This is a genomic window from Pseudomonas sp. TCU-HL1 (assembly GCF_001708505.1).
Taxonomy (GTDB): domain Bacteria; phylum Pseudomonadota; class Gammaproteobacteria; order Pseudomonadales; family Pseudomonadaceae; genus Metapseudomonas.
Genome location: NZ_CP015992.1, coordinates 5,947,489 through 6,061,778 on the forward strand (window position 1 = coordinate 5,947,489; position 114,290 = coordinate 6,061,778).

The window sequence follows — 114,290 nt, forward strand, 5'->3', positions numbered from 1 at the left end:
CAGGCGGATGGGCTTGAGCCCCGTCGGCTCGCCGATCACCGCCGCACGGCCGAGTGGCCGCCCCGCTTCGGCCAGGGCACGAGCGCCGGCCATGGAGCTTTCTTCATCGCAGGTGGCGAGAATCATCAGCGGCTGGCGGAAGGGCTGGTCCAGCACGCTGCGCACGGCTTCGATGGCCAGGGGGAAGAAGCCCTTCATGTCGCAGCTACCCAGGCCATACCAGCGATCACCGACTTCGCTGAGCTTCAGCGGATCGGTTTTCCACAGGGCGGCGTCGAAGGGCACGGTGTCACTGTGGCCAGCCAGCACCAGACCGCCAGGGCCGCTGCCGTAGGTGGCCAGCAGGTTGGCCTTGCCCGGCGCGACTTGCTGGATCTCGCAGCGGAAGCCGAGGTCTCCGAGCCAGCCGGCCAGCAAGTCGATCACTGCCTGGTTCGACTGGTCCCAACTGGGCTGGGTGCAGCTCACCGAGGGTGTGGCGATCAGCGCGGCAAGCTGCGATTTCAGGTCTGGAACGGACATCGGGGGCCTCCACGATTGAGGGATCATCATAGGCCCAAGGCCGTGCCGGGTGAAACCGCTGCGGCGCAGTAGCAACCTGTCCTGTAAACTTCACCGCCTTGGTAGCCACCCCCTGGCTGCGTCTGAAAGACCCCGGCGATGAACAAAGAGACCGAAATCAAGCTTCGCGCCAGCCGCGAGACCCTGGAAGCCCTGCGCGACCATCCGCTGCTGAAGAAGCGCAACAAGTCCGGCTGGGAACGCCGTGAGCTTTTCAACCAGTATTTCGACACGCCCGAGCGTGACCTGGCCCAGGCCCGCGTAGCCCTGCGCCTGCGCCGCGACGGCGAACAATTCATCCAGACCCTCAAGACCCGTGGCCAGAGCGTGGCCGGGTTGTCCGAGCGCAACGAGTGGGACTGGTACCTGGACAAGGCCAAGCTGGACCCGAAGAAACTCACCGATGAGTGCTGGCCGGACAGCCTCGCCGAGCTGGACAAGAAACAGCTCAAGCCCATCTTCACCACCGACTTCCACCGTGACCGCGCCGAGATCGCCTGGGGCCGCGGCAAGGCCAAAGTGGTGATCGAAGCCGCCCTGGACCTGGGCAAGGTCATCGCCGGCAAGCAGCAGGAAGAGATCTGCGAACTGGAACTGGAACTGCGCCAGGGCGAGCCTGAGGCGCTGCTGGAACTGGCCGCCGAACTGGCAGCCAGCCTGCCGCTGATGCCCTGCGACATCAGCAAGGCCGAGCGCGGCTATCGCCTGCATGACGCGAACAGCTACCACCTCAGCCTGCCGGCTCCGGCACTGGTCACCGAGACCTCGCTCGACGATGCCTTCGCCGCGCTTGGCTGGCACCTGCTGGGCAGCAGCCAGCGCCTGGCCGAGCAGTACCGTTTCAATGGCCACTGGAAGCTTCTGGTGGACTGGCTGCACCAGTTGGTCGACCTGCGTGCCCTGCTCGGCAGCCTCGGCCAGGCCGCCCCGCGCGCCAGTAGCCACGACCTGCGCGAAGCCCTGGACGCCCTGCTTCAGGACTGGCGCCCACACATCCAGGCCGGTGAACAGGACGAAGCCGTGCGCCACGGCGCGCCGCAACAGTTCGCTGAAGAACTGCAGGGCACCCGCTGGGGCCTGTTCTCGCTCAATGCCTCCCGCTGGCTGCTGACCCGCGCCTGGACAACCGGCCGCAATGAGCGCGGCAACCGCCAGGGCCATGCGCCGCTAGGCAACTGGCTGCCGCGTTTCCTCGCCGAAGAGACCGAAGCCCTCAAACTGGACCGCTACAAGCGCCAGCCCGAGGACCTGGCCGAACAGCTGCCGCGTATCGAGCGCCTGCTGGCCTGGTTGCGTCTGGCGCGCCAGGTACTGGAAGTGCCGGAAGTCGACCGTGCCTACGGCGAGCTGTCCAAGTTCGCCGAACTGGCGGCCCAGCCGCTGGACGGTGAGGTACTGGCTGCCCGCAGCGAGCAGGCGCAGACCCTGATCAGCCTGCGCAGCTGGAAGGCACTGACGCGCTGAGGTCGAGGAGCCCAACCATGCTCAAGCAAAGCCTCCGCTCCCTGGTCACGACCTGGCTGACCGGCCTGCTGGCCTTGCTTCCGCTGGTGCTCACCCTGGCCCTGCTGGCCTGGCTGTTCAGCCTGCTGAACCGGCTGGTGGGGCCGTCCACGGTGATCGGCCAGCTCCTCGGCGCCCTCGGCCAGCCCTTCGCCAGCAACCCGGTGCTGGCCTACCTGGTCGGCACCCTGGTGCTGCTGGGCAGCCTCTACCCCCTGGGCCTGGCGGTGCAGCTCGGCCTGCGCCGGCCGCTGGCCTGGCTGCTGGATATGACCCTGCGTCGTGCGCCGCTGATCGGCAGCCTCTACAGCCTCGCGGATCGCTTCGTCGGCCTGCTGGACCGCAGCAAGAATGCCGACATCGCCACCATGAGCCCGGTCTGGTGCCTGTTCGGTGGCGAAGGTGCCGCCGTACTGGCCCTGCGCCCCAGTTCGGAATCCTTCGAACTGGACAGCCGACCCTACTGCGCCATCCTGGTGCCCACCGCGCCCATCCCGGTGGGCGGCGGGCTGATCTACGTGCCTGTGGAGTGGGTGCGGCCGGCGGAGATGGGCGTTGACGGCCTGACCAGCATCTACCTGTCCATGGGGCTCACGCTGCCGCACCAGGCGGGCAGGCTGGCGAAGGAGCCGGTCGTCCTGGGCGACGACAGCAAGGCTTCCTGATGCTCTTCTTGTAGGGGCGAATGAATTGTTCGCTGTTGCTGCGAGGAATGGAACGCTCTAGCACAGGGCCTCCCTGACTCCGCGCCTGCCTGACACAACCCTCTCCCCCGCCCCTCTCCCTGAAGAGGAGAGGGGTGACTCGCGCCGGCGAGGCACAAGCCATCCTGAAGCCCACACCGGCCTGAATCCGGGTAGAAGCGGTGGGGCAGCGACTGCGCCCCTTCAGGAGGCCGAGCGGAATCGTTGCAGAGGGGGACGAGCGGCAACGCAGTCATAGCCAATGAATGCGCCCTGCAATAAACCTCTCCCTTACCCCTGCCCCACCGGCAGGCTGGTGGTGGACTTGATTTCGGACAGCGCGACGATGGAGTTCACCTCCTGGATCCCCGGCACCAGCGACAGCTTCTCGAAGAAGAAGCGCTCGTAAGCCTCGATGTCCCGGGTGACGATGCGCAGCATGAAATCCACCGCGCCCATCAGCACATGGCATTCCAGCACCTCGGGGAACTGGCGCATGGCTTCGGCGAACTCGGTGAGGTTGGAGCGGCCGTGGGCGTTGAGTTTCACCTGGGCGAAAATCTGCGCGTTCAGACCGACCTTGCGGCGATCCAGCAGGGTGACCTGGCGGCGGATCACCCCCTCGTCTTTCAGGCGCTGAATGCGCCGCCAGCAGGGTGACTGGGACAGCCCCACCCGCTCGGCAATCTCGGCTGTGGACAGGCTGGCATCCTCCTGCAACAGCTCGAGAATGCGTTTGTCGTAAACATCCAGAGTAACGGACATAAAATCTCCCTGTTTGGCTTGTTCTTCGGAAAGTTTATCCAAAGAAGTTACCCACCCATGCAATTCAGGCAGAAAAATCCCCCTGCAGGCTGGAAAACTATCGACCACGCCACCGAGGAATCCTCCATGCTCAGCCTGCAAACCGCTCCCGCCACCCGCGACGACCACTGGCACCCCCGCACCACCCAGCTCCAAAGCCGCGAGATGCAATTCGCCATCCTCGCCGAAGCCGAAGCGGATATCCTCGGCCGGCTGCTGGCCTTTTTCGCCCAGCTGCATCTGGTGCCACGCTGGCTGGAGGTCAACCAGCTCGATGACACCCTGCTGGTGCAACTGCGCCAACCCGGGCTGACGCCGCACCGGGCCGAGGTCATCGCGCGGAAGATGCGCTCGCTGGTCAGCGTGTTTTCAGTGGAACTGGAGCACGCCCACACCTGATCGCGAGTTCCTTGAACCGCCTCTTAGCTGAATGCTGGCATTTCGGGCATGCTTGCCGTCCCATTGGAGGAGCGTTTGACTACGCTTCCAGATTGAGCAGCGTGACCGAGGAGCTTGCATGTCCGCCTTTGCCTCAGCCGCCCAGGACCGTTGGCTGGACCTCAACGACCTGATGCGCGAACTGGTGAACCAGGGCCGCTTGAGCCAGGACCAGGCCGAGCATTGCCTGGCCATTCGCCGCAGCGCGGTGAACAACCAGCAGCATCCCCTGGAGTTTCTCGCCAGCCAGCAGGTGGACGACCTCAAGCGCCCGGGCAAGAAACACGACCTGGAATCTCTCAGCCGCTGGCTGGCCGAGCATGCCGGCCAGCCTTACCTGCGCATCGACCCGCTGAAGATAGACGTTGCCGCCATCACCCCGCTGATGTCCTACGCCTTCGCCCAGCGCCACAAGATCCTCGCCGTGGCGGTCGACAGCGAAGCCGTCACCATCGCCAGCGCGCAGCCCTTCGTGCAGAGCTGGGAGAGCAACCTCACCCACGTGCTCAAGCGCCCGATCAAACGCGTGGTGGCCAACCCGCTGGATATCCAGAAATTCACCCTGGAGTTCTACCGCCTGGCCAAGTCGGTCAGCGGCGCCAGCGCGGTGGACCAGAAGATCAGCGGCGTCGGCAACTTCGAACAACTGCTCAAGCTCGGCACCGCCGATCAGGAGCCCGACGCCAACGACGCCCACATCGTCAACATCGTCGACTGGCTGTTCCAGTACGCCTATCAGCAGCGCGCCAGCGACATCCACATCGAGCCACGCCGCGAACAGGGCACGGTACGTTTCCGCATCGACGGCGTGCTGCACACCGTCTACCAGTTCCCCCCGCAGGTCACCATGGCCGTGGTCAGCCGCCTGAAAAGCCTCGGCCGGATGAACGTGGCGGAGAAGCGCAAGCCCCAGGATGGCCGGGTCAAGACCAAGACCCCGGACGGCGGCGAGGTAGAGCTGCGCCTGTCCACACTGCCCACCGCCTTCGGCGAGAAGATGGTGATGCGGATCTTCGACCCCGAGGTGCTGCTGAAAAGCTTCGACCAGCTCGGTTTTTCCCAGGACGACCTGCGCCGCTGGCAAAGCATGACCAACCAGCCCAATGGCATCATCCTGGTCACCGGCCCCACCGGCTCGGGCAAGACCACCACGCTCTACACCACCCTCAAGCAGTTGGCCACCAGCGAGGTGAATGTCTGCACCATCGAAGACCCCATCGAGATGATCGAGGGCGCCTTCAACCAGATGCAGGTGCAGCACAACATCGACCTGACCTTCGCCAGCGGAGTGCGCGCGCTGATGCGGCAGGACCCTGACATCATCATGGTCGGCGAGATCCGCGACCTGGAAACCGCCGAAATGGCCATCCAGGCCGCGCTGACCGGCCACCTGGTGCTTTCCACCCTGCACACCAACGACGCGCCCAGCGCCATCACCCGCCTGCTGGAACTGGGCGTGCCCTATTACCTGCTGCGCGCGACCCTGCTCGGGGTCATGGCCCAGCGCCTGGTGCGCACGCTCTGCCCGCATTGCAAGGCCCCGATGGAGCTCGTCGAAGACGACTGGATCGGTCTCACCAAGCCGTGGAGCGCGCCGTTGCCCACCGGTGCCCACCGCGCCGTCGGCTGCCTGGAATGCCGCGACACCGGCTACCGCGGCCGCGCCGGGGTCTACGAGATCATGCTGCTGTCCGACGCGGTCAAGCCGCTGATCACCGCCGACACCGACCTGATCGCTTTGCGCCGCGCCGCATTCAAGGAAGGCATGCGCAGCCTGCGCCTGTCCGGCGCGCAAAAGGTTGCGTCGGGCCTGACCACCATCGAAGAAGTGCTACGGGTCACGCCACAAAGCGAGCAGAAATGAAATCCTAGTCGGCTTGGGGCGCAGCGGTCCCAAGCGAGAAGAATCACAGCCAGCAAACGGAGCAATTCCCATGGAAATCGGCAGTGTCGTCATCCTCCTGGTCGCCCTTGCGATCGCTATCGTGTTCATGGGCTTCAAGGTCGTGCCGCAAGGCTTCGAGTGGACGGTCGAGCGTTTTGGCCGTTACACCAACACCCTGAAGCCGGGCTTGAACATCATCGTGCCGGTGATGGACCGCATCGGCCGCAAACTCAGCGTCATGGAAAGCGTGCTGGACATCCCGCCGCAGGAAGCCATCAGCGCCGACAACGCCATCGTCACCATCGACGCCGTGTGCTTCTTCCAGGTGGTCAACGCCGCCCAGGCCGCCTACGAGGTCAACGACCTGGAGCACGCCATCCGCAACCTGGTCATGACCAACATCCGTACCGTGCTCGGGTCGATGGAGCTGGACGCCATGCTCAGCCAGCGCGACGCCATCAACGAGCGCCTGCTGCGCACCGTGGACGAGGCCACCGCGCCCTGGGGCATCAAGGTTACCCGTATCGAGATCAAGGACATCAGCCCGCCGGCCGACCTGGTGGAAGCCATGGCGAGCCAGATGAAGGCCGAGCGCCTCAAGCGCGCGCAAATCCTCGAAGCCGAGGGCCGTCGCCAGGCGGAAATCCTCACCGCCGAGGGCGAGAAGCAGGCGCAGATCCTCAAGGCCGAAGGCCAGCGCCAGGCCGCCTTCCTCGAAGCCGAGGCCCGCGAGCGCGCGGCCCAGGCCGAAGCGGAGGCGACCCGCGTGGTGTCCGACGCCATTGCCCAGGGCAACGTGCAGGCGGTGAACTACTTCGTCGCGCAGAAGTACGTCGAGGCACTCGGCAGCCTGGCCAGCGCCAACAACAGCAAGGTGGTGCTGATGCCGCTGGAAGCGACCCAGGTGATCGGCGCCGTGGGAGGCATCGGCGAAATCATCCGCGCCACCTTCGACGGCAAGAAGGGCTGACCCCATGTGGAACTACCTCCAGCACCTGACCTACTGGGACTGGCTGGCCCTTGGCACCCTGCTGCTGATCCTCGAAGTCTTCGGCGCCGGCGGCTACCTGCTGTGGATTGGCGTGGCTGCAGCGTGCGTTGGCGTCATCACCTTCGTCATTCCTGAGCTGCACTGGGCCATCCAGTTCCTGCTCTTCGCGGCCTTGTCCATCCTGACCGCGGTCTATTGGTGGCGCCGCCAGCGCAGCGCCAGCAAGCCCTCCGACCAGCCCGGCCTGAACCAGCGTGGCCGGGAATTCATCGGCCGCGAGTTCGCCCTGCATGAAGCCATCAGCGGCGGGCGGGGCAAGATCCGCGCCGGCGATTCGGTCTGGCTGGTGTCCGGCCCCGACCTGCCCGCCGGCAGCCAAGTCCGTGTCGTCGGCCAAGACGGCGTGCTGCTCAAGGTGGAACCCGTCTGATCGATGGGCGCCGGCAACAACATGCAGCCTTGACGGCCTCCGGGGCATTCACCGAACCTGCACGCCACCGTGAAGCACGCTTGCCAGCACAGCGGATGTCTGCATGTCGAAGCACCACAAGATCCCCCCACCCAAGCCTGTCCGGCGCCCGGTCTACCCGGTCCTGGCGGCCCTGCTGCTGTTGCTCGGACTGGGCGTCTGGCTCTACCTCAAGGGCGACGGTGCCCTGCCGGGCAAGGCGCCGCCTCAGGCCGGCATTCAGCCCGCGCGCATGGTGGACGAAGGCCAATGCGCCGGTTGCCATGCCCAGCAGGCGAGCGACTGGCGAGGCAGCCACCACCAGTTGGCGATGCAGGAAGCCACCGACGCCAGCGTGCTGGCCGACTTCAGCGACGTCACCTTCCAGGGCGAAGGCGAGACCACCCGCTTTTTCCGCAAAGACGGCGGTTTCTGGGTCAACACCCCCGGCACGGATGGGAAGCCGGCTGATTATCGCGTTGCCTACGCCTTCGGCGTCGCCCCCCTGCAGCAATACCTGATCGAGGCCCCCGGTGGCCGCCTGCAAGCCCTGGGCGTGGCCTGGGATGTGGAGAAGCGGGCCTGGTTCCATCTCTATCCGGGCCAGGGCGTGGACTTCAAGGACCCGCTGCACTGGAGCGGGCCGCAGCAGAACGCTAACTTCATGTGCGTGGAGTGCCACACCACCGGCTTCAAGCGTAATTTCGACCCTGCCACGAACAGTTTCGCCAGCCGCTGGAACAGCCTCGGCGTCGGTTGTCAGGCCTGCCACGGTCCGGCCTCGCGCCATCTCGACTGGGCGGCGAAGAAGCTGGAGGCGGCCAATGCCGGCTTCGCCGTCGATCTGGCTCGGGCGAACAAGCTCACCGAGGTGGAAACCTGCGCCCGCTGCCACTCCCGCCGCGCCCCCCTGGACGACGGATACCACCACGAGGCGCGGCTGATGGACGACTACCTGCCCAGCGCCCTGACCCGCGAGCTCTATGAACTGGACGGGAAGATCAAGGACGAGGTGTTCGAATACGGCGCCTTCACCCAGAGCCGGATGTTCGCCAGGGGCGTGCGCTGCAGTACCTGCCACAACCCCCATAGCACAGCGCTCAAGGCACCGGGCAATGGCGTCTGCCTGCAGTGCCACAACCCGTCCGGCAAGACCGAGGTCGAGGGAGTCGATGGCAAGGGCCTGCTGGCAAAGAACTACGACAGCCCCGCGCACCACCACCACATCCAGGGCCAGGCCGGATCCCAGTGCGTGGATTGCCACATGCCGGGCAAGTTCTTCATGGTCAACGACTACCGCCGCGACCACGGTTTCACCCTGCCGAATCCAGCTCGCGCGCTGCGTCTGGGCACTACGGACGCCTGCCTGGGCTGCCACAGCGAGCAGCCGGGCGATTCGGTAGCCGAGCAGTTCCGCCTCTGGTACGGCGAGAGCAAGGCCGCTGCCCCTCGCTATGACGAGAGTCTGTGGCTGATCCGCAATGGCCGGCCGGGCGCCTCGCGTGCATTGTTCCAGCAGTTGGAGTCCCGCGAATTGCCCGCCATTCGGCGCGCCACCCTGTTGGTCGAACTGCCCACCTACCCCAGCGAGCGCGCCCTCAAGGCCGCCGCGCGTGACCTGACCCACCCGGCGCCGCAGGTACGCGCCGCAGCGGTCAAGGCGGTGGCCGCCCTGGTTCCGCCGGAACAGCGCCGCAACCTGCTGGCGCCGCTGCTTATCGACCCCGTGCGCGCCGTGCGCATCGCCGCCGCCTACGAACTGCTGGGCATGCGTGGCACGGGCCTGGGCAACTACGAAACGAGCTGGAACAGCGCCATCGCCGAATACGAAGCCGTGCAGCTCAGCCTGCAGGAGCGCGCCGAGGTCAACCTCAACCTGGCCCTGCTCTATCAGGCCAACGGTCGCGCCGACGCGGTGGAGTCGCACCTGCGCACAGCGCTGCAGCGCGATCCGGACTACTTGCCGGCAGTGGTGGCGCTGGTGCAATGGCTGGACGGTAACTTCCGTTGGGAAGAAGGCCGTGCCCTGCTCGAACAGGGGCTCAAGGACCATCCGCAGTCGGCCCTGCTGCAGCACACCAACGGCCTGATGCTGGTGCGCAAGGGTGATCTGCCGGCGGCCCTCAAGGCGTTTGCCGAAGCGGTGAGGCTGGAGCCGGAGAACAGCCAGTTCGACTACGTCTATGCGGTGGCCTTACATGACAGTGGCGAGCTGGAGGCGGCCTGCCATCGCCTGGAGGAACTGCTGGAGCGCGACGCGGCAAACCGCGAGGCCCGCCTGGCACTGATCAACTACTGGCGCGAAGCCGGGCAGATCCAGAAGGTCCAGGCACTGCTGGCGGAGCTGGAACAGCAGAACCCGGATGACCCGGCGCTTCGCCGGGAATGATTCTGGCTGGCGAGTCGCCATGACCGGCTGGCGGCAAGGTGGAACTCCGCGCAAAGCGGCCGAATCTGATAGTTCAGGTCCACCCGCAAACGGAGTAACCGCTATGCGCACTCGTCTGTATGCAGCCGCTTTCGCCCTGATCACCCTGCCCGTTGGCTCGGCCATGGCCGATGGCGATTTCTGGCGCGACGTCATCTCGTCTGGCGCCACCACCGCCTCGACTTACCTCACCTTCAAGGACGACAAGCTGATAGTCGCGGCTCGCGACGACGCCAGCAGCTTCGTCGCCAGCGGCGGCGAAATCCGCGGCCCGTACCTGGAGGCCGCGCTGCAGCGCATCCGCAGCGAACACCCGGACCTCAAGGCCAGCGACGCCGAGCTGGCCAGCGCGATCCTCGCGACCGAAGAGTGAACCTCCGAAAAGCGCTCCGCGTGGCCCCATCCACGCGGGGCGCTTTCTGTTGAGTTATCCACAGACGAAAAAAACCCCGCCATGACAGCGGGGCCCAGGAGTTGGCTACCCACACCGGTAGCACATGATGGGCACGCCCCGCGCCGACGAATGCCAGCGCGGAGGCAATGCGGGGCACACGTTGACGCCCGCCCGAAGTCAGGTCAACGCCGTGAAACGGGCTTCTGAATAAGCCCACACATTCCGGGAATGTGCCTACTCGCGATAGTCATCTACCGGCACGCAGGCGCAGAACAGGTTGCGGTCACCGAAGACGTTGTCCACGCGGTTCACGGTCGGCCAGTACTTGTGGGCGCGGGTGTGAGCGGTGGGTGTAACCGCCTCCTCGATGCTGTAGGGCCGCTCCCAGTGACCGATCACGTCCGCCAATGTGTGCGGCGCACGCTTGAGCGGGTTGTCCTCGGCCGGCCAGTCGCCGGCCTGCACCTTGGCGATCTCTGCACGGATGCTCAGCATCGCCTCGACGAAGCGATCCAGCTCGTGCTTGTTCTCGCTCTCGGTGGGCTCGACCATCAGGGTGCCGGGCACCGGGAAACTCATAGTCGGCGCATGGAAGCCGTAGTCCATCAACCGCTTGGCCACGTCTTCCTCGGTGATGCCGGTTTCCGCCTTGATCGGCCGCAGGTCGAGGATGCATTCGTGGGCAACACGGCCGTTGCGTCCGCTGTAGAGCACTGGGTAGGCGTCGCCCAGCTGCCGGGCCAGGTAGTTGGCGCTGAGGATGGCCACTTCGGTGGCGTCGGCCAGCTCCGGGCCCATCATGGCGATGTACATCCAACTGATCGGCAGGATGCTCGCACTGCCCCAGGGCGCCGCGCTGACCGCGCCATTCTCCGGATGTGGCCCCTTCAATTCGATGACCGGGTGGTTGGCCACGAAGGGTGCCAAGTGCGCGCGTACGCCGATCGGCCCCATGCCCGGCCCACCGCCGCCGTGAGGGATGCAGAAGGTCTTGTGCAGGTTCATGTGCGACACGTCGGCGCCAATGTCGGCCGGTCGCGCCAGGCCCACTTGGGCATTGAGGTTCGCACCATCCATGTAGACCTGGCCGCCGTGGCTGTGGATAACCTCGCAGATCTCGCGGATGCCCTCCTCGTACACACCGTGGGTCGAGGGGTAGGTGGCCATCAGGCAGGAAAGCTGGCCACCCGCTTCGCCAGCCTTGCGCTTGAGGTCGTCGAGGTCGACGTTGCCGGCCTCGTCGCACTCGACAATCACCACGCGCATGCTCGCCATTTGCGCCGAGGCCGGGTTGGTGCCGTGGGCCGAGGCCGGGATCAGGCAGATGTTGCGGTGCCCCTCGCCTCGGCTCTCGTGGTAGCGGCGAATGGCGAGCAGCCCCGCGTACTCGCCCTGGGCGCCGGAGTTGGGCTGCATGGAGATGGCGTCGAAACCGGTAATGGCGCAGAGCCAGGCTTCCAGCTCGTCGATCATCAGCTTGTAGCCCAACGCCTGCTCGCGGGGTGCGAAGGGGTGCAGGTTGGCGAACTCCGGCCAGGTGATGGGGACCATCTCGCTGGTGGCGTTGAGCTTCATGGTGCAGGAGCCCAGCGGGATCATGGCCTGGTTCAGCGCAAGGTCCTTGTTCTCCAGCTGCTTGAGGTAACGCAGCATCTCGGTTTCGCTGTGGTGGGCATTGAACACCGGGTGGCTGAGATAGCCACTGCTGCGGGCGAGGTCCGCCGGAATTCCCCCGATGATCACGCTCTCGTCCAGTTCGGCGACGGACAGGCCATGGTCGGCACCGAGGAAAATGCAGAACAGCTGCTCCACGGTGTCCACCGAGCAGGTTTCGTCGAGGCTCACCCCAAGCTTTCCGCGCCCGAGAATGCGCAGGTTGATGCGCGCCGCCTTGGCCGATTCGATGATGGCGGTCTGGCTGCCGCCGACGTCCAGGGTCAGGGTGTCGAAGAAGTACTGGTTGTCCCGCTGGATTCCCCGGCGCATCAGCCCTTCGGCAAGGATGGCCGTGAGCCGGTGGACCCGCTGGGCGATGCGCCTGAGCCCTTCAGGACCGTGGTAGACGGCGTAGCAACTGGCGATGTTGGCCAGCAGCACCTGGGCCGTGCAGATGTTGGAGTTGGCCTTCTCGCGGCGGATGTGCTGCTCGCGGGTCTGCAGGGCCATGCGCAGGGCGACGTTGCCACGGGCGTCCTTGGAAACGCCGATGATCCGTCCCGGCATGGCGCGTTTGAACTCGTCGCGGGTGGCGAAGAAGGCGGCATGGGGGCCGCCGTAGCCCATGGGCACGCCGAAGCGCTGGGCCGAGCCGAACACCACGTCGGCCCCCAGCTCGCCGGGTGGCGTGAGCAGTAACAGGCTGAGCAGGTCGGCGCCGACGCAGGCCAGCGCCTGCTGCCCATGCAGGTGCTCGATGAGCGGACGCAGGTCGCGGATTTCGCCGTGGGTATCCGGGTATTGCAGCAAGGCGCCGAACACCTGGTGCTGCGCCAGGTTATCCACATGATCCACCACCAGATCGAAGCCGAACGCCTCGGCACGGGTCTGCACCACGGAGATGGTCTGCGGGTGGCTGTCTTCGTCGACGAAGAACAGGTTGCTCTTCGCCTTGGCCACGCGCTTGGCCAGGGCCATGGCTTCAGCCGCGGCGGTGGCCTCGTCCAGCAAGGACGCGCTGGCGAGATCGAGCCCCGTGAGGTCAATGGTCAGTTGCTGGAAGTTCAGCAGCGCCTCCAGCCGGCCCTGGGCGATCTCCGGCTGGTAAGGGGTGTAGGCGGTGTACCAGCCGGGGTTTTCCAGCACATTGCGCACGATCACCGTCGGGGTGAGGGTGCCGTAGTAGCCCATGCCGATCAGGTTGGTCCATAGCTGGTTCTGTTCGGCGTAGCCACGCAGTTTGGCCAGGGCACCCTGCTCGTCCAGCGCCGCCGGCAGCTCCAGGGGCCGGTTGAGGCGAATGGCCGGCGGCACGGTCTGCACGATCAACTCATCGCGGCTGACCAGGCCCAGGGCCTCGAGCATCGCCTGCTGTTCCGCCTCGTCCGGCCCCAGGTGGCGGCGGAGGAAGGCGTCGGGCTGTTGGAGCTGGGACAGCGAGGGCATCTGGGACATGGGCAGGACCTCATTTCGCCGCATCAGAAAAGCAAAAAGCCTCGACTAGCGAGGCTTTTTGAAGGATAGCGGGTGAATCAGCTATCGGCGTCGGAGGCTGCCTTGTAAGCGGCGGCATCGAGCAGTTTGTCCAGTTCGGCAACGTTGCTCGGCTTGAGCTTGAAGAACCAGGAGCCGTATGGGTCGCTGTTGACGCTTTCCGGCGCATCGCTGACCGCGTCGTTCACAGCGATCACTTCACCGCCGATCGGCGCGTAAATGTCGGAAGCGGCTTTCACCGACTCCACCACGCCAGCTTCCTGACCAGCGGCCAGGGTCTTGCCGACTTCCGGCAGCTCGACGAAAACCACATCGCCCAGGGCTTCCTGGGCATGGTCAGTGATGCCCACGGTGACGGTGCCATCGGCTTCCAGACGGGCCCACTCGTGGCTGGGGGCGTAACGCAGTTCAGCGGGGATGTTGCTCATGTCGAATTCCTCAGAGACTGTGGCGGATGGCCCGCCTGAAAATTTAGATCAAGGCTTTGCCATTGCGCACGAAGTTCGGTCGCACAACGCGAACCGGGAACCACTTGCCGCGGATTTCCACTTCGGCGCGCTCGCCGGTGGCCATCGGCACGCGGGCCATGGCGATGGATTTGTTCAGCGTAGGAGAGAAGCTGCCGCTGGTGATTTCGCCTTCGCCCACACCGTCCACGCGTACCACCTGGTGGGCGCGCAGCACGCCGCGCTCTTCCAGCACCAGGCCGACCAGCTTGCTCGCCACGCCGGCGGCGCGCTCGGCCTCCAAGGCCTGGCGACCGATGAAGTCGCGGGACTCGGGCTCCCAGGCAATCGTCCAGGCCATGTTGGAAACCAGTGGGGAGGCCTCCTCGGTCATGTCCTGGCCGTAGAGGTTCATTCCGGCTTCCAGGCGCAGGGTATCGCGGGCGCCGAGGCCGATGGGGGCAATACCGGCGCCCACCAGTTCGTTGAAGAAGTCGGCGGCCTGATCGGCGGGCAGCATGATTTCGAGACCATCTTCGCCGGTGTAGCCGGTACGGGCGATGAACCAGTCGCCCTCAGGCAGGCCCTGGAACGGCTTGAGCTCATGAATCAGCGCGGCCCGCTCGATGCTGACCAGTTCGGATACCTTGGCGCGGGCGCTGGGGCCCTGGATGGCGAGCACCGCCAGGTCGGTACGCTCGGTCAACCGGACGTCGAAACCCTGGCTGCGCGCCAGCATCCAGGCCAGGTCCTTGTCACGGGTGGCGGCATTGACCACCAGGCGATAACCGAAGCCGGTGAGGTAAAGGATCAGGTCATCGATCACCCCGCCCTGCTCGTTGAGCAGGGCACTGTAGAGGGCTTTGCCAGGGGCGTGCAGGCGCTCGACGTCGTTGGCCAGCAGGTGCTGGAGCCAGGCCTTGGCCTGGGCACCGGCAACGTCGACCACGGTCATGTGGGAAACGTCGAAGACACCACAATCGCGGCGCACCTGATGGTGCTCCTCGACCTGGGAGCCGTAGTGCAGCGGCATGTCCCAGCCGCCGAAATCGACCATCTTGGCTCCCAGTGCCACGTGCTGGTCATGGAGTGGAGTGCGCTGTCCCATGGGTTTCTCCTTCCGGGCTTGGCGAGGATGCGGCGGGTCGGCGGCGCGGAGTCATCCGCGACCGCAGCGGGCCGGGCCGCAACGAATGGCGCGCATTGTAGCCGCAAGGTAGGTGACTGGACACTCCGGCTGGCGGCCCGCGCAGGGAGCTGCTGAAAGCCCGTGGGGTGTGCCATGCGCACCGTTTGAGGGACCGATGCCAAGGGCTGGTGCGCTCAGCGCACCCTACCGACAGCGATCAGTGGCCGATCCGTCGTGCCGAACGGCGGATCAAGCCGATCACCGGCAGCAGGCCGACCAGTACCAGGGTCAGTGCGGGCAGAGCAGCGCGAGCCCACTCGCCTTCGCTGGTCATTTCGAAGATGCGCACGGCCAGGGTGTCCCAGCCGAAGGGGCGCATCAGCAAGGTGGCGGGCATTTCCTTGAGCACGTCGACGAACACCAGCAACGCAGCGCTGAGGGTGCCGGGCACCAGCAGCGGCAGGTAAACCCGGAAGAACAGCGCTGGCCCGCCAACCCCCAGGCTACGGGAAGCTTCCGGCAGCGATGGGCGAATGCGCGCCAGGCCGTTTTCGAGCGGCCCGTAGGCGACCGCCATGAAGCGCACCAGATACGCCAGCAGCAGGGCGCCGAGGCTACCCAGCAAGAGCGGCTTGCCGGCACCGCCGAGCCAGCTGGACAGCGGGACCACCAGTTGGCTGTCGAGGTAGCTGAAGGCAAGCATGATGGACACCGCCAGCACCGAGCCCGGCAGCGCGTAGCCCAGGTTGGCCAGGCCCACCGCCGCACGCACCGGGCGGGTCGGTGCCAGACGCCGGGCGAAGGCCAGCAGCAGGGCCACGCAAACGGTGAGCAGCGCTGCCATGCCGCCGAGATAAAGCGTGTGCAGGATCAGGCCGGCGTAACGTTCGTCTAGGTCGAAACGACCCCGCAGCCAGAACCACACCAGCAACTGCAGCATGGGAATGACAAAGGCACAGGCAAATACCAGGGAGCACCAGAACGTAGCCGCCAGGGCCTTGATGCCGTGCAGGTGATAGAGCGCCTTGCCCCGCGGCCGCTCGCTGGCCGGACGGCTGGCGCCACGGGCGCGCCGCTCGCCGTAGAGCACCAGGCAGACACCGAGCAGCAGCAGGCTGGCCAGTTGGGTAGCGCTCGAAAGGCTGAAGAAGCCGTACCAGGTCTTGTAGATGGCGGTGGTGAAGGTATCGAAGTTGAAGACAGCCACGGCGCCGAAATCGGCCAGGGTCTCCATGATGGCCAGGGCCAGGCCGGCACCGATGGCCGGTCGCGCCATGGGCAAGGCAACGCGCCAGAAGGCCTGCCAGGGCGACTGCCCGAGCACCCGGGCGGCCTCCATCAGGCCCTTGCCCTGGGCCAGGAACGCAGCACGGGCCAGCAGGTAGACGTAGGGGTAGAACACCAGCACCAGCACCAGGATCACCCCGCCGGTGGAGCGCACCCGCGGCAGCCGCAGGCCGCTGCCGAACCACTCGCGAAGCAGGGTCTGTACCGGACCGGAGAAATCGAACAGGCCGATGAAGACGAAAGCCAGTACATAGGCCGGGACGGCGAAAGGCAGCATCAGCGCCCAGTCCAGCCAACGCCGGCCGGGGAATTCACAGAGGCTGGTGAGCCAGGCCAGACTGACGCCGATCAGCGTCACCCCCACCGAGACGCCCAGGATCAGAACCAGGGTGTTGCCCAACAGGCGCGGCATCTGGGTTTCCCAGAGGTGGGACCAGATTTCCCCATCCACTTCGCCCCAGGACAGTAGCAGGACGCTGAGTGGCAGCAGTACAAGGACGGCGACGGCAAAACTGATGGGGTACCAGCGGCGCTGGGCGGGATGGGCCACGCAAACCTCTCGGGGATCGAAACAGGACGCCCCGGACTGGCCGGGGCGTCGAGTATAGCGGCAGAGTGGCGGATCAGTTCCAGCCGACCCGGTCCATCATCTTGATGGCTTCGGCCTGACGCTTGCCGGCCACCTCCACCGGAATGCTGTCGGCCTTGAAGCTACCCCACGCGGCCACTTCGGCCGATGGCTTGACCTTCGGGTTGGCCGGGAATTCCTGGTTGATGCCGGCAAACAAGCCCTGGGCCTCGTCGGTGGTCATCCACTCCACCAGCGCCTTGGCGGCCTCGGGGTGCGGCGCATGCCGGGTCAGGCCGATGCCGGACAGGTTCACGTGAACGCCGCGATCGGCCTGGTTCGGCCAGAAGATCTTCACCCGCAGGTCAGGGTTTTCTTTGTGCAGGCGGCCGTAATAGTAGGTGTTGACGATGCCCACGTCGCACTGGCCGGCATCCACTGCCTGGATCACCGCGTTGTCATCGGCGAAGACATCAGTGGCCAGGTTGTTCACCCAGCCCTTGAGGATTTCCTCAGCCTTGGCCGCACCATGGGTTTCGATCAGGGTGGCGGTCAGCGACTGGTTGTAGACCTTCTTCGCGGTGCGCAGGCAGAGGCGACCTTCCCAATTCTGGTCGGCCAGCGCCTCGTAGGTGGACAGCTCTTCCGGCTTCACCCGCTCGGTGGAATAGACGATGGTCCGCGCACGCAGCGACAGGCCGGTCCAGGCATGGCTGCCGGCGCGGTACTGGGGCGGGATGTTGGCGTCGATCACAGGCGAGGTAAAGGGCTGCAGGATGCCCATCTGCTCGGCTTGCCAGAGGTTGCCGGCATCGACGGTCAGCAGCAGGTCGGCCACGCCGTTGTCGCCCTCTGCCTTGATCCGCTGCATCAGCGGGGCTTCCTTGTCGGTGATGAACTTGATCTGCACACCGGTCTTGGCCGTATAGGCGTCGAATACCGGCTTGATCAGTTCATCGATACGCGAGGAATAAACCACCACTTCGTCGGCGGCCTGCACCGAAGTAGCGGCGGCGGACAGCGCAAGGAGCGCGAAAAGGGACTGACGTACCCGCATTGCTGGAGCCTCTTGATAGCGACAAAGGCTGAATGATAGTCAACCTCAGTTGCGAGAAATAGTTGTATTTATGTCGGGGAGTGTATGCCTTCCTCCCCTCTCCCCCTGGGAGAGAGGGCTGTCAGTATCAGGCGCGCGCCAGGCCCGGCAAGTCGCCAGCCAGCCCCAGGGCCTGGCGCACGAAGAGCGCCTTGGCCTCGGGCATGCCATCGACCCATTTCAGGCCACTGTTGCGCAGCCAGCGCAAGGGCAGCGGGTTGGCCTGGAACAACCGCTCAAATCCTTCCATGGCGGCCATCATCGCCAGGTTGTGCGGCATGCGCCGACGCTCGTAACGCGCCAGCACGCGCTCGTCGGCCAAACGCTCACCACGGCCGGCGGCATGCAGCAGCACCTCGGCCAGCACCGCCGCATCGAGGAAGCCGAGGTTGACCCCCTGTCCCGCCAGCGGGTGAATGGTATGGGCGGCGTCGCCAATCAGCGCGAGGCCCTCTTCCACATAGCGTTTGGCGTGGCGCTGGCGCAGTGGGAGGCACAGGCGCGGGTCCGCGCCGAGCACCTCACCCAGGCGCCATTCGAAGGCGCGGCCGAGCTCGCGGCAGAAGCCGGCGTCATCCAGGGCCATCAGGCGTTCAGCCTCGGCCGGTGTTGCCGACCAGACGATGGAGCACCACTGCTCACCGTCCCGCTCCAGCGGCAGGAAGGCCAGCGGGCCGTCGTCGGTGAAGCGCTGCCAGGCGGTGCGCTGGTGCGGCTCGGCGCAGCGCACGCTGGTGACGATAGCGTGGTGCAGGTAATCCCACTCGCGGGTCGCGCAGCCGGCCAGGCGGCGCACCGCGGAATTGGCACCGTCGGCGGCCACCACCAGGGGGGCGCGCAGTTCGCGACCGTCCTCCAGGGTCAGCAACCAGTCATCACCGGAACGGCGCAGGCGCTCCAGACGCGCCCCCGGCATCAGGCCGATGCCGCTGTCGTGCAGGGGCTCCATCAGGGCGTCCTGGACCACGCGGTTCTCGACGATATGGCCAAGCACCTCGGCGTGGACACTGGAGGCGGCAAAGTGGATCTGTCCCGTGCCGGAGCCATCCCACACATGCATTTCGCCGTAGGGGCTGCTGCGCCGGGCGGCAATGCCGGGCCAGGCACCGAGGCGTTCGAGGATGCGCTGGCTGGCCGCCGACAGGGCACTGACCCGAGGTTCGAATGCCGACGCCGAGTCGAAGGGTTTGATGCTGAGCGGGCTGCCGTCGATCAGCAGGATGTCCAGGCCGCTGTCTTTCAGTGCCAGGGCCAACGCACTGCCGACCATGCCGGCGCCCACGATGATCAGATCCGCGCGCAGTTCCATATCAGGCCTTGAGGCTCCCTGTGTGTCCGCGTTCGGCACGCCCGGTCAGTCCGGGCGAGTGCCCAGGCCCATGGCCTGGCGGGCGAACCAGCGCTTGGCCGGCGGCAGCAGGTCGAGGCCGAGCAGGCCCAGGTTGCGTCCGGCGGCCAGCAGCGGCTCGGCGGTGGAGAAGAGGCGGGTCACCTGATCGGAGAATCCCACCGTGAGGTTCTGGTCCAGGCGCTGGCGCTGCAGGTAGCCCTGCAGGGTGGCGAAATCACCCGGTAACTTGTTGTCGCTGGCCAGCAGCGCTTCGGCCAGCGCCTGGGCGTCGCGCAGCGACAGGTTGTAACCCTGGCCGGCGATCGGATGCAGGCTGTGCGCGGCATTACCCAGCACCACCAGGTTGGAGCGCACCTGTTCTTCGGCTTCCACCAGTTCCAGCGGATAGAGATGCCGGGCGCCCACCTGCTGGAAGGCGCCCAGGCGGTAGCCGAAGGTGTCCTGCAGTTCGTCAAGGAAGCGCCGCTCGTCAATCCTGGCAAGGCGCTCGGCGTCGTTGCCCGGCCGGCTCCAGATCAACGCGCAGCGGTTTTCCGGCAGCGGCAACAGGGCCATCGGGCCGTTGTCGGTGAAGCGTTCGAAGGCCTGGCCACGATGGGCCTCCAGCGGGCTCACGTTAGCGATCAACGCGGTCTGCTGGTAAGGCGTGCGATGCACACCGATGCCCAGCTGCTCGCGCAGGCCGGAGCGGCCACCGTCGGCCAGTACCGCCAGGTCGCAATCGAGTTGGGTTTCGTCATTCAGGATCAGGCGGTAGCGACCCTCCAGGGCCTGCATGCCGACCACTTCGGCCGGGCAGTGCCAAGTCACCACCTCCTCGTCCAGCGCCTGCCAGAGGCACTGGCCAAGCCAGGCGTTCTCGACCACATATCCCAGGGCCGGGACGCCCTCTTCAAGGGCGGAGAGGCGCGCAGCGCCAAAGCGCCCACGGTCGGACACATGGATCTGCAGGATCGGCTCGGCGCGCTGGCTGATGGCCTGCCAGAGGCCGAAGCGTTCGTAGATCTGCCGGCTGCCGAAAGACAGCGCGGAGGAGCGGGCATCGTAGCTGGGCTGGAAGCTGTCGCCGGGGGCGAAGGGCTCGATCAGGACGATCTTCCACCCCCGCGCCCGCGCACCGTCCTGCAGTGCCAGGGCCAGGCTGGCGCCGACCAGGCCACCGCCAATGATCGCGACTTGGCTGCGCTGCATGTCAGGCGGCCTGGCTACGTGCGGCAGCCATCAGCGCCTCGATCTCGACCACCGACTTGGGTACGCCGCCGGTCAGGATTTCGCAGCCGGTCTTCGTGACCACCACGTCGTCCTCGATGCGCACGCCGATACCGCGCCACTTCTTCGGTACGTCCTGGTTGTCGGCACCGATGTAGATGCCCGGTTCGACGGTCATCGCCATGCCCGCTTCGAGCACGCGCCACTCGCCGCCGACCTTGTATTCACCAACGTCGTGCACATCCATGCCCAGCCAGTGGCCGGCACGGTGCATGTAGAAGGCCTTGTAGGCTTCGGAGGCGATCAGCTCGTCGACATCGCCCTTCAGCAGACCCAGCTCCACAAGACCGGCGGTGATGACCTGCACGGTGGCTTCATGGGCTTCGTTCCAGTGCTTGCCGGGGGCAATTTCAAGGAAGGCGGCTTCCTGGGATTTCAGCACCAGCTCGTAGATAGCCTTCTGCTCGGGGCTGAAGGTGCCGCTGACCGGGAAGGTGCGGGTGATGTCGCTGGCGTAGCAATCGAGCTCACAGGCGGCGTCGATCAGCACCAGGTCGCCATCTTTCAGCGGAGCGTCGTTTTCCCGATAGTGCAGGATGCAGGCGTTCTTGCCCGCGGCAACAATCGAGCCGTAAGCCGGCATCTTCGCGCCGCCCTTGCGGAACTCGTATTCCAGCTCGGCTTCCAGGTGATATTCGTGGAGCCCGGCGCGGGCCGTCTGCATGGCGCGTACATGGGCGCGAGCGGAAACCTCGGAGGCTTCGCGCATGACCTTCACTTCCGCCGCCGACTTGTACAGGCGCATGTCGTGCAGCAGGTGGTCGAGCGCAACGAATTCCTTGGGCGGCTGGGCACCCTGGCGGGCCTTGGAGCGGATGGTGTTGACCCACTCCATCAGGTGTTGGTCGAACTCGGTGTTGGTGCCGATGGAGTAGTAGACGCGGCTGCGCCCCTCGATCAGGCCGGGGAGAATGTCGTCGATGTCACCGATGGGGAAAGCATCGTCAGCTCCATACGCGCTGATCGCGCCATCCTGGCCGGCACGCAGGCCGTCCCAGAGCTCACGCTCCGGATCACGCTCGCGGCAGAACAGCACGTACTCGCCGTGCTCGCGGCCGGGGATCAGCACCAGCACCGCTTCCGGCTCGGGAAAGCCGCTGAGATACTGGAAATCGCTGTCCTGGCGATAGACGTGCTCGACATCGCGGTTGCGGATGTACACCGGCGCGGCAGGCAGGATGGCGATGCTGTTGGCTTCCATCTGCGCCATCAGCGCCTTGCGCCGGCGGGCATACTCGGCCTTGGGGATACGGGTCATGCGCGCTCCTTCAGGGCGGGCAAGCGCCCGCCACTCGGGTTCAATGCAACGAGGGTTTGGCAGCCGGCGCGGCAGGCTTGGCGCACTCGGCGAAAAGCAACAGCGGCGCGACGCGCAGGTACTCCATCACTTCCATGTAGTCGCTCTCGCCGTCATCGGAGTCTTCCAGGGCGCTTTGCACCTGGGCGATGGAGGCGAGGTCCTGAAGTACTTCGACCGCTTCGCCGGACAACGCGCCCTCACGGGCCGTCAGGCCGAAGCCACCGAGGAAACCCTGGCACCACTGCCCGAGGGCGGCGGCACGTTCGGCCAGCGGCGCGTCGTCGCTGGGCAACAGCAGGACCACGGCCATCTCGGTGCCGGTCAACTCGCTCTTGACCATTTCCTGCAGGCCGATCAGGGCCTGGCGCAGGCTGTCCTGCGGGGCACCGCCGAGCAACTCGGCGGCATCCTCCAGCCAGGGTTCGGGCTCGAAGCCGGAACCGGCGCAGCTGCGGCCCAGGAGCAGGCCGTGCAATTCGGCGGGAGAAACCGGCTGGCCAGTGGTGGCGAGAAGCGCGGCGAAAGCGTTGTAGGGAGAATTCGAACTGGACATAAGGGTGGCTAGGCGCCAAAGGGCGCAATCACTAGAATGACGGCCTCGTATCCTAGCAGTCTGGCGCGGTGAAGGCAGCATCGGCCGCCCTGCCAGCAAGCCCGGCTAGCGGACGTGCGACAATTCGCGCCGGTGCGTGCAGGTTTGACCCTTCCCCGTGTCGGTCCTATATAGTTCCGGTCATTCCCCACCAAGTAGACAGCCCATGGAAGACGCCGAACTGCATGCACTGACAGCCAAGCTGGAGCTCCTGATCCAGCGTGTCGAGCAGCTCAAGGCCCAGAACCGGCTCCTGCTTGCCAGCGAGAAGGCCTGGCGCGAAGAACGCGCTCATCTGATCGAAAAGAACGAAATGGCCCGGCTCAAGGTCGAAGCGATGATTTCGCGCCTGAAAGCCCTGGAGCAGGATTCATGACCCAGTCCAACAACACCGTCACCGTCCAAATCCTTGATAAGGAATACTGCATCGCCTGCCCTGCGGACGAACGCGCCAACCTCGAAAGCGCCGCCCGCTACCTGGACGGCAAGATGCGCGAGATCCGTTCTAGCGGGAAGGTCATCGGTGCCGATCGCATTGCAGTAATGGCCGCCCTGAACATCACCCACGACCTGCTGCACAAGCAGCAGCGCCTGGATCAGGAAGCGACCTCGACCCGCGAGCGCGTACGCGACCTGCTGGAGCGCGTCGACGTCGCCCTGGCCACCGACCCGGACGGCCACCAGGCCTGAGCGGCGCGGCAAAGTGACGCTCCTCGGCGCTTTTTGACACAGCCGGGCCGACACGCAGCAGTTCCCACAGCGGTTCTTGGGGTATACTCGCCGCCAGCTCCCTGGTGTGTTGGCCAGTCGGTGATGTCCCTGAGCCGATAAATGCAACCACGGGGGTTGCAAGTTGAGGCCGGTGTGCATGTCCGCCTGACGGAAAGCCTTAACGCCTCCTGCAACCTCCACCTTGAACTTTAGGGTTCAAGGGCTAACCCGACAGCGGCACGACCGGGGAGTCTATTTTCTTCATGATCTGCGCTGGTTCCCACTCCCGCCAGAGCCTGCGCCGCCTGCTCCGTCAGGCCCGCCGCGCACTCACCCCCCTTCAGCAGAAGCTCGCCGCCAAGGCCCTCTATCGCCAGCTCGCGCAGGACCCTCTGTTCCGCCGCGCCCGGCACGTTGCCCTTTATCTGCCCACCAATGGCGAGATCGACCCGCGCCCCCTGTTGCGCGAAGCACAGCGGCGCGGCAAGCAGGCTTATCTGCCGGTACTCAACGCCTGGCCGCGGGAGAAGATGGTATTCCAGCGCCTGCTGCCGGGAGAGCGGCTGCAGAAGAATCGCTTCCGCATCCTCGAGCCACGCGCCAATCCGGCGCAGCAGCGCAAGGCCTGGACACTGGATCTGGTCATGCTGCCCCTGGTGGGCTTCGATGAGTTCGGCGGACGACTGGGAATGGGCGGCGGCTTCTACGACCGCAGCCTGGCCTACCTGGCACGGCGGCACCAATGGCGCAAACCGACGCTGCTGGGCCTGGCGCACGAATGCCAGAAGGTGGACAGGCTGGAGCTCGCGAGCTGGGACGTGGCCCTGCAGGCGACGGTGACGGACAAGGGCTGGTACGAAGGCGACTGACAGCGGCACCGCGATCCCTGCGGTGCCGGTCGGCGTGAAATCAGGGCTGCTGGGTCAGATTGACGGGCGCGTTGCTCTGACGCTCCCACAGGCTTTGGGTGTAACCGGTAGTAACCACACCCAGCCCGAAAATGATTACCAATACCCAGAGGATGTCTGGCTTGCGTTTCATCGATTGCCTCCCCCTTGCAGGCAAACTTCGCGCTATGACCGATGGCGAATCGTTGTTTTGGTTGGACCGAACGGCAGCAGCAGCTTAAAGCGCGGCATTTTCCGGCAACGTGAGCGAACACGCAATTTGTGACGCCAACCGGCCGACAGCCGGGCTCAAGCTTGGGTACCCAATTAAGGACGAGCGTACAGGAGCAAAGTTCATGCCTTTCTGGCTGATGAAATCCGAACCCGACGAACTTTCCATCCATGACCTGCAGCGCCTGGGTAAAGCCCGCTGGGATGGCGTGCGCAACTACCAGGCACGCAACTTCATGCGCGCCATGCAGCCGGGCGAATTGTTCTTCTTCTACCACTCCAGCTGCCCGGAACCCGGAATCGCCGGTATTGCCCGAATCGCCGGAGAAACCTACCCGGACCCAACTGCGTTGGACCCGCAAAGTCACTATCACGACCCCAAGGCCAGCGCCGAGAAGAATCCCTGGAGCGCCCTGGACGTGGAGTTCGTCGAAGCCTTCCCACGCGTCATCCCCCTCGCCCAACTCCGCACGCAAGCAGTGCTGGCCAGCATGCCCCTGGTACAGAAAGGCAGCCGCCTGTCGGTGATGCCGGTCACCGGGGAAGAATGGGCCGGCATACTCGCCCTGCGTTGAGTCGGGGATGGCCCTGTGCTATGAGGGAGGGGAATCTTCCGGGGCGCACCCATGCCGCACTCTCATCCCGCCTGGCTGGTCCGAACGACACTCGCCCTGCTCCTCGTGGCGCTGTGCAGCACCAGCCTGCTGCTCTGGAATCAGTTGGAGAACGCCCAACAGGAGCGCATCCGCGACCGAGTCGGCTTCCAGGCGCGAGCCCTGGCCAGCGAGCTGGAAAGCAACCTCATCGACGAAGTCGAAGGCCTGCGCCGCATGGCCCTGCTGTGGAACCATCGCGGCCGAATCCCCCGGGATGAGTGGACGCTTGAAGCCCGCTTCGCCCTGGAGCACTTCCCCGGTTACCAGTCGATCCAGTGGATGGGGTCCGATCTGCGCATGCGCTGGGTGCTGCCGGAAACAGGCAACGAGGCCGCGATCGGTTTTCGCCTGACCCGCAACCATCCCAACTTCAACCTCGCCATGCAAGCCAAGGCCACTGGCGAAGCGCAGATGTCCAACAGCTTTGTCCTGGTCCAGGGCGGACGCGGCTTTGTGCTCTACACCCCGCTTTACATCAACGACGAGCAGAGCGAGCGCAGGTTCGACGGTTTTCTGCAGGGTGTGTTTCGCGTCGAGACCCTGATGGACGAGCTTCTCGCCGGCCTCGACAACCGCGAGTTCAGCGTCCTGCTGCTGGAATCCGGCCGCCCCCTCTACCATCGAGAGCAGCCGGAAAGCCAGGAAGCCCTGAGCCAGCGCGTCCCTCTGCACCTGCTCAACAACAGCAACTTCGCCCTACAACTCGCGCCGACCCACAGGCTGGTGGAGCAGCTTCGCTCTCCCCTGCCGCAGGTAGTCCTCGGCGCCAGCCTGCTCACCAGCCTGCTGCTGGTGGCCGCCTTGGCCCTGGCGCTGGAGAATGCCCGCCGCGCCGGCGCCCTGGATACCGGCTATCGGCGCCTGAACGAGGAGGTCAACCACCGCGAGCACGCCGAGCAGGATCTGCGCGAGAGCCGCGAGCGCCTGCAACTGGTGCTCGACCTGACCGACTCCAGCCAGGACGGCCTGTTCATCTTCGACCTCGCCAACCGCGAGATCCTGCATATGAACCAGGCCACGCACGCTAGCCTCGGCTACAGCGCCGAGGCCTTCCGCCACCTGCTGAAGGAAGACCCAGAGCAATTGCTTCCAGGGTTTCATACGTGGCTGGAACTGGTACGCCAGGCCAACCAGGATGGCGACTCGGGCATCTTTCAGCGCGAGATGCGCCGCGCCGACGACAGCCTGCAGGCTGCGGAAATCAGCGCCCAGCTGGTAAGCCTCAATGGCCGCGACTATCTGATCGGCGTGTCGCGCGACAACCGCGAACGCCTCGAACTGGAGGCACGCCTGCAGCGGCTATCCCAGCAGGATGGCCTGACCGGGCTCTTCAACCGGCGCTATTTCGACCGCCAGTTGAACGGCGAATGGCGCCGCCTGCGCCGTCTTGGGGCGCCCCTGGCGTTACTGATGCTGGACGTGGACCACTTCAAGGCGTTCAACGACAAGCTCGGCCACCAGGCCGGTGACGACGCCCTGCGCCGTGTGGCCCAGGCGCTTCAGCAAAGCCTGCAGCGCGAGGGCGATGTGGCCTGCCGTTATGGCGGCGAAGAGTTCGCCATCATCCTGGCCAACACCGACGAAGATGGCGCGCGGCATGTGGCGGACCGCGTCATGGAGGAGATCGCGGCACTGGCCATCGAACATCCGACCAGCCCGGAGGGCCGCCTGACCCTCAGCATCGGCATCGCCACCTCCGACCCGGCCCGCGAGGACCAGCCCGACAGCCTGGTGTCACGCAGCGACGCCGCGCTCTACCGGGCCAAGCATGAAGGCCGCAACCGCACCTGTCTGTGGGAGAAGGATCAAGGCTGAACGATCAGGTTATTGAACAGCAGGTCGTCCACCAGGGGCTGGCCCTCCTCGCTGTTCAAAACCTGCTGCACCTGTTTGAGGGCTTCCTGGCGGAGCTTCTCCTTGGAATCGGACGAACTCAGGGTCTCATCGGTCTGCTGGGAGAAAAGCATCACCAACTGGTTGCGGATCAGCGGCTCGTGGCGAGTGACCTTTTCCTCGGCCTCGGGGCCGGTGACACGCAAGGAGATATCGGCCTTGTAGTACTTCAGCCGCGGGCCAGGGCCATAGTTACCGACCAGGGACGGCACCAGGTCGATGTAGGCGACTTTGGGCGCCTCGCCTTCCTTGGGTTGTTCCTCGGCCACGGCCAGCAGGGGAAGGGTCAGGGCCAGCAGCAATGCAGTCAGTCTTTTCACCAGGGTCATCCTCAGCACGAATGGCGCCTAGCATAGCCACAGGCGCGGCCGCCCCCAAGACCTCCGTTTATGCACACCCATCAGGCACAGCCATGCTGATTGACCCGCCAGCCCCCCCACCTACACTGCAAGGCCACATGCCCGGGGCCCTTGCCCCACGCCTAGGAGCCCCGCGATGAAAGCCGTCCTGTGCAAAGCCTTCGGTCCCGCCGATACCCTGGTGCTGGAGGAGGTCGCCAGCCCCGAGCCCAAGAAGAACGAAATCCTGATCGACGTGCATGCGGCGGCGGTCAACTTTCCCGACACACTGATCATCGAAGGCAAGTACCAGTTCAAGCCGCCCTTCCCCTTCTCTCCGGGTGGCGAGGCAGCCGGCGTGGTTGCCGCGGTCGGCGAGAGGGTCAGCCACCTCAAGCCCGGCGACCGGGTGATGGCGCTGACCGGCTGGGGCAGTTTCGCCGAGCAGGTGGCGGTGCCGTCCTATAACGTGATGCCGATTCCCAAGGGCATCGACTTCAACTCGGCGGCCGCCTTCGGCATGACCTATGGCACCTCGATGCACGCCCTCAAGCAGCGCGCCAACCTGCAACCCGGCGAGACCCTGCTGGTCCTCGGCGCCTCCGGCGGCGTTGGCCTGGCTGCGGTCGAGATCGGCAAGGCCATGGGCGCACGGGTGATCGCCGCCGCCAGCAGTGCCGAAAAGCTGGAAGTGGCCAAGGCCGCCGGCGCCGATGCGCTGATCAACTACAGCGAAGAGAACCTGAAGGACCGGGTCAAGGAGCTCACCGGGGGCCAAGGCGCGGACGTGATCTACGATCCGGTGGGTGGCGACCTGTTCGATGCCGCCGTGCGCTCGATCAACTGGAACGGTCGCCTGCTGGTGGTGGGTTTCGCCAGCGGCCGGATTCCCGAGCTGCCGGTCAACCTCGCCTTGCTCAAGGGCGCGTCGGTGGTCGGTGTGTTCTGGGGCTCCTTCGCCCAGCGCCGGCCCCAGGACAACCTGGCCAACTTCCAGCAACTGTTTGCCTGGTACGCCGAAGGCAAGCTCAAGCCCCTGGTGTCGCAGACCTTCCCGCTGGAGCGCGCAAGCGACGCCATCAACGCCCTGGCCACGCGCCAGGCGGTAGGCAAGGTGGTGGTCGAGGCTCGCTGATACTTCGCCCCGTAGATACCGTCTTGTTTAGCCCCGGGCAAGGGCCAGTTGGGCATCGAATGGCTGGCCGGATTTCAGTACGCCATAGGCGATATGCAACAGCTTGCGCATGGCCGCGCAGACGATCTGCTTTCCGGCCTTACCGCGGGCGCGCAGGCGCTGTGCCAGGGCATTGATCGCGGGGTTGTGGGTCATCGAGGTGATCGCCGGCATGTACAGGCCCGCGCGTAGCCGCGCTGAGCCCACACGGGAAATGCGTACGTGCCCTTTATGCTTACCCGAATCCTGTAGCTTCGGATTCAGCCCGGCAAAGGCAGTGATCGCTCGCGCGCTCTCGAACTGCAGCGGATCACCCAGTTCCGCCAGGAGCAGGGCGGCAGTCTGCTCGCCGATACCATCGATGCTGGTCAGCAGATCGCGTTTACCCCGCAGGTCTGGATCATCATCGATATGGTCGCGGATGGTTTTCAGGGTCTCGGCAATCTGCTCTTCGACACGCTGCAGCACTGAGTGAATCGACTCTTGCACGCTGGCATCGGCCACCCCCAGACGATTGCGCTCCATCTGCTCGATCTCCTTGAGATCCTGCAGGCGCCGCACCAGGGCACGCAGACGGCGGATCGCGGCAGGCTCGGGTTGCCAGGCGCGCAGCTCATCTTGATGGTGCTCGCCGTAGCTGGCAATCAGCTTGGCGTCGACCTGATCCGTCTTGACCCGTTGCAACTGGCTTCGCGCGTAATAGGCAATCTGCGCAGGATTCATCACGCAAATCCGGTAGCCCAGCGCGTAAAAGTGCTCAGCCAGCGCCTCGTGGTAGGTACCCGTCGCCTCCATCACGATCCAGGCCCCAGGTTCGCTGTGCTTGTTCAACCACTCCTGCAACACCTGAAAGCCCTCTGCGGCGTTGATCAGCTTGGCCTTGCTGCGGTACTTGCCGTTGGCCTGCAGGGTGGCGATATCGAAACTGTGCTTGGCAATGTCAATGCCGACGATGCTGGACATGCAACCTCCTCAATCCATCCAGAGTGATCATCACTGCACCCGGCCCGGCCTTGTGAATGCGAGCTCTCACTTGAAGTGGGCTCTAGATACCGTTCGAGCTATCTGAGTGAGTGTGGAGGGCCAGGGCACTATCTACGGGTCGGGCTCGAGGCCTAAGGGTGGACACGGCTTCCTGGCTCTCCCCCGATGATCAGTCGGGGACTATCACCCCTTGAGAGGGTGGTAGTCGAGATACAAGGGTGCGCCATGCGCACCGACCCCGTTCAGGGGCATCGGTGCGCGCAGCGCACCCTACAAGAGTGCGAAAGCCGCCCGAGGGCGGCTTTTTTCATCTCGGGGACTTCAGGCCCTGGGCGCATAGGCGAATACATCGGCGCGCATCTGGTGGGCATCCATCCCCGCCGCCACCAGGGCATCGAGGGTGGCGTAGACCATCGCCGGCGAACCGCTGGCGTAGACGTGCAACGACTTGAGGTCCGGGAAGTCCTCGCACACCGCCTCATGCAGCAGACCGCAACGCCCCTGCCAACCACACTGATCGCTGACCACCTTGTGCAGGAAGAGGTTGTCCAGATGCTGCCAGTCCTCCCAGTGGGACAACTCGTAGAAGTCCGCCGGCTGACGTACGCCCCAGTACAAGTGCACCGGGTGCTTGAAGCCCGCGGCACGGCAATGCTCGATCAGGCTGTGGATCTGGCCCATGCCGGTACCCGCGGCGATCAGTACCAGAGGGCCGTCGGGCAGCTCAGCCAGGTGGGTATCGCCGAAAGGCATGCGCACCTTGGCCATGCGTGTGTGCTGCAACTGCTCGATGAGCGCGCGGGCACTGGGCTCGCGGCCGAGGATGTGCAGTTCGATATCGCGCCCGGCACTGGGCGCCGAAGCCATGGAGAAGGCCGAGGATTCGCCGTTCTCACGCTCGATCAGCAGGTACTGCCCGGCATGGTAGCGCGGCGGTTTGCCGGCCGGGGCACGCAGGCGCACGCGCCAGACATCGCCCCCTACCTCAACGCATTCGCTGAGTTGGCAGCTCAGGCTGCGTACCGGCAACTCACCCGGCGCCAGCACGCCATCCCAGTGCAGCACGCAGTCTTCAAGTGGTTCGGCCAGGCAGGTGAAGAGTTCACCCTGGGTCAGCTCGGCACCGTTCTGGCGCACCCGCCCTTCCACCAGCAGGGCTGCGCACACATGGCAGTTGCCGTTGCGGCAGCTCTGTGGGCAGTCGTAGCCGAGCCGGCGCGCCGCGTCCAGGATGCGCTCATTGGGAGCGGCCTGGATGACCGCGCCAGAGGGTTGCAGGGTGACACGCATCAATCGATTCCCAGAGAAGACCACAGCTCATCGACACGGCGTTTGACCGCGTCATCCTGGACGATCACCCGGCCCCATTCGCGGCTGGTCTCGCCCGGCCACTTGTGGGTGGCATCCAGGCCCATCTTCGAGCCAAGGCCAGAGATGGGGGAAGCGAAGTCCAGGTAGTCGATCGGCGTGTTATCGATCATCACCGTGTCGCGCTTGGGGTCCATGCGCGTGGTGACGGCCCAGATCACATCGTTCCAGTCCCGCGCATTGATGTCGTCGTCGGTGACTATGACGAACTTGGTGTACATGAACTGTCGCAGGAACGACCAGACACCCAGCATTACGCGCTTGGCGTGGCCGGGGTACTGCTTCTTCATGGTCACCACCGCCATGCGGTAGGAGCAGCCTTCCGGCGGCAGGTAGAAGTCGACGATCTCGGGGAACTGCTTCTGCAGGATCGGCACGAAAACTTCGTTCAACGCCACGCCGAGAATCGCCGGCTCATCCGGCGGCCGGCCGGTGTAGGTGCTGTGGTAGATCGGTTTCTGTCGGCGGGTGATGCGCTCCACGGTGAATACCGGGAAGCTGTCCACTTCGTTGTAGTAGCCGGTGTGGTCGCCATAAGGACCTTCGTCAGCCATCTCGCCGGGGTGGATCACCCCTTCGAGGACGATCTCCGCGCTGGCCGGAACCTGCAGGTCGCTGCCGATGCACTTCACCAGCTCGGTGCGGTTGTCCCGAAGCAAGCCGGCGAAAGCGTACTCGGAAAGGGTATCCGGCACCGGCGTCACCGCGCCGAGAATGGTCGCCGGGTCCGCACCCAGGGCGACCGCCACCGGGAAGGGCTGACCCGGGTGCTTCGCACACCACTCGCGGTAATCCAGCGCACCGCCGCGGTGGCTCAGCCAGCGCATGATGACCTTGTTGCGGCCGATCACTTGCTGGCGATAGATGCCGAGGTTCTGGCGCTCCTTGTTGGGGCCACGGGTGACGGTCAGGCCCCAGGTAATCAGCGGCGCGACATCGCCCGGCCAACAGGTCTGCACCGGCAACTTCGTCAGGTCGACGTCATCGCCCTCTTCCACCACTTCCTGGCAGGGGCCGTCCTTCAGCACCTTGGGCGCCATGGCAATGACTTTCTTGAAGATCGGCAGCTTGGACCAGGCGTCCTTCAGCCCCTTGGGCGGCTCGGGTTCCTTGAGGAAGGCCAGCAGCTTGCCGATTTCGCGCAGTTCGCCGACATCCTCGGCACCCATGCCCAGCGCCACGCGACCGGGGGTGCCAAAGAGGTTGCCGAGCACCGGGATGTCGAAGCCGGTGGGCTTCTCGAAGAGCAGCGCCGGGCCCTGTTTGCGCAGGGTACGGTCGCAGATTTCGGTCATTTCCAGCACGGGCGACACCGGAGTGGCGATGCGTTTGAGCTCGCCGCGCTGTTCCAGGCCGCTGATAAAGTCGCGCAGATCGCGATACTGCATGCTTGAGCCTCTTGGGGCGTGCAGGTCGGGGCGCAAAGTTTAGCGCCGAACTGGGTTATTCAGAAGGACAAACGGCCAATACAGAAACGCAAAAGCCGGGTTTCCCCGGCCTTTGCGGCACAGCCAAGACTTACTTGCGTCTCATCGACAGGAAGAATTCGTCGTTGGTCTTGGTGTCTTTCAGCTTGTCGAGCAGGAACTCGATGGCCGCGATCTCGTCCATCGGGTGCAGCAGCTTGCGCAAGATCCACATGCGCTGCAGCTCGTCGTCGGCAGTCAGCAACTCTTCGCGGCGGGTACCGGACTTGTTGATGTTGATGGCCGGGAACACACGCTTCTCGGCGATGCGGCGGTCCAGCGGCAGCTCCATGTTGCCGGTGCCCTTGAACTCTTCGTAGATGACTTCATCCATCTTCGAGCCGGTTTCGACCAGCGCAGTGGCGAGGATGGTCAGCGAACCGCCTTCCTCGATGTTGCGCGCAGCGCCGAAGAAACGCTTGGGCTTCTCCAGGGCATGGGCGTCGACACCACCGGTCAGTACCTTGCCGGAGCTCGGGATCACGGTGTTGTAGGCACGGGCCAGACGGGTGATGGAGTCCAGCAGGATGACCACGTCCTTCTTGTGCTCGACCAAGCGCTTGGCCTTCTCGATCACCATCTCGGCAACCTGCACGTGGCGGGTCGGCGGCTCGTCGAAGGTGGAAGCGACCACTTCGCCGCGCACGGTACGCTGCATTTCGGTCACTTCTTCCGGGCGCTCGTCGATCAGCAGGACGATCAGGTGGCACTCGGGGTTGTTACGGGTGATGTTGGCCGCGATGTTCTGCAGCATGATGGTCTTGCCCGCTTTCGGCGGGGCGACGATCAGGCCACGCTGGCCCTTGCCGATCGGCGCACAGAGATCGATCACGCGGCCGGTGAGGTCTTCGGTGGAGCCGTTGCCGGCTTCCATTTTCAGGCGCTCGTTGGGGAACAGCGGAGTGAGGTTCTCGAACAGGATCTTGTTCTTGGCGTTCTCGGGACGGTCGTAGTTGATGGAGTCGACCTTGAGCAGCGCGAAGTAACGCTCGCCTTCCTTGGGCGGACGAATCTTGCCAACTATGGTGTCGCCTGTACGCAGGTTGAAGCGACGGATCTGGCTGGGCGAAACGTAGATGTCGTCCGGGCCGGCCAGGTAGGAAGAGTCGGCGGAGCGCAGGAAGCCGAAGCCGTCCTGGAGAATCTCCAGCACGCCGTCACCGGAGATCTCCTCGCCGCTCTTCGCGTGCTTCTTCAGCAGGGCGAAGATGATGTCCTGCTTGCGCGAACGGGCCATGTTCTCCAGGCCCATGGCGTCGGACATTTCCAGAAGTTCGCCAATCGGCTTTTGCTTGAGTTCGGTCAGATTCATAGGAATGACGTAGATAGAAAAGGAGAAGGGAAAGCGTTGAGCTTTAGAGGCCGCGCCGCAGAGAAGGCGACAGGATCGCTGTGCTTATTCGAATAGGAGTGCGTCGGCGACGGCGTAGAGGGCTGCGTAGGAAAAAGCAGCGGTCCGAATGTAACACCGGCGCAACGGGGAGTCTAGTATCGCCCAATGAAAAAGCCCCGCATATTGCGGGGCCTCTTCGAGACGCTTCTGACGCGGTTTCGGCGGCTCGGAAAGCCACGAGAATCAGATGTTCGCGTCGAGGAAAGCAGCCAGCTGGGACTTCGACAGGGCACCTACCTTGGTGGCCTCAACATTGCCGTTCTTGAACAGCATCAGGGTCGGGATGCCACGCACGCCGTACTTCGGCGGGGTGTCCTGGTTCTCGTCGATGTTCAGCTTGCAGACTTTCAGCTTGCCCTGGTAGTCCTTGGCGATTTCGTCGAGGACCGGGGCAATCATCTTGCACGGACCGCACCACTCGGCCCAATAGTCGACCAGCACCGCGCCGTCGGCCTTGAGCACGTCCTGCTCGAAGCTGGCATCGGTGACATTGGTGATGAATTCGCTCATGGAAGAATCTCCGTGGTTCGGAAGCAGAAAAGTGGGGCCATCATATCCCGGCTTTTCCGGGACCGAAAGCCAAGTGCAATTGAGCTTTGCTATGGCGATACCGGGCAAAACTGATGGATTGCCGCCGCCACGTCAATTCGCCTGCCGGTGACGCGCGCCTGTCATATCCCACCTATAGTGTGCTCAGCCAGCTATTCGCCAGAAAAACCGCACCCGACATCCCGGTTCACCGCCCGCGCCAGACTGGTACTAACGTACCGCTATTCGCATTGGCTCGACCGGGCAACCGTGGCAGGATTGCGCGGTTCAGCCTCGAGACCCGAAACCATGCCGCAAAAGCCCGTCGAAATCCCGTCCCTGATCGCCGCCATCGACCTCGGCTCGAACAGCTTCCACATGGTGGTAGCCAAGGTCGACCACGGCGAGATCCGCATCCTGGAACGGCTCGGCGACAAGGTGCAGCTGGCCGCTGGACTGGACGAAGCGCGCAACCTGAGCGAAGAGTCGATGCAGCGTGGCCTCGACTGCTTGCGCCGCTTCGCCCAGATGATTGCCGGCCTGCCGGAAGGCGCGGTGCGCATCGTCGGCACCAACGCCCTGCGCGAGGCGCATAACCGCGCCGAGTTCATCCGCCGCGCCGAGGAAGTCCTCGGGCACCCGGTGGAAGTCATCTCCGGCCGCGAGGAAGCACGTCTTATCTACCTGGGTGTCTCCCACACACTGCCGGACACCCCCGGCCGCCGTCTGGTGGCGGATATCGGCGGCGGCAGCACCGAATTCATCATTGGCCAGCGTTTCGAATCGCAACTGCGGGAAAGCCTGCAGATGGGCTGCGTGAGCTACACCCAGCGCTACTTCCGCGACGGTAAGATCACCCCGGCGCGTTATGCACAGGCCTACACCGCCGCGCGCCTGGAACTGATGGGCATCGAATACAGCCTGCGCCGTCTCGGTTGGCAGGAAGCCGTGGGCGCCTCCGGCACCATCCGCGCAGTGGGCCTGGCGATCCAGGCCGCGGGGCTTGGCAATGGCGAAATCAACCCGGAAGGACTGGCCTGGCTCAAGCGCAAGCTGTTCAAACTGGGCGACGTGGAGAAGCTCGACATCGACGGCATCAAGCCGGACCGCCGGCCGATCTTCCCGGCCGGCCTGGCGATCACCGAAGCCATCTTCGAGGCACTCGAACTCAAGCACATGAACCACTCCGAAGGCGCCCTGCGCGAAGGCGTGCTCTACGACCTGCTCGGCCGCCACCACCACGAGGACGTCCGCGAGCGCACCCTGAGCGCGCTGATGGAACGCTGCCATGTGGACCTGGAGCAGGCCGCTCGAGTCGAGGCCAAGGCCCTGGCGGCCCTGGAAAAGGTCGCCGACAGCTGGGGGCTGGACGATGACTGGCACCGCGACCTGCTGCTCTGGAGCGCGCGCGTCCACGAGATCGGCATGGACATCGCCCACTACCAGTACCACAAGCACGGCGCCTACCTGATCGAGCACTCGGACCTGCCTGGCTTCTCCCGCCAGGACCAGCTGATGCTCGCTCTGCTGGTACGCGGCCACCGCCGCAACATCCCCAAGGACCGGTTCGCCGAGTTCGGCGAGGAAGGCGTGAAGCTGCTACGTCTCTGCGTGCTGCTGCGCTTCGCCATCCTCTTCCACCACATCCGTGGCACCTCGGCCATGCCCAGCGTCCAGCTCCGGGCCTCCGGCAATAACTTCGAAGTGCAGTTCCCGAAAGACTGGCTGGAAGCCAACCCGCTGACCCAGGCGGACTTCGAACAGGAAGCCGAGTGGCTGAAACGCATCGATTTCGTGCTGAAGGTGAGCTGAAGCCAATACGCACAAACATGAGAACGGGGCCCGCAGGCCCCGTTTTCATGTCCACCGTCAGCGCACGATGACGGGCAGGTTGGTCAGCTTGTCCAGCAGGGTGGCCTGGGCATTGCGCGAGTTCTGGTTGCCGCTCGGGCTGTTGCGCAGGTAGCGCCCATCCGGCTGCAGCACCCAGCTCTGGGTGTTGTCGGTGATATAGGCCTCCAGCTCCTTCTTCACGCGGGTCAGCAGTTTCTTGCCTTCCACCGGGAAGCAGGTCTCGACGCGCATGTCGAGGTTGCGCTCCATCCAGTCGGCGCTGGAGAGGTACATCTTCTCGTCGCCACCGTTGAGGAAGTAGTAGATGCGGCTGTGCTCGAGGAAGCGGCCGATGATCGAGCGCACTTGGATGTTGTGCGAAACGCCGGGAATCCCCGGGCGCAGGCAGCACATGCCACGCACCACCAGATCGATGCGCACACCGCCCTGGCTGGCCTTGTACAGCGCCCGGATGACCTTGGGATCGGTCAGCGCGTTGACCTTGACCATGATGTGCGCGGGTTTGCCTTCGCTGGCGTGCAGGGCCTCGCGGGCGATCATGTCGAGCAGCGTCTTCTTCAGGGTGAAGGGCGCGTGCAACAGCTTCTTCATACGCAGGGTCTTGCCCATGCCGATCAACTGGTTGAACAGCTTGTGCAAGTCTTCGCAAAGCGCGTCGTCGGCGGTCAGCATGCTGTAGTCGGTGTACAGGCGCGCGTTGCCGGCGTGGTAGTTGCCGGTACCCAGGTGCGCATAGCGACGCAGCTCGCCGTTTTCGCGACGCAGGATCAGCATCATCTTCGCGTGGGTCTTGAAGCCCACCACGCCGTAGATCACCACGGCGCCAGCCTGCTGCAGGCGGCTCGCCAGCTGCAGGTTGGATTCCTCGTCGAAACGCGCACGCAACTCGATCACCGCGGTGACTTCCTTGCCGTTGCGCGCGGCCTCCACCAGGGAGTCGACGATTTCGGAGTTGGCACCCGCACGGTACAGGGTCTGCTTGATCGCCAGGACGTTGGGGTCCTTGGCGGCCTGACGCAGGAAGTCCACCACCGGCGTGAACGACTCGAAGGGGTGCAGCAGCAGGATGTCCTGCTTGCCCACCACACTGAACAGGTTTTCGGCCTTCTGCAGCAGTTTGGGGATCACCGGGGTAAGCGACGGGTGCTGCAACTCCGGGTGGCTTTCCAGGCCGGTGATGCTGAACAGGCGGGTCAGGTTCACCGGGCCATTGACCCGGTACAGCTCGCTCTCGGCCAGGCCGAACTGCTTGAGCAGGTAGTCCGAGAGGTGCTTCGGGCAAGTGTCGGCCACTTCCAGGCGCACTGCATCGCCGTAGCGACGCGAGAACAGCTCGCCGCGCAGGGCGCGGGCAAGGTCGTCGACGTCTTCGGTGTCAACGGAGAGGTCGGCGTTACGGGTGAGGCGGAACTGGTAGCAGCCCTTCACCTTCATGCCGGGGAACAGGTCGTCGGCATGGGCGTGGATCATCGAGGACAGGAACACGAAGTTGTCCCCCGGCCCGCCGATTTCCTCGGGCACACGGATGACCCGTGGCAGCAGGCGCGGCGCCGGAATGATCGCCAGGCCGGAGTCGCGGCCGAAGGCGTCCACACCTTCCAGCTCGACAATGAAGTTCAGGCTCTTGTTCACCAGCAGCGGGAAGGGGTGCGTCGGGTCCAGGCCGATGGGGGTGATGATCGGCGCGATCTCGTCGCGGAAGTAACGACGGACCCAGCTCTTCAGCTTGACGGTCCAGTAGCGACGGCGAATGAAGTTGACCTGGTGCTTGGCCAGTTCCGGCAGCAGGATGTCATTGAGGATGCTGTACTGGCGAGCGACCTGCTCGTGCACCAGATCGCTGATTCGCGACATCGCCTGGTGTGGCAGCAGGCCGTCGGCGCCGGCCTGTTCGCGGGCGAAGGTGATCTGCTTCTTCAGGCCGGCAACGCGAATCTCGAAGAACTCGTCGAGGTTGCTGGAGAAGATCAACAGGAACTTCAGGCGTTCGAGCAACGGATAGGACTCATCCAGTGCCTGCTCCAGCACGCGGATGTTGAACTGCAACTGCGACAGTTCGCGGTGGATGTACAGGCTGCTGTCATCCAGGCTCGGCAGCACCAGAGGCGCCGGCACAGGCGCCGAGACCGGGATCGGGGCCGGCGCCGCGTCGGCGGCGGGGGCCTCGGGGGCCGGCGGGGCCACCGGAACGTCGGTGGCCTCCTTCAGGGGTTCGAGCAAAGCGCTGGGGTTGAGTCCTTCGGTGTTCATCTGCAGTTCCTGGGGGGAGATCAAGCTCCCGTCTTGAGCATTTCTGCGGCGCGTACGGCGAAATAGGTAAGGATGCCATCGGCGCCGGCGCGTTTGAAGGCCACCAGGGATTCGAGGATGACCGCGTCGCTCAGCCAGCCGTTCTGGATCGCCGCCATGTGCATGGCGTACTCACCACTGACCTGATAGACAAAGGTCGGTACGCAGAATTCATCCTTCACCCGACGAACGATATCGAGGTAGGGCATGCCCGGCTTGACCATCACCATGTCGGCGCCTTCGGCCAGGTCCGCAGCCACTTCGTGCAGGGCTTCGTCGGCGTTGGCCGGGTCCATCTGGTAGCTGGCCTTGTTGCCCTTGCCGAGGTTGGCGGCGGAGCCGACGGCATCACGGAAGGGGCCGTAGTAGGCACTGGCGTACTTGGCCGAGTAGGCCATGATGCGCACGTTGGGGAAGTCGGCCAGTTCCAGGGCCTCGCGGATGGCCTGGATGCGGCCGTCCATCATGTCCGACGGGGCCACCACCTGGGCCCCGGCTTCGGCGTGGGACAGCGCCTGCTTGACCAGCGCATCGACGGTCACGTCGTTCTGCACATAGCCACTCTCGTCGAGGATGCCGTCCTGGCCATGAGTGGTGAACGGGTCCAAGGCTACGTCGCTGATCACGCCCAGTTCCGGGAAGCGCTCACGCAGGGCACGGATGGCGCGTTGGGCAATACCATCCGGATTCCACGCTTCGGCGCCGTCGAGGGACTTCTTCTCCAGCGGCGTCACCGGGAACAGCGCCAGCGCCGGAATCCCCAACTTCACCCAGGCCTCGGCCTCCTTGAGCAGCAGGTCGATCGACAGGCGCTCGACGCCGGGCATCGAGGGCACGGCCTCGCGGCGGTTTTCGCCGTCCAGTACGAATACCGGCAGGATCAGGTCGTCGACGGTCAGGACGTTCTCGCGCACCAGGCGGCGGGAGAAATCGTCACGGCGATTGCGGCGCAGGCGAGTTGCGGGGAACAGGCGATTGGCGGGGGTAAAGCTCACAGCAAACTCCAGGGCCCGGAACGGACGCAGTATGACAAATATAAGCGTCGATTATGACCGAATGGTAACAACGGGCGACAGCGACCCGTGGTCGCGTCGAGCGGCGTAGTGCGCCTTGCGCCGCCACGTGGGCATTGTCCGGAGTCAATCTGATGGCAATCGGCACAGGTCGGAGCTTTTCCCGGGGCGCCATCCCGGTTAGGCTGCGCGTTCATTTCGCTGCGCACCCCAACCATGCTGCAACAATTTCTCCAGGATTTCGGCTACTTCGCCCTCTTCCTCGGCACCTTCTTCGAGGGTGAGACGATCCTGGTCCTGGCCGGCTTTCTCGCCTTCCGGGGCTACATGGACATCAACGCCGTGGTCGCCACAGCGTTTTTCGGCAGCTATGCCGGCGACCAGCTCTGGTATTACCTGGGTCGCCACAAGGGTCGCCAGATCCTCGCCCGCAAACCGCGCTGGCAAGCCATGGGTGACCGCGCCCTGGGCCACATCCGCCGCCATCCGGACATCTGGGTACTGAGCTTTCGCTTCGTCTACGGACTGCGCACCGTGATGCCGGTGGCCATCGGCCTGTCCGGCTACCCGCCGCTGCGCTACCTGATCCTCAATGGCATCGGCGCACTGATCTGGGCCCTGGCCCTGGGTTTCGCTGCCTTCCACTTCGGCGCCGTACTCGAAGGCATGCTGGGCAACCTCAAGCGCTACGAGCTGATGGTCCTCGGCGGCCTGGTGGCCATCGGCGGTCTCCTCTGGCTGAGGCGCCGCCTGCGCAATAACGGCAAGAACAGCTAGTCAGACTGCCAGGGCCGTTTACCGACGAGGAAGGCCGAACAGTGCGACCAAGCTGATCAGACTGTGAAGCGCCAGCAATCCCCACCCCGTCGCCCCAGGCGGCGGCAGTCCCAGCGCCGCCTCCGCCCAGTGCGCCGGCCACACACCCACTCCAGGGCGCGTGCCCAGGGACGGTTCTCCAGCCAGGCGCCGCTCGCATAGAGCCCGAAGGCCAGCCAGGACGTAATTCATGGGGCAGCCTTGTCGTTGTTCTGGTCCGGTGACCCACAGGCGGCGAAGCGGGTTGGCGCGGCGCTCGCGACCCGATTCCCCGGCCTGCTAGGATTGCTCGTCAGGGTCTGCACGAAAGCTCGCCGGGCAATGGTAGCTTTTGTCCAGTAACCAGGATGCTACCCCCGCAGCCGGCCTCGAGCCTCGGCATGGCGTGCCAACCCAAGCGGCATATGACGACAGCATGCGCAAATTCCTGAAACCTGCCCTTACCGCCCTGCTTCTCCTGGCCTGCGCAGCCCTGCTCGGGCTCTATCCCTATCGCGACGCCCTGCTGCCGAAGACCGCCGACCTACCGGCGGCGGAGCAACGCCTGGCGCCCCATGTCAGCCTGTTCACGCCGGAAGGCCGCGGCCCCTTCCCCACCGTGCTGGTGTTCCACGGCTGCAGCGGCCAGAGCCCGCTGTTCATGCGCAACGTCACAGGCTGGCTGCTGCCCGCCGGCTACGCGGTGATGTTCGTCGATAGCCATGCTGCCCGCGGCATCAAGGACTGGCGTCCGGTGTGCGATGGCAAGCTCTTGTGGGGCAACGAACGCGCCATCGACGTCTACGCCGCCCTGGCGCTGGTGCGGCAAAACCCGGCTATCGACAGCAGCAGACTGGCCCTGCTCGGCTACTCCCACGGCGGTTGGACCATTCTCGACGCACTGTCCTACGACGGCAGCGCCGGCCACGGCTTTCCCGCCACGGGCAAGGGCGCGCTGGCCGGCGTGCGCGGCGTGATCGCCTACTACCCCTACTGCGGCTTCCCCGCCCACCTGCGCGACGGCCTTGGACGCAGCACGCCAGTGCTGATGTTCCTCGGCGGCAAAGACCACATCACCGACCACCAGCAGTGCCTCACAGCCCTCGACAGCGTCGGTGGTGAGCGCCTGGAACTGGTGCAATACGGTGACGCCGACCATGTCTTCGACCAGCGCAGCGACCTGAATACCTACCAACCCAGCCTGGCCCAGGATGCCCAGCGGCGCGCCCTTGCGTTCCTGCGCGAAAACCTCGGCCCGGCTCAATGACCTGGAGATGTCCATGACCAAGAAAGTTGCCGTGATCCTGTCCGGCTGTGGCGTATACGACGGCGCGGAGATCCACGAGAGTGTGATCACCCTGCTGCGCCTGGACCAGCGCGGCGCCAAGGTCCAGTGTTTTGCTCCGAACATCGCGCAGCACCACGTGGTCAACCACACCACCGGCGACGAGATGCCGGAAAGCCGCAACGTACTGGTGGAGTCGGCGCGCATCGCCCGTGGCGAGATCAAGGATGTCCGCGAACTTGACGCTGCCGATTTCGACGCCCTGATCGTGCCCGGCGGCTTCGGCGCAGCAAAGAACCTCTCCGACTTCGCCATCAGCGGCGCCAACTGCAGCGTGCAGCCTGATGTGTTGGCCGCCGCCCGCGGCTTCGCCGAGGCCGGCAAGCCGGTGGGGCTGATCTGCATCGCCCCGGCCATGGCCGCCAAGATCTACGGCGAAGGCGTGACCTGCACCATCGGCAACGACGCCGGCACTGCTGCCGCACTGGGCGAAATGGGTGCCCAGCACGTAGAATGCGTGGTCAGCGAAATTGTCGAGGACCACAAGCGCAAGCTGGTGACCACGCCGGCCTACATGCTGGCGCAGTCCATCAGTGAAGCTGCCGCCGGCATCTACAAGCTGGTCGACCGGGTGCTGGAACTGGCCCACTGAGCCCTATGCGCGGGCGGCAGCGGCCGCCCGCAGCATGTCGATCCGGCCATTCCCCCCGCCACTCCTGCCGTCCCCCTTGGCACTGCGGCCGCTGGTAAGGCAGCGTCGAGCCATCGATGCCCCCAGGAGGTGCCATGAGCCAGACCGATTTCGTCCTCACCCCCGAATTGCAGCAAGCCGTCGCCGGCTTCTTCGAACGTATTCCGTTCAACCGCGTGCTCGGCATCCAGCTCGGCGAAATGACCACCGACAAGGTGGTGATGCACCTGCCGATGAAGGATGAGCTGATCGGCAACTTCGTCCACGGCATCCTCCACGGCGGGGTCATCTCCAGCCTGCTCGACGTGGTCGGCGGTGCCATGGCGCTGATCGGCGCCTTCGAGCGGCATCAGCACTTATCCACAGCCGAGCGCATGGCGCGACTGTCCAAGCTCGGCACCATCGACCTGCGTATCGACTACCTGCGCCCCGGCCGTGGCCAGCACTTCACCGCCACCGCCGTGTTGCTGCGCTCGGGCAACAAGGTCGCGGTGGTGCGCTCTGAACTGCACGCTGACGACGGCACCCTGGTGGCGGTAGGCACCGGAACCTACCTCTGCGGCTGACTCCACGGACGCCGAGCGAAGTCGGGCCGCGCGAGGGCGCGGAGGCGAACTAGCCCCGGCTGAGGCGGGTCAGCAACCGATCCAGGGAATTGGAGAAGGCTTGCCGCTCCCGCTCGCCATAGGCTGCCTGGCCGCCGCCCATCTGCCCCTGGTCGCGCAGGTCGGTAAACAGATTACGCACCGCCAGGCGCTCGCCCATGTTGCGCTCGTCGAACTCGCGCCCGCGCGGGTCGAGGGCCGCAACACCCTTCTTCACCAGACGGTCCGCCAGCGGCACGTCGCTGCAGATCACCAGCTCACCCGGCTCGGCGTTTTCCACCAGATAGTCGTCGGCGGCATCCGGGCCGCTGGGCACCACCACCAGACGCACGCAGGCGAAAGACGGTTTGACCTGGCTCTGACCGGCCACCAGCACCACCTCGAACTTGCGCTTCAAGGCGAACTTGATCACTTGATCCTTGGCCGCCCGGGGGCAGGCATCGGCATCGATCCAGACGCGCATGGCTTTAGCTCCCAAAGAGAAAGGGCGAGGAGTTTACACCCCTCGCCCTCCATTCAGGCCTGCACCGCGCTGCGTTCCCGCAGCCAGCTACGGCCGTAGAGTGCCGCGATGGCCAGCAGTGTCAGCCCCTGGGCCGACAGCGTGTAGGCGTCCGGGTGAATGCCCAGCCAGTCGAACTCGAAGAACGGTACCGGGCGAGTGCCCAGCACGCCGGCTTCCTGCAGCGCGGCTACACCGTGACCGGCGAACACCACCGACAGGGTGCACAGGAGGATGGCGTTGGCCATGAAGAAGGTGCCCAGAGGCAGCTTCGCCGAGCCACGCAGAATCACCCAGGCCAGGCCGATCAGCAGCATCAGGGCAGTGGCCGCGCCGGCGATGACCATGCTGTGACCCGCCGGGCCGGCCTGCAGCCAGAGGGTTTCGTAGAACAGGATGACTTCGAACAGCTCGCGGTACACCGAGAAGAACGCCAGGGTGGCAAAGCCGAAGCGACCGCTGCTGCTCAGCAGGTGCTCCTTGATGTAGCTCTGCCAGGCGGCGGCGTGGCGACGGTCGTGCATCCACACGCCGAGCCAGAGCACCATCACGCACGCGAACAGCGCGGTGAAGCCTTCCATCAGTTCGCGCTGGGCGCCACCGACGTCGATCAGGAAAGCTGCGACGGCCCAGGTCGCGAAGCCGGCAACGATAGCCAGGCCCCAGCCCACGTGGACGCTACGCACCGCATGTTCCTGGTCAGTCTTGCGCAGGAAGGCGAGGATTGCCGCGAGCACCAGGATGGCCTCCAGGCCTTCGCGCAGAAGGATCAGCAGGCTGGAAATGAAGCTCAACGAACCACTCAGCCCATCGCTGCCCAGCAGCTCGGCGGACTTGTCCAGTTCGGACTTGGCCTGCTCCAGCAACTGCGCAGCCTTGGCCACCGACTGGCGGTCCTGCAGGGCCTGGCGGTAAGCCATCAATGCCCGCTCGGTGCTCTTGCGCTGCACGGTGTCCAGGTTATCGAGGGAGCTTTCCACCAGCTCGAAGCCTTCCAGGTAGGCCGCTACCGACAGGTCATAGGCCTGCTCCGCGTCGCCGTCACGGTAAGCCTTGAGACTCTGCTCCAACGTGGCGCGGGTATGCCCGATCAGCTCCTTCGGCCCACGCTGCTGCATCGGCGGCTGGGCGCGCTGGGCGCGGAACAGCGCCTGGGCGGCGGCGCCCTGACTGGTGCCGACATCCTCCGGCGTACGGCCGGCCAGTTCGCCCAGGGAAATGGCCTCGCCCTTCAGCGACGGGTCGGCGCTGAAGCCGGCGATGTAACTGGCCAGGTCCCAGCGCTGCCGGTCGTCCAACTGATCGGCGAAGGCCGGCATGTCGGTGCCTTCGACTCCCAGGCCGAGCGTGTTGTAGAGGTCATAGAGGCTCATCCGGTCCATCCGCGCCTGATCGCGCAGATTGGCTGGCGGCGGCTCCAGGCCCATGCCCGCCGGGCCGTCGCCGGCACCGGTATCGCCATGGCAGACACTGCAATGCTGGGCGTAGAGCGGCGCGCCGCGAGCCGGGTCAGGCGTGATGAGAGGGGCCTGGCTGACCTCGTAGGTCGCTGCCAACCGGGTGGCCAACTGACGGGCCAGGCGAGCGACGGCGGGGCCATCCTGCTTGTCTTCGATGGCCTGGTGCAGGCTGGTGACGCCCTGCTCCAGTTCCTTCTGCCCGTCACGGGCCGGCAGGGCGACGATGAGACCCTGCAGCACGCCGAGGAATTCGATCTGTTCACGGTATTCGCTGGAGTCGATGACCTTGCCATCGACCACGGTGGCCTGGTAGTCGGCACCTATGTAGCTGAGCAGGTGCAGTGCCTGGGCGGCACCGTCGGCCTGGTCGGCCATCAGGCTGAAGCTGCAGAGCGCCATCAATGGCATCAGCAGCCAGCTGAGCAATCTTGGGATGGGGAACATGTTTCAATCTCAAATGAGAATGGGGAGTAGAATTGTTACCCTCCTAACGATCCAGCTCAACCCCAGATGCCTCTCCAGCCTGCGACAGCTTGCCGCATATTCAGGCTGAACCTCACTACTCATAAGCCATCCAGGGCAGTACCAACAGCCAGCCAGTCCGACGTGAAGCCCCCCTGCATCCCCACTACCATTCGTCGTCGAGATGGCATAATGATGTCATTTGGATGGCTTTAAGGCGTCAAAAGGCCATCACGTGATTTCAATTTGAGATTATACTGCGCGCGCCCCTCACATACCCAATGGATATCAGGGCCATCACTTATATGATGGATTGGCAGGACGCCAGCCGCCCCCACATGCCAGTGCACCCGGCTGACCGGCCACGACCGGTCAGGCAATCAACGATGATTCTTGAGGGACCACATGGCTTCTCGTGCATTGGTCGCGCTGATCGCGTGCGCCACCCTGCAACTCTCCGGTTGCTCCGTTTTCCGCAGCTACGAGTCCGAACTCAGCGAAACCAGCCAACATCTCAGCGCCGGCAACGTGGATGGCGCTCTGGCACTGCTGGAAAAGAACAACACATCCGAAGACAAGGACCTGCTCTATTACCTCGAAAAGGGCGAGCTCCTGCGTTCCAAGGGTGATCTCGCGGGCAGCCAGCAAGCCTGGCAGGCAGCGGACCGCATCGTCTTCGAGTGGGAAGAGTCGGTGAAGGCGGACCCGCAGAAGTACCTGGGCCAGTTCGCCAGCTTCCTGGTCAACGACAAGGTCCGCCGCTACGAAGGCTATGACTACGAGAAGGTCATGCTGACCACCCAGATGGCCCTCAACGACCTGGCGGTCAACGACTTCGATGCCGCGCGCACCGAGATCAAGAAGACCCACGAGCGTGAAGCACTGATCGCCGACCTGCGCGATAAGGAATACCTCAAGCGCGAGGAAGAGGCTGAGAAGCAAGGCGTCACCACTCAGCTCAAAGACCTCCAGGGCTACCCCGTGGCCAGCCTCGACGCCCCCGAAGTGGTCAGCCTGAAGAACAGCTACCAGAGCGCGTTCAGCCACTACCTCTCCGGCTTCGTCTACGAGGCGCTGGGCGAGAAGGGCCTCGCCGCACCGGGCTACCGCAGGGCCGCCGAGCTGCGCCCGAACGTCCCGGTACTGGAACAGGCCCTGCTCGACCTCGACAGCAGCGCCGCCCGCACCGAAGGCGAAAGCGAAGTGCTGCTGGTGGTGCAGGCCGGCCTGGCCCCGGCTCGCGACTCCATGCGCATCCCCCTGCCCCTGCCGCTGAACTCCGGTCTGGTGGTCAGCACGGTGTCCTTCCCGCTGCTCAAGGCAGACACCTCCACCGCCGTGATCGACAGCCTCAGCCTCGACGGCAAGAGTGTGGGCCTCACCGAGATCAGCAACGTCGAGATCATGTCCCGCCGTGCCCTGCGGGACGATATGCCCGGCATCATCCTGCGCACCACCGTTCGCGCAGTGTCCCGCGGCGTGGCGCAAAAACAGCTGAACGACAACGTCAGCCCCCTGGCGGGCCTGGCCGTTGGCCTGATGTCGGTCGCCACCGAAGGGGCGGACGAACGCACCTGGCGCACCCTGCCCGACAGTATCCAGATCGCCCGCGTGCGCCTGCCCAAGGGCGAGCACCAGCTCTCCCTGCCCGCGTCTGTCGGCGGCGGCCAGGTCAACCTGAAAGTCGAGCAGAACTACCAGGTAATTCCGCTGCGCGTCGTGGGCAACCAGGTCTTCACCCAAGGCACCACAGCCAGCGTCAAGGCGCCGGTCGTCCAGGCCGTGGCCAGCAACCCGTAAGGAGAACAGCATGCGTACCCTGATCATCGCCGGCCTCGCGCTCGGCCTGCTCGCCGGCTGCGCCACGCCACCGCCGCCCGCTCCTGGCAGTGCGGCCAGCAAGGTGGTGTCGCTGGGAAGCATGGAGCACATCCAGGTCGGCGCCATGCGCGTCGCCCGCGAGAACGGCTTCCTCACCGTGAAGGTGGAGCTGACCAACAGCAGCCACAAGAACCGTTCCATGTACTACCGCTTCGCCTGGCTGGGCAACGACGGCTTCCCGGTCGCTGGCGAGGAGAGCTGGAAGAGCCTGACGCTCTACGGCACCCAGACAGCCTACCTGCCGGCAATCGCCCCGGTGCCCCAGGCCACTGACTTCCGCCTGGAAGTCCAGACCCCCGACAACTCCGTGAACCTGTTCCGTTAAGCGAGTCTCCAGATGCTGACCCTTCGTATCTCCCTGATCGCCGCTACCGCCCTGCTGGCCAGCGGCTGCGCCTCCACATCCTCGCCCGTGCTGGGCGGCGGCAACATCAGCTACGGCGACAGCAAGGCCGTGGAGTTGGTGACCAACGAATTCGGCTCCACTGACCTGCAAGTGATCGCCGAGACCATGACCCGCTCCCTGGCCCAATCCGGCGTGCTCCAGGGCCGTCCGGTTATCCAGGTCTACGACGTGAAGAACAAGACCAGCGAGTACATCGACACCCGCGAGATCACCAACTCTATCAAGACCCAACTGATGAAGTCCGGCACCGCCCGCTTCGCCAGCGACAACACCGACATGCAGAGCCAGGTGGACCAGCTCAAGCTGCAGAACCAGAGCGGCCTGTACAAGAACTCCACCGTCGCCAAGACCGGCAACATGATCGCCGCGCAGTACCGCCTGGAAGGCTCGATCAGCTCCATCGTCAAGCGCAGCAGCGACTACAAAGACGTGTTCTACAAGTTCAGCCTGCAACTGGTGGACGTGGAAAGCGGCCTGGCCGAGTGGATGGACGAGAAAGAAATCCGCAAGACCACGGAGCGTTGATATGCGAGCGCTGATCGGAGTCTTCGCTGCCCTGCTGGCCTTTGCCAGCCAGGCAGCACCGAAGATCGCAGTGACCGACCTGGCCTACGAGGAGCGGGTCCGCGAGTACATACACGTCGTAAGCGCACACAGCCAGGCGCAGGTGAGTGGTTTCTCCGGCAGCGCCTCGAGCAGCTACACGGAAGTGGAAGGCACCTACAGCTACATCGATCGCGGCGAGCTGCGCAAATTCACCGGTGACATCAAGGGTGAGATCCTCAAGTCCGGCCAGTTCCGCCTGGTGCAGGGGCGCCCCTACACGGCCAAGGACAACGAAGGCCTGTACGACGTGATCAAGCGAATCCGCGCCGGTCACTTCAAGGGCGCCGACTATGTGCTGTTCGGCACCCTGTCGGACATCGACTTCCGCCAAGACCTGAACGACATCGCCAATACCGACAGCTATTCCAAGGTACTGGGCCTGACCCTGGTGGCCGACTTCAGCCTGATCAACACCCGCACCTACGAGATCACCTCGGCCTTCACTGCTATGGGCGAAGGCCAGGACGCCAAACTGGTGAACGGCAATGACGGTCGCGTCACGCCCAACCGGGGTCGCGTGGTGCGTGATGTGTCGAAGTCCATCGGCGAAGACGTCGCCCGCCAGCTGCAAGAGCAGTTGCTGGGCGGCGACGTCGGCAGCGCCTCGCCCTACCCGCCCGGCAACAACCTGCCGCCGGACGAGCAGGCGACGATCCTGCGCTGAAACGAGAAAGGCGGCCCGAGGGCCGCCTTCTTCATCGGAGCACAATCACCCGCGAATCGGCGGGTGCCTCACACCGGCGCACGACGCACCGTCGCCAGCAACGCTGCCGCGCCGACGAACAGGGCGGCGAAACTGCGGTTCATCACCCGCTGCTGACGCGGCGTGCGCAGCAGGCGCAGGACGCGGGCAGCGAGACCGGTGTAGCCGGCCATGACAATGAGGTCGACGGTAATCATGGTCACGCCCATCACCAGGTACTGCTCCACCAGCGGCGCGTGGGGATCGATGAACTGCGGCAGCACCGCGAGCATGAAGACGATGGCCTTGGGGTTGCTGAAGTTCACCAGGAAGCCGCGCAGCACCAGGGTCAATGGACGACCGATGGGGCGCTCGGCGGAGTCGTCGGCCAGGTCGCTGGGCAGCGCCTTCCATTGCTTGATCGCCAGGTAGACCAGATAAACCACGCCGAACCACTTGATCAGGCTGAACGCCAGGGCCGATGTCGCAAGGATGGCGCCGACGCCGGCAGCGACGATGGCGATCTGCAGCGCCAGGCCGATCTGCAGGCCGAGGGCATTCCAGTAGCCCCGCAGGAAACCGTATTGCAGGCCGGAGGACATGGAAGCAATGGCACCGGCGCCCGGTGACAGGCTGATCACCCAACAGGCAACCAGGAAAGCGAGCCAGGTCTGGAGCGCCATGGCAGAAACCTCGAAAACGAAAAAGGGGCAGGCCGCAGAGCCTACCCCCAAGACGGGACGCTGCACAGTACCGTCAGCGCCAGCGGCGTACGGCCTTCTGGAAGAACAGGCTGTTGGGCACCTGCACCAGCGCGCCGTGATGCTCTTCGCTGAGGTCTTCGAGGGTGGTGTAGAACAGGTTGATGGCGATCACCCTGCCCTTCACGCCGGGTTTGTCCGCGCTTTCCACCACCTCCACCTTGTCGCCCATGCGGAACGGCCCGAGGGAGTAGATCAGCACCGCACAGAACATGTTGGAGAGCACGCTCCAGATGGCGAAGAAAGCCACCGCCGCCACGGCCGCAAAGCCGGTCAGGGCCGTCCAGAGCACCTCGGCCGAGACGCCGAAGCGCTCCAGCACCAGCATGAAGGCGCTGCCGAGGATCATCCAGCGCAGCAGCCCGCGCAGGGGCAGCATCAGCTCCGACGGGAGCTGTGGATAACGTTGTCCGAGACGTGAGATGCCTCGGGTGACAATGCGCTGAACCAGCCAGGCCAGCAGCACGATCAGCAGCACCTGGGCGGCGCGAATCAGCGGCTCGCTCCAGGCGGTCAGAAGTTGCAGGTCGTCCATCAATCCGCGGCCTCCAGTTGCCGCTGCAGCTCCTCCAGGGTTTCCAGGGCCAGGAGCCAGCCTTCCTCCAGTTCAGCCTCGCGGGACTTCAGTCGTGCCTGCTCGGCCAGCAGGTCGCGCAGTTCGTCTTTGCGCGCCGCGTCGTAAAGGGCGGAATCGCCCAAGCGTGCCTCGATGCCAGCCAGCTGTTCGTGAACCTTGCCGAGGTCCTTCTCCAGCTTGTCGGCTTCCTTCTTGTGCGGAGCCAGTTGCTGGCGCAAGGCGGCGGCGGCCTGGCGCTGGGCGCGCTTGTCGGTCTTGTCCGGGTTCACCGGTGCGCTGGCCACGGGGGCCTGACGGGCGCGGAAATCCACCAGCCAGCGGGCGTAGTCGTCAAGGTCACCATCGAAGCTCTGCACGCGGCCATCGGCCACCAGCAGGAACTCATCGGTGGTGCTCTTGAGCAGGTGACGGTCGTGGGACACCACCACCACGGCGCCGGCGAAGTCCTGCAGGGCCATGGTCAGGGCCAGGCGCATCTCCAGGTCGAGGTGGTTGGTCGGTTCGTCCAGCAGCAGCAGGTTGGGCTTCTGCCAGGCAATCAGCGCCAGTGCCAGTCGGGCCTTCTCACCGCCGGAGAAATTGACCACCGCTTCATCGCATCGATCGCCACGGAAGTCGAAGCCGCCAAGGAAGTCGCGCAGCGTCTGCTCGCGTTCGCTCGGTGCGATGCGCTGCAAGTGCAACAGCGGGCTGGCCTTGGCATCCAGGGAGTCGAGTTGGTGCTGGGCGAAATAACCGATGGCCAGGTTCTCGCCGCGTGCGAGGCGCCCGCCAAGGGGCTCGATGTCACCGGAAAGGGTCTTGATCAGCGTCGACTTGCCGGCGCCGTTAGGGCCCAACAAGCCGATACGCGCGCCCGGCGCCAACTGCAGCTTGACCTGCTGGAGCACGGCTTTCTCGCCATAGCCGAGGCGGCCTTCGGACAGGTCCAGCAGCGGACTGGAAATCTTGTCGGCCTCGCGGAAGCTGAAGTCGAACGGCGAGTCCACATGGGCCGGCGCCAGCTCTTCCAGGCGCTCCAGGGCCTTGATCCGGCTCTGGGCCTGGCGGGCCTTGGTCGCCTGTGCCTTGAACCGGGCGATGTACTTCTCCATGTGCGCACGCTGGGCCTGCTGCTTATCAAAGGCCTGCTGCTGCTGCGCCAGGCGCTCGGCACGGGTGCGCTCGAAGGCGGAGTAACCACCGCGATAGAGGGTCAGCTTCTGCTGCTCGAGGTGCGCGACGTTGTCGACGACCGCGTCGAGGAAGTCACGGTCGTGGGAGATCAGCAGCAGCGTACCCGGATAGCCCTTCAACCACTCTTCGAGCCATAGGATGGCATCGAGGTCGAGGTGGTTGGTGGGCTCGTCGAGTAGCAGCAGTTCAGACGGGCACATCAGCGCCTGAGCGAGGTTCAGGCGCATCCGCCAGCCACCGGAGAAATCACCAACTCGACGATCCATCTGTTCCGCTGTGAAGCCGAGGCCAGCCAGCAGCTTGCGCGCGCGGGCATCGGCCGTGTAGCCGTCGGCGCTGTCCAGTTCGATGTGCAGGCGGGCAATGGCGGTGCCATCATGGCCCGCTTCGGCGGCGGCGAGGTCGCGCTGGACCTGGCGAAGGTGCTGGTCGCCATCGAGCACGTAATCCACGGCCAGGCGCTCCAGGTTATCCACCTCCTGGCGCATGTGGGCGATGCGCCAATCGGCGGGCAGCAGGCAGTCGCCCGCATCCGGCCCCAACTCGCCACGCAGCAGCGCGAACAAGCTGGATTTGCCGGCGCCATTGGCACCGATGAGACCGACCTTCTGGCCGGCGTGCAGGGTCAGTTCGGCGCCTTCTAGCAGGCGCTGCGGACCACGCTGTAGAGTGAGATTTTGCAGTCGGATCATGATGGCGGCGGAGTTTATCAGCTTCGCCGCCACGCCGCCCGAGGAGCACCATGCCTTCAGACCTGTGGACTTTCGCCCTGCGCCTTTACACCGAGCCCGGCGTCGAGCCGGCCTGCCTGCACCTTCAGGAGCGAGGCGCGGACGTTTGCCTGCTGCTCACTGCCTGCTGGCTGGGACGGCGTGGCGCAACATTCGATACGGCGCGTCTGGAGGCCCTGAAGCAGGTGTGCGAGCCCTGGCAGGAGCAGGTGGTGAAGCCCCTGAGATCGCTGCGTCAGAACTGGCGAGCCCAGGCGCAGGATGACCCGGCGTTGGCCGGCTTGCGGGAGCAGATCAAAGCGCTGGAACTGGAAGCCGAGCGCAAGTTGCTGGCAAGGCTGGAAGGCGCCGCCGATGGCTGGACCGCAGGCGGGCTGGAACAGGTTGAAGCCTGGCTACTGGGCAGCATGCCAAGGGCTGAGAAAGCGGACCGCGACGCGCTCGAGCTCTTGCGCGTCGCGGTCCTGGCGCTTTAGTTCGACGGCGAGGTCGGAGCTGCACCATTGCTGCTGGCCGGTGCCACGCTGGCAACCGGTGTGGCGGCGGGCACGACCGGAGCGACCGGCGCAGCGGTAGCCGGTTTGGCAGCCGGAGCCGGCGCAGCGGGCTTCGCCGCGGCAGGCTTGGCCGGTGCGATTTTTTTCACAGCGGGTTTGGCGGCTGGCTTCTTCGCCGCCGGCTTGGCGGCTGCAGCAACAGCGGGTTTGGCGGCTGGCGCGGCCGGTTTAGCAGCGGGCTTGGCTGCCGTAGCGGGCTTCGCAGCAGCAGGCTTGGCTGCAGGTTTAGCGGCGGCTTTGGCAGCAGGCTTGGCGACCGGCTTCGCCGCAGCTTTGGCTACTGGCTTAGCAGCGGGCTTGGCTGCCGCAGGTTTTGCGGCTGGCTTCGCAGCAAGCTTGGCTGCAGGAGATTTTGCAGCCGGCTTTGCAGCAGGTTTAGCTGCCACGGTTTTGGCAGCTGGTTTGGCGGCGGCTTTCGCCGCAGGCTTGGCAGCCGGTTTCGCGGCGGCGATCTTGGCAGCCGGCTTGACCGCAGCGGGCTTGGCAGCCGCTTTAGTTGCGGGTTTGGCAGCGGGCTTCGCGGCGACCTTGGCCACCGGTTTCACGGCAGGCTTGGCAGCCGGCTTCACGGCAGCTTTGGCGGCCGCGGGCTTCGCTTCGCGGGACGTCAACACCTTGCTGGCGGCCTCACGCACTTTGCCGACGCCCTGGGCGAGCTTCAGGCTCTCCTGGGAGTCACGCTTGAGCTGGGCGATGTAGGTGCGGGTTTCAGCCTGGCGATTCTTCAGGGTTTCCAGTGCAGCTTCGAGTTCACCGATGCTGCCCTTGGCCTTGGCCTGGGCCTTGGCTTTGCCGGCCTTCGCCGCGTCTTGCAGCTTGGTGCGCGCAGCGTGGAGTTTTTCCTGGGTCTTGCCGCGCTGTTTCTCCAGCTTGGTCAGCAGCTTTTCAGCGTCGACCGAAGCTTGGGAGCAGGCTGTTTCGAGGTGTTCGAGCAGGCTTTGGGAAAGCTGTTGCAGCAGGTGCAGCGGGGTGCTCACGGGCTTCTTCTTGGCCGACATGGTATGCCTCCTGGCGGGCGTTATTTGGCCCATACTAGTCGCCTGTTTCGCGAGTCGCCAGCGGCCGCGCAATTCCGCCCGCCTGGGCCTTGCGACTGATCGCCGGCCGAAGGTTCCGCACCTGACGTATCGACCCACGGATACAGGGTCGCGGAACCCGGTTCACGCCAACAGCCGCGCAACGCCGGGAAGGCTCTGGATCAGGGATAAGGCGGTAGCGCCTCCCAGGTTCCAGCACCGTCAGGACAGGAATCAGGCCGGTAGCGAGGCCTGGCCCTGATGGGCGTTGTGCAGCACTTCGATCAGGCAGTCTTCCAACTCGAAGCGTTCGTGGAGCAATTGCCCGAGCTGCGTGAGCTCGGTACTCAGACCGAGGTCACGACAGTCACCATTGTCGCAGCGGTCATTGAACGCGAGAGCGACTTCGGTGATGGCTTCGATACGGGGATAGATCTGCTTGGCGAGGTCGAGGCCGCGTTGGTCACCAAACGCTTTCGCCTCATTGAGCAGTTGCTCGTAGACCTCGAAATGCCCTGCCGACACGTAGTCCAGCAGGACCTCACAAAACCTTTGCAGCCCTTCCGCATTGGCGCTGGGGGCCTGGGGCTTTTCGCTCAGCGAGCTGTAGACGCGGACCAGCTCATGGCGTTCCTGTAACCAGCGGTCGATCAGCTGGTGCACGCCACCCCAACGTTCCTGAGCGTTCTGGCAACTTTCGAGCATGGTGACGACCTCACTTCCCTAATTCGGTAATGCCGTTATACGTCTGCTCCGAGACGGTTTTTTGTCGACCGGTGCAAAGTCCTGGGAAGACGCCGCCAAAACGGCAATATTCCGGCGGCGCGTGCGGGCCAGAGTATGCCCGCCGGGCAGTGCCATCAAGGCGCCAACGGGAAAAAATTCATACGAGCGTTTAATCGACAGGCCGCGGCCCTTCTGGGCGGAGCCTTGGCGGTGGCGCGACGGATTGGCGCAGCGGTGAAAGCGCTGGAGGCAGCGGGGGAGAAGCCGGTCGGCGGGCGCACGGACAGGCCATGCGCCCTGCCTGATCAGGTGCGACGCAACAGTTGGTAGAGCGAGAACAGGATGCAGCCGGCGAAGGCCAGCAGGCTCCACTCAGGGATGCTCATGCCGAGCAGGGTCCAGGTCACTTCCGCACAATCCGCCGTGCCGTGGAGCATGAGTTTGACGATGTCCTGGAAGGGCAAGGCTTCCATCATGTAGTCGAGGCTCGGCAGGCAGGCCGGTAGCTGGTCGGCCGGTACGCTTTGCAGCCACACCTGGCGGCCGGCAGAGGCAGCACCACCGGCGGCGAACAGCAGCGCCAGCACCGCGTAGACGCGATGCCCCGTACGCTCCGGACCGTGCAGCGCGGCGATCAGGCAGATGATGCCGAAGCCGATGATGAAGATGCGCTGGACGATGCACAGCGGGCACGGTTCGAGGCCCAGGGCATGTTCGAGGTAGAGCGCCCCGCCCATGACAGCGACACAGGCAAGGAAGGCGAGCAGGAAGAGCGAACGCGGGCGGGCCAGAAACATGGCGGCTCCGTTAGGTTATCGGAAAGGGCGATACGTTAGTTGAAAGCACCTTGGGCTTTCAAGGCGACCGGCTAGTCTGGTGGGGTTAGCTATCCGGAGAACACCGCCATGCATCGGCTGCTCTTGCTCGTTCTGCTACTGCTGCCCTGGGTAGCCCACGCCGCGCTGCCATTGGAACGCATCACGCTGCCTGAAGGCTTCCGCATCACGCTGGTGAGCGACCAGTTGCCCAACGCCCGGGAGATGGCCTGGGGAGCGCGGGGCACGCTGTTCGTCGGCAGTAACTCGGCGGGCAAGGTCTATGCGCTGGATCCGGTCAGCGGCAAGGTCCGCACAGTGGTCAGCGGCCTACAGCTGCCGGTTGGCGTGGCCTACAAAGACGGCGACCTGTACGTCTCTGCGGTCAGCCAGATCCTGCGATTGCGCGACATAGAGTCGCGGTTGGACGCGCCGCCAACGCCGGAGGTGGTGTATGCCGGCTTTCCGCGAGAGACGCACCACGGCTGGAAGTTCATCGCCTTCGGGCCCGACGGCAAGCTCTACGTCCCCGTGGGTGCGCCGTGCAACGTATGCGCCGAGGACCCCGACCTCTATGCCGCCATCCATCGCATGAATGCCGATGGCAGCGGTCTCGAAGTGGTGGCCCGGGGCGTGCGCAATACGGTGGGTTTCGACTGGCACCCACAATCCGGTGAGCTCTGGTTCAGCGACAACGGCCGCGACCTGATGGGCGACAACGTCCCTGATTGCGAGCTCAATCGCCTGGAGAAACCCGGCCAGCACTTCGGCTTCCCCTACTGCCATGCTGGCGATGTTGGAGACCCGAGATTTTCCCAGCGCCCGTGCAGCGAATTCGTCGCCCCAGTCGCCAAACTGGGCCCGCACGTAGCCCCTCTGGGCCTGCGTTTCTACACCGGCAAACAGTTTCCAGAGGCGTATCGAAACAACCTGTTCATTGCCGAACACGGCTCCTGGAACCGCAGCGAAAAGATCGGCTACCGGATCAAGCGGGTCGAGCTCAACCCCGATGGCAGCCTGAAGCGCCAGAGCGTGTTCGCCGAGGGCTGGCTGAAGGATGGCGATGTCTGGGGCCGCCCGGCGGACGTGCTGGTAACGCCGGATGGCGCCCTGTTGGTGAGCGACGACCATGCAGGCGCCATCTACCGCATCGAGTACATGGGGAAATGAAGCGAGAAACACCAAATCTCCGCCACAGTACCCAGAAGCAGGGTGCGCCATGCGCACCGAGGCGATGGTTACGAAACCGAGTCTGCCTCCCGGTGCGCGCGGCGCACCCTACGGGACCGGCATTATCCTGATGGTTCGCTCATTCGAGTCGTCACAGGCAGGGCCGGCGACTCATCCCAGGTACAAATGAAAAAGGCCCGGGATGTCCCGGGCCTTTCACTATCAGGCGATCTTCTCCGCCGGCAAGGGCAAGGCCGGCAGGCGCTGGTCGAGCAAGCCGAGGCCTTCCTGGAACAGCTGGTTGCTGCGTTCGACTTCGCCCATTTGTGCCAGCAGGCGGGCCAGCTCGGCGCAAGTTTCCGGATCACGGCGCAAGCTCAGGCTGCTCTCGAAGTACTCCCGTGCCTTGCCCCAGAGGCGGTTGCGCAGGCACAGACGACCCAGCGTGAGCAGCAGCGTGCCGTCGCCCGGATGCTCCTTCAGCCAGCCCTCGGCCGTCTGCAGCTGGCGGGCCGGATCGCGGCCGCGCAGCAGGCCGTAGAGGCGCACCAGGTCGTTGTTGTAGCCACGCTTGATCGCGCCACGCACCGCTTCTTCGGCTTCCTCATCGGCGCCCAGTCGACGCAGTTGCTCGGCGAACGCCAGCACCAACCGAGGTTCGTTACGCTGGGCCGAGGACAGTTGCTGCCAGGCGCGGGTCAAGGGTTGCAGGGCCGTTTCGCCCTCGTTCAGCCCCTCTTCGCCGGCCTGGTGCAAGCGAGCGCTCCAGACGCGAAGTTCGAGTTCTGCCAACTGGCTTTCCGGCAGCGCCTTCTCCTTGCGCAGGGTTGGCAGCAAGCCGACAAGGGCTGACCAGTCACCACGCACTTCGTGCAAATGCAGCAACTGGCGTAGCACCTGGTGATGCCGCGGATGGCGCTCTTGCACCGCCTTCAAGGTTTCCAGCGCAGCCGCGGAATCGCCACGATCCAGTTGCAGTTCGGCGTGGGCAAGGGCGATGGCCAGCTCGGCCTGTGGCTGACGCTCCAGGGCACGCTCCAGCAACTGCTCGGCTTCTTCGGTCTGGCCGATTTTCTGTGCGGCACGCGCAGCGCCCAGGTAATAGATCAGCGGCTGCGGATCGCCTTCGGCGGCGCGTTTCAGGTGGCGCAGGGCACGGGCCCAGCGACCTTCGGCCAGGTCCAGCAGGCCCTGCTCGGAGGCCAGGCGCGCACGCCGGCGGGCGTTACGCCGCGACCAGGGATTGACCACGCCGCCGGACACCGCCACCAACCGCAGGAGGTAGCGCAGGCCGACGAACAGCAGCCAGAGCACCGCCAGCAGTGCCAGGGTCGCCCAGAGGGTGGATTCGTAGCGGAAGCCCTTGTAGGCCACCAGCACGTAGCCCTTGTGCTGGGCGACCGCCATGCCGATCAAGGTGGCGATTGCGCCGACGACCAGGAGGATCAGTAGGACCTTGAGCAGGCGCTTCATTGGCCGGCCTCCTTGGCCGGCTCCGCGGCACCCGGCTTCTCGACTTCGCTAGCAGGTGCGCCCGGTGTGCGTTGCAGATAGGCCTGCAGGGCGCTCAGCGCGGGCGCGAGATCGGGGGCCTGGACTTCCACCGGCTGCGCGGCAAGTTCATCGAGGCGTGCCAGCAGGGCACGACTATCCGGATTCTCGTCGTTGAAGTGGCTGTTCAGCACCTCGCGGGCCTGACGCAGTGACCGCTGGTAGACCTGGGTCTGGCCATGGAGTGCGCCCCACTGCGCTTGCTCCAGGGCCAGCGACAGGGCCAGGCGGACCTGCGAAAGACTCTGTCCGGCCAGCAGCGGCTTGATGCTCTGGTCGGCATCGAGCTGGATGCGGAAGTAGTGCGAGAGCTTCTCCAGCCACTCGGACCAGCGGCTGCCACCGTCACCTTCGGCGGCCATGTCGAGCAGGACGCCGCCCTTGTCTTCGAAAGCAGGCACCAGCGGGTTGAGCTGCGCAGCCTGATCGCGCAGCGCGCCAAGTTGCAGGAACAGGCCAGTGCGATCGGGCTGTTCGGTGCTGCGCAGGGCCACCAGGGTCTTCGCCAGCTGATCGCGGGCCGCATAGGCGCCCGGATCGTCCTGCTCGCGAAGGATGTCGTCGGCGGCCTGAACCAGGGCGGCGGCGCTGTGGATATCCTGCAACGCCGAGAGGCGCAGAGTGGCCAGGCGCAGCAGGTGCTCGGCCTCGGCCAGACGCCAGTCCTTGCGGCTGGCGCCGAGAATGGTTTCCAGACGCTGGCGCAGTTGCTGCTGGTCGCCCTGCAGGTCCACCAGCAAGCGGCGGCGCTCATCCAGCTCGGCAGCGCTGGGCAGTTCTTCCAGGCGCTGGGTGAGCTGTTGCTCGCGCTGAGCCAGCGCACGGGTCTGGCCACGGGCGTCCTCGACCATGCTGAGCTGCTGCTGGTCGCGGGTGTCCAGGGTGCGTACCTGCCAAAGGCCCCAGCCGCCAACGGCAATGCCGGCAGCGCCCAGAAGCAGGGCGAACAGGGCCAGCCCATTGCCCCGCGAAGCGGGCGCGGCACTGGCTGGGGCGACGGGTTCGGCGGCGTGGGTGTGTTGCTCTTGTTTCGGGGCTTCTGCTTCGCTCACGTATCCATCCTTCGCATCAGAGGGCCGGCGCCGGGTACTGCCTGAGCGCCGCCAGCAAAGCCGTGGCACTGGCACCACGGCAATCCACTACATTCTTCGCGCCCGCGAGGGCGGCCTGTTCGGCGACCCGCGGGCTGGGCACGAACAGGGTCAGACGGGCCAGGTCAGGCCAGGTGTCGCCAGCCATGCGCTGGAGGTTTTCCAGGCCCTGACCACTGCTGACCACCAGGCCATTCAAGCCTTCCGCCTCAACCCGGCGGGCCAGCGTGCCCTTGGGGTATTCCGGCAGGCAGCGCCTGTAGAGTTCCAGATAGTCGACCGCGACGCCTTGGCCGCGCAAGCGCTCGGCCAGGAATTCTCGGCCACCCTCGCCCCGCATGATGAGTACCCTGGGTTCAGGCACGGCCAGGGCCTCGGTCAACTCCGGCAGTGCCAGGAGGGCCTCGCTGTCATCGCCAACGGCCGGCCAGTACACCGGCAGGCCGTAGTCTTCGAGCAGGGCGCCGGTAGCTGCGCCAACGCTGAACCAATGCTGGCCAACCGGGGGCTGCGGCCAGTAGCGGTCGATCAGGTCGAGGCCAAGACGTGCCGCGGGCTTGCTGACCACCACCACTGCGCAATAACGGTCGAGTTCGAGGATGATGCCGCGCTGCTCGGGCGTTTCCTTGAGAGGTTCGATGGCCAGCAGGGGCAGGCTGCTGCTGTGGATCCGCTGCTCAGCCAGGCTCGCGGCCAGCGCCTCGCACTCCTCCGCAGGGCGCGTCAGCAGCAACCGCCAGCCGGTCACGGGTGGCCGGTCTCGCCATAGACCGCCTTGAGGATGTCCTCGGCGCCCTGTTGCAGCAACTCTTCAGCCACCTTGACGCCCAGGGCCTCGGCATCGGCAACGCCAGCGCGGGCTTCAGCACGCAGCAGCTGGCCGCCATCCGGTTGACCGACCAGGCCGCGCAACCAGAGTTGGTCGCCTTCGAGCACGGCGTAGCAGGCGATGGGCACCTGGCAGCCGCCATTCAAGCGCTTGTTGAGAGCGCGCTCGGCCGTCACGCGCAGGGCGGTATCACGGTGATGCAGGGGCGCCAGCAGGGCGTGGATTTCGCTATCGGCGGTACGGCACTCGATGCCCACGGCGCCCTGGCCGCCAGCCGGCAGGCTGTCCTCGACGCTGATGGAGGAACGAATACGGTCCGCGAAGCCAAGGCGGATCAGACCCGCGGCGGCGAGGATGATGGCGTCATACTCGCCGGCATCCAGCTTGGCCAGACGGGTGTTCACGTTGCCACGCAGGAACTGGATTTTCAGGTCAGGCCGGCGGGCCAGCAACTGGGCCTGGCGGCGCAGGCTGGACGTGCCGACCACGCTACCAGCCGGCAAGGTGTCGAGGCTGTCGAAACGGTTGGAGACGAAGGCATCACGCGGGTCTTCGCGCTCGCAGATGCAGTAAAGACCAAGGCCCTCGGGAAAATCCATGGGCACGTCTTTCATGGAGTGCACGGCAATGTCCGCCTCGTTCTCCAGCAGGGCCGTTTCCAGCTCCTTGACGAACAGACCCTTGCCGCCAATCTTCGCCAGGGGCGCATCGAGCAGCTTGTCACCCTTGCTGACCATGGGCACCAGGCTGACCTTGAGACCGGGATGAGCCTCTTCAAGACGGGCTTTGACGTATTCGGCCTGCCACAGGGCCAGGGCACTCTTGCGGGTGGCGATGCGGATCTCGCGGGACATGATCACTTCCGGAAACGGTAATGCCCGGAATCATAACAGGCCCGCGCACTGCGGGGGCGCGGGCGGTTGTCGCGTAACGACATGGGTTGTCGAAGAAACGTAGCGAGCACCCGTCAGGCCACCGTCAACGGTCGTTTTGGCGGCCTGTCACAGGTTGTTCATCAGCTTCCGCACGCCAGCGACATGGCGGCGGCTCACCGTAAGCGCCTCCCCATTCATACCCTTGAGGTAAAGCTGGAAGTGCCCGAGCGGGGTGCGCTGCAGACGCTCGATCCGTTCGCGGGCCACCAGGGCGTTGCGGTGGATACGCACGAAGCGGTCGCCAAACTCGTCTTCCAGCGCCTTCAGCGGTTCGTCCAGCAGCACTTCGCCATGCTCGTGACGCAGCGTCACGTACTTGTGGTCGGCGATGAAGAAGATCACCTGATCCAGCGGGATCAGTTCGATGCCTTTCCGGGTACGGGCACTGATGTGACTTCGGGGACCGCTCCCGCTGACCGCAGCAGGGCGGGTCAGCGCAGCGAGTTGCACCCGGTTGGGCCGCTCGGCCTTTTTCAAGGCTTCGGCCAGTGACTCGGAGCGCACGGGTTTGACCAGGTAGCCCACGGCACTGACCTGGAAGGCTTCCAGGGCAAACTCGTCATGGGCCGTGCAGAAGATCACCGCCGGCGGCGCCTCGCGCTCGCAAAGCCTGGCGGCCACTTGCAACCCGTCCAGGCCGGGCATGCGAATGTCCAGCAGGACCACATCCGGCTTGAGGCTGTCGATCAGGGTGAGCGCCTCCTCGCCATTGCTGGCGGCAGGCTCCAAGACACGGTACCCCTCGAGGTCGCCGATCAGGCGGCTGAGGCGCTCGCGGGCAAGAGGTTCATCGTCGACGATCAGGACATTCATATCGCACGGGCTTCCTGCGTGAGTCTCGCACAAGGATAGCGTAGACAGGTGAAGTGGCGGCCGTCACGGCGCTCCACGCTGAGACTTGCCCGCGGCCCGAAAAGTGCCGTCAGGCGCGCGTCGATATTGCGCAGAGCCTGCTGGGTGCCACGCGGTGGCGACTGACCCTGGACCTCTTCGTAAGGGTTGCTTACGCAGAGGCGGAACATGCCGTCGCGGTAATCCGCTTCGATTCGCACCAACCCTCCTTCAATGCGCGGCTGGATGCCATGGATCAGGGCGTTCTCCAGCAAGGGCTGCAGCGTCAACTGAGGGATAGGCAGATCGTCCGGTACTTCATTCACCTGCCAATCCAACTGTAGCCGTTCTCCAAGACGATATTGCTCAATCGACAGATATCGTTTCGCCAGCTCCATTTCCTCCCCCCAGTCGACCAGGGTGCCGGGCTTGGCCAGGCTTGCGCGGAAAATGTCGGAAAGGTCCAGCACGGCCTGCTCCGCCTTGTCAGGATCGATCACGACGAGACTGGCGATGCTGTTCAGGCTGTTGAACAGGAAGTGCGGACGGATGCGTGCCTGCAGCGACTCGATGCGCGCCTTGAGCTCGGCCTGCTGCTGTTTGCGCCACTGGCTCTGCAGGTAGAAGTAGCGCAGCAGCAGTGCCGACATGATCAGGCTGATGAGGCCGTGACGCAGGTAAAGGTTGACCTCGCCACTGCGAGGCAGCGGCCCGCCGAGATCGAAGTAGTCGGCCACTGCGGTGCCGGCGAGGGTCAGGCCCACCACCAGGGCGCAGCAGAGGCTGCCGGCCAGGGAGGCCCTCAGACGCGCCAGGAGTGGCCGCAACTGGCACAGCAGCGCGGCTGAAAGCAGCACGATCCATTGCACGAAGAGAGACGTCAGGGCGAGGCGCACCCAGTTGAAACTGGGCAGCATGGGCTCGGCCAGCACCAGCACCAGCACCAGCAGCTCGGCCAGCAGAACCAGCCCGAGCAACGCCTCGGGCAGGCAGAGCTCCGGCAGGAAGAAGTCGTCGCTGGCGGTTCTGGAACGCGCTTTCTTTTTCAGGCGCTTCGGCATCCCGGACATGTCCCCAATGGCCCGGCAGACGACAAGCCGATGTCGCCGGGCAAAAGCCTGTACTGAACCATCAAACCCACGGCGCGTCCGTGAAGGTCACGGCAATCTGCGCCACCCCCGACCGGACAGGCCGCGCCGGTTTTTCCGGCAACACTGTTATTATCGACGGTATTTTCCGGCCCATCGGCTTTCTTTCACCTTCCGCACCGAGTGAACCCATGAGCACCGACAAGACCAACCAGTCCTGGGGTGGCCGCTTCAGCGAGCCCGTCGACGCTTTCGTCGCCCGTTTCACCGCGTCCGTTGACTTCGACAAGCGCCTGTACCGCCACGACATCATGGGCTCCATCGCCCACGCCACCATGCTGGCACAGGTCGGCGTCCTCAGCGAGGCGGAGCGTGATGCCATCATCGACGGGCTGAAGCAGATCCAGGGCGAGATCGAAGCCGGCAGCTTCGACTGGCGCGTGGACCTGGAAGACGTGCACATGAATATCGAGGCGCGCCTGACCGACCGCATCGGCGTCACCGGCAAGAAGCTGCACACCGGCCGCAGCCGCAACGACCAGGTCGCCACCGACATCCGCCTCTGGCTGCGCGACGAGATCGACATCATCCTCGGTGAGATCACCCGCCTGCAGCAGGGCCTGCTGGAACAGGCCGAGCGCGAAGCCGACACCATCATGCCCGGCTTCACTCACCTGCAGACCGCTCAGCCGGTCACCTTCGGCCATCACCTGTTGGCCTGGTTCGAGATGCTCAGCCGCGACTACGAGCGCCTGGTCGACTGCCGCAAGCGCGTCAACCGCTTGCCCCTGGGGTCCGCTGCCCTGGCCGGAACCACCTACCCGATCCAGCGCGAGGTCACCTGCCAGCTGCTCGGTTTCGATGCCGTCGGCGGCAACTCCCTGGACGGCGTGTCCGACCGTGACTTCGCAATCGAATTCTGCGCCGCCGCGTCCCTGGCGATGATGCACCTGTCGCGCTTCTCCGAAGAGCTGGTGCTCTGGACCAGCGCGCAGTTCCAGTTCATCGACCTGCCTGACCGCTTCTGCACCGGTTCCTCGATCATGCCGCAGAAGAAGAACCCTGACGTACCCGAACTGGTACGCGGCAAGTCCGGCCGCGTGTTCGGTGCCCTCACCGGCCTGCTGACCCTGATGAAAGGCCAGCCGCTGGCCTACAACAAGGACAACCAGGAAGACAAGGAACCGCTGTTCGACGCCGCCGACACCCTGCGCGACAGCCTGCGTGCCTTCGCCGACATGATCCCGGCCATCAAGCCCAAGCGCGAAATCATGCGCGAAGCGGCCCGCCGCGGCTTCTCCACCGCTACCGACCTCGCCGACTACCTGGTGCGCAAGGGCCTGCCCTTCCGCGACTGCCACGAAATCGTCGGCCACGCGGTGAAGTACGGCGTGGATACCGGCAAGGACCTGGCCGAGATGAGCCTGGACGAACTGCGCACGTTCAGCGACCAGATCGGTGACGACGTGTTCGCCGTACTGACCCTGGAAGGCTCGGTCAACGCCCGCGACCACATCGGCGGTACCGCGCCGAACCAGGTTCGCGCTGCCGTCCAGCGCGGCAAGGCCCTGCTGGCTGCCCGCTGACCCTCACGCCGGGTGGAGCCCCAGGCACCACCCGGCTGCCTCGATGACAGGAAATCGCAATGACCGACGACATTGATGACGGCGAAGAGGCCTTCGCCGAGGCCACCCTGACCCAGGCCATCGAGAACCAGATCGAAGCCGGCGAACCGCCTGCGGCTCGCGCCACCTTCAACAAGCTGACTCTGGTGGGCTTTGATCGCGAGGAAATCCTCCAGTTGATGGCCCTGGTGCTGGCCCACGAAATCGATGCCATGCTCGCCGCCGACCGCGCCTTCGACACCGAATGGTACGAAAGGGCCTTGCGGGCACTGCCGGACCTGCCTGAAGATCAGGCCTGACCTTACCTACACTCCATTGACTCCAGTTTCCGGCCGGCAACCTGCCGGCCTCCGCGGTACGACAAGAACAAGGAGCGACCATGGTCTTCACCCCCGAACTCATCGCTGAATTCGAACTGCTGGCCCTGTTCAACCTGGACAACACCCAGGAAGGCATCAAGGTCCACAACAGCGCCAACCCCAGAGCCCAGGCTGCGGTCATGCGACTGCACCAGAAAGGCCTGATCACCCAAGCCGACGGCGGCTACCTGACCAGCCTCGGTCTCGACGCCGCCGAACACGTCCAGGCCCTACGCACCATTCTCCTGCCCGAACACGCCTGAAACCGCTGCCGCTCAAGTCGGCAACATTACGGGCGATACAATGCGGACGCCTGCCGGCAGTGAAGGCTGCCGGCCAGGCCGCCAGCATCGGGACATGAACAGAGCATGACGCGCACCCAGGAAATCCGCCCGGACATCGACGACGGCATCGACCGCAAGGTCCTCGCGCAACTGCGCGCCCGCTTCCTCAAGGTCAATGCTGGCCGGCTGGACCGTGCCATGCAGGCGCTATCCACTCGCCAGCAGCTGGTCCTGAAGCTGCTGCCCCTGCTCTTCCACGTCAATCACCCACTGCTGCCGGGCTATGTTTCCGGCACAGCGCCAGCCGGAGTCGCCGCCTATGAACCCGACGACGACCTGCTGGCCGAAGCCCAGCGGCTGACCCGCTCTTTCGCCTACAAGGCGCGGCGCGGCCCGCAACCCACGCCTATTCATGGCCTGTTCCTGATGGGCAGCCTGGGCACCATCGCCCAGGCCGAGCAAAGCGACATGGACATCTGGGTCTGCCACGCGCCGGAGATGGACGCGGCTGCCACCGCCGAACTGCAGCGCAAGTGCAGTGCCCTGGAGACCTGGGCAGCCAGCCAGGGCGCCGAAGCGCACTTCTTCCTGGTCGACCCGGCGCGCTTCACCCAGGGCGACCGTGAAGCGCGACTGACCTCCGACGACTGCGGTACTACCCAGCACTACCTGCTGCTGGACGAGTTCTACCGTACCGCCATCTGGCTCGCCGGCCGCACGCCACTCTGGTGGCTGGTGCCAGTCTATGAAGAGGCGCGCTACGCCGAGTACAGCCGCACGCTGCTGTCCAAGCGCTTCCTCCGCGCCGAGGAAGTACTCGACCTTGGCCACCTGGCGCACATCCCTCCGGGGGAGTTCATCGGCGCCAGCATGTGGCAGCTGTTCAAGGGCATCGAGTCGCCCTACAAGTCGGTGCTCAAGCTACTGCTCACCGAGGTCTACGCCAGTGAACACCCTCAGGTCGCCTGCTTGTCCCTGCGCTTCAAGGAGTCGGTCTATGCCAACCGCCTCGACCTCGACGAGCTGGACCCCTACATGGTGGTTTACCGCCGGCTGGAGGAGTACCTGCGCGGGCGCAATGAAACCGAGCGCCTGGAGCTGATCCGCCGCTGCCTGTACCTGAAGGTGAACAAGAAACTCAGCCGGCCGCCGCGCAACCGCAGCAAGAGCTGGCAGCGCCTCCTGCTGGAGCGCCTGACTGCCGAGTGGCACTGGCCGCACCGCCAGCTGGCGATGCTCGACAGCCGCAGTCAATGGAAAGTGCGCCAGGTCCTGGCCGAGCGCCGCGCCCTGGTCAACGAGTTGACCTACAGCTACCGCTTCCTGTCCCAGTTCGCCCGTAGTGAACAGGCCATCTGCACCCTCAGCAGCCGCGACCTGGGCGTGCTCGGCCGACGCCTCTATGCAGCCTTCGAGCGCAAGGCGGGCAAGGTGGAGTTCATCAACCCGGGCATCGCCCCGGACATTGCCGAAGACACCCTCACCCTGGTGCAGTGCCCCACGGATACCGAGGGCGAAACCCAGTGGGCGCTGTTCTCCGGCAGCCTGAACGCCCTCGACTGGCAGGACTTCGCGCCACTGAAACGCAGCCGCGAGCTGGTGCCCCTGCTTGCCTGGTGTCACCGCAACGGGGTGATAGACACCGGCACCCGCGTGTCCCTGCATCCGGGTACCAGCGACCTGACTGAGCATGAGCTGTCCAACCTCCTGGCCAGCCTGCAACAGGCCTTCCCCCTGCCCCAGGGACAGGTGGACGAAAGCGCCCTGCTGCGTGCCGGGGTTCCGGCCGAGGTGCTGTTGCTGGTGAACGTGGGGATCGATCCACTAAAGCAGCACAGCCAGAAGAACCTTCACCTCACCACTGAACGCACCGATGCACTGGGTTACTCCGGGGTGCGCGAGAACCTGGTGCTGACCCTCGACCAGGTCACGCTGAACAGCTGGAACGAATTGCTGGTGAGCCGCTACGAGGGCCCCGACGCCCTGCTCGCCTGCCTGCGCGATTACCTCAACAGCCTGCCGGCCAACGGCGCGCGTCCCGGGCTACGGGTGCGCTGCTTCTGTCGCAACCGCGCCCAGGCCATTGGCCAGCGGGTGGAAGAGCTGTTTGGCGATGCCCAGGAGATGCTGGGCACCGCGGGCATTCCGCGCTTCCTGCTGCAGATCCAGCAACGCTTCCATGTGCTGCAGCTGGAACTCGGCCAGGTCAGCCACGCCAGCCTGGCAGACCTACCTGCACTGGTGGAGCATCTGGGTCGCGACCTGCCGGGCTACAGCCCGCTGCAACTTGACCGCCATGCCCTTGAGGACGTCGATCTGGCAGTGATCCTGCCTCTCGGTCGCCCCCACTGCATCCAGGTGTTCTATCGCCAGAATGGCGACAGTGCCGAGATCAGCCTGCTGGACGAGCACAACGCGCTGTGGCGCCAGCGCCTGCCATTTCGCGATGAGCAGAGCCTGCTGACGCCGCTGCACCGCTTCCTGCAATCGCTGCTTTACCGGCGCAACGCCCTGCTGCCGCTGGACAGCCCACTGGCCATGCTGGTGCCGGAAATCTTCTATTACGAGGTGGTACGCCAAGGCCGCCAACTGGAACGTCGCGCGGCGCCGTCAGCGGCAGTCAGCCATCCCTTCTACGACGTGCAGGCCATCGTCGAGCCGGCCGAGCAAGGACTGGTGCATGTGACCCTCTACTGCAACCATCGGGAGTTCTCTGAGCTGGAGTACGGCGCCGGCCTGTTCGCCGCCGTGGCCCGGCATATCCTGGCCCAGCGCCGCGAACCGGAACGCTACCCTTGTTACATCACCGACCTGGACCTGTCCCGGGTGCAAGGCAAGGGCCAGGCGCAGACGGTTCACTACCTGCGGTACAAGGTCGAGCTGGAAGAGAGGCTGAACAGGGCGCTGCGCGATAGCTGAGCCGGCACTCTGGTCGGCTCATCGCCTTGTGGGAGCGAATTCATTCGCGAATAAATTCGCTCCCACACTGAGCAAAACCTGGCCGGGGATCAGCGGCTGTACTCGCCGGCCGCCTCGGGCTGGTACTCGACGTTCAGCAACGTGAGCTTAAGGGTCTTGCCGCCAGGAACCGGCCAGTCAATGTGCTGGCCGACAGACAGGCCCAGCAGCGCGCTGCCCACCGGAGCCAGGATGGAAACCTTGCCTTCGCCACCCGCGTCGTCCGGGTAGACCAGGGTCAAGTGGTAGTCCTTGCCACTGCCTTCCTCGCGGCAATGCACGCGGGAATTCATGGTGACGACGCCCGGCGGAACCTCCTCGTGGCCAACCACCTGGGCACGAGCCAGCTCGCTCTCCAGCGCCTCGGCGGCGGGGCCGAACTCCTCCAGGCTGTCGAGCAGGCGCTCCAGGCGTTGCAGGTCGAGACGGGTAATGGTGATGGGCGGGTGGGTGTTCATGGCGAAGGCGAGACTCCTTATGCAGGCTGCGAAAAAGCGAAACCCCGCCCGAAGGCGGGGTTTCAGAATCTGTCTATCCAGACAACTCGTCCAGAAGCCCGACAGTACGTCAGCACGCCAGCGATTGGCAAGACCACCTGGTCAGTGTGGCAATTGGCTCCGTCGCTGCACGGCGGCCGCGCAGATATCGCGGCGGCGCGAGTCGCTTGCCTGACTCCACTCGCAGATTTCTGCCAGGGTCCGACCACAGCCTACGCAGACGTCAGCATCATCCAGACAGCAACGTCGGACGCAGGGCGACGGATAGCGTGCCGGGGGCGCGCTGTCAGAGTTCGTCGAACTCAAGGTCTTCGCCCGCCTGCTCGCGAGTCACGCGACTGAGCAGCTCACCCAGCGGCTCGTCGCTGCTGTCACAGATCCAGCGACCGCTGGCTTCGTCGAAATCGAAATGGAAGCCTCCCGATCGTGCCGCGACCCAGAGCTGACGCAGCGGCGCCTGGCGGCTGAGGATCACCTGGCTACCGTTCTCGAAACGCACGGTGAGTACGCCACCGGTGTTTTCCAGATCCAGATCCAGGTCGCTGTCATCGAATGCGTCTTCCACGCGCTCCTGGGCTTCATCGACCAGGTCGTGGAATCGGGCTTCGCTCAAACTCATCGGGGTTTACCTCAAGGCATGGGGGTAACGGGGGGGCGACGGTACTCGCCGAGACGCTGTCCGGTCCAGCGGCGGAAAGCACGAGCCAGTGAGCCGGGCTCGCTGAACCCGACCAGCAAGGCGATGTCCGCCAGCTGGCTGAAGGATAACCCGGCCTCGCGCCACCAGACCCTGCAGATAGGCGACCGAGACCGAGCCGGCAAGGGCTGCGGCGTTGTCCATGGGTTCTCCTTTTTCAGCCGCCAATGCTAGCCCGGCGCACGCCCGCAAGCCACGCCAGACGGGAATTCCGGCGAATAGGCAAGGCGTCGGGGGGTCGGTATACTCCGGAACAATTCACGTTTTCTGCAAGGATTCCGTCATGAAGCGACTCCACGCCCCCTTCGTCGCGCTGCTCGCTGTTGCCTGCCTGCTGGCCGGCTGCGGCCAGAAAGGCCCGCTGTACATGCCTGACGACGAAAAAGCAGCGAAAGAACACCAGAAAGACGTGTACATCCGCTGATCGGGGGAGCCTCCATGGACGCTTTCACTTACCGCGGCGGCGAGCTGTTCGCGGAAGGCGTAGCGCTGTCCGATATCGCCGCTCGCTTCGGCACGCCGACCTACGTCTATTCCCGAGCGGCCATCGAGGCCGGCTACAACGCCTATGCCAACGCCCTGGCGGGTACGCCGGGGATGGTCTGCTACGCGGTCAAGGCCAACTCCAACCTCGGCGTGCTGAACCTGCTGGCGCGCCTTGGCGCAGGCTTCGACATCGTATCCAGCGGTGAACTGGAGCGGGTCCTGGCTGCCGGTGGCGCGCCCGAGCGCATCGTCTTCTCCGGTGTCGGCAAGACTCGCGACGACATGCGCCGAGCGCTGGAAGCCGGCGTGCACTGCTTCAACGTCGAGTCGCGCAACGAGCTGGAACGCCTGCAGAACGTGGCCGCGGCCATGGAGGTGAAGGCACCGGTATCGCTGCGGGTCAACCCGGACGTGGATGCCGGCACCCACCCGTATATCGCCACGGGCCTGAAGGAAAACAAGTTCGGCATTTCCATAGACGAAGCCGAAGCCGTCTATGCCCAGGCCGCCAGCCTGCCGAACCTCGAGGTGATCGGCGTCGACTGCCATATCGGCTCCCAGCTCACCAGCATGGAGCCCTTCCTCGACGCTCTTGACCGCCTCCTGGAACTGATCGACCGCCTGAGCGCCCGCGGCATCGCCATTCGCCACCTGGACCTCGGTGGCGGCCTCGGCGTGCGCTACCGCGACGAGCAACCGCCGCTGCCTGGCGACTACATCCAGGCTATTCGCCAGCGCGTCCAGGGCCGCAACCTGGAGCTGCTGTTCGAGCCCGGTCGCTCCATCGTCGCCAACGCCGGCGTTCTGCTGACCCAGGTGGAATACCTCAAGCACACTGAACACAAGGATTTCGCCGTGATCGACGCGGCCATGAACGACCTGATCCGTCCCGCCCTCTACGAGGCCTGGATGGACGTGGTGCCGGTTGCACCCCATGCCGGCATCGAGCGTACCTACGACCTGGTCGGCCCGATCTGCGAAACCGGCGACTTCCTCGCCCGCGAACGCAATCTGGTGCTGGCCGAGGGCGATCTGCTGGCGGTCCGCTCCGCCGGTGCCTACGGTTTCGTGATGAGTTCGAACTACAACACCCGCGGCCGTGCTGCCGAGGTGCTGGTAGATGGCGAACAGGCCTTTGAAGTGCGCCGTCGCGAAACCATCGAAGACCTTTATGCCGGCGAAAGCCTGCTGCCGCAGTGAGGGCGCAACCATGCTATTGCGCTTCACCAAGATGCACGGCCTCGGCAACGATTTCATGGTCCTCGACCTGGTCAGCCAGCACGCCCATATCCAGCCCAAGCACGCCAAGCAGTGGGGCGATCGCAACACCGGGATCGGCTTCGACCAGTTGCTGATCGTCGAGGCGCCCACCAACCCGGATGTCGACTTCCGCTATCGCATCTTCAACTCCGACGGTTCGGAAGTGGAGCAGTGCGGCAATGGTGCGCGCTGTTTCGCCCGCTTCGTGATCGACAAGCGCCTGACGGTGAAAAAGCGCATCCGCGTCGAAACCAAGAGCGGCATCATCGAGCTGGATGTCCGGCCTGATGGCCAGGTCACCGTGGACATGGGCCCGCCGCGCCTGGTCCCGCAGCAGATCCCTTTCATCGCCGACGACGAAGCCTTGAGCTATCCGGTCGAAGTCGATGACCAGACCGTCGAACTCGCCGCCATCTCCATGGGCAATCCCCATGCGGTGCTGCGAGTGGACGACGTCACCACGGCGCCGGTCCACAGCCTGGGGCCGAAAATGGAGCACCACCCACGCTTCCCGCAGCGGGTGAACGTCGGCTTCCTGCAGGTAGTCGACCGCAAGCATGCCAAGCTGCGCGTCTGGGAACGCGGCGCCGGGGAAACCCTGGCCTGCGGCACCGGCGCCTGCGCCGCTGCGGTGGCCGCCATCCGCCAGGGCTGGATGGACTCCCCGGTCCTGATCGACCTGCCGGGTGGCCGACTCTCCATCGAGTGGGCCGGTCCGGGGCAGCCCGTTATGATGACCGGACCCGCCGTCCGCGTATTCGAAGGACAGGTTCGCCTATGACCGACCAGCACCAGGAACCGCCGCAACACCTCGACTCCGAGACGGTGGCCGCCTACCTGCGCCTCCATCCGGAGTTCTTCGTCCGGCATGAAGAGCTGATTCCCGAACTCCGCATCCCCCATTTGCCGGGCGAAGCCGTGTCCCTGGTGGAACGCCAGGTGAAGCTGCTGCGCGAGCGCAACATCGAAATGCGCCATCGCCTGTCGCAACTGATGGATGTCGCACGGGAGAACGACCGACTGTTCGACAAGACCCGTCGCCTGGTGCTCGACCTGCTCGACGCCTCCAGCCTGGAGGAAGTGGTGGGTGCCGTCGAAGACAGCCTGCGCCATGAGTTCCAGGTGCCCTTCGTCAGCCTCATCCTGTTCAGCGAAGCCACCCTGCCGGTCGGCCGCAGCGTCACCTCCGCCGACGCGCACCAGAGCATCGGCGGCCTGCTGGCTGGAGGCAAGACCATCTGCGGCGTGCTGCGCAGCCACGAACTGGAATTCCTCTTCGGGGCCGACGAGCGCGACCAGGTCGGCTCCGCCGCCGTGGTCAGCCTGACCCACCAGGGCCTGCATGGCGTACTCGCCATCGGCAGTCCAGACCCGCAGCATTACAAGAGTTCCCTGGGCACCCTGTTCCTCGGCTACATCGCCGAAGTGCTAGCCCGGGTGCTGCCGCGCTTCGCCAGCCCCCTGCGATCGGTGAGATAAGCCGCCACCACGTATTCCAAGGAAGTCCCATGCAAGCCGACCTGGATGCCTACCTGAATCACCTGCGCAGCGAGCGCCAGGTCTCGGCGCACACCCTCGACGGCTACCACCGGGACCTGCTGAAGGTCTGCGCGCTCTGCGAAAAGTCCGGTATCGCCGACTGGAAAGACCTGGACGTCCGCAGCCTGCGCAGCTTCATCGCCCGCCTGCATCAAGACGGCCTGTCCAGCCGCAGCCTGGCCCGCCTGCTCTCGGCGGTGCGCGGCCTCTACCAGTACCTGATCCGCGAAGGCCACTGCCGCCATGACCCGGCCAACGGCCTCGCCGCCCCGAAGGGCGCCCGCCGCCTGCCCCGTGCACTGGATGCCGACCGCGCCCAGCAACTGCTGGACGGCGCAGTGGAAGACGATTTCATCGCCCGTCGCGACCAGGCCATGCTCGAACTCTTCTACTCCTCGGGCCTGCGCCTGTCCGAGCTGGTGGGCCTCGACCTAGACGGCCTCGACCTGCCCGCCGGCCTGGTGCGGGTCCGCGGCAAAGGCAACAAGACGCGTGAGCTGCCCGTCGGTCGCAAGGCCCGCGAGGCACTGGAAGAGTGGCTGCCATTGCGCGCCTCCACCCGTCCCGCCGAGCCGGCGGTGTTCGTCAGCCAGCAGGGCCGTCGCCTGTCACCGCGCGCCATCCAGCTGCGCGTGCGCCAGGCCGGAGTTCGTGAACTGGGCCAGCATTTGCACCCGCACATGCTGCGGCATTCCTTCGCCAGCCATATGCTGGAATCATCACAGGACCTGCGAGCGGTGCAGGAGCTGCTTGGCCACGCCGACATTTCCACCACCCAGATCTACACCCATCTGGATTTCCAGCACCTGGCCTCGGTCTATGACCGCGCCCACCCAAGGGCCAAGCGACGAGGAACGGACGAATGAGCATCCAGCTGATTACCTTCGACCTGGACGACACCCTCTGGGACAACCGTCCGGTGATCGAAGGCGCCGAAGCCGCCATGCGCGACTGGCTGATGGAACACACCCCGATCCTGGGCACCCTCCCGGTGGAGCATCTCTGGGCCATTCGCGGCGAGATCCTGGCTGCGGAGCCGACCCTCAAGCACCGCCTCAGTGAGCTGCGACGGCGCACGCTGCGGCGCGCACTGGAAGGCGTGGGTTACTCAGCGGAAGACGCCATCGATCTTGCCGAGGGCGCCTTCCAGGCCATGCTCCAGGCCCGTCACCGCATCACCTTCTACCCCGACACCGTGCCCACCCTGGAACGCCTGGCCAACCGTTACAGCCTGGGTGTAATCACCAACGGCAACGCCGACGTGCGCCGCCTGGGCCTGGCCGACTTCTTCAAGTTCGCGCTCTGCGCCGAAGAGCTGGGCATCGGCAAGCCTGATCCGGTGCCCTTCCTCGAAGCCCTCAAGCGCGGCGGCGTGAGCGCCGGGGAGGCCGTGCACATCGGCGACCACCCGGCCGACGACATCGAAGGCGCCCGCCGTGCCGGCCTGCGCGCCATCTGGTTCAACCCGCAGGGCAAGGACTGGACGGGCGAAAGGCTGCCGGATGCCGAGATTTCCAGCCTGGGAGAATTGCCCGGCGTGTTGGCACGCTGGGCGAAGTGGCACTGAGTGACTCGTAGGGTGCGCCATGCGCACCGGCTCCCGAGTTACAGCCTTTCGCGAATGAATTCGCTCAACCTTTAGAAGGTTGGTGCCGGCGGCGTTCCGCGAGAGCGCAGCGAAACCCAACGCAGGCGCCTGTGACTGGCCACGTTGGGCCTCGCAGGCTCGGACCAACCTACGGGGCCGCTGCATGGCTGATTGACATGGAATCTCCCCCAGACCGATGGCCTGCTCTTGTAGGTTGTGGCTGAGCTCCGTGAAGCCCAACGCCCAGCCCGACTGGGAGCCGTTGGGTTTCGCACCTCTACCCATCCTACGGCCTGCATTCGCACGGACCTTCCCGCCCCCATGAAAAAGCCCGCGCAATGGCGGGCTCTTTCGACGGGAGCCTGCCTCAGATGGGGCGGCTGCCGTACTTGCTGTCCGGCTTCTTCGGCGGGTCGGCTACCACATTGGGCTCGACCTCCTGCACCTTGCCACCACGGGCCAGGAATTCTTCCATAGCCCTGGCCAGGGCATCGCGCTCTTTCTGCTTGGCTTCGATGCTGGGCATCTCTTCAGCTTCGACCGCAGCCTTGGCCTTCTTCCCGGAGGGAGCAGGGGCCTCGCTTTCATCGTCGCCATCGCCATCATCGGCTGCAGCCAGCTCTTCGCCGTCGTCCTCGTCGGCCGCTTCCAGCTCGTCTTGTTCCAGTTCTTCGTCGCTCATGTTCTACCTCATGCCTTGCCAAAGCAGGTTAGTTATAGCCCAGCTGCGCCAGCTTTCTAACGCTGCCGGAAAAAATTCAGGGCGCCTCGCCATGCAAGGTCGCCAACACCTTGCGCGCACCGCCATGGTCGCGGTGTTCGCCCAGGTAGACACCCTGCCAGGTGCCCATTTCAAGCTGCCCGTCCCGGACCGGCAGGCTTAGCTGGCAGCCCAACAGGCTGCCCTTGAAGTGCGCGGGCAAATCGTCCGGCCCTTCATAGTCATGTTCATAGCCGCTTTCACCCTGAGGCACCAGGCGATTGAAGAATCGCTCGAAGTCCCGCCGAACCGCTGGGTCGGCGTTCTCGTTGACCGTCAGGGAAGCCGAAGTGTGTTGCAGCCAGAGGTGCAACAGACCGACGCGGAAGCGCTCCAGTTCCGGCAGTGCCGCCAGGATTTCCGCGGTGACCAGGTGGAAGCCACGCGGCCGCGGGCGCAAGGTGATCAGGGTCTGCTGCCACATCCGCAAATACCTGTCTCGGCTCGTCCGGCGGGCATTCTAGCGCGGCCGTTAAAAAAGCAAAGGGCGCCTTGCGGCGCCCTTTCAGGATTTCCTCTCGACGTCCCCGCCGGCAACTGCCGAACGGGGAAATCAACGGGATCAGAGGTTGTAGCCACGCTCGTTGTGCTGAGCCAGGTCGAGACCAACAGTCTCTTCCTCTTCATTGACGCGCAGGCCCATGACAACGTCCAGCACCTTGAGGATCACAAAGGTGACGATGCCGGTGTACACCACGGTCACCACCACACCCTGGAGCTGGATGAGGAACTGGGAACCGATGTCTTCGACGCTGCCGAAACCACCCAGGGCCGGAGCGGCGAACACGCCGGTCAGTAGGGCGCCGACGATACCGCCGATGCCGTGCACGCCGAAGGCATCCAGGGAGTCGTCGTAGCCCAGCTTGCGCTTCAGGCTGGTGGCGCAGAAGTAGCAGATCACGCCAGCCACCAGGCCGATGATCAGGGCGCCCATCGGGCCGACGGTACCGGCAGCCGGGGTGATGGCGACCAGACCGGCAACCACGCCGGACGCGATACCCAGTGCGCTCGGCTTACCGTGGGTCAGCCACTCGGCGAACATCCAGCCCAGAGCAGCGGCGGCGGTGGCGATCTGGGTAACCAGCATGGCCATGCCAGCGGTGCCGTTGGCGGCCACGGCGGAACCGGCGTTGAAACCGAACCAGCCCACCCAGAGCATGGCGGCGCCGAGCAGGGTGTAGCCGAGGTTATGCGGAGCCATCGGAGTGGTCGGGTAGCCCTTGCGCTTGCCCAGAACCAGGCAGGCCACCAGGCCAGCCACACCGGCGTTGATGTGCACCACGGTGCCACCGGCGAAGTCCAGCACGCCCCAGTCCCACATCAGGCCGCCATTGCCGCTCCACACCATGTGGGCGATCGGGGCATAGACCAAGGTGAACCAGACAGCCATGAAGATCAGCATGGCGGAGAACTTCATGCGCTCGGCGAAGGCACCCACGATCAGGGCCGGGGTGATGATGGCGAAGGTCATCTGGAAGGTGATGAACACGCTCTCAGGTATCGCGTACACCAGGCTGCTTGTGTTCAGGCCGCTGAGGAACGCCTTGGACAGGCCGCCCACGAAGGAGTTGAAGTTGATCACCCCCTGTTCCATGCCGGTGGTATCGAAGGCCAGGCTATAGCCATAGACCACCCACAGGATGCTGATCAAGCCGGTGATGGCGAAGCACTGCATCATCACCGAGAGAACGTTCTTGGAGCGCACCATGCCGCCATAGAACAGCGCCAGGCCGGGAATGGTCATGAACAGCACCAGCGCAGTAGCGACCATCATCCACGCCGTGTCACCACTGTTCAGCACTACCTCGTCAGCGGCCATGGCCAGGCCGGGGGTAACGAGGGACAAAAGGGCTCCTAGCCCTGCGGCTTTACGCAGAGTCATGTTGTTTTCTCCTGGGGCGTTGGGGTTCGGCGGCTTAGATCGCGTCTGTGCCGGTTTCGCCGGTACGGATACGGATGGCCTGTTCCAGATTGACGACGAAAATCTTGCCGTCACCAATCTTGCCGGTATTGGCAGCCTTGGTGATGGCCTCGATGACGCGATCGAGTTGGTCGTCGGCAATGGCCACGTCGATCTTCACCTTCGGCAGGAAATCGACAACGTACTCGGCGCCGCGGTACAGCTCGGTGTGGCCCTTTTGCCGTCCGAAGCCCTTGACCTCGGTGACAGTGATGCCCTGCACGCCGATCTCCGACAACGACTCACGCACGTCGTCGAGCTTGAACGGCTTGATGATGGCAGTGACTAGCTTCATGAAACTCTCTCCCGTGTTTGGTTGACTTGCCCCAGGAAAAACGCGAACCCGGCTCAAGTCTAAGCGCAGTGTCTGGCTTTTGTAACGCGTCGGCCCGCCCTGACACGGCACTCCGACGTCAACCAACCGCTTCTGGCGAAACACTCCCCCGCCTCGCCCGGTGCACCGGAACTGCATCGGTGCATGCGTCGCTCACCACCAAGCAGAAAGCTTGCCAGCTCCAGACAAAGTGCGTTTTTTCAAACAGATACTGGCCGATTGCCCTGCTGGCACCGTGAGAGCGCGCACGAGATCGCACCAAAGAGGTGCGCAGCGCCCCAGGGCATTGCTCAAAAAGCGTGCACCCCTTCGCCAGCCCGGCTTGCCGGAGCCCCGTGGTAGACTCCCGCCCATTCACCTACGGAACCCCACCATGCTGCCGCCCAAAGCCCTGCTCGATACCCTCGCGTCCCACGCCTCGCGCCTGTTCAGCGGTGACAGCCCGCTGCCGCGCACCGAGGTCGAGGCCCAGTTCAAGGTTCTGCTGCAGAGTGCCTTCGGCAAGCTCGACCTGGTCAGCCGCGACGAGTTCGACAGCCAGATGGTGGTGCTCGCCCGCACCCGAGCGCGCCTGGAGGCCCTGGAGGCCAAAGTCGCGGAGCTGGATGCCAAGCTGAACCCGCCGTCGGCCGAGTAACCCCGGTCCGACCGGCGGGCCGATCAAGGAGTGATCATGTCCCTGGCCATCGTCCACAGTCGCGCGCAGGTTGGCGTCGAAGCCCCTGCCGTGACTGTCGAAGCACACCTCGCCAACGGGTTGCCGTCCCTGGCCCTCGTGGGCCTGCCGGAAACCGCCGTGAAGGAAAGCAAGGACCGCGTCCGCAGCGCGATCCTGAACAGCGGTTTCGACTTCCCACCTCGCCGCATCACCCTCAACCTCGCACCCGCCGATTTGCCCAAGGACGGTGGCCGCTTCGACCTCGCCATCGCACTCGGCGTTCTGGCCGCCAGCGGCCAGTTGCCGGCCGGGGCTCTTGAAGAGGTCGAGTGCCTCGGCGAACTGGCACTTTCTGGTGCATTGCGTCCGGTGCAGGGCGTATTGCCCGCTGCCATGGCCGCCCGCGCGGCGGGGCGCACCCTGATCGTCCCTCGGGAAAATGCCGAAGAAGCCAGCCTCGCGGGCGGCCTCACAGTTCTGGCCGCCAGGCACCTGCTGGAGCTGACCGCACACTTTGCCGGCCATACGCCGCTCGCCCCTTACCAGGCCCATGGGCTAGTGGAAGAACGCCCGCCCTACCCCGACCTCGCTGAAGTCCAGGGCCAGGTCGCCGCCAAGCGCGCGCTGCTGGTGGCCGCTGCCGGGTCCCATAACCTGTTGCTGTGCGGCCCGCCAGGAACCGGAAAAACGCTACTGGCCAGCCGCCTGCCCGGCCTCTTGCCGCCGCTGGAAGAGCAGGAAGCGCTGGAGGTGGCGGCCATTCATTCGGTTGTCAGTCATGCGCCACTGCAAAGCTGGCCGCAACGCCCCTTTCGTCAGCCTCATCACAGCGCGTCCGGCGCCGCACTGGTGGGCGGCGGCAGTCGCCCCAAGCCGGGCGAAATCACACTGGCGCATCAGGGCGTTAGGGGCACCTTATAGATTTACATTTCTGGCAAAAGGAGACCTGTTGTCCTCCGACAGACAGTCCAAGCCTCCGATTCCCGGAGTTGTCCCATGGACCGTTTCTCGTGGGTTCCGAACGCATGGGCTTAGCTCGCCTAGGACACTGAGCTATAGCCGATGCCTAAGCATATTAATTAAATGAGTCCAACAAAGATCGTCTAAGTCTTTTGGCGCAGGCCACTACACTCACTCAACCTATTTACGAAACTCAGGAAAAAGCCAGTGGCTTATAACCCGTGGTTCGAGATCGTTTGGGTCTATGACACAGACTTTGAAGGTCGCCAGTTCCCCTTGGTCTATCTGGCGAATGGACTTCCCGGATATGTAATTAACCAGTTCATCTATGACCTCCTCCTACGTAATACCGGCCATAGCAAACTAGAACTCATTGTCCGTTCGCTGTGCCATCTCTACGCTTTCACCTGCGCCAAATATGGCACTCGCCACTTGTCGGAATCTGAATCCGCCAATCTAATCGCCGACTTTATTGACGCCAAAGAATTTGGCACAGATAAATACTGCATCAAACGCGGAGAAAGATATGATTGGCTTCGCTACCTAGGGCTTAATTGGGAACCATTGGCTCATAGCTCTAGTGCGAAGAAGAGTACTCTTATGGGCTACCTCCGCGCGATAACTGAATTTGATAGATGGCAATCGGCATTCCATAACACTGCAAGACTAAGTCCTACCGAAGAGGTATTTCTTAGCGCATGGCAACGCTTCCAAGATTTTAAGAATCGAGAAAAGTGGGACATGCTGATCCATCTAAACAACGCAAGATCGAACAAAAGAGAGATTCCTGATGAAAGCATTGCAAGCAAATTCAAATCAAACCAGAAAGGAAATAACTACAGAAGCTGTCCAAAGGCATTTCCTCCCCACAGAATTATCGAACTAGTTGAAAATGCAACCACCAACCCAAGAGACAAACTCATCATATTGATAATGTTGGGCGGGAGTTTGCGGCGAGCAGAACCACTCCACCTCTTCCGCGATGACGTAGAAGGAATGGACATCATGGGTCAAGCCAGAATTAGGCTGGCAGATCCTAATACAGGCATGTGCGAATGGGCTGATGAGAACGGAAGAAATGTCTGTGGGACTAGGGCCGAATACTTCGAAAAACACTGGAGAATAGTTAACTCTGATTTACCCAGATCTCATTACTTTCGAAATCTGGCCCCGCGCTCAGAGCTGGATCGCAGAAACCAAGGGCTTCATGCGGGCTTCAAAGGCATGACCTTCAGCGCAGCTGAGCAAGTCAATCCATTCTTAAATACTGAATTTTACCAATACGATAAAAACTATGTTTGGTGGTGCGATCCGAGAATCGGCGCTTACTGGTACAAACTATTCGAAGAGTATAGAAAAAAATATCTTAACCGAAACCCATACACCAATGAATTCATAAGCCTAAGACACCCATGGCTATTCATTAAAATTGAGAATAGTGCTGAATATGGAATGCCTCTAACGATATCCGCACTAAAATCGGTCTGGCGAAAGATAAAGAAAAAATTAGACATCAATCAACGCCTATCATGGCATAGCCTCAGACACTTCTTTGGCTACTACTGCGCAAGTGTACTGAATTTGACGCTCGAACAGACCCAAGTCCTTATGCACCACGCCGACATTACATCAACCGAGATCTATTATAGCCCCAGCGGTGACCGCATTCGGCAGGCGATTGTCGCCGCTTACTTGAAAACGAGTGAAAGTTCAAAAATCAATTCGTCGCCCATCTTCGCAAGAGTCGCCTCCATTGTATTTCCTCCACACTGGACTAACGACCAGCATGAAGCATGGTTGTATACATGCCAAATGCGTTCTGCGCTTGATAATTAGCTAGCAATAAAATGCCCACAGAGCTTCACAGCGAAATCGCACTGCATCCAGATGCAACCTGTCTGAGTGGGTACTGGAGCGGAAAAATCATTCAGGTCAATAAAACTGAAAAAATCCTGTACTTAAGAGAAAACCTCGCAACAAGCGATGTCATCAAACTGATCTCTGAATTCAACCTTTCAAACATTCAATCTTGGCTGAGCTACGAAGGCCACATAAAGCCCTCAAAGCCAGGATATTCAATATTGCGCTGGGATAATCTACCGCAATTTAAGGCGTATGCATGCCGAAAAGGATCTAAGATCTACACAACACAAACCCTAGAGAACTTAGTTTCCAGCCTTGGCGGTGAAGACCATGCCATTCAAGCAATAAAGGACGCATGGACCTCGGACGGACTGGGGCTAGGCCTTAAAGCATTCCGATCAAACTACGCACACAACATAATATGTGAGCACGCCACCCTCCTCCTCCCGACTGATGCGCTTTCAGATTTGGAGCCGTCAAGTTTGCTGGAAGATCTGTTGACTATCCACAACACTAAGAACAGTACTTTTACTCCGAAAGGCTTTACGCTTGATGATGTCGGCAAACAGAAGGAACCGTTCGACAAAGCTCGGAAGTCTCTTATCGCTTCTCCAGCAGGAAAAGCACTCAAACGATTATCACCTGATTTATACGATTATCTTCGCTCAACAGGCTCTTCCGGCGCATGGCTTGTCTGGACAAAATTCCAAATGGCTTGCAGCAAGTGGTTGATGCTTGGCTCCCTAAATTTCTATTGGCTTCTCCCCCAAAGTACAAATTTTTTCACAAGCGCATTGACCGTGCTATCTAAACAACTCAAGAATATCCCGGAGTGGAATAATCTCTTAAATTACCAGAAAGATTATCCATCCTGGCTCGCCACATTATATGCAAGCAGCACATTGCGCGATATCGCCGACACTCCACAGGATATCCTAGAGCACGTGCCATGTGACGTAGGCGGTGTTAATAGAAAATCAAGCATCAAGAAACTTCTGCAGGCCCATGATAGCGCCCATCCATTCCCGCTTGAATTTCTACACTCCACTGCTCGCAAAGCGAGGCTCTCCAAAACAAAGAAATATTCGGAAGAATGGGCTAATGAATCATTGACTGGCGGGTGGAAACTATTTTTTGATATCTGGATAAAGGCAACCCCTAACTCATCACTGTCTAGCAGAAAACAGTTCGACTATATCCATGAATGGGGAATAATTCGCGGGATAAGAAACCCGTTTTATATCAGCCCGTTAGATCTATACGATATCCATAAGCCAGGAAACAACTACGATTTCAGAAGTTTTCTTGCCGAAAGACAATCCTCGTTATCCACAACCTCAGATCGCGCCTCCTCTTGCTGGGCTGCAACCAATACCATTTTTGACCGCACAATAAATCTCTCAAAGCTGTACAAGCCCGCGGGCTATCCAGAACTTCCGGAAAAGCTACGGAATCCTTTTGCAGACATACCAAACCCATTCAAAAGAGCCTCCAAGACCGGAAAGACTCCTCGAAGTCGTCTCCTGGAGGACGTTCAGGAAATGATAATCGAAGAATTGTTAGGCCTCGTCGAGCAGGAGCGCTCAATTTATCTACCCAAACATAACGACAAAGGACAGCTAATTCTAGACTTTACAGGCAATCCAATTCTCGAAGAGCACCCAACCAAAATTATAGTTAAAGTGCCTACCTTTGCGTGGGCAAGAAAATGGTTTGAAGAAAATTATCCAGATAAAAGAAAAAGCCAGAGTCCCGCTTGGTTCTTAAAAGACGGCCATTGGATCTGGAATCCATCTTCGTCTGTAGAGTTGTCTCTATTACTTTTGGCTCCACTGAGAGGAAAACAGGCCAGATGGCTTGATCAAGGGCTACTTGATCGTATGTTATTCGACTTCAACGACAATAAAATCAAGATCAACACCCACCCACTAAGCCAGTTCCGATATCCAAATGGTATGTCACACGAAGAATTTTATGGCTCACCGTCAGCTGCTGTTCAGCTTCAGCAGGACTTCCTGACTGGTGCCTTTGAACCAATCATTTGGTGCTCAACGAACAAAACTGCAATTTGGTCGAATGGCCAGTGCAGCGGGTACGCCTTGCCGTGGCCTGACGGAATCACACTCATGCTGAGTGATAATGAAGAAATACAACAAAAGGGGCAGCAGCTTTCTCGAGTCTATGAAGTGCTTCGTTATCAGTATGAGTTCGTAGAAAAATTTGACCCGCATCCAAGCCCATTAACTTTTGCAGATGTAATTGAAGACTCAGTTCTGATCCCACATGATGCGGACGTACGCTTGCGTCTACCATGGTTTGTCCCTCTGTGTAGGCAGATTGGTAATGAAATTAACGTTACCTGGCCAAATGGGACGGTCCATCGTGCCAGCCTCCCTATTTCAAAAACACAACTTGAAAAGCTTTACAATGCTCTGTGCCTCCACGTGGAGCGAAAAATTCAACAAGAAATCGGATTGAAGGTAGACATCCTTACTGAGCATGTCACCTCTAATATAACCACAGCTATTGAGAATAGGCGGGCGAAGTTCGACATACACTCACTGCGCGTGGCAGGAATAAGTCGCCTTATAGAATTGGGAGTGCCTGCACACTTGGTCTCTGAATACATAGCAGGACATTCCACCATTGTTATGACCATGCGCTACTTCAAGACCACACCAATGCATATCCGTGGAAAGATAATCGATGCGATGGTAAACGGCGACCTAATTGATGGATTTGAGACTGTCATTGAAAGATTAAGAATCCAGTCTGAAGGGACGAATTTCATCCCCCTCAGCTCAAGGGTACAAGAATGCACAGATGATATTCCCTTTGATTTCGCTTCCCTTGCACCAGTTCCTGGCGGACTTTGTATCATGGGAGGGAAAGGGCCAAGCTGCGAAGTTTGTGCAATCAAAGAGCGCGAGAGCCCAGATGAAGGTATATCTATCGAATTTGAACGCAAGCTTGGTGGATGTGCTGGTGGAAGGTTCTATAGAACAGGGCCTGATTTTTTGATGTCGCAAGCATTGGAAGCAAACAAATTAATGTTACTTCTGCGACGAAAATCGAGAGAGCGCAAAGCAGCTCTCAGCGAACTGAAGGAACTTAGCCATCAAATCCAGGAAATAGAACTAGCCAAACCAGAGTCTCTCTCTGCGAAAGAACTCAGACGACTCAACAACCTTAAGGCTCGCCTGTCGATGTCCAAAAAGCATTTTGCTGATCAAGACGAATCATTGGCCCCAGTCGTTCAGCAATGGTACCAGCGGTGGCGCGATTATAACGATTCAAACGCATTAAAAATCCAAATTAATGAATCACCTCAGAAACAACCAATGATTCTTATTGGTGATTCCGAGTTTGTCGATCTGAGCCCTGAAATAATCAAAGGAAACGATTTCACGCTGTCCCGCACTATTCTTGAGCAATCGCTATGCTACGTTCGAAATGGCCTTGAATTCCCGGAGGACAGTCGAATGCTGGTTGCGGATTTTCTCAATAAAATATTTGCAATAGAGGACACTGAAATTCTTCTACTTTTCAATACGCCACGATCCGAACCGTCTCAAAATCGTCTCACCACAGTTTTGGCAAGTCTAGTTTCGGATATCTTCGGTGATGACAAAATTCAATCAGCGGCCAGCACCGGAACTCCACTCGGGTTTGACAAGGTACTCGTGGAAAAAATTAAGAGCCTTTGTGTTAATTCTGCTGCTACCAACACTTGTTCAGAGTTAACGTATCAACTCAAACCAATAAAATTACGTCCCACCGCATCAAGTGATTAATTTTCGTAGAATCGATCTAGAGGCGATACTATGGACATCACCCAATCAGAGAAACTCTTTCTTAAAACGCTCTCCGATGACGGGTCCAGCCCCAAGCTGAAACGAACACTTGAAAATTGCAAACTATCTTGCGACCTCATTGAGCAGTCTAACGAGGCAATGAGCAAGTCCTCGATTTCGCGCATAGGGATTGCCAATTTTGGCGGACCAGCTTACAGCACAATCGCGAATAGCAATTCCAAAGCAAGGATGTACGTTGACTTAAGAATTAGGGAGTATCAGACGAAGCTTCTGTCAAGGCCAATTAGAAGCACTCCTTTCCCAGATTCGAAGTTGGACATACCCTCTCTGGAGTTCAAGCGGACTCTCGCTGACCTAGAGCAAAGAAATAAACTTCTTCAAATCATGCTAGAGGATCTCAAGGAGCGATTAACATTCGCTACGCGAGGGCGCCCAACTCGAATCGGAGCCGCCATTCATCTTGGTCCCGACCCGGTCACTGGCGCACTTCAAGTACCCACCGACGAGAACTCCCCTGGCGCCTTCATCACTCAAAACTCTCTGAACGACGAAATCCAACTCGCCCTGGAGGTCCTTCGGAGGATACTAATATTAATCGATGATAGGGACCCACTGAGGTCTACCGCGAGCTTAAGTTGGCAGTCCCATGATGGCAGGCGTTACTTAAGAGCTGAGACAGAAGCAGAATTTCTTACCCTAGCCACCCAGTCCGAAACCTCTGTTCTCCTCCGCTTACTCCACATTGTCTGACTCCACTTCAGCCCAGTACTTTGCGGCGCCAGAGACCGTCAGCTGCCGGGCGGCCCATTGCAGTTATTCGGCCTTGCTAAATATCAGAAAGACCGTATTCGTCCCGTTATTATTAGCCCTCATCAGCAGGACGCCAAATTGGGTTGCGGCGTTCAATAGAATGGACTAATTGCAGGGTCTGAGTTGCCAAACTCAAACTCCAGCCAGTCATCAGACTCATCCTCTCCGCCGGGAACAACTGTAACGGAAGAAGGCAGACGCCCCTCATTGAGGAATACTTCAAAGGGGTTGAAACGCGCGTTGATGACATCTCGGCTTCCGAGAGATGACCAGTCATGGAGTAAATTCATCTCCTGTGCTGTGCAACGCCCGGCAAGGATTTCCAATAACTCCCTTGCGCTAATTCTGACACGATTTCCTGACATCTCATGACCTCCGTGAAATCCCAATCCATAGCCCGAGTCGCGTGATTGCGTCGCACCATTAACCGGCATTGATACTGGGCTTGGGAATCGTGAAACCATTTCCCGTAGCAATAGTTCCAGTCCAGGTGAAATATCATGGCATCTGTTATTTATCAAAGCTCCGTGCATGCTATAGGTTACGTCTCTATTGTCGAGCCAGTTTCTTCGGCCTTCTCGTACAGATAGTAAAAGGACAAAGTTGACCGATGTGTGCTGGCGCAAAAAGTCTTCTGCTATGGTTTTGGCGCTGACTTCATTCCAAAATGATCGATAGTCGGACAGCGTTCGGCTGTCGCCATCACCCACGATTATGCCAGTGATCCCCTCGGCACCACGGAGTTGTTTTGCTTTGGCGCGTAACGCGTTAAAGAGTGGGTTCCGGTCCTTAATTGTGGGAATGTCGTAGGCGGCATGCGATCCTGAATTATATGGCGACCGGCTTGGATCAATCGTGACTTGAATAGATGTAGATTCATTTTCAACCTCAAATTCGAGAATTTTATTTCCTGCAGCGATCTGGGCCTTTAGCTGGGGCTCAACTTGCGTTCGAACAAATTCAGCAAGACGGTTGGCCGGCGGAAGCTTGAGCCGTGTTTTGGTGCCACGGGCAGACAATTCCCGACAGTCGCCGGCGCGAAGCTCCATCCCCCCTATTGGCAAACCAAGTCGAGTCTTGCAGGCTTCAATCAGATTGCTTAATTCTTGGAATGGATTCTGCTCGTCCAGCCCCTCATCTGAAACCACGGTAATGTCTGCGGTAAAAGCCAAGTCTCCGTTATCGAACGCCAGATCGGGGCAGCGCCCAGACGGGAGCGGGAGTTCGCAGCGAAGGTTCCCGAGGCCGGACAGTGCATGCAGAACGGCAACCTCCCACATGACGGCAAGTCGATCTTTGCCTGGCCGGTTCAGGCGATGGGCCAGCGATTTCACGGTGCTCGAGTCGATGATCGAGCGTAGATCATTGAGAGCACGTTGAAGATAACGTCGCGCGAAGATCATTTGGACCTGCAGGGCAAAGGTGATTGTTCGTTCACAGCGTGAATCGTTCTGGTTGAGCTTCAGTTCGTTGCTGCATTTTCTGCTGAGCGCATCGGATAACGATCTGCAGTACCTCGTTCATCCCTTCCAATAGTGGTCGTTGCGCATCGGAGTACGCTTTCTGACCATGGAAGAGGTTACAACGCGCCTGGTAGATCAAAGCCATGAGTGCCTGGATATCGCCTTGGCGGGAACACTGAACCAATTTCTGGTCTCTATCGTAGTCTGGTTCACCGGTCGTGTAGTCTTCATGCAGGTAGAGTTGGCCTGATTCTATAAAATGCAGTGCATTCTCCATCCGCCTCGCTGCAGTAAGGGCCGAGCGTAAAGTGTTCTCGCCGCAAAAACGCACTATAAATATAGTAGCCGCCATACGATCCGGGGGAGGGCCGTATGGCTTCTTGTTCTTCCACCGAAACCGGAAAATACTTTGGTCATTTTCATTGATCAAGATTCTGGCCGATTCTTCGTAGAGTCGATTGAAAACGATCCACAGCGCAAAGAATCGATCAAAAACCCCTGCAATAGAATTGTCACAGGCTTGAGCTTTGCGCAGCCACGCTTCGCAGAACTCATTCAGTCGCTCCAGGTTTACCTCGGGCATGCTCTTCCTTGGTCCACGATAATAATAAACTCCATCTTTATAGCCGGTACCAGTTTTCCAGTCCAGTTAGATAACCAGCGAATCAAACCAATTGGCTATGCTCCGGATTGTTGCTGTCGAAAAGAGAAATTCCGCGAAACTTAGCATGGCATTGCATTCTCGGTGGTATAGGTGTGATTTACCAAGTGAGCAGTGTAGGATTACAGAAGACAGTACGGTACCTGCGAGGAAGGAGTTGACATGTCGAAACTGGCAGAGTTTAAAGCGCTTGAGGCTCAGCTTGCTGAGCAGCTTAAACAACTGGATGCGATGAAGAGTGATGTAGGCCTTAAGCGTGAAATTGAGTTCGAGTCGAAATTGCGGGCTCTGATGGCGGAGTACGACATTGGCCTCCGTGGCATCATTGCTTTGTTGGATCCGCAGGTCAGCGTGCGCAAGGAGTCTCACGCAGCTGGTCAACGTCGGGCACGCCAAATCAAGACCTACAAAAATCCACACACGGGCGAAGCTATACAAACCAAGGGTGGAAACCATCGTGTGCTGAAAGCTTGGAAAGCAGAATTTGGGGCCCAGACCGTCGAGAGTTGGCTGCAGTAGTCTACGAGTCATTTCTCGCCTAGCAGCGGCTTGATGTTGGCAAGCGCCCGTCTTGAAACGCGGGCGCGATTGATTGCCACAGCTTCACTCAAGAGGTTTGCGGCTGTGCCCTGACTACAAGCGACTCGGCACCTCGCCCTGCCTTCAGGACATTAAGGTGCGATGAACAGCTCGTCCCAGTTCCTACGCGAGAGCTCCTGGCATGCTCGGGGGGCGCCCCCGAAACACCTTAGCGAGGATTTCGACAGATACGCTTCTGACTCGTAGGTGATCGGATTGCCCAATTGATTGAGTAGGACGCCCCTGGCACCAATGAGAATGGCATGACCCGCAACAATATCGTGCGCTGAGACAGGAACGAGAGAGACACCGGCCACAGCATCTCCGGCCGCTACTCGGGCCAAGCGATACGCAATGCTCGGCATGGGGATGAACTCAGCGGGAAAGCAGAGTTTGGCATTGAGTTCTGCCTTGTTGACCGCTGCAGTACTCACCAGCAGCTTGCTACCTATTGCTAGCTCAAGGTGCTCAAGCCGATGAAGAAGGATCTGGCCATTGCGCAGGACGCCTCCTGTACCTTTCGCCCAGGAAATGCAGTCAGGCCCTCGGTCGTTGGTAACCGGCGCGTAGACGACGCCGAGCACGGGCACCGCATTTTGCAAAAGCCCAACCGATATCGCCGACCCCCGACGCCCAAGCAGGAAGTCACTTGTTCCATCGTTGGGATCTACTACCCAACAGAACTCATGCCCAGTGAGGCGACGGCCCGTCTCTTCACCCCAGAAATCGCAGTCCAACAGGGCGAGCAGCTCTCTGCGCAGCGCCACCTCAATTTCGACATCGACCTCGGCCTTGTCCCCGCTACCTCTCGGACCATCAGGGCGATCCCATTCTGCAGCCAGCAGCTTCCCAACTGACAACACCTGCTCAATCACCCGCGCCAACAAATCCACGCAATTCATAACTCTTTCACCAAACCGAGCAAATACGATGCAGTGCTTCGCCACTGCGCTCCCGGCATCATGCTAGGCAAAAATAGGTTGATAAAGGTCGCATTCGATTCGCTGCATCCAGCAAGAAGCGGAAGCAATCAGAGCCTCTGGCTCAGCCCCCCCCCGAATTGCCCTCATAAGCAGGAAAGATATGAGCTAGCAAATGGGGGAGATTCACTTTTGTTAAAGTTGAGCGAATCTGACTGCCCCTCTCCTGCATTAAGGATCGAGAGCCCCATGGACGACTATCTTGACCTCGACCGCCGCTTCTCCCTGCTAACGAATTACACCAATGATGAGCTTTTCGCATCCGGTGCCTTCGGTAAGCGCCTTCCTTGGAGCAAAGTGCTGGAAGGCCGTTTCTCCATTATCGTGGCTAGGGCCAACTTCGGGAAAACGATGGAGCTCAAGGCTAAGAGCATGGAAATGCGCAGGGAAGGTCACCCGTGCATTTACGTTGCGCTGCATAAAGTCTTGGGCGAGGCCCTCGTCGAAGACGCCCTCGACGCTGAAGACGGCGCTGCATTCGATAGTTGGAAGAGAGAGGGGGGCAGTTTAACAGCGTTTGTCGACTCCCTCGATGAGGCATCCCTAGGAACAGAGGACGGCATTCGTAAGGCACTGAAACGCCTGGGTAGAGCGATGGATTGGCCCAATGCTGACATCCGGTGGGTCCTGTCCTCTCGCCCGGCCGTTCTCACTGAAGAGGTGCTCACACTACTCCAGTCCGAACTGCGCACCATGCTCCACACTGGAGTATCGGACGATGACGAGTTCGACTTGGCCTTTGCTCAGGCGACGGACTCGCAGAGCGGCGAGTGTGAAGTCGAGCAGCAGACTGGGGCGGTGCTTGGGGACATGCCATCTCTCGGCGACCTCAAACACCTAGCAACCTCCAGCAAGATCGAAAGCAAGCCCGTGCCTGGGGAGCAATTGAAGTTATTCGCACTGCTTCCCCTCGACGACAACGCAGCAGAGCGCTATTTGCGTAGTCACTTAAAAGTCGCTCATGCAAACGACACGCTCAATGTCGCTAGGTTGTACGGGCTTGCACGACTGACCGAGGGCCCCGGCGGTCTGGACATATTGGCCTACATTGATCCAGTGCAGAATCCGCCTCAGCACCTCACTCAAGTGCTCGAGAAGGTGGTTGGTTCAGTTCAACACCAACAGCGCGCTGATCCTCGAGAGAACCGGATCGGTAACCCATTACCTGAAAGTCTCGACGAGGCCATTGGACGATTGGCTTGTGCCTCCACAATGTGCCAATTGCCCAACATTGAAATTTCCTCAAAGGCGCTTCGATATCGCGAAGGCGTCCTGTCCGCTCGCCCTCTAATTGCGTCCGTTTTGTCTGAGCAATCGCTGGCATACCTGCTGGGCTCACGTCTCTTCATCGACTCTGGTCAACACCAAGTCAAAATCTACCCCGATGATCTGCTGCCGTTCCTCGCAGCCAAGCGATTGGCATCTCTGGTTAGGTCGCCCGACCATGCCCGTAGGTTGCTCGCGACCTTTACCTGGAACTCCACAACTGGCGAATGTGGGGTCCATCGATCAATGCTTCCAGTGGCCGGCTGGCTGGCCGTGTTCAGCTCGCACTGCCGTCAAGTACTCCTAAATGTGGAACCACAGGCGGTCGCGTTCTTTGGTGACCTTAGAAACCCTTGCGTTCTCCTCCATGAAGCATCACTCGCACTTGAGCGAGCTATTAAGCGGCTCGTATCGGCAGGAGACACTTTGGGGCGTGGGTTCTATACGCTTACGGCGGAGAATTACTGGCAGGCCGCCAAACCAGGTATCGGACCTACCCTGCAGCGCTTGTTTGACACATACAACGCAGATTGGCATGCCAAGAGCGCACTCTTGGAAATCGCAAGCCATTCGCGCTTGGAGCTCTTCCGTGATGCGATCTTAGCGGGTCACGAGAGTGATTACGCCAGATTGCTTGATGACCAACTCGACCTGAATTACATCCTCGCCCTTGAGCGAGACGATGATTATCAGGCTCTCGGAGCAGCCCTGAAAACCAGGCCGGATTTGCCCGAGTCTCGCGCTACACGCTTGGTGGCGGCGCTTGCGTGGAAAGCGCTTGATGCCAAGTCCATCGCAGAAATAGCAGCAACACAATTCAACACGCGCCGCGGCGGCTTTTCCATTGACTGGGTGCTCACTGGCCATGTCGCACGAAAAGCAAGCAACACGGGGCTCTACAAGCTGACTCGTTCACTGCTGCTGCGACTGATCCGCATCAATCTGGACGTAGTAGAGCATTGGGGGGCGCAGAAGCATGTTGAGCTTGTAATGGACCTGCTGGCACTTGTAATCAAGCGTTCGGCAGTGGAGTCCTCGCGAACCGCCCATTTGTGTCTGGTGCTCAATCGCTATGTAAATGAACACCACTTCGGCACCGCCGACATGGTCAAGCTGCAAAGCGCGCTAACGGAGAACAATGACGTTCGCCTGGCGTTCCTACGTGGTCTTGTCCATTCAACTGATAGAAATTCAGATGGAATTTGGCGTGCGGTATTCGGGTACTGCTCCATCTATCAGTACATCGCAGGTGATGAGGTGTTACTCGGCGAACCGGGCTTTGTCGAGGTCATCACGTCGAGGACCAGTGCGCCCGCAGTGGCCCCTCGAAGGTCAGATAAGACCGGACGTGCTGAGCCCAAGATTGACTCCGCGTCCAGAGACGCGCTTTTGCACATAGTGGACGGAATTCGAGACGCCTCGAAAGTGGACGCTCTAGCCTGGGTGGCGCAGTGGCTGTATCAGACCAGTGCGGAGTCCCGCTATAGCGAGTGCAACTTCGCGGTTTTTGAACGGGCTGCTGGCAGAGAAATTTCCCAGGCTGTACGCATGGGCCTGAGTACGCTGTGGCGTACCAAGGATCCGATCTGGAAGGAAGATGAGCCCCATTCCACCTTCAACATCACCATCGCAGGCTTGCAGGGCTTGCACCTCGACATTGGGGACGGCTCTAAAATTAGTGCACTTAGCGAGCCGGAGGTGCGGCTCGCCATTAGATATGCCCGATTCGAACTCAACGGGTACCCCAAGTGGTTCTGGAGCCTTGTGGCTGCACATGAGCAAGCTGCAAGTGATGAACTCCGTACATTCTTGGTAAGCGCCGACAAGGGCCAGGTGTCTCTTGAAAAAGCTGAAGTCTTGGTTCGGTATCTTGATGAGGCGCCGTTAACTATTCAGCAACGACTCGCCGGCGCGGTCTGGAACTTTGTCGTCAGCAACACTGATATAAGTGAGTACACGACAGAGGCCGCCCTGAAAATCGCCATCAGCAACGATGAATATGCTGATCAGGAAAACTTCGAGAGAGAGGCCTGGAGACGGATGGAGACCTCCTTCGACGTTGACCCTCTGCCTTTAACAGGAACTCCTACCCTTCTTCTGGCCGAGGGGCAAGACGCGCAGCGGCGCTTCCACCGGGAGCGCTCGAATGCCATTGTTTGGGGCAGCTTCTGGTTGTGGGCTTATCCCGGCACGTTTTCCGAGATGTGGAATCGCTGGAAATCGGACAAGGCACAAGCGGCCGAGCGATTCATGTTAGCTCTTGCTGCCCATCTTGGAGAAAACCGTGGCGCTCGACTCCGGGAGGTAGCGGAGAAAGGAACTGCTGGCCTCACAACTCTAAAGACTCTTTATGAATGGGTAAGGTCGGTAGTGCGGGAGGAAGACGACATAGTGCGCGACGGAGGTGACGTCTTTACACCAGGGGAGCGGGACCATGCTCAGCGCCTGCGAGAGGCTCTCGTGCCAGCCATCTCACATGCCAAGTCAGAGCAGGCCTATGAGATACTCCAAGAGTTGCAACTAAACGCAACTGGCCCAAGGGCAAAATATTTGCGGTACATGCAGTTCATGATGCGCGAAGAACAATTTGCGACGACGCCAATCGCGCAAACTGAATACTTCGAGTTTGAGCGGAGCTTTGCCCCGCGAATCTCCACATACGTAGAGTTCGCTATGGCCATCGAGACGGACCTTCTGACCGCCAAGAGTCAAATCGAAACTGGTGAGTTCAGCCTTCGGCGCTTCTTTAACTTGCTGACCTTCAATCGAATCAAGTCAGACAACGAAGGTCTAGCGCTCGAGGAGGACTTCCAGGCCCTATTGGGAAGTGAGCTGAACCACACCGCAGGGGGTCGTTATACAGTGACACTTGAGTCCATTCTCCCAGAAGGCACGCGTCGCGATGTGCTTTGCCAGAGCGGCACACTGAGAGCCACAGTCGAACTCAAAATGTCAGTGAGATGGACCTTAAATGACTACCTACAGGCGTTAAAGGACCAGCTCCAGGGGCAGTACATGATGGCCCCTAATTCGAAGATCGGCTTTTTTATAGTGGTGCTCCAGAAGAAGCGCAAATGGAAAAGTCCAGAAGGCAAGTGGATTGGGTTTGACGAAGTCATAGCCATTCTCAAAAACAAAGCTCGCGAAGAGGAGATCAAGGATAGCTCGGTATTTCTTCGGGTAATTGGAATTGATGCATCCCCGAAAGAGGATTTCCGCGAATCCAGCAAAAATCAAAAAACCAAAATCGACTCAGCAACTACCAGTTAATCTGGACGGCAACTGAAACCTCTGGAGCAACGCGGCTGTTGGCCTAAAGGGGTGGAAACTGCTCACAGCTCTGAAAATAATCTTGTCGACTACCTTGCGGCCAAGGAGTTCCAATAATGGATTTTCAATTTGTGATGATTGCGCATAGAGTTTCTATCGAGACTCGACCAAGCATTCCTTAATGCGACATCGCAAGAGAAGACCTATCTATTGGGGAAATTAGAAAACTGAAATAGCAATATCATTTTATCCTTAATCAAAAACCTGCACTTCAACTCACCCAGACCCTGGCGGCACTCACATCGTATTTTACCCGCATAGCTACTCGCTTATGATCAAACTCCTCCGGGGTTGCGAAAAATACAAAGCCAACACGGAAGTAATATTTAATGAACACTGATGCACCGTTCGTGTCGTTCACCCAAATTTTTGATGTAATTAAATGGGTTGTTCCATTCGCGCTCCTGTTGTTTGCTTTTATATTCATTAGAATGCGTGCCGGATCAGCAGGTTTCTTGCTGCATCGACTGTGGACGCTATTGGGTGGAAAGAAGGACTTCGAAAACTCTTTTTTGCAGGGCGAGAGCAACAGGCTGGATGACTTCGAAAAAATTAAATATGTCACTGGAATTCGATTCAAAAGCCTAGCCAACGTAATGGCCACATTAGATTGGCTGAAAGACCGTGAAATAGGGTTGGAGGAGTTAATTAGAGCCAGAACTCACTTCATCCCTCAGGACATTTCTATCCGACTTCCAAATGTCGGAAGGTGGAATGCCTTTAGCAATGTAACGATGGTTATGTTTGTCGTCTCGGCTCTACTCGTGCTCTTAGTTAGTTTTAGTCCAGCATGGTTTTTTGTAAAAAAAACAGGTTCACTTTTCTGGGTAACCGAAGACTCCGCTGGTCTTCTCTCAAGCGACTGGGAGTTTACGCATGATAATTGCGCAGCGAAAGGTGGAAGCTGGGCAGATCAGTCTATCCCTGAAAACCATGATAGAGGAGTAGTGTGTAAACTACTCGATTCGGAGGACAAAAATAAAATTATAAAATCGGCCATTCACAGCCAGATTGGCGCTGCGGGAATAATCCTACTGCTATGTGGATATATAATGGTCGCCGCTGCGCGAGCATACGTATCCGCTAAGCTTGCCGCTGATTTACATAATCGTGTAACTCAAGAGGCTAGTTTAGCGCCTGAGCCATAGGCGTGGTTTGCATCAGCGACGGCTCCCCCTCACACCGATTTCGGAAATCAACCCGCACGCGATTACTCCGGTGTCCCTCACAGGAATGTTCCGCCACTAGTTTGGGCTTTTGGATTGATTTGCTGGCCAGCAAATCTAGCTTCATGTCCTATTCATTAGCTCAAATCCCAAGTTTAGCTGTGCAGCTAAGCAAGCCTTGATAGCTAAGGAAAGCGGATCTCCGGCAGTCTGCCTGGGGGCTGGCAAGTAGCTCGCCAGTTCGGGGCAAGAAGTGCGATGTACTGCTCAACCACCGCCACAGGCCTGGGCGCTCATTACGAGGGAAGGAGCAGGGATGTGCGGCCGTTGGCCGGGGGATGCGCGCGAGCAGGTCTGAAAAGGATCACTTCGGACATGCCTCTCTGCGGCCAGTTTTGCTGAACTGATTTTCGCGTGCGGAACTAGTCAGCGTCTCAGTTCGTGCACGCGCGTGCGCTGGCCATACGGCCGATGGGTTCGTGGCCCTTCCCATTAGCGAGGACAGCGCTTGGGAAGCAGCAATCACCCTCGGATGTGCGCCGGCTAGGCCTCATGCTTTAGCTTCGAACGGGGCTACGAGCAGTGGCTTCGGGCTCAGCCTTGGTCATGCTTTCACAGTTCCTCGTGCGTCCACAGGGTGGCATTACTATTCAGCCTCCGCCGTTCGATATGCTTGCGACCCTCAAGAGCCTTTGAAAAATCGCTCGCATTGATCACCCCGCGCCTGGCTATGCCAAGAAACTGAAATTATGCGCAATTATGTGAAAATTCATAATTTCCGCCGCGAGCAGCCGAACCGACGCTGGGTGATTGAACTGACTCGTCTTGTACCCCGAGGAAGCCTGGTCCCATGGTGGTAAGGTGCTCTGCACTTCCTGTGAGCAGGTTGACGATACGGTGTGCCGTAATAGAATAGCTTCCGACCATAACCCCCACGCCTCGGGCGGGATCATTCCCGTACTGCGCACCAGGGGGTTTCTTGTTTCTGAAGGCCGGAGAGCGGACGCGGCCGGCTTGCACGCGAAATACCAGGCATGTTGGCCCAGAATACGGACCTATACCGCTTCCCACGCTTGGGATCTTGGCAACCGTCCAAACGATTGAGCAGATGCGCAGTGAACTCGTCCGTGAACCGCCAGAAAGGGCTCTTACGGTGGCGAGCTTGAGAGCATCGAACTGCTGAACAACGTTACCCGCCGTGCACTCTGCAGCGTGGCAACCTCTGCGTCTCCGTAGATACCCGCTTTCACTCCTCTGATTCCATTAAGCAACGTGCACCTGAATGCCTCAGCCCGCATTCATTGCGGGCATTTTTGATGGAAATTTTCCGAGTCCGTTCTTGACCGATTTTAGCGGTTGGCGAGAGGCCGATTTCGGCCATTAGCTCCCGCTGTCTGATATTTGATAGCAGACATTGCCAGGCAAATGTGGCCCTGCCGGGACAGGAGTACATTTAGGCTGCGCGGCCAAGTGAAGCTCATTGAGGTGACGCAGCGATACTGGCTTTATTGACTTTTTTGGAGACTTCGGAATTGCCAGGTATTAATTAATACCTATACCCGATTAATAACAAAGACCAGTGGGTCGGCTTGTTTTTGTGGTGTACTACGTGCCACTAAAGTGGCACGTAGGTACGGCACTGGCTGAGTGTTTGCCGACACGCCTGTCTCACTCAGCCAGGCCATACTCGGTAAAGACCGTTACTAGACGGTGCTAGGACCAGAGAAATGGTCTAGCTATTGGCTAATAGGGCGGCCTAATGTTTAAGGGCTCACCTCCCAATCAAGGGAGAGTGAATAAGTGGCGTGCCTTGTTCAATCGCTGCACGCTCTTGTACCTCCAGCGCTTTACGGAAACCTTCTCTCGCCTGAAGTCTTTCCCAGTACTTCCTAATGTTTGCTGTGAAGCTGCTCTCCAGACCAATAAAGCTGGCGAGCATGATTGCGTAGCCAACAGAAACATCAGCCGCAGTAAAACGGTCTTGGCAGAGGTACTCTCGCGTTTCCAGCGCGGACTCAACGGCCCGAAGGCGACCTAAGAACCAACGCGTATAGTCATCTACTGCCTGTGGAAGCTTGCGTTGCTCTTCTTCAAACTGCCCATACCGCAAAACTATTGTTTGAGGGAAGGTCAATGTCGCTTCGCCGAAATGCAGCCAATTCAAGTAACTCCCATAATCAGGCTCTTCGGGAATAACGCCCAGGGGTGTCGGCCCAAACTTCACTGCCAAATATTCACAGATGGCAGAGGATTCGGTCATCAGCAACTGGTCATCAAGCAAGGCTGGAATAGTACCCAACGGGTTGATGTCTAGGTAATGACGCGCATGTACGCGTGGCGGGAAAGGCAGCATTACTAATTCATACGACAACCCGAGTTCTTCAAGCATCCACAATGGACGAAATGAACGGGCACTCATGCAATGGTAGAGGGTGATCATAATGGCCTCGTCGTGTGCGTCTTACGCATTCAAACTGTCTGGGTGACCGTTCATTATCATTTGGAAATGCTCAGCTATTCCATCCAACTCAATGGCAAGCTGGTTGATCTCTAATATCTGTCGCTCAAGGAACACTCTTTTTTCTGCAATTTTGACCAGAGTCATCTCAGCCTGCTTGGACTTGCCATCTGACAATTCATACATTTCTATCAGGTCTCGGCATTCTGCCAAAGAAAGGCCCATCCGCTTTCCACGCAAAATCAATTTAAGTCTTACCAGGTCCTTTGAGGTATAGGTGCGCTCATGCCCGCGCCGCTCAGGTGCCAGCAACCCCTGCTCTTCATAAAAACGAATTGCACGAGTAGTGATGTCAACCTCTTTGGCAAGCGCTGAAATACTAAGATGTTTTCTCATCGTCAATTCTTCGGATGAATAACGCCTGAGCCGATTTAGGCGATGGCTTATACATTGATCTCTCCCTTAGCTTAAGTGTCGAGATCCGTATCCTCGATTGAAGATCCTTGATGTCAGCAAGCAATAACTTTCTGATCCGCAGTGATAAGAATGCCTTGCATCGTCTTATCGGAATAAAAAGGCGTGGCGCCCGTGCTTGACGACCACGCAAAGCCCATTGTCTGAGTGCAGACAATATGCACAACCAATTAAGTTGTGCCGGAATACGAAAAGCCCCACGCGCATCCTGCGAACGTCGCCCGTGGAAGCGCCGCTGCGTGGGAAACACTTCAAAAACTCCTAGTATTTGGAGTTATGGACCTGATCAGCCAAAACCCAAATTTTTTAAGCTTCTGATCAGATGATTTGAGCGCTCATTGCCTTCGATACCCGAGAGTTTGATTTGCGCTCAAGTGCCGAGCAGATGCGTTGCCCGGCGGCTACCAGCTTGCTCATGTCGATACCCGTCTCGATGCCCATGCCATTGAGCAGGTAGAGCACGTCTTCGGTGGCGACGTTGCCGGTAGCGCCCTTGGCGTAGGGGCAGCCGCCCAGTCCCGCGACCGAGCTGTCGAACACGGTGATGCCCTCCAGCAGGCTGGCGTAGATATTCGTCACCGCCTGGCCAAAGGTGTCGTGGAAGTGGCCGGCGAGGTGATCGCGCGGTACGCGGGCACCCACTGCATCGATCAGTTGGCGGGTTTTGCCAGCGGTGCCGGTGCCAATGGTGTCGCCCAGGGAAACCTCGTAGCAGCCCATGGCATAAAGCTCAGCGGCGACGGCGGCCACCTGCTCGGCCGGCACCTCGCCCTCATAGGGGCAGCCCAGCACGCAGGACACATAGCCGCGCACGCTGATGCCGTGAGCCTTGGCCGCTTCCATCATCGGTACGAACCGCTCCAGGCTCTCGGCGATGGAGCAGTTGATGTTCTTCTGCGAGAAGGACTCGGACGCGGCGGCGAACACCGCCACTTCCTTCACCCCGGCTTCCACAGCGGCCTCGAAGCCTTTCAGGTTCGGTGTCAGGGCCCCGTAGGTCACGCCGGCCTTGCGCTGGATCTGCGCGAATACTTCGCCCGACCCTGCCATCTGCGGCACCCACTTGGGCGAGACGAAGCTGCCGACTTCGACGTAGCTGAGGCCAGCGGCGGTGAGGTCGTCCACCAGACGCACCTTGTCGGCGACGCTGATGATCTGCTTCTCGTTCTGCAGGCCATCGCGCGGGCCCACTTCGACTAACCGCACAAAGCTAGGGAGAGTCATTCGTTCCCCTCCAGCTCCACCAGTGCGGTGCCTTCGTTGACCAGTTCACCTTCGCTGCAATACAGCGCCTTGACCACGCCGTCGTGGGGCGCGCGGATGCTGTGTTCCATCTTCATGGCTTCGAGCACCACCAGGGCAGTGCCGGCTTCGACCTTCTGCCCGGCTTCCACCAGGACGCGCACGATACTGCCGTTCATGGGCGCCGTCAGCCCGCCGTGATGCGCGTGACTGGCTTCGACTTCTTCGATCGGGTCGACGCGGGTGACGCTGCGCAGTTCGCCGCCCCACTCCAGATAGAGGTTCTCACCGCGACGGATCGCCAGGTGCTGGCGGCGCAGGCCGTCCTGCTCCAGGGTGATCTGCTCGCCCTTGAGCTGGATCGGGCTGGCGGCCACGCCACGCAGGCGGACTACCTGGCGCTCGTCGCCGCAGGTCAGGTGCAGGTCGGTTTCGCTCGGCAAGCCTGCGCGCCAGCCGCTGTTGCGGCTCCACGGCGAGTGCGGGTCATCGCCGCGTACGCGCTCGGCTTCGCCCTGGCGGAAGGCTTCGGCGGCCACCTGCCAGAAGGCTGGGGGCAGGGCGGCCGGGGCGGGCAGCAGCTGCTCCTGGTGACGGGCGATGAAGCCGGTGTCCAGCTCCGCATCGGCGAAGGCCGGGTGGGCCAGCACGCGGCGCAGGAAGGCCAGGTTGGTCTTGAAGCCGCCCACGGCGGTCTCGTCCAGCATGGCCAACAGGCGCTGACGGGCTTCCTCGCGGTTCTCGCCCCAGGCGATCAGCTTGGCCAGCATCGGGTCGTAGAAGGGCGAAACCTCGTCGCCTTCGGCAACCCCGCTGTCCACGCGGCGGCCAGGGCCGGCACTGGCTTCGCGGTACAGCGCGAGACGGCCGCTGGCGGGCAGGAAGTCCTGGTCCGGGTCTTCGGCGTAGAGGCGCACTTCGATGGCGTGGCCTATCAGCGGCACCTGCTCCTGGGTGATCGGCAGGGCTTCGCCACGGGCGACGCGGATCTGCCAGGCCACCAAGTCCAGGCCGGTGATGGCTTCGGTGACTGGGTGCTCCACCTGCAGGCGGGTGTTCATTTCCATGAAGAAGAAGTCGCCGCGCTCATCCAGCAGGAATTCCACTGTGCCAGCACCTACGTAGCCGATGGCTTGGGCGGCACGCACGGCGGACTCGCCCATGGCCTTGCGGATGTCCGGCGAGAGGCCGGGGGCGGGCGCTTCTTCCACGACTTTCTGGTGACGGCGCTGGATGGAGCAATCGCGTTCGTTCAGGTACAGGCAGTTGCCATGGCTGTCGGCGAATACCTGGATTTCCACGTGGCGCGGCTTGAGGACGTACTTCTCCACCAGCATGCGCGAGTCGCCAAAGGCGGACTTGGCTTCACGTTGGGCAGAGGCCAGTGCTTCGGCCAGCTCGCTTTCGCGCTCGACCACCTTCATGCCCTTGCCGCCACCACCGGCGGCGGCTTTCAGCAGCACCGGGTAGCCGATGCGTTCGGCGGCGTCGCGGAAGGTTTCCAGGTCCTGGGCTTCGCCGTGGTAGCCGGGCACCAGCGGTACGCCAGCGGCTTCCATCAGGGCCTTGGCGGCGGACTTGCTGCCCATGGCATCGATGGCGGTGGCCGGTGGGCCGAGGAAGATCAGGCCGGCATCGGCGATAGCGCGGGCGAAGCCGGCGTTCTCCGAAAGGAAGCCGTAGCCGGGGTGGATGGCCTGGGCGCCGCTGGCCTTGGCGGCGGCGATCAGCTTGTCCACCAGCAGGTAGCTTTCCGCCGGCTTGGCGCCGCCCAGGTCGACGGCGATATCGGCTTCGCGCACGTGGCGGGCATTGCGGTCGATGGCGCTGTGCACGGCCACGGTACGGATACCCAGCGCCTTGGCAGTGCGCATGACGCGGCAGGCAATTTCACCGCGGTTGGCGATCAGCAGGGTGGTGATCATTGTTATTGCTCCTGCCAGGACGGTTTGCGTTTTTCCAGGAAGGCGCGCAGGCCCTCCTGGCCTTCGGGGCTCACGCGGATGCGGGCGATGGCGCTTTCGGTGTAGCGGCGCAGATCCGGTGTAAGCGCACCGCTGCCGACTTCATGTAACAACGATTTGCACGCCCGCATGGCCAGAGGCCCATTCAGGAGCAAGGTGGCAGCCCAGGCTTCCACCGCCTGATCCAATTCATCGCGTGGGTAGCACTCGGCGAGCAGGCCCAAGTCGCGGGCACGTTGGCCGTCGAAGCACTCGGCGGTCAGGGCATAGCGGCGCGCGGCACGCTCGCCGATGGCCTGGACCACGTAGGGGCTGATCACCGCTGGCGCGAGGCCGATGCGCACTTCCGACAGGGAGAACCTTGCGTCCACGGCGCCGATGGCCATGTCGCAGCAGCTGATCAGGCCCAGCGCACCGCCAAAGGCCGCGCCCTGCACAATGGCCAAGGTCGGCTGAGGCAAGCGGTAAAGCTTGTGCATCAACTCACCCAGGACCTCCGCATCTTGCTGATTCGCTGCCAAGTCCAACTGGGCGGATTGCTGCATCCAAAGCAAGTCTGCGCCTGCAGAGAAATGCTTTCCTCGGCCGCGAAGGCAAACCAATCGAATCGTCGTATCGCCTTGAATTTCGTCGAGGGCGACGTGTAACTCGTTGATGACTCGCGAATTGAAAGCGTTGTTCTTGTCCGGTCGGCTCAGCCAGATGGTGGCCAAACCGCGAGCGTCTCGCTCAAGTTCAATAGTGTGATAGCTCATGATGAGGCCTCGCTTACATCCGGAACACGCCGAACTGAGTAGGTTCGTCAGGTGCGTTGAGGGTGGTGGAAAGGGCGAAAGCAAGAATTTCGCGAGTTTGTGCCGGGTCAATGACGCCGTCGTCCCACAGTCGTGCACTGGAGTAGAAGGGGTGTCCTTGGCGCTCGTACTGTTCCAGGATGGGCTGCTTGATGCGCGCCTCTTCCTCGGCGCTCAGGCTGTGACCGGCGCGTTCGCTCTGCTCGCGTTTGACTTGGGCCAGCACGCCAGCAGCCTGCTCACCCCCCATCACGCTGATCCGCGCGTTAGGCCACATCCACAGGAAGCGCGGGTCGTAGGCGCGGCCGCACATGCCGTAATTACCGGCGCCGAAGCTGCCGCCGATGATCACGGTGAACTTCGGCACCTTGGCGCAGGCCACCGCCGTCACCAGCTTGGCACCGTGCTTGGCAATACCGCCTTCTTCGTACTTCTTGCCCACCATGAAGCCGGTGATGTTCTGCAGGAACAGCAGCGGGATGCCGCGCTGGCAGGCCAGTTCGATGAAATGCGCGCCTTTCTGGGCGGCTTCGGCGAAGAGGATGCCGTTGTTGGCGATGATCCCAATGGGGTAGCCGTGCAGATGGGCAAAGCCGCACACCAGGGTGGTGCCGAACAACGCCTTGAACTCATCGAATTCGGAATCGTCCACCAGGCGGGCGATGACCTCGCGCACGTCGAAGGGTTGCTTGGAGTCGGCTGGAATCACCCCATACAGTTCCTCACTGGCGTAGCGAGGTGGGATGGGTTCGCGGCAATTCAAAGCGCCCTGCTTGCGCCAGTTGAGGTTGGCAACGCTGCGACGAGCCAAGGCCAGGGCGTGCTCGTCGTTCTCGGCATAGTAGTCAGCCACGCCGGAGACTTTGCAGTGCACGTCGGCGCCGCCGAGGTCTTCAGCGCTCACCACTTCGCCGGTGGCGGCCTTCACCAGCGGCGGACCGGCGAGGAAGATGGTGGCCTGGTTGCGCACCATGATTGATTCGTCAGCCATGGCCGGGACATAGGCGCCGCCGGCAGTGCAGGAGCCCATGACCACGGCAATCTGCGGAATGCCCATGCCACTCATATTGGCCTGGTTGAAGAAGATGCGGCCAAAGTGCTCGCGGTCCGGGAATACTTCGTCCTGGCGCGGCAGGTTGCCGCCACCCGAGTCCACCAGGTAGATGCAGGGCAAGCGGTTCTGCTGGGCGATGGCCTGGGCGCGCAGGTGCTTCTTCACCGTCAGCGGGTAGTAGGAACCGCCCTTCACTGTGGCGTCGTTGGCCACGATCATGCATTCCACGCCTTCCACGCGGCCGATGCCGGCCACCACGCCGGCGGCGGGTACGTCTTCGCCGTACACTTCATGGGCCGCCAGCTGGCCGATCTCCAGGAAAGGCGAGCCAGGGTCCAGCAGGCGGTTAATGCGCTCGCGGGGCAGCAGCTTGCCACGCGAGGTATGGCGTTCTTGAGCCTTGGCACCACCACCTTCGTGAACCGAGGCTAACAGGGTGCGAAGGGCATCCACCTGCTCAACCATTTTCTGGCAATTTTCAGAGAAATTACTGGATCGTGTATTGATCTGGCTGCTTATGACTGTCATCGCAAGATCTCGTCGAAGGTGATTGTTGTTAGCACTTTCACGGAGCCAAAGCAGGGTGCCCAGCGCTAATGTTTTTTTACGCTACGTTGACGCTTACGTAAGCGTCAACCCTGTTACCCCCCCAAACAAGCAGTGCCCTTCTCTAGTACGCGCGAGATGAAAATCCGCCTCTTAACGGGCCCGAAGAAACCCAAGGAAGCCCTCTAAGTCGGCACTTCTGAAGCTCTTAGCTCGCCCCGACAAAAGGGCAAAAAAATTCCCGGGAGAAAATTCAGCGCTAGGGAACCGTACTCACCAAGTCGGTCGAAGCTGCTCTCTGGGCATACGCTGGAAGGCTCCGAGCTTTCAGAGCGTGTCTTCAAGGCGAGGGGCAAACGAATGCAGCACCATGGCGGTGCCATATGTGTTGATTGCGCTCAGTAACAGGGCAACTGTTAAGAAATTACTCAGGGCGAGCAGCGGGCGAGAGCGTGTTTTTTACAGGCGGGCGAGGCTTAAGGGCAGTGCTGCGCCCCAAGACAAGTCAGAACGCAATTTGTAACCAATTGATTTATATCGATTAATTCTTCATGAAAAGCAGAAACTGTATCGTTCCTTTACACCTGTAAAACGAATCAGGTGCTCGGGTTGCTCCCAATTTCCTCGCTAGAAAAAGAAGTTCTGGTCTTGCGGTGGTAGTCCTGATTGGGAGCATACGAGCATGTCAATACAAGAAAACAGTGGTTTGGCGCACTCTCTAAAGTCGCGCCACGTAGCAATGATTTCGTTTGGTGGTGTCATCGGCGCGGGCCTGTTTGTGGGGAGCAGCGCAGCGATTCTGAGTGCGGGCCCGGCGGTCATAGTCAGCTACCTGCTGGCAGGCTTGGTCATCCTGATGATCATGCGCATGCTGGGAGAGATGGCTGTCGCCAAGCCCGGTAAAGGTTCGTTTATCGAGTACACCCGACTCGGGCTGGGTCACTGGGCCGGCTTCATCAGTGGTTGGCTTTACTGGTTTTTCTGGGTGATCGTTGTTGGCGTTGAAGCGATTGTCGCCACTGAGATCCTCCAGGCATGGATACCAGCGCCGGCCTGGGTCCTGAATCTCATTCTGATTGGCACGATGATGCTGACTAACCTGATGTCGGTTCGCGCCTATGGTGAGTTCGAGTTCTGGTTCGCTTCGCTCAAAGTCATCGCAATTATTCTGTTCGCGGCGCTCTGCATTTCCTACTTGTCAGGTCTGACCGGTCCTGGTCCCAGCAGCCTTGGCAATCTGGTGAATCACGGCGGTTTCTTCCCTAAAGGCTGGGAAGCGCTCTTTGCAGTCATCCCCGCCGTAATTTTCTCCTTTACTGGCAGTGAAGTCGCAACCGTTGCTGCTGCCGAGTCGGACGATCCGGCGCGAAACGTCGCTCGTGCAGCCCGCACCGTCACCTTGCGGATCATGATGTTCTATGTCGGGTCCGTGCTGCTCATCGTCTGTGTGCTGCCGTGGACTTCGCTGAAAGCCGGCGCATCGCCTTTCGTCGCGGTAATGGACTCCATGGGCATTCCGGGTGCCGGCACCATGATGACCCTGATTGTGCTGACAGCTGTCCTGTCCTGCCTCAACTCGGGCCTCTATGTCACCTCTCGTATCCTCTTTGAGCTGACTTCTCACGGTGATGCACCGGCTGCTCTCGGGAAAATGAGCGATCGAAAGGTTCCTGCACGCGCCATCCTGTTGGGCAGCCTGCTCGGTTTCGCTATCTCCATGCTGACCGTCATCTCCATGGAAAAGGCCTTCACTTTCCTCCTGAACGCCTCGGGCACCCTCGTGCTGTTTATCTACATCCTGGTAGCAATGGCACAGATCAAATCGCGCCGAGCCCTCGACGCGCAGGTTGGTAGCCAGAATGACTTCAAGATGTGGCTGTTCCCTTGGCTCAGCTACGCCACCATCGCCGTGATCCTCGCCGTGCTGGCCGCCATGGCCTACATGCCGGACCAGCGCAGCCAAGTTGTCATGAGCGGCTTGAGCCTGGCGGTTGTCACTGCCTGCTACTTCCTCTTCCGCCGACCGGCCCTGCTGAAGGGAAAGTCGGACCTTGAGGCCAAAGCCTCCTAAGTCCCTGCGGTCGCCAAAGCCCTATGGCTTGGCGACCCCATCTCAAACCCACAGTGATACCTGTTGTAGCTGTTGTGTCGGCGGGCATGGAACTGTCCGCCCGATACCTTTTGATCCCGGAGAAATTTGATGAGTAACGCCATTCTTCACCCTGAGTTCGAAACTCTGCCCGCTGCTGATGTCCTGAAACTGCAAAGTGAACTTTGGGAGAAGCAGTGGCAGTACGTACGCCAGACCTCGACCCTCTACCGCGATAAGTACGCCACTCAATTTCCAGAGCATCTGACACTCGAAGGGCTTCAGGACCTCCCGTTCACCGAAAAAGATGATCTGCGCCTCAGTCAGGAGCGCTCGTATCCCTTCGGTGACTACATCGCTTGTGCGCCGGAGAAGGTTGTGCGTTTGCACATGACGTCGGGAACAACTGGGCGTCCCCTGCAGCTGGCAAACAGTCAGAAAGACGTTGAGTGGATCGCCCGGATCGGTGGCCGTGCATTCTTTGCCGCTGGCCTGCGCCCTGGCGATCGCGTCGTACATTGCCTGAACTATTGCATGTGGACCGGCGGCCTGACGGATCACATGAACCTGGAAGCGGCGGGAGCATGCGTTGTTCCTTATGGTGTGGGCGGTGCAGAAAAGCTGCTGGAGACCATTGAGCAACTGGGCGTAACCGCAATTTCCTGCACACCTTCTTACCCTGCCCTTCTCGAAAAGCTCCTGCGCGAACAGGGTAAAGACCCGCGCGACCTGAACCTGCGCCTGGGCTTGTTCGGCGGTGAGGCCGGGTTGGACAACCTCGAATTCCGCCAAAACCTCGAGTCGAAATGGGGCTTCTCCGTCCGCAATGCCAACTACGGCATGTCGGAGATTATGAGCATTTTTGGTAGCCAGACTGAGCATACCAATGATCTCCACTTCCACGCCGGTGACGCGGTATTCGTGGAAATCCTCGACTCCAACGGCAATGTCCTGCCGATTCGCGAAGGGACTACCGGCGAGCTGGTTTGTACTCACCTTCGCAAAGAGTGCCAGCCGCTGATCCGCTACCGCACTCGGGACGTGATCACGGTAACCGGGACCGGAAAGGCGGATTGTGGTCGCACTTCCTGGCGCTTCCGGGTGACTGGCCGAACCGACGACATGTTCAACGTTCGCGGCATCAACGTATTCCCAAGCGCAGTTCAGAAAGCAGTAATGGGCCGCCCCGATATCAGTAGTGGGCAGTTCCGTATCGTTCTGCGCGGCGCGGGCCCCTGGGATCGAATCGAATTGAAAGTGGAAGCCGCTCACAGTCTGCCCGCCGGTGAGTGGGAAAACGCGGCTCGCACATTGGAGGCAGAGGTTCGCTTGCACGCCGGAGCAACCGCTGTTGTGACCCTGCTGCCCCCAGACAGCCTCCCCCGGACCGCCGGCAAAACCAGTCTTATCGAGAGGATCACCGCATGAGCACCGTACTCTATGAACGCCAAGGCTCTGTTGGCCTAGTGACCTTGAACCGACCAGAGCGACTGAACGCGATCAGCAGTGCCATGCTGGGTGACTTCGAGCGCGCGATGACGGAAGCAATCAATGATGCCGATACCGCTGCCATCGTACTGACGGGCGCCGGCCGAGCCTTTTGTTCTGGTGACGATCTGAAGGAGTTCGAGCAACAGAGCGAGAGTGAAGCATCCGTTCGAGCTCACATCGATGCGATCCAGCGGATCACCAAGCTGATGCTCGGCAGTGACAAGCCCGTTGTAGGTGCACTGCATGGGTACGCGGTAGGTGGCGGCTTTGAGTGGGTCCTCAATTGCGACCTGGTCGTTGCGAGCGAGAACCTCATCGGGTTCTTCCCAGAAATGGATTGGGGGAACTTCGTCACCGGTGGCGTAACGTACCTATTGCCGCAGACCCTTGGTTACCAGCGCACTTTTGAACTGATCGTCCTCGGCGAGCGCCAGAGCGCCGCTCGCCTACAGCAGCTTGGGCTCGTGAACTGGGTGGTCCCGCAAGAGGAAATGCTGACGAAGGCATTTGAGGTCGCGGAGAAAATCGCTAGCAAGTCGCGAGCTTCGGTCGCACGCTTGAAGACCCTGATTAACCAGGACCTCGGAGGACAACTCTGGCGCGCTGTCGCGCTGGAGGAGCAGGCAACGGTTGAAGCGTTCATGCGGCCGGAAGCGGCTGAGCGGGTCAAGCAGTTCGGACGCGCGAAGAGCTAACCTCTAACTCACTAGCCAGCGCCGAATAACGGCGCTGGTCGGTGATAAGGCTCACGCTTCAGGGAACGGTAAGGACGATGACGATATTCACTCGCGGGGCATGCATGTTAGACGATCAACAGAGTGCCGTTCTCCAAGAGCAACTCATGGAGCTGGCTGCACTGTTCGTGTCGCTGCAGCCAATAGCAGGGCTGGTTCTAGCCTTGTACAGCGAGGAAGGCCACCTGCTCGCATCGACGTCGCCAGATACCGAATTAGCGGAGCATGTGCCGTTCGAGGCCTCAGCAAAGAGCACCGACATTTATTTCTACTCAAATCTTCAGGGGCAGAAGCTCGCGTGGAAACACATTAGGTCGGGCCTATTGGCTTGTGCTCCTTTTTTCTTGGTCCAGGCAAGCCAAATTGATGACGGGACGTTGGCGAGTTTGTGCCAGTGCGGATCGAGCTTCATCGTTCGTCATCTGGAGCTTCTGGAAAAAACGCGGACGCTCAAACAGGTTATTCGCGAACAAGAGGCCATTATCGATCATATCTCCGATGGTCTGCTTGTTATGGATAGGCTGGGTGCTGTCCGCTATCTGAATACTACTGCCGCTCGCCTGCTCAAACTTGATGCGGTGCGCGCCATTGGCGTACCACTTAAAGAGCTTCTGGATTACAGTCTCAATATCGAGCCAGTTTTTCGGTCAGGGAAAGGTTACATTGATCGCGAGCTGCAAATAGACTCACCCAACCTCCATTTGCATATCTTGGACACAGCCATTCCGATTCGTGACGATGAGGGAAATGTTGTATCCGTGGTCAACACTTTTAGAGAAATGTCTCGCGTTCGAGAACTATCGCAGCGTATGGCAGGTGATTTGGCTCGATATCATTTCACCGATGTTCTGGGTCAGAACCGACACCTGCGCAACGCCCTCGCTGCTGCTCAACGTGCGGCTCAAGCTGATAGCAATGTCTTGTTATACGGTGAAAGTGGAACAGGCAAAGAAATTTTTGCGCAAGCCATTCACAACGATGGCCGTCGTTCAAATGGGCCATTCGTTGCAATTAACAGCGCCGCACTACCCCGTGATCAGATTGAAAGTGAGCTATTTGGCTATGCAGCCGGGAGTGCCGCTGGTGGAGAACTATCCGGCCGCCCTGGACGCTTTGAGCAAGCATCAGGAGGCACCATTTTCCTAGACGAAATTTCGGAAATGCCGTTGGACGTCCAGGGAAAACTACTCCGTGTTCTGCAGGAACGCCAAGTCACACGAATTGGCGGCACACGAAGTATCCCCGTTGACGTTAGGGTGGTTGCAGCGTCCAGTCGCAACCTGAGCGACATGGTGCTGCAGCACAGGTTTCGCGAAGACCTCTATTATCGACTTAATGTGTTGTGTATTGATCTCCCCCCCTTGCGAAAGCGCGGTGATGACATTGTGAAGTTAGCCGAAGAATTCATTCGGCGATACTGCACGGCACTGCATCGATCACCAATCAGGCTAGGCAGCAAGGCCATTGATCAACTGCTGGCATGCGATTGGAGAGGTAACATTCGGCAGCTGCAAAACGTCATTGAGAGGATGGTTAACCTAGTTGACTCTGATCAGCTTGATGAATTTCCGGAGGAGTGGCTGGAAGATAAAGTTCACCGAGATCCGTTGCCGGATGAAGGCGGATCATGGACTCGTGTAATGACGCTAAATGAATATGAGCGACTTGGTGTACGCCTGGCTCTTGAAGCAACGGATTACAACATCTCGCAAGCATCTGAAGTTCTGGGTATAACTCGCCCGACTCTCTACGCAAAGATGAAGCGGCATGGTATTGAAGTGTCACCAAAACTAAGTGAGCGACCCAATTTTGGGTAGTCACCAAGCATAATTGCAAACTTCTTTTTTGACCCTTAGCTCAAGACGCCGACGCAGAACTTCACACTGCACGCCAAACCAATACCTTTACCTGGAAAAACTCGACAAAAGCCGCATCGCCTTCGAAAAAGTATTTGCAACCCTTCCTTGAACAGGGGCTCGAACAGAGGTTAATCCTCTTTTTGATAAGCATCACTTGCTTCGATTTATTTGCAGCGAAGATGAACACCAATTTCTTACTTAAGAGAAATCCTGTGCCGGCACGATTAAGGTTTTCCCATAAAATACTCTTTGCAGCCTCGGCCACCGTTCTGGTTGTTTTTTTTGCATTTACCGTATACGTCGACAAAGCGCAAACGAGAAGTACGAAAAGAAATCTGGAAAGCTATCTCCATGATATCGGTGTTGTCACTGAGCAAAACATCAGTAGCTGGCTTGAGGGGCGAATCCTGCTGGTCGAGAGTTTGAGGCAAAGCATCGAGCTAGATCCGCGCCGGGAGCGCATCGCATCGGTCCTGTCTCAACCCGCAGCACGCCAAACGTTCAGCCTGACTTACATGGGGTTCAGCGATGGTGGATTTCTTGTAAATCCAAATACCGAGATGCCGTCAGGGTACGATCCCCGCACGCGTCCATGGTTCAAGGACACGCTGACAGTCGGGAAGACCAGACTCACAGAGCCCTACGTTGACGCAGCTACCGGCAATTTGGTGGTGTCAGTTACCACTCCCGTGATGTCATCCGATCAGTCAGTCGGCGTCGCAGGCGGTGATCTAAGCCTTGAAACGCTTGTGCGGATCATCAACGCGCTGGACTTCGACGGCATGGGGTATGCCTTCCTGGTCAGCGCCGACGGCAAGATCCTGGTGCACCCGAACAAGGACATGGTGATGAAGACCCTGCGGGACATCTACCCGCAGAACACGCCCGCCATCAGCACCGACTTCAGCGAAGTCGACGTGGACGGCACCACGCGCATCCTCACCTTCGCCCCAGTGAAAGGCCTGCCCTCGGTCAACTGGTACATCGGCGTATCGGTGGACAAGGACAAGGCCTACGCCATGCTCAACGAGTTCCGCGCGTCGGCCCTCATCGCCACCCTGATCGCCGTGGTGATCATCATGATCCTGCTGGGCATGCTGATCCGCGTGCTGATGCAGCCGCTGCACACCATGGGCCGCGCCATGCAGGACATCGCCCTGGGCGAAGGCGACCTGACCCGCCGCCTGGCGATCCATACCCAGGACGAGTTTGGCGAGCTGGCCGGCGCCTTCAACCGCTTCGTCGAGCGTATCCACGGTTCGATCCGCGAAGTGTCCTCGGCCACCACCCAGGTCAACCAGGTCGCCAAGCTGGTGCTCAATGCGTCCAACTCGTCCATGAATAACTCCGACGAGCAGGCCAACCGCACCAACAGCGTCGCCGCCGCGATCAACGAACTCGGTGCCGCCGCCCAGGAGATCGCCCGCAACGCCGCCGACGCCTCGCACCAGGCGTCCTCCGCGCGTACCCTCGCCGAGGACGGCCGTCAGGTGGTGGAGCGCACCATCGTCGCGATGAATGAGTTGTCCGGGAAGATCCGCGCCTCCTGCGGCAACATCGAGACGCTGAACAGCAAGACGGTGAACATCGGCCAGATCCTTGAAGTGATCAAAGGCATCTCCGAACAGACCAACCTGTTGGCGCTCAACGCCGCCATCGAAGCTGCTCGCGCCGGTGAAGCCGGTCGAGGCTTCGCCGTGGTCGCCGACGAGGTGCGCAACCTGGCGCACCGCACCCAGGAGTCGGCGCAGGAAATCCAGCAGATGATCGAGGAGCTGCAGGTCGGTGCCCGCGAAGCGGTGACCACCATGACCGAGAGCCAGCGCTACAGCGAGCAAAGCGTGGAAATCGCCAACCAGGCCGGTGAGCGCCTGGGCAGCGTGACCCACCGCATCGGCGAGATCGACGGCATGAACCAGTCGGTGGCCACCGCCACCGAGGAACAGACCGCCGTGGTCGACTCGCTGAACATGGACATCACCGAGATCAACACCCTCAACCAGGCCGGCGTGGAAAACCTTCAGGCCACCCTACGTGCCTGCGCCGACCTCGACCAGCAGGCCACACGGCTTCAACAGTTGGTGGGCGGATTTCGGATCTGACGGATTTGCAAACGAGCCGGCATAGCAGAAGGCATTTGCCGATTCTATTTCCTGTAGCTGCGGATCTTATAGAGAGGTTTGAACATGAACGATCTACAAGAACTGATTGAAAACAACGCGCGCTGGGCCGATTCGATTAAACAGAAGGATCCAGAATTCTTCGCCAAGCTGGCTCGTCAGCAAACGCCCGAATACCTCTGGATTGGATGTTCGGATGCGCGGGTGCCGGCTAACGAGATCGTGGGCATGCTGCCCGGCGACCTGTTCGTACACCGCAATGTGGCCAACGTGGTGCTGCACACAGACCTGAACTGCTTGTCGGTGATCCAGTACGCGGTGGACGTTCTCAAGGTCAAACACATCCTGGTCACTGGCCATTACGGTTGCGGCGGTGTGCGTGCATCAATGGAGGACCGCCAGTTTGGTCTGATCGATGGCTGGCTGCGCTCAATTCGCGATCTGTACTACGAGAACCGTGTGGAACTGAACAAGCTGGCGACGGAAGAAGAGCGGGTCGACCGCCTGTGCGAGTTGAACGTAATTCAACAAGTGGCCAATGTCGCGCACACCAATATCGTGCAGAACGCCTGGCACCGGGGTCAGAGTCTTTCGATCCATGGCTGTATCTACGGGATCAAGGATGGTCGCTGGAAGAGTCTGGACACGACCATCAGTGGCTTCGAGCAAATGCCGCCACCGTATCGACTGCGCCGTTGGACTGAACCGGCCTAACTCTGTTGTCGAGGCAGCGGAGGAATCGATGACGGCACTCCCCAAGGCCTGCGCCGCGCTCAGGATTGCTACAGAACAGTTCACTGGTTTGCTATTTCGCGATGACCTGGCATTTGTGAGTACAGGCATCCAGTGTCGCCTTGGCATTGTCCTTTTGCATAACTGCCATAAGGAAACCCGTGCAGGGCGGGCAATTGGCGCGGCAAGGCTTTCCTATTTGGTACTTAAAGATTCGATGGCTGGATGGGGCAATTCGCGCCATCCACTCATATTTGCAGGATGAGAGTTCCCGCCTGCGACCCGAGCACGAGTTCTCCCGCTTCGGCGTTAACTGTTAGCTCAGTTGTTGTGGGGAGACGTTGCACCCTCTGCATCCGCAGGGTTACCTGCTGCACCCACAAGGAGCACAGGATCTTCATTAGGTCAATGACCTACCCAAGGATGCCGGTGGCTGCTATCCGTGGCCACATGGGCATTCTAGGCACCGGAGGTTACAAGAACCTCCGGTGCTGCTTTCTGCGCCGGCTGGAACTGGTCAACGATCAACTTGGAAAATGCTCTGAAGGCGCGCCCAAGTAGCACATGGGCGGCGCCTCGGACAGTTCGATCGCCTGCAGCGAAACAATTGCCTCCTGATTTCCTCATGAGACGCTGGTCTAGTGGTCCCATGTCTGCCGCTGCGCGACCACGCGTTGAACCTCCGGTTGTATCGCTCAGTGCGATAGACTGACGATTTGTCAGGCTGATGCAGAGCTCAAGTGCTCGCAAGCTTGCATCGCTAAGGTTCAATCAGGGGGAAGAATGTCCGAGTTCATAAGGAAGCGGGTCACCAAAGACCTGATTGAAGAGCTTGCTGATATTGACGCTACATCCTTGGAGCTCATAGGCCACAAGGTCATCGAGTCCATCGAATCTACCCAACTGGTACACCACGGCGTCAACAAGGACTACAAGCCAGTTGGGTACACCGTCGATACCTTTTCTCAAGACTTTCGGGTGGTGGGCGAGTACAGCACTGAGGAGGGGTATTTTGAGGACGCCTCGGGTCGCAAGAAACTCAACCGGTTCGACAAGATTGAGAAGGACATCAAGCACGCCTTGAAGCTAAGCGGTAGCACTCCGCCAGAGAGGATTTATCTGGTATCGCATGAGGAGGAGCCCGCGTCATTCAGGGCGAAGTTCAATCAATCCGACCTCGGGAAGCTGCACTCCGGACGAGTAGTCTTTCTGGATGCACGCGAGCTAGCCAAAAACATCCTTCAAGGATCTCTGGATAATACAAATGCGGCCGACTACTACCGCCAGTTCCTCCCCGACTTCGCGCAAAACCTGGACAACTACGAATACTACGGGCGCGTTCCTCCTGCCTGTGCAAACCACCAGTCTGAGCAACTTTTTCTAGACGTAATTGAGCGTCACTTTGCGTCCGGCCAGCAGGTCTGCGTATTGCACGGGCTCAGCGGTTCCGGCAAAACCCAAGCGGCCATAGATTACGTACACAAGACCCTCGCCGAGTACGAGAACTACATCTGGATCGCTGGTGAAGACTGGAAGCGTGAGGTGCCGCTCAGTGCGATCAAGCGAACGCGCGGCGGCGTTGCAATCAACGTTGCGGGCATCTTCAACTCCTCGAGAACGCTCTTGATCGTGGATGACCTTTCACGAGCTGTGACAATAGAGTCCTTCACCGAACTTGAGGCCGGATTCGCTCGCGGCGGGCGGGTGGTCGTCACTTCCCAAATAGGCGATCTGCGTGGCGCGATCCATACGCAGGTACCGCAATTGTCGCTCCAGACAGCCTTTCGGATCCTCGGAGAGGACGAAGGCAAGGCTAGCGAAATATGCCGCCGATTCGTCGAAGCATGCCGATTCTCGCCGTTGATTCTCGCCGTAGCGCGACAGATGACTGAGTTAGACGATATTCCAAAGGAGGATCTGTACCACGAAGTCCTACAGATGCCTAACGCGGCGCATGAGGAGGATGGCCGGCCCATCATGGCGCGGATACTGCAGCGTCTGAGCGAGCCGAACCAAAACGCTCTTCTCAAGATTGCCAACAGCGGATGCACGACTTATGACTCGCAGTTTCTTACAGGATTCATCGGCCCGAGTGCACGCGGCTCCTTGCAGCGGCTAGCACTTCTTAATCGCGCGGCGACACCCTACACATTGACTGTCCACGATCTGATCTGCGGAGCCGTACGCCAGGCTCAGGATGGGAGCGAGCTCGCCAATGCTGTTGAACGATACGTTGAGTTGAATGCTGGCGAGATGGTGCCCAGCGTGATGAGGCAAATACACCTATGTGCCTCCCAATTGCTCGAAGCCAGTAAGCATTGCGGTGAGCGTAGCCCCGGCTGGCTGACATATGCACTGCTGCAGATGGACCGTGGAGTCACAGCCGATTGCTTTGGCCGTATACATGAACGCCCGCTGCGCACGGACACTCCTATTGCCGAGCTGCTTTGCATCGTCGATAGCAAGGAGGCCTACTCGTACTCACTGCCTCAAGAAGA

99 protein-coding genes, 1 other RNA gene and 2 pseudogenes (2 of these 102 only partly in view) are annotated in these 114,290 nt (G+C 61.6%); 51 read left to right on the plus strand and 51 right to left on the minus strand.

Annotated features, from left to right (window positions below; all coding sequences use genetic code 11):
• Nucleotides 1-522: the 5' portion of an acetylornithine deacetylase gene (gene argE / locus THL1_RS27165; protein ID WP_069086141.1), read on the minus strand. 636 nt of this gene lie to the left of the window's left edge; only the first 522 of its 1,158 coding nucleotides appear in the window; it begins with the start codon at nucleotides 520-522; the stop codon falls past the left edge of the window.
• 138 nt (nucleotides 523-660) lie between these two features.
• Here argE and THL1_RS27170 point away from each other — a divergent pair, with 138 nt between their 5' ends.
• The gene (locus tag THL1_RS27170; RefSeq protein WP_069086142.1) at nucleotides 661-2,025 is read left to right on the plus strand and encodes an inorganic triphosphatase; all 1,365 of its coding nucleotides are present in this window, start codon (nucleotides 661-663) and stop codon (nucleotides 2,023-2,025) included.
• 17 nt (nucleotides 2,026-2,042) lie between these two features.
• Nucleotides 2,043-2,729 (plus strand): DUF502 domain-containing protein, encoded by a 687-nt coding sequence (locus THL1_RS27175; RefSeq protein WP_069086143.1) that lies wholly within the window; start codon nucleotides 2,043-2,045, stop codon nucleotides 2,727-2,729.
• Nucleotides 2,730-3,038: 309 nt separating this feature from the next.
• Here THL1_RS27175 and THL1_RS27180 read toward each other — a convergent pair whose 3' ends face one another.
• Nucleotides 3,039-3,512, minus strand: coding sequence for an Lrp/AsnC family transcriptional regulator (locus THL1_RS27180; protein WP_069086144.1), 474 nt, complete (start codon nucleotides 3,510-3,512; stop codon nucleotides 3,039-3,041).
• A gap of 126 nt (nucleotides 3,513-3,638) precedes the next feature.
• Here THL1_RS27180 and THL1_RS27185 point away from each other — a divergent pair, with 126 nt between their 5' ends.
• The 6 genes from THL1_RS27185 to THL1_RS27210 all read left to right on the plus strand — a co-directional run bounded on the left by THL1_RS27185 (nucleotide 3,639) and on the right by THL1_RS27210 (nucleotide 10,114).
• A complete protein-coding gene (locus THL1_RS27185; RefSeq protein WP_069086145.1) occupies nucleotides 3,639-3,950 on the plus strand; it encodes a hypothetical protein in 312 nt (103 codons plus the stop codon).
• 118 nt (nucleotides 3,951-4,068) lie between these two features.
• Entirely contained in the window at nucleotides 4,069-5,853 is a 1,785-nt protein-coding gene (locus THL1_RS27190; protein ID WP_069086146.1) for a GspE/PulE family protein, read from the plus strand.
• A gap of 70 nt (nucleotides 5,854-5,923) precedes the next feature.
• Complete coding sequence (locus THL1_RS27195; protein WP_069086147.1) at nucleotides 5,924-6,844, plus strand: SPFH domain-containing protein; 921 nt, start codon at nucleotides 5,924-5,926, stop codon at nucleotides 6,842-6,844.
• A gap of 4 nt (nucleotides 6,845-6,848) precedes the next feature.
• Nucleotides 6,849-7,295: an NfeD family protein gene (locus THL1_RS27200; protein WP_069086148.1), complete on the plus strand. Its 447-nt coding sequence runs from the start codon at nucleotides 6,849-6,851 to the stop codon at nucleotides 7,293-7,295.
• A 103-nt stretch (nucleotides 7,296-7,398) separates the two neighbouring features.
• Complete coding sequence (locus THL1_RS27205) at nucleotides 7,399-9,702, plus strand: cytochrome c3 family protein (RefSeq protein ID WP_069086149.1); 2,304 nt, start codon at nucleotides 7,399-7,401, stop codon at nucleotides 9,700-9,702.
• A 103-nt stretch (nucleotides 9,703-9,805) separates the two neighbouring features.
• Nucleotides 9,806-10,114: a DUF2388 domain-containing protein gene (locus THL1_RS27210; RefSeq protein WP_069086150.1), complete on the plus strand. Its 309-nt coding sequence runs from the start codon at nucleotides 9,806-9,808 to the stop codon at nucleotides 10,112-10,114.
• A gap of 255 nt (nucleotides 10,115-10,369) precedes the next feature.
• On the opposite strand, the gene gcvP is transcribed toward THL1_RS27210, so the two are convergent.
• From gcvP to THL1_RS27255, 9 genes are all read right to left on the minus strand, one after another.
• Nucleotides 10,370-13,246, minus strand: a complete 2,877-nt coding sequence (gcvP, locus tag THL1_RS27215; RefSeq protein WP_069086151.1) for an aminomethyl-transferring glycine dehydrogenase — start codon at nucleotides 13,244-13,246, stop codon at nucleotides 10,370-10,372.
• Nucleotides 13,247-13,323: 77 nt separating this feature from the next.
• Nucleotides 13,324-13,713 (minus strand): glycine cleavage system protein GcvH, encoded by a 390-nt coding sequence (gene gcvH / locus THL1_RS27220; RefSeq protein ID WP_069086152.1) that lies wholly within the window; start codon nucleotides 13,711-13,713, stop codon nucleotides 13,324-13,326.
• A 43-nt stretch (nucleotides 13,714-13,756) separates the two neighbouring features.
• The gene (gcvT, locus tag THL1_RS27225; RefSeq protein WP_069086153.1) at nucleotides 13,757-14,839 is read right to left on the minus strand and encodes a glycine cleavage system aminomethyltransferase GcvT; all 1,083 of its coding nucleotides are present in this window, start codon (nucleotides 14,837-14,839) and stop codon (nucleotides 13,757-13,759) included.
• Between the two features lie 238 nt (nucleotides 14,840-15,077).
• On the minus strand, nucleotides 15,078-16,697 hold the full coding sequence (locus THL1_RS27230) for an ABC transporter permease (protein WP_069086154.1): 1,620 nt from the start codon (nucleotides 16,695-16,697) through the stop codon (nucleotides 15,078-15,080).
• Nucleotides 16,698-16,770: 73 nt separating this feature from the next.
• The gene (locus tag THL1_RS27235) at nucleotides 16,771-17,772 is read right to left on the minus strand and encodes an extracellular solute-binding protein (RefSeq protein WP_069086155.1); all 1,002 of its coding nucleotides are present in this window, start codon (nucleotides 17,770-17,772) and stop codon (nucleotides 16,771-16,773) included.
• 127 nt (nucleotides 17,773-17,899) lie between these two features.
• Entirely contained in the window at nucleotides 17,900-19,114 is a 1,215-nt protein-coding gene (locus tag THL1_RS27240; protein WP_177343866.1) for a 2-octaprenyl-3-methyl-6-methoxy-1,4-benzoquinol hydroxylase, read from the minus strand.
• Between the two features lie 51 nt (nucleotides 19,115-19,165).
• Nucleotides 19,166-20,353, minus strand: a complete 1,188-nt coding sequence (ubiH, locus tag THL1_RS27245; protein WP_069086157.1) for a 2-octaprenyl-6-methoxyphenyl hydroxylase — start codon at nucleotides 20,351-20,353, stop codon at nucleotides 19,166-19,168.
• A 1-nt stretch (nucleotide 20,354) separates the two neighbouring features.
• Entirely contained in the window at nucleotides 20,355-21,689 is a 1,335-nt protein-coding gene (gene pepP, locus THL1_RS27250; RefSeq protein WP_069086158.1) for a Xaa-Pro aminopeptidase, read from the minus strand.
• A 40-nt stretch (nucleotides 21,690-21,729) separates the two neighbouring features.
• Nucleotides 21,730-22,284 carry a YecA family protein gene (locus THL1_RS27255; protein ID WP_069086159.1) on the minus strand — a complete coding sequence of 185 codons (555 nt, stop codon included), beginning with the start codon at nucleotides 22,282-22,284 and terminating at the stop codon, nucleotides 21,730-21,732.
• A gap of 205 nt (nucleotides 22,285-22,489) precedes the next feature.
• Between THL1_RS27255 and THL1_RS27260 the strand changes: the two genes are divergently transcribed.
• From THL1_RS27260 to THL1_RS27275, 4 genes are all read left to right on the plus strand, one after another.
• Nucleotides 22,490-22,699 (plus strand): TIGR02449 family protein, encoded by a 210-nt coding sequence (locus THL1_RS27260; protein ID WP_028626819.1) that lies wholly within the window; start codon nucleotides 22,490-22,492, stop codon nucleotides 22,697-22,699.
• Nucleotides 22,696-23,013, plus strand: coding sequence for a cell division protein ZapA (locus tag THL1_RS27265; RefSeq protein ID WP_069086160.1), 318 nt, complete (start codon nucleotides 22,696-22,698; stop codon nucleotides 23,011-23,013). The genes THL1_RS27260 and THL1_RS27265 overlap by 4 nt, the downstream gene beginning before the upstream one ends.
• Before the next feature lie 95 nt (nucleotides 23,014-23,108).
• Nucleotides 23,109-23,288, plus strand: a non-coding RNA gene (ssrS, locus tag THL1_RS27270) — 6S RNA.
• Nucleotides 23,289-23,297: 9 nt separating this feature from the next.
• On the plus strand, nucleotides 23,298-23,903 hold the full coding sequence (locus tag THL1_RS27275) for a 5-formyltetrahydrofolate cyclo-ligase (RefSeq protein WP_069086161.1): 606 nt from the start codon (nucleotides 23,298-23,300) through the stop codon (nucleotides 23,901-23,903).
• A gap of 40 nt (nucleotides 23,904-23,943) precedes the next feature.
• Here the strand turns inward: THL1_RS27275 and THL1_RS31065 are convergent, their stop codons facing one another.
• Nucleotides 23,944-24,075 (minus strand): hypothetical protein, encoded by a 132-nt coding sequence (locus THL1_RS31065; protein ID WP_016495303.1) that lies wholly within the window; start codon nucleotides 24,073-24,075, stop codon nucleotides 23,944-23,946.
• Between the two features lie 202 nt (nucleotides 24,076-24,277).
• Here THL1_RS31065 and THL1_RS27280 point away from each other — a divergent pair, with 202 nt between their 5' ends.
• Both THL1_RS27280 and THL1_RS27285 read left to right on the plus strand, forming a co-directional pair.
• Entirely contained in the window at nucleotides 24,278-24,727 is a 450-nt protein-coding gene (locus THL1_RS27280) for an EVE domain-containing protein (RefSeq protein WP_069086162.1), read from the plus strand.
• Between the two features lie 51 nt (nucleotides 24,728-24,778).
• A complete protein-coding gene (locus tag THL1_RS27285) occupies nucleotides 24,779-26,623 on the plus strand; it encodes a sensor domain-containing diguanylate cyclase (RefSeq protein ID WP_069086163.1) in 1,845 nt (614 codons plus the stop codon).
• On the opposite strand, the gene THL1_RS27290 is transcribed toward THL1_RS27285, so the two are convergent.
• Nucleotides 26,614-27,030: a flagellar basal body-associated protein FliL gene (locus THL1_RS27290; protein WP_414703769.1), complete on the minus strand. Its 417-nt coding sequence runs from the start codon at nucleotides 27,028-27,030 to the stop codon at nucleotides 26,614-26,616. The two genes, THL1_RS27285 and THL1_RS27290, sit on opposite strands and share 10 nt — an antisense overlap.
• 166 nt (nucleotides 27,031-27,196) lie before the next feature.
• On the opposite strand from THL1_RS27290, the gene THL1_RS27295 reads away from it, so the two are divergent.
• A complete protein-coding gene (locus tag THL1_RS27295; protein ID WP_069086164.1) occupies nucleotides 27,197-28,174 on the plus strand; it encodes an NADPH:quinone oxidoreductase family protein in 978 nt (325 codons plus the stop codon).
• 27 nt (nucleotides 28,175-28,201) lie between these two features.
• On the opposite strand, the gene THL1_RS27300 is transcribed toward THL1_RS27295, so the two are convergent.
• The 5 genes from THL1_RS27300 to trxA form a co-directional block, all read right to left on the minus strand.
• Entirely contained in the window at nucleotides 28,202-29,176 is a 975-nt protein-coding gene (locus THL1_RS27300) for an IS110 family transposase (RefSeq protein ID WP_069081544.1), read from the minus strand.
• Nucleotides 29,177-29,518: 342 nt separating this feature from the next.
• Complete coding sequence (locus THL1_RS27305; protein WP_069086165.1) at nucleotides 29,519-30,487, minus strand: CDP-6-deoxy-delta-3,4-glucoseen reductase; 969 nt, start codon at nucleotides 30,485-30,487, stop codon at nucleotides 29,519-29,521.
• Entirely contained in the window at nucleotides 30,487-31,953 is a 1,467-nt protein-coding gene (gene ubiD / locus THL1_RS27310) for a 4-hydroxy-3-polyprenylbenzoate decarboxylase (protein WP_069086166.1), read from the minus strand. The genes THL1_RS27305 and ubiD overlap by 1 nt, the downstream gene beginning before the upstream one ends.
• Nucleotides 31,954-32,083: 130 nt before the next feature.
• Nucleotides 32,084-33,343 (minus strand): transcription termination factor Rho, encoded by a 1,260-nt coding sequence (gene rho / locus THL1_RS27315; protein ID WP_069086167.1) that lies wholly within the window; start codon nucleotides 33,341-33,343, stop codon nucleotides 32,084-32,086.
• A 264-nt stretch (nucleotides 33,344-33,607) separates the two neighbouring features.
• Complete coding sequence (gene trxA, locus THL1_RS27320; protein ID WP_003457525.1) at nucleotides 33,608-33,934, minus strand: thioredoxin TrxA; 327 nt, start codon at nucleotides 33,932-33,934, stop codon at nucleotides 33,608-33,610.
• Nucleotides 33,935-34,261: 327 nt separating this feature from the next.
• Between trxA and ppx the strand changes: the two genes are divergently transcribed.
• On the plus strand, nucleotides 34,262-35,764 hold the full coding sequence (gene ppx, locus THL1_RS27325; protein ID WP_069086168.1) for an exopolyphosphatase: 1,503 nt from the start codon (nucleotides 34,262-34,264) through the stop codon (nucleotides 35,762-35,764).
• Between the two features lie 57 nt (nucleotides 35,765-35,821).
• On the opposite strand, the gene ppk1 is transcribed toward ppx, so the two are convergent.
• Entirely contained in the window at nucleotides 35,822-38,056 is a 2,235-nt protein-coding gene (gene ppk1 / locus THL1_RS27330; protein WP_069086169.1) for a polyphosphate kinase 1, read from the minus strand.
• Between the two features lie 20 nt (nucleotides 38,057-38,076).
• Complete coding sequence (gene hemB / locus THL1_RS27335; RefSeq protein WP_069086170.1) at nucleotides 38,077-39,090, minus strand: porphobilinogen synthase; 1,014 nt, start codon at nucleotides 39,088-39,090, stop codon at nucleotides 38,077-38,079.
• Between the two features lie 234 nt (nucleotides 39,091-39,324).
• Here hemB and THL1_RS27340 point away from each other — a divergent pair, with 234 nt between their 5' ends.
• The 4 genes from THL1_RS27340 (at nucleotide 39,325) to THL1_RS27355 (ending at nucleotide 42,445) form a co-directional block, all read left to right on the plus strand.
• On the plus strand, nucleotides 39,325-39,885 hold the full coding sequence (locus THL1_RS27340; RefSeq protein WP_069086171.1) for a DedA family protein: 561 nt from the start codon (nucleotides 39,325-39,327) through the stop codon (nucleotides 39,883-39,885).
• A 454-nt stretch (nucleotides 39,886-40,339) separates the two neighbouring features.
• Complete coding sequence (locus tag THL1_RS27345; protein ID WP_069086172.1) at nucleotides 40,340-41,170, plus strand: dienelactone hydrolase family protein; 831 nt, start codon at nucleotides 40,340-40,342, stop codon at nucleotides 41,168-41,170.
• Between the two features lie 13 nt (nucleotides 41,171-41,183).
• On the plus strand, nucleotides 41,184-41,840 hold the full coding sequence (gene elbB, locus THL1_RS27350) for an isoprenoid biosynthesis glyoxalase ElbB (protein ID WP_069086173.1): 657 nt from the start codon (nucleotides 41,184-41,186) through the stop codon (nucleotides 41,838-41,840).
• Between the two features lie 134 nt (nucleotides 41,841-41,974).
• Entirely contained in the window at nucleotides 41,975-42,445 is a 471-nt protein-coding gene (locus THL1_RS27355) for a thioesterase family protein (RefSeq protein WP_069086174.1), read from the plus strand.
• A 49-nt stretch (nucleotides 42,446-42,494) separates the two neighbouring features.
• Here THL1_RS27355 and THL1_RS27360 read toward each other — a convergent pair whose 3' ends face one another.
• Together THL1_RS27360 and THL1_RS27365 are read right to left on the minus strand one after the other, a co-directional pair.
• Nucleotides 42,495-42,947, minus strand: a complete 453-nt coding sequence (locus THL1_RS27360; protein ID WP_069086175.1) for a YaiI/YqxD family protein — start codon at nucleotides 42,945-42,947, stop codon at nucleotides 42,495-42,497.
• A 53-nt stretch (nucleotides 42,948-43,000) separates the two neighbouring features.
• The gene (locus THL1_RS27365; RefSeq protein ID WP_069086176.1) at nucleotides 43,001-44,890 is read right to left on the minus strand and encodes a cytochrome c/FTR1 family iron permease; all 1,890 of its coding nucleotides are present in this window, start codon (nucleotides 44,888-44,890) and stop codon (nucleotides 43,001-43,003) included.
• Between the two features lie 423 nt (nucleotides 44,891-45,313).
• Here THL1_RS27365 and THL1_RS27370 point away from each other — a divergent pair, with 423 nt between their 5' ends.
• From THL1_RS27370 to THL1_RS27385, 4 genes are read left to right on the plus strand one after another with little or no spacing between them, the layout of a single operon-like run.
• Nucleotides 45,314-46,708, plus strand: a complete 1,395-nt coding sequence (locus THL1_RS27370) for a COG3014 family protein (protein ID WP_069086177.1) — start codon at nucleotides 45,314-45,316, stop codon at nucleotides 46,706-46,708.
• Between the two features lie 10 nt (nucleotides 46,709-46,718).
• Nucleotides 46,719-47,114: a YcfL family protein gene (locus THL1_RS27375; protein WP_069086178.1), complete on the plus strand. Its 396-nt coding sequence runs from the start codon at nucleotides 46,719-46,721 to the stop codon at nucleotides 47,112-47,114.
• Nucleotides 47,115-47,129: 15 nt separating this feature from the next.
• Entirely contained in the window at nucleotides 47,130-47,720 is a 591-nt protein-coding gene (lpoB, locus tag THL1_RS27380) for a penicillin-binding protein activator LpoB (RefSeq protein ID WP_414703770.1), read from the plus strand.
• Between the two features lies 1 nt (nucleotide 47,721).
• Nucleotides 47,722-48,465 (plus strand): penicillin-binding protein activator LpoB, encoded by a 744-nt coding sequence (locus THL1_RS27385; protein WP_069086180.1) that lies wholly within the window; start codon nucleotides 47,722-47,724, stop codon nucleotides 48,463-48,465.
• A 68-nt stretch (nucleotides 48,466-48,533) separates the two neighbouring features.
• On the opposite strand, the gene rhtB is transcribed toward THL1_RS27385, so the two are convergent.
• From rhtB to THL1_RS27400, 3 genes are all read right to left on the minus strand, one after another.
• Nucleotides 48,534-49,166 (minus strand): homoserine/homoserine lactone efflux protein, encoded by a 633-nt coding sequence (rhtB, locus tag THL1_RS27390; protein WP_069086181.1) that lies wholly within the window; start codon nucleotides 49,164-49,166, stop codon nucleotides 48,534-48,536.
• 73 nt (nucleotides 49,167-49,239) lie between these two features.
• Complete coding sequence (locus THL1_RS27395) at nucleotides 49,240-49,779, minus strand: mechanosensitive ion channel family protein (RefSeq protein WP_069086182.1); 540 nt, start codon at nucleotides 49,777-49,779, stop codon at nucleotides 49,240-49,242.
• Nucleotides 49,779-51,689: an ATP-binding cassette domain-containing protein gene (locus THL1_RS27400; protein WP_069086648.1), complete on the minus strand. Its 1,911-nt coding sequence runs from the start codon at nucleotides 51,687-51,689 to the stop codon at nucleotides 49,779-49,781. The genes THL1_RS27395 and THL1_RS27400 overlap by 1 nt, the downstream gene beginning before the upstream one ends.
• A 50-nt stretch (nucleotides 51,690-51,739) precedes the next feature.
• Here THL1_RS27400 and THL1_RS27405 point away from each other — a divergent pair, with 50 nt between their 5' ends.
• Nucleotides 51,740-52,204, plus strand: a complete 465-nt coding sequence (locus tag THL1_RS27405) for a TIGR02444 family protein (RefSeq protein ID WP_069086183.1) — start codon at nucleotides 51,740-51,742, stop codon at nucleotides 52,202-52,204.
• Here THL1_RS27405 and THL1_RS27410 read toward each other — a convergent pair.
• From THL1_RS27410 to THL1_RS27420, 3 genes are all read right to left on the minus strand, one after another.
• On the minus strand, nucleotides 52,201-53,283 hold the full coding sequence (locus tag THL1_RS27410) for an AlgP family protein (RefSeq protein ID WP_069086184.1): 1,083 nt from the start codon (nucleotides 53,281-53,283) through the stop codon (nucleotides 52,201-52,203). The two genes, THL1_RS27405 and THL1_RS27410, sit on opposite strands and share 4 nt — an antisense overlap.
• A gap of 252 nt (nucleotides 53,284-53,535) precedes the next feature.
• Nucleotides 53,536-54,006, minus strand: a complete 471-nt coding sequence (locus tag THL1_RS27415) for an Rsd/AlgQ family anti-sigma factor (protein WP_069086185.1) — start codon at nucleotides 54,004-54,006, stop codon at nucleotides 53,536-53,538.
• 326 nt (nucleotides 54,007-54,332) lie between these two features.
• On the minus strand, nucleotides 54,333-54,824 hold the full coding sequence (locus THL1_RS27420; RefSeq protein WP_069086186.1) for a disulfide bond formation protein B: 492 nt from the start codon (nucleotides 54,822-54,824) through the stop codon (nucleotides 54,333-54,335).
• A gap of 108 nt (nucleotides 54,825-54,932) precedes the next feature.
• On the opposite strand from THL1_RS27420, the gene THL1_RS27425 reads away from it, so the two are divergent.
• Nucleotides 54,933-56,012 carry a PQQ-dependent sugar dehydrogenase gene (locus THL1_RS27425; RefSeq protein WP_069086187.1) on the plus strand — a complete coding sequence of 360 codons (1,080 nt, stop codon included), beginning with the start codon at nucleotides 54,933-54,935 and terminating at the stop codon, nucleotides 56,010-56,012.
• A gap of 222 nt (nucleotides 56,013-56,234) precedes the next feature.
• Here THL1_RS27425 and THL1_RS27430 read toward each other — a convergent pair whose 3' ends face one another.
• The 6 genes from THL1_RS27430 to THL1_RS27455 form a co-directional block, all read right to left on the minus strand.
• Nucleotides 56,235-57,485 carry a heme biosynthesis HemY N-terminal domain-containing protein gene (locus THL1_RS27430; RefSeq protein WP_069086188.1) on the minus strand — a complete coding sequence of 417 codons (1,251 nt, stop codon included), beginning with the start codon at nucleotides 57,483-57,485 and terminating at the stop codon, nucleotides 56,235-56,237.
• Nucleotides 57,482-58,615: a uroporphyrinogen-III C-methyltransferase gene (locus THL1_RS27435; protein WP_069086189.1), complete on the minus strand. Its 1,134-nt coding sequence runs from the start codon at nucleotides 58,613-58,615 to the stop codon at nucleotides 57,482-57,484. Before THL1_RS27435 ends, THL1_RS27430 begins: the two co-directional genes overlap by 4 nt.
• Before the next feature lie 16 nt (nucleotides 58,616-58,631).
• Nucleotides 58,632-59,402: a uroporphyrinogen-III synthase gene (locus THL1_RS27440; protein ID WP_069086190.1), complete on the minus strand. Its 771-nt coding sequence runs from the start codon at nucleotides 59,400-59,402 to the stop codon at nucleotides 58,632-58,634.
• Complete coding sequence (gene hemC, locus THL1_RS27445) at nucleotides 59,399-60,340, minus strand: hydroxymethylbilane synthase (RefSeq protein WP_177343867.1); 942 nt, start codon at nucleotides 60,338-60,340, stop codon at nucleotides 59,399-59,401. Before hemC ends, THL1_RS27440 begins: the two co-directional genes overlap by 4 nt.
• Nucleotides 60,341-60,484: 144 nt before the next feature.
• The gene (locus THL1_RS27450) at nucleotides 60,485-61,231 is read right to left on the minus strand and encodes a LytR/AlgR family response regulator transcription factor (RefSeq protein ID WP_069086192.1); all 747 of its coding nucleotides are present in this window, start codon (nucleotides 61,229-61,231) and stop codon (nucleotides 60,485-60,487) included.
• Complete coding sequence (locus THL1_RS27455) at nucleotides 61,228-62,310, minus strand: sensor histidine kinase (RefSeq protein WP_069086193.1); 1,083 nt, start codon at nucleotides 62,308-62,310, stop codon at nucleotides 61,228-61,230. Before THL1_RS27455 ends, THL1_RS27450 begins: the two co-directional genes overlap by 4 nt.
• 218 nt (nucleotides 62,311-62,528) lie before the next feature.
• Between THL1_RS27455 and argH the strand changes: the two genes are divergently transcribed.
• The 4 genes from argH to THL1_RS27475 all read left to right on the plus strand — a co-directional run bounded on the left by argH (nucleotide 62,529) and on the right by THL1_RS27475 (nucleotide 67,524).
• Nucleotides 62,529-63,923: an argininosuccinate lyase gene (gene argH / locus THL1_RS27460; RefSeq protein ID WP_069086194.1), complete on the plus strand. Its 1,395-nt coding sequence runs from the start codon at nucleotides 62,529-62,531 to the stop codon at nucleotides 63,921-63,923.
• A gap of 59 nt (nucleotides 63,924-63,982) precedes the next feature.
• Nucleotides 63,983-64,261, plus strand: coding sequence for a hypothetical protein (locus THL1_RS27465; RefSeq protein ID WP_069086195.1), 279 nt, complete (start codon nucleotides 63,983-63,985; stop codon nucleotides 64,259-64,261).
• Nucleotides 64,262-64,341: 80 nt separating this feature from the next.
• Nucleotides 64,342-64,584, plus strand: coding sequence for a TIGR02647 family protein (locus THL1_RS27470; RefSeq protein ID WP_069086196.1), 243 nt, complete (start codon nucleotides 64,342-64,344; stop codon nucleotides 64,582-64,584).
• A 105-nt stretch (nucleotides 64,585-64,689) separates the two neighbouring features.
• Nucleotides 64,690-67,524 (plus strand): class I adenylate cyclase, encoded by a 2,835-nt coding sequence (locus THL1_RS27475; protein WP_069086197.1) that lies wholly within the window; start codon nucleotides 64,690-64,692, stop codon nucleotides 67,522-67,524.
• 89 nt (nucleotides 67,525-67,613) lie between these two features.
• Here THL1_RS27475 and rnk read toward each other — a convergent pair whose 3' ends face one another.
• From rnk to THL1_RS29990, 4 genes and pseudogenes are all read right to left on the minus strand, one after another.
• Nucleotides 67,614-68,021, minus strand: coding sequence for a nucleoside diphosphate kinase regulator (gene rnk / locus THL1_RS27480; RefSeq protein WP_069086198.1), 408 nt, complete (start codon nucleotides 68,019-68,021; stop codon nucleotides 67,614-67,616).
• A 141-nt stretch (nucleotides 68,022-68,162) separates the two neighbouring features.
• On the minus strand, nucleotides 68,163-68,366 hold the full coding sequence (locus THL1_RS29360; protein ID WP_083246025.1) for a DUF1289 domain-containing protein: 204 nt from the start codon (nucleotides 68,364-68,366) through the stop codon (nucleotides 68,163-68,165).
• Nucleotides 68,347-68,679, minus strand: a complete 333-nt coding sequence (cyaY, locus tag THL1_RS27485) for an iron donor protein CyaY (protein WP_069086199.1) — start codon at nucleotides 68,677-68,679, stop codon at nucleotides 68,347-68,349. The genes THL1_RS29360 and cyaY overlap by 20 nt, the downstream gene beginning before the upstream one ends.
• 11 nt (nucleotides 68,680-68,690) lie before the next feature.
• Nucleotides 68,691-68,840, minus strand: a pseudogene (locus THL1_RS29990) (helix-turn-helix domain-containing protein); the annotation flags it as partial.
• Between the two features lie 200 nt (nucleotides 68,841-69,040).
• Between THL1_RS29990 and lptM the strand changes: the two are divergent.
• The 6 genes from lptM to THL1_RS27515 are packed head-to-tail and all read left to right on the plus strand — an operon-like array spanning nucleotide 69,041 to nucleotide 73,609.
• Complete coding sequence (gene lptM, locus THL1_RS27490) at nucleotides 69,041-69,181, plus strand: LPS translocon maturation chaperone LptM (RefSeq protein WP_003457568.1); 141 nt, start codon at nucleotides 69,041-69,043, stop codon at nucleotides 69,179-69,181.
• 14 nt (nucleotides 69,182-69,195) lie between these two features.
• Nucleotides 69,196-70,443 carry a diaminopimelate decarboxylase gene (lysA, locus tag THL1_RS27495; RefSeq protein ID WP_069086200.1) on the plus strand — a complete coding sequence of 416 codons (1,248 nt, stop codon included), beginning with the start codon at nucleotides 69,196-69,198 and terminating at the stop codon, nucleotides 70,441-70,443.
• A 10-nt stretch (nucleotides 70,444-70,453) separates the two neighbouring features.
• Entirely contained in the window at nucleotides 70,454-71,284 is an 831-nt protein-coding gene (gene dapF, locus THL1_RS27500) for a diaminopimelate epimerase (RefSeq protein ID WP_069086649.1), read from the plus strand.
• The gene (locus tag THL1_RS27505; protein ID WP_069086201.1) at nucleotides 71,281-71,982 is read left to right on the plus strand and encodes a DUF484 family protein; all 702 of its coding nucleotides are present in this window, start codon (nucleotides 71,281-71,283) and stop codon (nucleotides 71,980-71,982) included. The genes dapF and THL1_RS27505 overlap by 4 nt, the downstream gene beginning before the upstream one ends.
• A gap of 29 nt (nucleotides 71,983-72,011) precedes the next feature.
• Nucleotides 72,012-72,908 carry a tyrosine recombinase XerC gene (gene xerC / locus THL1_RS27510; RefSeq protein WP_069086202.1) on the plus strand — a complete coding sequence of 299 codons (897 nt, stop codon included), beginning with the start codon at nucleotides 72,012-72,014 and terminating at the stop codon, nucleotides 72,906-72,908.
• A complete protein-coding gene (locus THL1_RS27515; RefSeq protein ID WP_069086203.1) occupies nucleotides 72,905-73,609 on the plus strand; it encodes an HAD family hydrolase in 705 nt (234 codons plus the stop codon). The genes xerC and THL1_RS27515 overlap by 4 nt, the downstream gene beginning before the upstream one ends.
• A 388-nt stretch (nucleotides 73,610-73,997) precedes the next feature.
• Here THL1_RS27515 and sutA read toward each other — a convergent pair whose 3' ends face one another.
• The 4 genes from sutA to glnK all read right to left on the minus strand — a co-directional run bounded on the left by sutA (nucleotide 73,998) and on the right by glnK (nucleotide 76,645).
• A complete protein-coding gene (sutA, locus tag THL1_RS27520) occupies nucleotides 73,998-74,312 on the minus strand; it encodes a transcriptional regulator SutA (protein ID WP_069086204.1) in 315 nt (104 codons plus the stop codon).
• Between the two features lie 76 nt (nucleotides 74,313-74,388).
• The gene (locus THL1_RS27525; protein WP_069086205.1) at nucleotides 74,389-74,814 is read right to left on the minus strand and encodes a secondary thiamine-phosphate synthase enzyme YjbQ; all 426 of its coding nucleotides are present in this window, start codon (nucleotides 74,812-74,814) and stop codon (nucleotides 74,389-74,391) included.
• Nucleotides 74,815-74,952: 138 nt separating this feature from the next.
• Nucleotides 74,953-76,272 (minus strand): ammonium transporter, encoded by a 1,320-nt coding sequence (locus THL1_RS27530; protein ID WP_069086206.1) that lies wholly within the window; start codon nucleotides 76,270-76,272, stop codon nucleotides 74,953-74,955.
• Nucleotides 76,273-76,306: 34 nt separating this feature from the next.
• The gene (gene glnK / locus THL1_RS27535) at nucleotides 76,307-76,645 is read right to left on the minus strand and encodes a P-II family nitrogen regulator (protein ID WP_003457590.1); all 339 of its coding nucleotides are present in this window, start codon (nucleotides 76,643-76,645) and stop codon (nucleotides 76,307-76,309) included.
• A 412-nt stretch (nucleotides 76,646-77,057) separates the two neighbouring features.
• Between glnK and THL1_RS27540 the strand changes: the two genes are divergently transcribed.
• From THL1_RS27540 to THL1_RS29995, 4 genes and pseudogenes are all read left to right on the plus strand, one after another.
• A complete protein-coding gene (locus THL1_RS27540) occupies nucleotides 77,058-77,321 on the plus strand; it encodes an accessory factor UbiK family protein (RefSeq protein ID WP_069086207.1) in 264 nt (87 codons plus the stop codon).
• Nucleotides 77,322-77,357: 36 nt separating this feature from the next.
• Nucleotides 77,358-78,248: pseudogene (locus THL1_RS27545) on the plus strand (YifB family Mg chelatase-like AAA ATPase); the annotation flags it as partial.
• A 261-nt stretch (nucleotides 78,249-78,509) separates the two neighbouring features.
• Nucleotides 78,510-80,138, plus strand: a complete 1,629-nt coding sequence (locus THL1_RS29370; protein WP_083246027.1) for a site-specific integrase — start codon at nucleotides 78,510-78,512, stop codon at nucleotides 80,136-80,138.
• An 11-nt stretch (nucleotides 80,139-80,149) separates the two neighbouring features.
• Nucleotides 80,150-83,959: a VPA1269 family protein gene (locus THL1_RS29995; RefSeq protein WP_145928400.1), complete on the plus strand. Its 3,810-nt coding sequence runs from the start codon at nucleotides 80,150-80,152 to the stop codon at nucleotides 83,957-83,959.
• 923 nt (nucleotides 83,960-84,882) lie between these two features.
• On the opposite strand, the gene THL1_RS29375 is transcribed toward THL1_RS29995, so the two are convergent.
• On the minus strand, nucleotides 84,883-86,193 hold the full coding sequence (locus THL1_RS29375) for a hypothetical protein (protein WP_083246028.1): 1,311 nt from the start codon (nucleotides 86,191-86,193) through the stop codon (nucleotides 84,883-84,885).
• 31 nt (nucleotides 86,194-86,224) lie between these two features.
• Nucleotides 86,225-86,836, minus strand: a complete 612-nt coding sequence (locus THL1_RS27560) for a hypothetical protein (RefSeq protein ID WP_069086210.1) — start codon at nucleotides 86,834-86,836, stop codon at nucleotides 86,225-86,227.
• Between the two features lie 240 nt (nucleotides 86,837-87,076).
• Here THL1_RS27560 and THL1_RS27565 point away from each other — a divergent pair, with 240 nt between their 5' ends.
• Entirely contained in the window at nucleotides 87,077-87,433 is a 357-nt protein-coding gene (locus tag THL1_RS27565; RefSeq protein ID WP_069086211.1) for a histone-like nucleoid-structuring protein, MvaT/MvaU family, read from the plus strand.
• 152 nt (nucleotides 87,434-87,585) lie between these two features.
• Here THL1_RS27565 and THL1_RS27570 read toward each other — a convergent pair whose 3' ends face one another.
• On the minus strand, nucleotides 87,586-88,395 hold the full coding sequence (locus THL1_RS27570) for an inositol monophosphatase family protein (RefSeq protein ID WP_069086212.1): 810 nt from the start codon (nucleotides 88,393-88,395) through the stop codon (nucleotides 87,586-87,588).
• 267 nt (nucleotides 88,396-88,662) lie between these two features.
• On the opposite strand from THL1_RS27570, the gene THL1_RS27575 reads away from it, so the two are divergent.
• On the plus strand, nucleotides 88,663-93,009 hold the full coding sequence (locus THL1_RS27575; RefSeq protein WP_069086213.1) for a hypothetical protein: 4,347 nt from the start codon (nucleotides 88,663-88,665) through the stop codon (nucleotides 93,007-93,009).
• Nucleotides 93,010-93,398: 389 nt separating this feature from the next.
• Entirely contained in the window at nucleotides 93,399-94,217 is an 819-nt protein-coding gene (locus tag THL1_RS30000) for a DUF6216 family protein (RefSeq protein WP_145928401.1), read from the plus strand.
• Nucleotides 94,218-96,006: 1,789 nt separating this feature from the next.
• On the opposite strand, the gene THL1_RS27580 is transcribed toward THL1_RS30000, so the two are convergent.
• From THL1_RS27580 to THL1_RS27605, 6 genes are all read right to left on the minus strand, one after another.
• Nucleotides 96,007-96,675, minus strand: coding sequence for a glutathione S-transferase family protein (locus THL1_RS27580; RefSeq protein WP_069086214.1), 669 nt, complete (start codon nucleotides 96,673-96,675; stop codon nucleotides 96,007-96,009).
• Nucleotides 96,676-96,696: 21 nt separating this feature from the next.
• Nucleotides 96,697-97,089 (minus strand): MerR family transcriptional regulator, encoded by a 393-nt coding sequence (locus THL1_RS27585; protein ID WP_069086215.1) that lies wholly within the window; start codon nucleotides 97,087-97,089, stop codon nucleotides 96,697-96,699.
• Between the two features lie 396 nt (nucleotides 97,090-97,485).
• Complete coding sequence (locus THL1_RS27590) at nucleotides 97,486-98,391, minus strand: hydroxymethylglutaryl-CoA lyase (protein ID WP_069086216.1); 906 nt, start codon at nucleotides 98,389-98,391, stop codon at nucleotides 97,486-97,488.
• On the minus strand, nucleotides 98,388-100,334 hold the full coding sequence (locus THL1_RS27595) for an acetyl/propionyl/methylcrotonyl-CoA carboxylase subunit alpha (RefSeq protein ID WP_069086217.1): 1,947 nt from the start codon (nucleotides 100,332-100,334) through the stop codon (nucleotides 98,388-98,390). Before THL1_RS27595 ends, THL1_RS27590 begins: the two co-directional genes overlap by 4 nt.
• 2 nt (nucleotides 100,335-100,336) lie before the next feature.
• Nucleotides 100,337-101,128, minus strand: a complete 792-nt coding sequence (locus THL1_RS27600; RefSeq protein WP_069086218.1) for a gamma-carboxygeranoyl-CoA hydratase — start codon at nucleotides 101,126-101,128, stop codon at nucleotides 100,337-100,339.
• 13 nt (nucleotides 101,129-101,141) lie between these two features.
• On the minus strand, nucleotides 101,142-102,749 hold the full coding sequence (locus THL1_RS27605) for a carboxyl transferase domain-containing protein (RefSeq protein WP_069086219.1): 1,608 nt from the start codon (nucleotides 102,747-102,749) through the stop codon (nucleotides 101,142-101,144).
• Between the two features lie 700 nt (nucleotides 102,750-103,449).
• On the opposite strand from THL1_RS27605, the gene THL1_RS27610 reads away from it, so the two are divergent.
• The 8 genes from THL1_RS27610 to THL1_RS27640 all read left to right on the plus strand — a co-directional run.
• Nucleotides 103,450-104,838: an amino acid permease gene (locus THL1_RS27610; RefSeq protein WP_069086220.1), complete on the plus strand. Its 1,389-nt coding sequence runs from the start codon at nucleotides 103,450-103,452 to the stop codon at nucleotides 104,836-104,838.
• Between the two features lie 129 nt (nucleotides 104,839-104,967).
• On the plus strand, nucleotides 104,968-106,284 hold the full coding sequence (locus tag THL1_RS27615) for a phenylacetate--CoA ligase family protein (protein WP_069086221.1): 1,317 nt from the start codon (nucleotides 104,968-104,970) through the stop codon (nucleotides 106,282-106,284).
• On the plus strand, nucleotides 106,281-107,042 hold the full coding sequence (locus THL1_RS27620) for an enoyl-CoA hydratase/isomerase family protein (protein ID WP_069086222.1): 762 nt from the start codon (nucleotides 106,281-106,283) through the stop codon (nucleotides 107,040-107,042). Before THL1_RS27615 ends, THL1_RS27620 begins: the two co-directional genes overlap by 4 nt.
• Before the next feature lie 146 nt (nucleotides 107,043-107,188).
• Nucleotides 107,189-108,898: a sigma-54 interaction domain-containing protein gene (locus THL1_RS27625; protein WP_083246085.1), complete on the plus strand. Its 1,710-nt coding sequence runs from the start codon at nucleotides 107,189-107,191 to the stop codon at nucleotides 108,896-108,898.
• 254 nt (nucleotides 108,899-109,152) lie between these two features.
• The gene (locus tag THL1_RS27630; protein ID WP_145928447.1) at nucleotides 109,153-111,042 is read left to right on the plus strand and encodes a methyl-accepting chemotaxis protein; all 1,890 of its coding nucleotides are present in this window, start codon (nucleotides 109,153-109,155) and stop codon (nucleotides 111,040-111,042) included.
• Nucleotides 111,043-111,126: 84 nt separating this feature from the next.
• Nucleotides 111,127-111,774, plus strand: a complete 648-nt coding sequence (gene can, locus THL1_RS27635) for a carbonate dehydratase (protein ID WP_069086224.1) — start codon at nucleotides 111,127-111,129, stop codon at nucleotides 111,772-111,774.
• A 28-nt stretch (nucleotides 111,775-111,802) separates the two neighbouring features.
• Nucleotides 111,803-112,057, plus strand: a complete 255-nt coding sequence (locus THL1_RS30005; protein ID WP_145928402.1) for a hypothetical protein — start codon at nucleotides 111,803-111,805, stop codon at nucleotides 112,055-112,057.
• Between the two features lie 518 nt (nucleotides 112,058-112,575).
• Nucleotides 112,576-114,290, plus strand: the 5' portion of a protein-coding gene (locus THL1_RS27640; RefSeq protein ID WP_069086225.1) for a hypothetical protein. 865 nt of this gene lie beyond the right edge of the window; only the first 1,715 of its 2,580 coding nucleotides appear in the window; the start codon lies at nucleotides 112,576-112,578; the stop codon falls past the right edge of the window.

Excerpts from the sequence above, each read along its gene's own strand:
- THL1_RS27600 (WP_069086218.1), bottom strand. The coding sequence starts at position 101,128 with ATGAGCTATCACACTATTGAACTTGAGCGAGACGCTCGCGGTTTGGCC.
- THL1_RS27365 (WP_069086176.1), bottom strand. The coding sequence starts at position 44,890 with ATGTTCCCCATCCCAAGATTGCTCAGCTGGCTGCTGATGCCATTGATG.
- THL1_RS27375 (WP_069086178.1), top strand. The coding sequence starts at position 46,719 with ATGCGTACCCTGATCATCGCCGGCCTCGCGCTCGGCCTGCTCGCCGGC.
- THL1_RS27610 (WP_069086220.1), top strand. The coding sequence starts at position 103,450 with ATGTCAATACAAGAAAACAGTGGTTTGGCGCACTCTCTAAAGTCGCGC.
- gcvP (WP_069086151.1), bottom strand. The coding sequence starts at position 13,246 with ATGTCCCAGATGCCCTCGCTGTCCCAGCTCCAACAGCCCGACGCCTTC.
- THL1_RS27530 (WP_069086206.1), bottom strand. The coding sequence starts at position 76,272 with ATGACTCTGCGTAAAGCCGCAGGGCTAGGAGCCCTTTTGTCCCTCGTT.
- can (WP_069086224.1), top strand. The coding sequence starts at position 111,127 with ATGAACGATCTACAAGAACTGATTGAAAACAACGCGCGCTGGGCCGAT.
- gcvT (WP_069086153.1), bottom strand. The coding sequence starts at position 14,839 with ATGGGACAGCGCACTCCACTCCATGACCAGCACGTGGCACTGGGAGCC.
- THL1_RS27370 (WP_069086177.1), top strand. The coding sequence starts at position 45,314 with ATGGCTTCTCGTGCATTGGTCGCGCTGATCGCGTGCGCCACCCTGCAA.
- THL1_RS27625 (WP_083246085.1), top strand. The coding sequence starts at position 107,189 with ATGGAGCTGGCTGCACTGTTCGTGTCGCTGCAGCCAATAGCAGGGCTG.
- lysA (WP_069086200.1), top strand. The coding sequence starts at position 69,196 with ATGGACGCTTTCACTTACCGCGGCGGCGAGCTGTTCGCGGAAGGCGTA.
- THL1_RS27540 (WP_069086207.1), top strand. The coding sequence starts at position 77,058 with ATGCTGCCGCCCAAAGCCCTGCTCGATACCCTCGCGTCCCACGCCTCG.
- THL1_RS31065 (WP_016495303.1), bottom strand. The coding sequence starts at position 24,075 with ATGAAACGCAAGCCAGACATCCTCTGGGTATTGGTAATCATTTTCGGG.
- THL1_RS27465 (WP_069086195.1), top strand. The coding sequence starts at position 63,983 with ATGACCGACGACATTGATGACGGCGAAGAGGCCTTCGCCGAGGCCACC.
- THL1_RS27580 (WP_069086214.1), bottom strand. The coding sequence starts at position 96,675 with ATGATCACCCTCTACCATTGCATGAGTGCCCGTTCATTTCGTCCATTG.
- THL1_RS27450 (WP_069086192.1), bottom strand. The coding sequence starts at position 61,231 with ATGAATGTCCTGATCGTCGACGATGAACCTCTTGCCCGCGAGCGCCTC.
- THL1_RS27385 (WP_069086180.1), top strand. The coding sequence starts at position 47,722 with ATGCGAGCGCTGATCGGAGTCTTCGCTGCCCTGCTGGCCTTTGCCAGC.
- dapF (WP_069086649.1), top strand. The coding sequence starts at position 70,454 with ATGCTATTGCGCTTCACCAAGATGCACGGCCTCGGCAACGATTTCATG.
- THL1_RS27285 (WP_069086163.1), top strand. The coding sequence starts at position 24,779 with ATGCCGCACTCTCATCCCGCCTGGCTGGTCCGAACGACACTCGCCCTG.
- THL1_RS27595 (WP_069086217.1), bottom strand. The coding sequence starts at position 100,334 with ATGATCACCACCCTGCTGATCGCCAACCGCGGTGAAATTGCCTGCCGC.
- THL1_RS27415 (WP_069086185.1), bottom strand. The coding sequence starts at position 54,006 with ATGCTCGAAAGTTGCCAGAACGCTCAGGAACGTTGGGGTGGCGTGCAC.
- THL1_RS27505 (WP_069086201.1), top strand. The coding sequence starts at position 71,281 with ATGACCGACCAGCACCAGGAACCGCCGCAACACCTCGACTCCGAGACG.
- THL1_RS27290 (WP_414703769.1), bottom strand. The coding sequence starts at position 27,030 with ATGACCCTGGTGAAAAGACTGACTGCATTGCTGCTGGCCCTGACCCTT.
- THL1_RS27585 (WP_069086215.1), bottom strand. The coding sequence starts at position 97,089 with ATGAGAAAACATCTTAGTATTTCAGCGCTTGCCAAAGAGGTTGACATC.
- argH (WP_069086194.1), top strand. The coding sequence starts at position 62,529 with ATGAGCACCGACAAGACCAACCAGTCCTGGGGTGGCCGCTTCAGCGAG.
- THL1_RS27275 (WP_069086161.1), top strand. The coding sequence starts at position 23,298 with ATGATCTGCGCTGGTTCCCACTCCCGCCAGAGCCTGCGCCGCCTGCTC.
- gcvH (WP_069086152.1), bottom strand. The coding sequence starts at position 13,713 with ATGAGCAACATCCCCGCTGAACTGCGTTACGCCCCCAGCCACGAGTGG.
- THL1_RS27570 (WP_069086212.1), bottom strand. The coding sequence starts at position 88,395 with ATGAATTGCGTGGATTTGTTGGCGCGGGTGATTGAGCAGGTGTTGTCA.
- THL1_RS27345 (WP_069086172.1), top strand. The coding sequence starts at position 40,340 with ATGCGCAAATTCCTGAAACCTGCCCTTACCGCCCTGCTTCTCCTGGCC.
- THL1_RS30000 (WP_145928401.1), top strand. The coding sequence starts at position 93,399 with ATGAACACTGATGCACCGTTCGTGTCGTTCACCCAAATTTTTGATGTA.
- THL1_RS27575 (WP_069086213.1), top strand. The coding sequence starts at position 88,663 with ATGGACGACTATCTTGACCTCGACCGCCGCTTCTCCCTGCTAACGAAT.
- THL1_RS27395 (WP_069086182.1), bottom strand. The coding sequence starts at position 49,779 with ATGGACGACCTGCAACTTCTGACCGCCTGGAGCGAGCCGCTGATTCGC.
- elbB (WP_069086173.1), top strand. The coding sequence starts at position 41,184 with ATGACCAAGAAAGTTGCCGTGATCCTGTCCGGCTGTGGCGTATACGAC.
- rho (WP_069086167.1), bottom strand. The coding sequence starts at position 33,343 with ATGAATCTGACCGAACTCAAGCAAAAGCCGATTGGCGAACTTCTGGAA.
- THL1_RS27590 (WP_069086216.1), bottom strand. The coding sequence starts at position 98,391 with ATGACTCTCCCTAGCTTTGTGCGGTTAGTCGAAGTGGGCCCGCGCGAT.
- THL1_RS27400 (WP_069086648.1), bottom strand. The coding sequence starts at position 51,689 with ATGATCCGACTGCAAAATCTCACTCTACAGCGTGGTCCGCAGCGCCTG.
- THL1_RS27615 (WP_069086221.1), top strand. The coding sequence starts at position 104,968 with ATGAGTAACGCCATTCTTCACCCTGAGTTCGAAACTCTGCCCGCTGCT.
- THL1_RS27190 (WP_069086146.1), top strand. The coding sequence starts at position 4,069 with ATGTCCGCCTTTGCCTCAGCCGCCCAGGACCGTTGGCTGGACCTCAAC.
- THL1_RS27255 (WP_069086159.1), bottom strand. The coding sequence starts at position 22,284 with ATGTCCAGTTCGAATTCTCCCTACAACGCTTTCGCCGCGCTTCTCGCC.
- THL1_RS29375 (WP_083246028.1), bottom strand. The coding sequence starts at position 86,193 with ATGATCTTCGCGCGACGTTATCTTCAACGTGCTCTCAATGATCTACGC.
- THL1_RS27260 (WP_028626819.1), top strand. The coding sequence starts at position 22,490 with ATGGAAGACGCCGAACTGCATGCACTGACAGCCAAGCTGGAGCTCCTG.
- THL1_RS27405 (WP_069086183.1), top strand. The coding sequence starts at position 51,740 with ATGCCTTCAGACCTGTGGACTTTCGCCCTGCGCCTTTACACCGAGCCC.
- cyaY (WP_069086199.1), bottom strand. The coding sequence starts at position 68,679 with ATGAGTTTGAGCGAAGCCCGATTCCACGACCTGGTCGATGAAGCCCAG.
- THL1_RS27515 (WP_069086203.1), top strand. The coding sequence starts at position 72,905 with ATGAGCATCCAGCTGATTACCTTCGACCTGGACGACACCCTCTGGGAC.
- glnK (WP_003457590.1), bottom strand. The coding sequence starts at position 76,645 with ATGAAGCTAGTCACTGCCATCATCAAGCCGTTCAAGCTCGACGACGTG.
- THL1_RS27175 (WP_069086143.1), top strand. The coding sequence starts at position 2,043 with ATGCTCAAGCAAAGCCTCCGCTCCCTGGTCACGACCTGGCTGACCGGC.
- THL1_RS27235 (WP_069086155.1), bottom strand. The coding sequence starts at position 17,772 with ATGCGGGTACGTCAGTCCCTTTTCGCGCTCCTTGCGCTGTCCGCCGCC.
- trxA (WP_003457525.1), bottom strand. The coding sequence starts at position 33,934 with ATGAGCGAATTCATCACCAATGTCACCGATGCCAGCTTCGAGCAGGAC.
- THL1_RS27295 (WP_069086164.1), top strand. The coding sequence starts at position 27,197 with ATGAAAGCCGTCCTGTGCAAAGCCTTCGGTCCCGCCGATACCCTGGTG.
- THL1_RS27425 (WP_069086187.1), top strand. The coding sequence starts at position 54,933 with ATGCATCGGCTGCTCTTGCTCGTTCTGCTACTGCTGCCCTGGGTAGCC.
- pepP (WP_069086158.1), bottom strand. The coding sequence starts at position 21,689 with ATGACCCGTATCCCCAAGGCCGAGTATGCCCGCCGGCGCAAGGCGCTG.
- THL1_RS27265 (WP_069086160.1), top strand. The coding sequence starts at position 22,696 with ATGACCCAGTCCAACAACACCGTCACCGTCCAAATCCTTGATAAGGAA.
- THL1_RS27185 (WP_069086145.1), top strand. The coding sequence starts at position 3,639 with ATGCTCAGCCTGCAAACCGCTCCCGCCACCCGCGACGACCACTGGCAC.
- THL1_RS27210 (WP_069086150.1), top strand. The coding sequence starts at position 9,806 with ATGCGCACTCGTCTGTATGCAGCCGCTTTCGCCCTGATCACCCTGCCC.
- THL1_RS27195 (WP_069086147.1), top strand. The coding sequence starts at position 5,924 with ATGGAAATCGGCAGTGTCGTCATCCTCCTGGTCGCCCTTGCGATCGCT.
- THL1_RS27525 (WP_069086205.1), bottom strand. The coding sequence starts at position 74,814 with ATGTGGCAGCAGACCCTGATCACCTTGCGCCCGCGGCCGCGTGGCTTC.
- THL1_RS27180 (WP_069086144.1), bottom strand. The coding sequence starts at position 3,512 with ATGTCCGTTACTCTGGATGTTTACGACAAACGCATTCTCGAGCTGTTG.
- ppx (WP_069086168.1), top strand. The coding sequence starts at position 34,262 with ATGCCGCAAAAGCCCGTCGAAATCCCGTCCCTGATCGCCGCCATCGAC.
- THL1_RS29995 (WP_145928400.1), top strand. The coding sequence starts at position 80,150 with ATGCCCACAGAGCTTCACAGCGAAATCGCACTGCATCCAGATGCAACC.
- THL1_RS27280 (WP_069086162.1), top strand. The coding sequence starts at position 24,278 with ATGCCTTTCTGGCTGATGAAATCCGAACCCGACGAACTTTCCATCCAT.
- lptM (WP_003457568.1), top strand. The coding sequence starts at position 69,041 with ATGAAGCGACTCCACGCCCCCTTCGTCGCGCTGCTCGCTGTTGCCTGC.
- ubiD (WP_069086166.1), bottom strand. The coding sequence starts at position 31,953 with ATGCAGTATCGCGATCTGCGCGACTTTATCAGCGGCCTGGAACAGCGC.
- THL1_RS27560 (WP_069086210.1), bottom strand. The coding sequence starts at position 86,836 with ATGCCCGAGGTAAACCTGGAGCGACTGAATGAGTTCTGCGAAGCGTGG.
- THL1_RS27470 (WP_069086196.1), top strand. The coding sequence starts at position 64,342 with ATGGTCTTCACCCCCGAACTCATCGCTGAATTCGAACTGCTGGCCCTG.
- xerC (WP_069086202.1), top strand. The coding sequence starts at position 72,012 with ATGCAAGCCGACCTGGATGCCTACCTGAATCACCTGCGCAGCGAGCGC.
- THL1_RS27605 (WP_069086219.1), bottom strand. The coding sequence starts at position 102,749 with ATGACAGTCATAAGCAGCCAGATCAATACACGATCCAGTAATTTCTCT.
- ubiH (WP_069086157.1), bottom strand. The coding sequence starts at position 20,353 with ATGCAGCGCAGCCAAGTCGCGATCATTGGCGGTGGCCTGGTCGGCGCC.
- rnk (WP_069086198.1), bottom strand. The coding sequence starts at position 68,021 with ATGAACACCCACCCGCCCATCACCATTACCCGTCTCGACCTGCAACGC.
- THL1_RS27205 (WP_069086149.1), top strand. The coding sequence starts at position 7,399 with ATGTCGAAGCACCACAAGATCCCCCCACCCAAGCCTGTCCGGCGCCCG.
- THL1_RS27355 (WP_069086174.1), top strand. The coding sequence starts at position 41,975 with ATGAGCCAGACCGATTTCGTCCTCACCCCCGAATTGCAGCAAGCCGTC.
- THL1_RS27410 (WP_069086184.1), bottom strand. The coding sequence starts at position 53,283 with ATGTCGGCCAAGAAGAAGCCCGTGAGCACCCCGCTGCACCTGCTGCAA.
- THL1_RS27475 (WP_069086197.1), top strand. The coding sequence starts at position 64,690 with ATGACGCGCACCCAGGAAATCCGCCCGGACATCGACGACGGCATCGAC.
- rhtB (WP_069086181.1), bottom strand. The coding sequence starts at position 49,166 with ATGGCGCTCCAGACCTGGCTCGCTTTCCTGGTTGCCTGTTGGGTGATC.
- THL1_RS30005 (WP_145928402.1), top strand. The coding sequence starts at position 111,803 with ATGACGGCACTCCCCAAGGCCTGCGCCGCGCTCAGGATTGCTACAGAA.
- THL1_RS27200 (WP_069086148.1), top strand. The coding sequence starts at position 6,849 with ATGTGGAACTACCTCCAGCACCTGACCTACTGGGACTGGCTGGCCCTT.
- THL1_RS27170 (WP_069086142.1), top strand. The coding sequence starts at position 661 with ATGAACAAAGAGACCGAAATCAAGCTTCGCGCCAGCCGCGAGACCCTG.
- ppk1 (WP_069086169.1), bottom strand. The coding sequence starts at position 38,056 with ATGAACACCGAAGGACTCAACCCCAGCGCTTTGCTCGAACCCCTGAAG.
- THL1_RS27620 (WP_069086222.1), top strand. The coding sequence starts at position 106,281 with ATGAGCACCGTACTCTATGAACGCCAAGGCTCTGTTGGCCTAGTGACC.
- THL1_RS27455 (WP_069086193.1), bottom strand. The coding sequence starts at position 62,310 with ATGCCGAAGCGCCTGAAAAAGAAAGCGCGTTCCAGAACCGCCAGCGAC.
- THL1_RS27420 (WP_069086186.1), bottom strand. The coding sequence starts at position 54,824 with ATGTTTCTGGCCCGCCCGCGTTCGCTCTTCCTGCTCGCCTTCCTTGCC.
- THL1_RS27305 (WP_069086165.1), bottom strand. The coding sequence starts at position 30,487 with ATGCGTGTCACCCTGCAACCCTCTGGCGCGGTCATCCAGGCCGCTCCC.
- THL1_RS27300 (WP_069081544.1), bottom strand. The coding sequence starts at position 29,176 with ATGTCCAGCATCGTCGGCATTGACATTGCCAAGCACAGTTTCGATATC.
- THL1_RS27360 (WP_069086175.1), bottom strand. The coding sequence starts at position 42,947 with ATGCGCGTCTGGATCGATGCCGATGCCTGCCCCCGGGCGGCCAAGGAT.
- THL1_RS27340 (WP_069086171.1), top strand. The coding sequence starts at position 39,325 with ATGCTGCAACAATTTCTCCAGGATTTCGGCTACTTCGCCCTCTTCCTC.
- THL1_RS27565 (WP_069086211.1), top strand. The coding sequence starts at position 87,077 with ATGTCGAAACTGGCAGAGTTTAAAGCGCTTGAGGCTCAGCTTGCTGAG.
- sutA (WP_069086204.1), bottom strand. The coding sequence starts at position 74,312 with ATGAGCGACGAAGAACTGGAACAAGACGAGCTGGAAGCGGCCGACGAG.
- THL1_RS27430 (WP_069086188.1), bottom strand. The coding sequence starts at position 57,485 with ATGAAGCGCCTGCTCAAGGTCCTACTGATCCTCCTGGTCGTCGGCGCA.